Source organism: uncultured Polaribacter sp. (assembly GCF_947497125.1).
In the GTDB taxonomy this organism is placed as follows: Bacteria; Bacteroidota; Bacteroidia; order Flavobacteriales; family Flavobacteriaceae; genus Polaribacter.
Window position 1 is genome coordinate 173,014 of record NZ_CANMFI010000005.1, and the last position, 82,925, is coordinate 255,938.

At 30.8% G+C, this 82,925-nt stretch carries 70 protein-coding genes and 2 tRNA genes (1 of these 72 running past the window's edge); 39 read left to right on the forward strand and 33 right to left on the reverse strand.

Features of this window, described 5'->3' with window-relative positions:
* A protein-coding gene (locus Q0678_RS09295; protein WP_299057015.1) for a GatB/YqeY domain-containing protein crosses the window boundary here: on the forward strand, positions 1 to 337 show its 3' portion. It extends 116 nt beyond the left edge of the window; 337 of the gene's 453 nt are visible here — the last part of the coding sequence; its start codon lies beyond the left edge, outside the window; the stop codon is at positions 335 to 337.
* A gap of 24 nt (positions 338 to 361) precedes the next feature.
* Positions 362 to 435 (forward strand) — tRNA-Arg (locus Q0678_RS09300).
* 206 nt (positions 436 to 641) lie between these two features.
* Here Q0678_RS09300 and Q0678_RS09305 read toward each other — a convergent pair.
* The 4 genes from Q0678_RS09305 to Q0678_RS09320 form a co-directional block, all read right to left on the reverse strand.
* Positions 642 to 1,523, reverse strand: coding sequence for a DUF1566 domain-containing protein (locus Q0678_RS09305; RefSeq protein ID WP_299057017.1), 882 nt, complete (start codon positions 1,521 to 1,523; stop codon positions 642 to 644).
* Complete coding sequence (locus tag Q0678_RS09310; protein ID WP_299057019.1) at positions 1,523 to 1,993, reverse strand: T9SS type A sorting domain-containing protein; 471 nt, start codon at positions 1,991 to 1,993, stop codon at positions 1,523 to 1,525. The genes Q0678_RS09305 and Q0678_RS09310 overlap by 1 nt, the downstream gene beginning before the upstream one ends.
* 161 nt (positions 1,994 to 2,154) lie before the next feature.
* On the reverse strand, positions 2,155 to 2,982 hold the full coding sequence (locus Q0678_RS09315; protein ID WP_299057021.1) for a T9SS type A sorting domain-containing protein: 828 nt from the start codon (positions 2,980 to 2,982) through the stop codon (positions 2,155 to 2,157).
* Positions 2,983 to 3,008: 26 nt separating this feature from the next.
* Complete coding sequence (locus tag Q0678_RS09320; RefSeq protein ID WP_299057023.1) at positions 3,009 to 3,770, reverse strand: T9SS type A sorting domain-containing protein; 762 nt, start codon at positions 3,768 to 3,770, stop codon at positions 3,009 to 3,011.
* A 91-nt stretch (positions 3,771 to 3,861) separates the two neighbouring features.
* On the opposite strand from Q0678_RS09320, the gene Q0678_RS09325 reads away from it, so the two are divergent.
* A complete protein-coding gene (locus tag Q0678_RS09325; RefSeq protein WP_299057025.1) occupies positions 3,862 to 4,785 on the forward strand; it encodes a WYL domain-containing protein in 924 nt (307 codons plus the stop codon).
* A gap of 180 nt (positions 4,786 to 4,965) precedes the next feature.
* Here the strand turns inward: Q0678_RS09325 and Q0678_RS09330 are convergent, their stop codons facing one another.
* From Q0678_RS09330 to truA, 3 genes are all read right to left on the reverse strand, one after another.
* Positions 4,966 to 5,433, reverse strand: a complete 468-nt coding sequence (locus tag Q0678_RS09330) for a hypothetical protein (protein ID WP_299057027.1) — start codon at positions 5,431 to 5,433, stop codon at positions 4,966 to 4,968.
* A 73-nt stretch (positions 5,434 to 5,506) separates the two neighbouring features.
* The gene (locus Q0678_RS09335; protein WP_299057029.1) at positions 5,507 to 7,267 is read right to left on the reverse strand and encodes an ABC transporter ATP-binding protein; all 1,761 of its coding nucleotides are present in this window, start codon (positions 7,265 to 7,267) and stop codon (positions 5,507 to 5,509) included.
* Between the two features lie 3 nt (positions 7,268 to 7,270).
* Positions 7,271 to 7,996, reverse strand: coding sequence for a tRNA pseudouridine(38-40) synthase TruA (truA, locus tag Q0678_RS09340; RefSeq protein WP_299057031.1), 726 nt, complete (start codon positions 7,994 to 7,996; stop codon positions 7,271 to 7,273).
* Positions 7,997 to 8,096: 100 nt separating this feature from the next.
* Here truA and Q0678_RS09345 point away from each other — a divergent pair, with 100 nt between their 5' ends.
* Complete coding sequence (locus Q0678_RS09345) at positions 8,097 to 8,594, forward strand: metallophosphoesterase family protein (protein ID WP_299057033.1); 498 nt, start codon at positions 8,097 to 8,099, stop codon at positions 8,592 to 8,594.
* Between the two features lie 163 nt (positions 8,595 to 8,757).
* Here the strand turns inward: Q0678_RS09345 and Q0678_RS09350 are convergent, their stop codons facing one another.
* On the reverse strand, positions 8,758 to 9,189 hold the full coding sequence (locus tag Q0678_RS09350; protein WP_299057035.1) for a DUF4293 domain-containing protein: 432 nt from the start codon (positions 9,187 to 9,189) through the stop codon (positions 8,758 to 8,760).
* Between the two features lie 203 nt (positions 9,190 to 9,392).
* On the opposite strand from Q0678_RS09350, the gene rho reads away from it, so the two are divergent.
* The gene (rho, locus tag Q0678_RS09355; protein ID WP_299057037.1) at positions 9,393 to 11,039 is read left to right on the forward strand and encodes a transcription termination factor Rho; all 1,647 of its coding nucleotides are present in this window, start codon (positions 9,393 to 9,395) and stop codon (positions 11,037 to 11,039) included.
* Between the two features lie 229 nt (positions 11,040 to 11,268).
* Here rho and Q0678_RS09360 read toward each other — a convergent pair whose 3' ends face one another.
* The 7 genes from Q0678_RS09360 to Q0678_RS09390 form a co-directional block, all read right to left on the reverse strand.
* On the reverse strand, positions 11,269 to 13,359 hold the full coding sequence (locus Q0678_RS09360) for a peptidylprolyl isomerase (RefSeq protein ID WP_299057039.1): 2,091 nt from the start codon (positions 13,357 to 13,359) through the stop codon (positions 11,269 to 11,271).
* Positions 13,360 to 13,481: 122 nt separating this feature from the next.
* The gene (locus tag Q0678_RS09365) at positions 13,482 to 14,747 is read right to left on the reverse strand and encodes a hemolysin family protein (protein WP_299057041.1); all 1,266 of its coding nucleotides are present in this window, start codon (positions 14,745 to 14,747) and stop codon (positions 13,482 to 13,484) included.
* Between the two features lie 8 nt (positions 14,748 to 14,755).
* Positions 14,756 to 14,962 carry a hypothetical protein gene (locus Q0678_RS09370; RefSeq protein WP_299057043.1) on the reverse strand — a complete coding sequence of 69 codons (207 nt, stop codon included), beginning with the start codon at positions 14,960 to 14,962 and terminating at the stop codon, positions 14,756 to 14,758.
* A 1-nt stretch (position 14,963) separates the two neighbouring features.
* Positions 14,964 to 15,524, reverse strand: coding sequence for an LPS export ABC transporter periplasmic protein LptC (lptC, locus tag Q0678_RS09375; protein WP_299057045.1), 561 nt, complete (start codon positions 15,522 to 15,524; stop codon positions 14,964 to 14,966).
* Positions 15,525 to 15,528: 4 nt separating this feature from the next.
* Positions 15,529 to 16,866: a hypothetical protein gene (locus Q0678_RS09380; protein ID WP_299057047.1), complete on the reverse strand. Its 1,338-nt coding sequence runs from the start codon at positions 16,864 to 16,866 to the stop codon at positions 15,529 to 15,531.
* Positions 16,867 to 16,881: 15 nt separating this feature from the next.
* Positions 16,882 to 18,165 (reverse strand): hypothetical protein, encoded by a 1,284-nt coding sequence (locus Q0678_RS09385; protein WP_299057050.1) that lies wholly within the window; start codon positions 18,163 to 18,165, stop codon positions 16,882 to 16,884.
* Positions 18,162 to 18,890 carry a type III pantothenate kinase gene (locus Q0678_RS09390; protein WP_299057052.1) on the reverse strand — a complete coding sequence of 243 codons (729 nt, stop codon included), beginning with the start codon at positions 18,888 to 18,890 and terminating at the stop codon, positions 18,162 to 18,164. The genes Q0678_RS09385 and Q0678_RS09390 overlap by 4 nt, the downstream gene beginning before the upstream one ends.
* 98 nt (positions 18,891 to 18,988) lie before the next feature.
* On the opposite strand from Q0678_RS09390, the gene Q0678_RS09395 reads away from it, so the two are divergent.
* The 4 genes from Q0678_RS09395 to Q0678_RS09410 all read left to right on the forward strand — a co-directional run bounded on the left by Q0678_RS09395 (position 18,989) and on the right by Q0678_RS09410 (position 24,624).
* A tRNA-Phe gene (locus Q0678_RS09395) sits at positions 18,989 to 19,061 on the forward strand.
* Between the two features lie 147 nt (positions 19,062 to 19,208).
* On the forward strand, positions 19,209 to 19,376 hold the full coding sequence (locus Q0678_RS09400; protein WP_299057055.1) for a hypothetical protein: 168 nt from the start codon (positions 19,209 to 19,211) through the stop codon (positions 19,374 to 19,376).
* A 327-nt stretch (positions 19,377 to 19,703) separates the two neighbouring features.
* Complete coding sequence (locus Q0678_RS09405; protein ID WP_299057058.1) at positions 19,704 to 24,416, forward strand: T9SS type A sorting domain-containing protein; 4,713 nt, start codon at positions 19,704 to 19,706, stop codon at positions 24,414 to 24,416.
* A 28-nt stretch (positions 24,417 to 24,444) separates the two neighbouring features.
* A complete protein-coding gene (locus tag Q0678_RS09410; protein ID WP_299057061.1) occupies positions 24,445 to 24,624 on the forward strand; it encodes a hypothetical protein in 180 nt (59 codons plus the stop codon).
* Positions 24,625 to 25,046: 422 nt separating this feature from the next.
* On the opposite strand, the gene Q0678_RS09415 is transcribed toward Q0678_RS09410, so the two are convergent.
* The 6 genes from Q0678_RS09415 to Q0678_RS09440 all read right to left on the reverse strand — a co-directional run bounded on the left by Q0678_RS09415 (position 25,047) and on the right by Q0678_RS09440 (position 32,721).
* Entirely contained in the window at positions 25,047 to 25,751 is a 705-nt protein-coding gene (locus Q0678_RS09415; protein WP_299057064.1) for a hypothetical protein, read from the reverse strand.
* Positions 25,752 to 25,849: 98 nt separating this feature from the next.
* On the reverse strand, positions 25,850 to 27,283 hold the full coding sequence (locus Q0678_RS09420) for a hypothetical protein (RefSeq protein ID WP_299057066.1): 1,434 nt from the start codon (positions 27,281 to 27,283) through the stop codon (positions 25,850 to 25,852).
* Positions 27,284 to 27,716: 433 nt separating this feature from the next.
* Positions 27,717 to 29,345 carry a DNA modification methylase gene (locus Q0678_RS09425; RefSeq protein ID WP_299057069.1) on the reverse strand — a complete coding sequence of 543 codons (1,629 nt, stop codon included), beginning with the start codon at positions 29,343 to 29,345 and terminating at the stop codon, positions 27,717 to 27,719.
* A gap of 92 nt (positions 29,346 to 29,437) precedes the next feature.
* Complete coding sequence (locus tag Q0678_RS09430; protein WP_299057072.1) at positions 29,438 to 30,589, reverse strand: hypothetical protein; 1,152 nt, start codon at positions 30,587 to 30,589, stop codon at positions 29,438 to 29,440.
* A gap of 846 nt (positions 30,590 to 31,435) precedes the next feature.
* Positions 31,436 to 32,041 (reverse strand): recombinase family protein, encoded by a 606-nt coding sequence (locus Q0678_RS09435; RefSeq protein ID WP_299057074.1) that lies wholly within the window; start codon positions 32,039 to 32,041, stop codon positions 31,436 to 31,438.
* A gap of 290 nt (positions 32,042 to 32,331) precedes the next feature.
* A complete protein-coding gene (locus Q0678_RS09440; protein ID WP_298949638.1) occupies positions 32,332 to 32,721 on the reverse strand; it encodes a hypothetical protein in 390 nt (129 codons plus the stop codon).
* Positions 32,722 to 32,831: 110 nt separating this feature from the next.
* Here Q0678_RS09440 and Q0678_RS09445 point away from each other — a divergent pair, with 110 nt between their 5' ends.
* From Q0678_RS09445 to Q0678_RS09520, 16 genes are all read left to right on the forward strand, one after another.
* Positions 32,832 to 33,059 carry a hypothetical protein gene (locus Q0678_RS09445; RefSeq protein WP_298949636.1) on the forward strand — a complete coding sequence of 76 codons (228 nt, stop codon included), beginning with the start codon at positions 32,832 to 32,834 and terminating at the stop codon, positions 33,057 to 33,059.
* Positions 33,060 to 33,123: 64 nt separating this feature from the next.
* Complete coding sequence (locus Q0678_RS09450) at positions 33,124 to 33,519, forward strand: hypothetical protein (RefSeq protein ID WP_299057076.1); 396 nt, start codon at positions 33,124 to 33,126, stop codon at positions 33,517 to 33,519.
* A gap of 119 nt (positions 33,520 to 33,638) precedes the next feature.
* Positions 33,639 to 37,973 (forward strand): CusA/CzcA family heavy metal efflux RND transporter, encoded by a 4,335-nt coding sequence (locus Q0678_RS09455; RefSeq protein ID WP_299057079.1) that lies wholly within the window; start codon positions 33,639 to 33,641, stop codon positions 37,971 to 37,973.
* A 4-nt stretch (positions 37,974 to 37,977) separates the two neighbouring features.
* Positions 37,978 to 39,171: an efflux RND transporter periplasmic adaptor subunit gene (locus tag Q0678_RS09460; RefSeq protein ID WP_299057082.1), complete on the forward strand. Its 1,194-nt coding sequence runs from the start codon at positions 37,978 to 37,980 to the stop codon at positions 39,169 to 39,171.
* Positions 39,172 to 39,173: 2 nt separating this feature from the next.
* Positions 39,174 to 39,587: a Fur family transcriptional regulator gene (locus Q0678_RS09465; RefSeq protein ID WP_299057085.1), complete on the forward strand. Its 414-nt coding sequence runs from the start codon at positions 39,174 to 39,176 to the stop codon at positions 39,585 to 39,587.
* A 61-nt stretch (positions 39,588 to 39,648) separates the two neighbouring features.
* Positions 39,649 to 40,242 (forward strand): mercuric transport protein MerTP, encoded by a 594-nt coding sequence (merTP, locus tag Q0678_RS09470; protein ID WP_299057087.1) that lies wholly within the window; start codon positions 39,649 to 39,651, stop codon positions 40,240 to 40,242.
* Entirely contained in the window at positions 40,242 to 40,448 is a 207-nt protein-coding gene (locus tag Q0678_RS09475) for a GDCCVxC domain-containing (seleno)protein (RefSeq protein WP_081653185.1), read from the forward strand. Before merTP ends, Q0678_RS09475 begins: the two co-directional genes overlap by 1 nt.
* Before the next feature lie 11 nt (positions 40,449 to 40,459).
* Positions 40,460 to 42,412 (forward strand): heavy metal translocating P-type ATPase, encoded by a 1,953-nt coding sequence (locus tag Q0678_RS09480; RefSeq protein WP_299057092.1) that lies wholly within the window; start codon positions 40,460 to 40,462, stop codon positions 42,410 to 42,412.
* Positions 42,413 to 42,486: 74 nt separating this feature from the next.
* Entirely contained in the window at positions 42,487 to 42,900 is a 414-nt protein-coding gene (locus tag Q0678_RS09485) for a hypothetical protein (protein WP_226742850.1), read from the forward strand.
* Positions 42,901 to 43,172: 272 nt separating this feature from the next.
* Positions 43,173 to 46,880: an efflux RND transporter permease subunit gene (locus Q0678_RS09490; RefSeq protein ID WP_299057098.1), complete on the forward strand. Its 3,708-nt coding sequence runs from the start codon at positions 43,173 to 43,175 to the stop codon at positions 46,878 to 46,880.
* The gene (locus Q0678_RS09495) at positions 46,870 to 48,108 is read left to right on the forward strand and encodes a TolC family protein (RefSeq protein WP_298949614.1); all 1,239 of its coding nucleotides are present in this window, start codon (positions 46,870 to 46,872) and stop codon (positions 48,106 to 48,108) included. Before Q0678_RS09490 ends, Q0678_RS09495 begins: the two co-directional genes overlap by 11 nt.
* Entirely contained in the window at positions 48,108 to 48,839 is a 732-nt protein-coding gene (locus Q0678_RS09500) for a MauE/DoxX family redox-associated membrane protein (RefSeq protein ID WP_298949612.1), read from the forward strand. Before Q0678_RS09495 ends, Q0678_RS09500 begins: the two co-directional genes overlap by 1 nt.
* A 6-nt stretch (positions 48,840 to 48,845) precedes the next feature.
* A complete protein-coding gene (locus tag Q0678_RS09505; protein WP_298949610.1) occupies positions 48,846 to 49,562 on the forward strand; it encodes a PepSY domain-containing protein in 717 nt (238 codons plus the stop codon).
* A complete protein-coding gene (locus Q0678_RS09510; protein ID WP_298949608.1) occupies positions 49,559 to 51,331 on the forward strand; it encodes an efflux RND transporter periplasmic adaptor subunit in 1,773 nt (590 codons plus the stop codon). The genes Q0678_RS09505 and Q0678_RS09510 overlap by 4 nt, the downstream gene beginning before the upstream one ends.
* A 32-nt stretch (positions 51,332 to 51,363) precedes the next feature.
* The gene (locus tag Q0678_RS09515) at positions 51,364 to 51,978 is read left to right on the forward strand and encodes a DUF3347 domain-containing protein (RefSeq protein WP_069674108.1); all 615 of its coding nucleotides are present in this window, start codon (positions 51,364 to 51,366) and stop codon (positions 51,976 to 51,978) included.
* On the forward strand, positions 51,979 to 52,434 hold the full coding sequence (locus Q0678_RS09520) for a heme-binding domain-containing protein (RefSeq protein ID WP_069674109.1): 456 nt from the start codon (positions 51,979 to 51,981) through the stop codon (positions 52,432 to 52,434).
* Between the two features lie 344 nt (positions 52,435 to 52,778).
* Here Q0678_RS09520 and Q0678_RS09525 read toward each other — a convergent pair whose 3' ends face one another.
* Entirely contained in the window at positions 52,779 to 52,967 is a 189-nt protein-coding gene (locus tag Q0678_RS09525; protein WP_299057100.1) for a hypothetical protein, read from the reverse strand.
* A gap of 378 nt (positions 52,968 to 53,345) precedes the next feature.
* On the opposite strand from Q0678_RS09525, the gene Q0678_RS09530 reads away from it, so the two are divergent.
* Both Q0678_RS09530 and Q0678_RS09535 read left to right on the forward strand, forming a co-directional pair.
* Positions 53,346 to 53,570, forward strand: a complete 225-nt coding sequence (locus Q0678_RS09530) for a DUF2892 domain-containing protein (protein ID WP_224476890.1) — start codon at positions 53,346 to 53,348, stop codon at positions 53,568 to 53,570.
* 968 nt (positions 53,571 to 54,538) lie between these two features.
* Complete coding sequence (locus Q0678_RS09535) at positions 54,539 to 55,975, forward strand: DUF5011 domain-containing protein (RefSeq protein ID WP_299057103.1); 1,437 nt, start codon at positions 54,539 to 54,541, stop codon at positions 55,973 to 55,975.
* Positions 55,976 to 56,211: 236 nt separating this feature from the next.
* On the opposite strand, the gene Q0678_RS09540 is transcribed toward Q0678_RS09535, so the two are convergent.
* Complete coding sequence (locus Q0678_RS09540; RefSeq protein ID WP_299057106.1) at positions 56,212 to 57,534, reverse strand: hypothetical protein; 1,323 nt, start codon at positions 57,532 to 57,534, stop codon at positions 56,212 to 56,214.
* A 99-nt stretch (positions 57,535 to 57,633) separates the two neighbouring features.
* Here Q0678_RS09540 and Q0678_RS09545 point away from each other — a divergent pair, with 99 nt between their 5' ends.
* The 3 genes from Q0678_RS09545 (at position 57,634) to Q0678_RS09555 (ending at position 61,888) form a co-directional block, all read left to right on the forward strand.
* Positions 57,634 to 59,442: an FG-GAP-like repeat-containing protein gene (locus Q0678_RS09545; protein WP_299057109.1), complete on the forward strand. Its 1,809-nt coding sequence runs from the start codon at positions 57,634 to 57,636 to the stop codon at positions 59,440 to 59,442.
* Positions 59,443 to 59,598: 156 nt separating this feature from the next.
* On the forward strand, positions 59,599 to 60,978 hold the full coding sequence (locus Q0678_RS09550) for an FG-GAP-like repeat-containing protein (RefSeq protein WP_299057112.1): 1,380 nt from the start codon (positions 59,599 to 59,601) through the stop codon (positions 60,976 to 60,978).
* 538 nt (positions 60,979 to 61,516) lie between these two features.
* On the forward strand, positions 61,517 to 61,888 hold the full coding sequence (locus Q0678_RS09555) for a hypothetical protein (protein WP_299057114.1): 372 nt from the start codon (positions 61,517 to 61,519) through the stop codon (positions 61,886 to 61,888).
* A 169-nt stretch (positions 61,889 to 62,057) separates the two neighbouring features.
* Here Q0678_RS09555 and Q0678_RS09560 read toward each other — a convergent pair whose 3' ends face one another.
* The 5 genes from Q0678_RS09560 to Q0678_RS09580 form a co-directional block, all read right to left on the reverse strand.
* A complete protein-coding gene (locus Q0678_RS09560; RefSeq protein ID WP_299057117.1) occupies positions 62,058 to 63,293 on the reverse strand; it encodes a phage integrase SAM-like domain-containing protein in 1,236 nt (411 codons plus the stop codon).
* A 523-nt stretch (positions 63,294 to 63,816) separates the two neighbouring features.
* On the reverse strand, positions 63,817 to 65,769 hold the full coding sequence (locus Q0678_RS09565) for an FISUMP domain-containing protein (RefSeq protein WP_299057119.1): 1,953 nt from the start codon (positions 65,767 to 65,769) through the stop codon (positions 63,817 to 63,819).
* Between the two features lie 87 nt (positions 65,770 to 65,856).
* On the reverse strand, positions 65,857 to 67,041 hold the full coding sequence (locus tag Q0678_RS09570) for a BspA family leucine-rich repeat surface protein (RefSeq protein ID WP_299057122.1): 1,185 nt from the start codon (positions 67,039 to 67,041) through the stop codon (positions 65,857 to 65,859).
* 13 nt (positions 67,042 to 67,054) lie between these two features.
* Positions 67,055 to 67,528 carry a T9SS type A sorting domain-containing protein gene (locus Q0678_RS09575; protein ID WP_299057124.1) on the reverse strand — a complete coding sequence of 158 codons (474 nt, stop codon included), beginning with the start codon at positions 67,526 to 67,528 and terminating at the stop codon, positions 67,055 to 67,057.
* Positions 67,529 to 67,652: 124 nt separating this feature from the next.
* Entirely contained in the window at positions 67,653 to 67,958 is a 306-nt protein-coding gene (locus Q0678_RS09580) for a helix-turn-helix domain-containing protein (protein ID WP_299057127.1), read from the reverse strand.
* A 524-nt stretch (positions 67,959 to 68,482) separates the two neighbouring features.
* Between Q0678_RS09580 and Q0678_RS09585 the strand changes: the two genes are divergently transcribed.
* On the forward strand, positions 68,483 to 69,886 hold the full coding sequence (locus tag Q0678_RS09585) for a BT4734/BF3469 family protein (RefSeq protein WP_299057129.1): 1,404 nt from the start codon (positions 68,483 to 68,485) through the stop codon (positions 69,884 to 69,886).
* A gap of 955 nt (positions 69,887 to 70,841) precedes the next feature.
* Positions 70,842 to 71,492, forward strand: a complete 651-nt coding sequence (locus Q0678_RS09590) for a tyrosine-type recombinase/integrase (RefSeq protein WP_299057131.1) — start codon at positions 70,842 to 70,844, stop codon at positions 71,490 to 71,492.
* 412 nt (positions 71,493 to 71,904) lie between these two features.
* On the opposite strand, the gene Q0678_RS09595 is transcribed toward Q0678_RS09590, so the two are convergent.
* Positions 71,905 to 72,819: a hypothetical protein gene (locus tag Q0678_RS09595; protein ID WP_299057133.1), complete on the reverse strand. Its 915-nt coding sequence runs from the start codon at positions 72,817 to 72,819 to the stop codon at positions 71,905 to 71,907.
* A 234-nt stretch (positions 72,820 to 73,053) separates the two neighbouring features.
* On the opposite strand from Q0678_RS09595, the gene Q0678_RS09600 reads away from it, so the two are divergent.
* Positions 73,054 to 73,644, forward strand: coding sequence for a fibrobacter succinogenes major paralogous domain-containing protein (locus tag Q0678_RS09600; RefSeq protein ID WP_299057136.1), 591 nt, complete (start codon positions 73,054 to 73,056; stop codon positions 73,642 to 73,644).
* A gap of 399 nt (positions 73,645 to 74,043) precedes the next feature.
* Here Q0678_RS09600 and Q0678_RS09605 read toward each other — a convergent pair whose 3' ends face one another.
* Positions 74,044 to 75,366, reverse strand: a complete 1,323-nt coding sequence (locus tag Q0678_RS09605; RefSeq protein ID WP_299057138.1) for a hypothetical protein — start codon at positions 75,364 to 75,366, stop codon at positions 74,044 to 74,046.
* Positions 75,367 to 75,487: 121 nt separating this feature from the next.
* On the opposite strand from Q0678_RS09605, the gene Q0678_RS09610 reads away from it, so the two are divergent.
* From Q0678_RS09610 to Q0678_RS09630, 5 genes are all read left to right on the forward strand, one after another.
* Positions 75,488 to 77,017 carry a hypothetical protein gene (locus Q0678_RS09610; protein ID WP_299057140.1) on the forward strand — a complete coding sequence of 510 codons (1,530 nt, stop codon included), beginning with the start codon at positions 75,488 to 75,490 and terminating at the stop codon, positions 77,015 to 77,017.
* A gap of 75 nt (positions 77,018 to 77,092) precedes the next feature.
* Positions 77,093 to 78,034 carry a hypothetical protein gene (locus Q0678_RS09615; RefSeq protein ID WP_299057143.1) on the forward strand — a complete coding sequence of 314 codons (942 nt, stop codon included), beginning with the start codon at positions 77,093 to 77,095 and terminating at the stop codon, positions 78,032 to 78,034.
* 214 nt (positions 78,035 to 78,248) lie between these two features.
* Positions 78,249 to 78,959 carry a hypothetical protein gene (locus tag Q0678_RS09620; protein ID WP_299057147.1) on the forward strand — a complete coding sequence of 237 codons (711 nt, stop codon included), beginning with the start codon at positions 78,249 to 78,251 and terminating at the stop codon, positions 78,957 to 78,959.
* A 204-nt stretch (positions 78,960 to 79,163) separates the two neighbouring features.
* Complete coding sequence (locus Q0678_RS09625) at positions 79,164 to 79,622, forward strand: hypothetical protein (protein WP_299057149.1); 459 nt, start codon at positions 79,164 to 79,166, stop codon at positions 79,620 to 79,622.
* A gap of 94 nt (positions 79,623 to 79,716) precedes the next feature.
* Positions 79,717 to 80,088, forward strand: a complete 372-nt coding sequence (locus tag Q0678_RS09630; RefSeq protein ID WP_299057150.1) for a hypothetical protein — start codon at positions 79,717 to 79,719, stop codon at positions 80,086 to 80,088.
* A 170-nt stretch (positions 80,089 to 80,258) separates the two neighbouring features.
* On the opposite strand, the gene Q0678_RS09635 is transcribed toward Q0678_RS09630, so the two are convergent.
* Complete coding sequence (locus tag Q0678_RS09635) at positions 80,259 to 81,494, reverse strand: site-specific integrase (protein ID WP_299057152.1); 1,236 nt, start codon at positions 81,492 to 81,494, stop codon at positions 80,259 to 80,261.
* A gap of 424 nt (positions 81,495 to 81,918) precedes the next feature.
* Between Q0678_RS09635 and Q0678_RS09640 the strand changes: the two genes are divergently transcribed.
* Entirely contained in the window at positions 81,919 to 82,086 is a 168-nt protein-coding gene (locus tag Q0678_RS09640; protein ID WP_299057154.1) for a hypothetical protein, read from the forward strand.
* 154 nt (positions 82,087 to 82,240) lie between these two features.
* On the opposite strand, the gene Q0678_RS09645 is transcribed toward Q0678_RS09640, so the two are convergent.
* Both Q0678_RS09645 and Q0678_RS09650 read right to left on the reverse strand, forming a co-directional pair.
* Entirely contained in the window at positions 82,241 to 82,378 is a 138-nt protein-coding gene (locus Q0678_RS09645; protein ID WP_299057157.1) for a four helix bundle protein, read from the reverse strand.
* Between the two features lie 55 nt (positions 82,379 to 82,433).
* Positions 82,434 to 82,925, reverse strand: a 492-nt coding sequence (locus tag Q0678_RS09650; RefSeq protein ID WP_299057160.1) for a DUF1566 domain-containing protein, incomplete at its 5' end; no start/stop codon positions are given.

An 82,925-nucleotide genomic window follows, 5' to 3' on the forward strand; every position in this document is an offset into this window, starting at 1 on the left:
TAATGGTTCTCAAGAAGAAATTACCGAAGAGCAAGCTGTTAAAATTATTCAGAAGCAAGTAAAACAACGTAAAGATAGTGCTGCTATTTTTATCAAACAAAACAGAGAAGATTTGGCTGCACCAGAATTGGCAGAAATTACTATTTTAGAACAATTTTTACCTGCAGAATTATCTGAAGAAGAAATTAAGAAAGTAGTATTGGCTACTATAAATGAATTGGGAGCCTCTGGCATGAAAGATATGGGTAAGGTTATGGGTGTTGTATCTAACAAGTTAGCTGGTAGCGCAGACGGAAAAACAATTTCTATGCTGGTAAAAAGTAGTTTATCAAATTAAATTACAACCTATAAAAAGAATATTGGCTCCATAGTTCAACTGGATAGAATATCAGATTTCGGCTCTGACGGTTGAAGGTTCGAATCCTTCTGGAGTCACAAAAACCTTTACAGAAATGTGGAGGTTTTTTTGTTTTTTATTGGTTCTGTAGAGATTTAGGTTTTAATTTACGTAATGTTATTAACCTAATGATGTTTAAAATGATTGGTAATATGTTCATATAAAAAATAATAGTTAATAAAAAAGTGTTTAAAATTCGTTTTAGCAACATAGTTTTCTATCTGTGCCGATATATATACATTATTTAAAACGCTCTTATAGCTCTAACTAAAAATGAACTTGATTTATCATTTGAATCTGAACCTTCTCCAATATATACAGCAATAGCATTATTATTATCATCTTCAGTACTGCTCCAGTAACGATTGTAGTTTTTATTTAGTGGTGTAAATACTCCTAAATCCAATGTTTTATTTACGTGGATTATATTATTCCCTAGAGTTAATAATTCATCTAAACTTGGTAAATACCAATCATTAAACCCACCATCAGACAAACCTTTTACATAATTTGCCGCATCACTATTGGTCATTCGATTGGTGTTATAGGCACCATCCCAACTTCGATTAGCATTTGTAGTTGATGGACTTGTTTGCCATGTTTGGTTACTTTCATTTTTACTAAGGATAAGTCCGTGTTGAACTCCATCAACTCCTTGGTATAAATAAAAAATAATTCCGCCACCAAACTCTTCTCCTAAGTAATGACCTCCAATAACACTTTCTGCAGTTTTAGCATGCAATGCATATGGAACACTCAATAGCTGGCTAGTTCCAGTGATTGTATAAGAAGAACCACCTGATATGTCAGTTTCCGTTTTAATATAATATGTGTTATTTGACCAGTCGATTGTAGTAAAATCTCCATTTATTATTTTGCCAGAACCAATTTCTAAACTTACTAAACCATTACCATTCGTTGTTGGGGTTTGTGTTTCAGTATAAACAGATGCCCCTGAAATCCCTCCTTTTAAGATACTTAATTGCATTCCAATAATTTGAGAAGTTACTAATGAATTACTGGCATCTCTAATTACCGCTTGATAACTCATTTTTTCAGGTGTTTGTGTATATGCTGTAAAAGTTAAAATTACAGATACTATAAGTGTAAATGTTATTTTCATCATTATTTTTTGAGTATTTTAAATGTTCTTAAAGTTTTATTGTTTTTTAATACTTTTAAAAAGTAAATTGAAGGTAAAAGTTTTTCTGTTAATATTTTTGACGTATTATTTTTTAATATGTTATTTTCAATTATTTTACCTTGTAAATCATATAAAATATATCTAAAATTAAGATAATCTTTTTCTATATGAAGATTTAAAAAGTTAGATGTAGGGTTTGGAAAAACATCTAAGGCAAGATTAACTGGAATTTGTTCAACTCCTAACAATCTATATATTTCATAAGGCTGTTGTATACCTTGGGTTATTTTAGCATTAGAAGCTGTGTTAGTCGAGTAGATTATTTGTCCAATCGAATAGTTTATTTCCCCATCGATTCCTGATGTTTTGCCACCCGTTGTTAGAATTGTTTCTTGTGCTTGTATTAATAACCCAAAAAAGAATAAATAGGTGAAAATTATTTTATATTTCATATTTTGTGGATTTATTGTCTCTCCAAATATTAAATAACAATATTACACATCATTATTGCTAAGATGAAATTAGAAAACAGCAGGTAAAAACCTAATAGAAAATCCGCATCGGCTTTGGCATGTAGGATTTTACTAGCATTACTATACTAATTATTAGTAAGTTATTTTATTATTAACTTTAATGGCTTCGATTTATAATTACCAGCTATTATTGAATAAATATATGTTCCAGAACTTAAATTTTCATTATTGAGTTTCAAAGAATTGACGTGATTATCTACTTTATACTCTTTAACTTTTATTCCATTTAAGTTATAAACTAAAATTTTTCCGTTTTCAATATTTTCAGGAAGTTTATAATCTAAATTTATGGTACCATTACTCGGATTCGGATAGGCTTTAAGATTTATATTATTCAAATTAGTTTTTACAGAAGAAAGAATAGCGTTTCCAGGTAATGAGTATATATATTTTTTATCATCTGTATAGCTAACATCTCTTAAAATCATTTTAATTCCAGAATTTGTATTCTTTATCCAAGTTGGATTTTGCGTATCAGTATCACTTCTATAAAGACCTACTTTATTAGATATATTAAACATTATAGTTCCGTCCTCATTCACAACCAATGTTTTTGTATTCGTATCATCTCCATATAAAGTGAATAAAAACTCAAGTTCAGAATCAGTATCAAAAATATTTTTACTTAAACTTATTATTGGAAAATATTCAGAAAAATAATAGTCATTTATATCATATGTAAAACCCAAGTTATTAATATCAATAGTGATATTCTTGTATATTGAATGATTAGAATTATATATTTTCATAATCAATGTATTCAAATCAAATATGAAATATTTAATTTCATCATCAATTTTTACAAAATTGACTATTTCACTTTTTTCGATTGTTTTTTCTAATGTAATTTGTGAGTAAGATAAAAATGTAAATAGGATTGTAGTAATTGTTAAAATTGTCTTTTTCATTTCATTTTTTTTTAAGTACATAATTTTTATTCTTTCACAAATTTATTACTTAATTCTCCAATTTTATATATATAAATTCCTTTACTTAAATGTGAAACATTTACAGAAATTTCATTTTTGTTTTGTCCTATTTTTTTGCTAATAACTTTCTTTCCTTGAATAGAGAAAATTTCCAATATATTTTCTTTCCCATTATTTTTAAGATTCCTTAAATTAAAAGTTTCAAATGTTGGGTTAGGAAATTGAAATATAGATTTATTTAAAATATGCTCTTGATTTATAGATAGTATTCCTGATAACGAATAAACTTTGTAAATAACTTCATCGCTATTTAAAGTACTTTCAGAAGTTATTAATTTATATTCATTATTTGGGTTTTTAGATAGCTTATAATTTGACACATTGCTAAATGTAAATATATTATTTCCATCTTCATTAAACACTTTGAAATTAGTTTGATAAGGAGAAGCCGTTTGTCTTGATTCAATCATAAATTCAATTTTTGAATCAGCATTAAATAATTTATCTGTAGGTAAATGAAGTTGTTTCATTTCAAAACCATTTTCTAAAGTTATAGTTATTGATTTAAATAAATTATGTGAAGAATCATATAATTTTATTTGATTATTTATCCAATCTAGAGTGTAATAATTAATAGTACTATTTACAATAAATGAATAGTTTGGTTCTGGTTCAATATAACCACTTGTGGTATAAGTATTTTCTAAAGTTTGACCAAAACTGATAGAAACAAATATAATAAACAAGTAGAACAATTTCTTTTTCATAATTTCTTTTTAAACGAAATTAGAAGTTTTAAAAACTCATATTACAAGTTTAACCTAAAAAGACATATATTGTCATTCTTAAAAATATAAAATGAAATCTTTAGAGAGGATAAACTTACTTTATAAACATTTAAAAAAGCATACAGCCAATTTAGAAGAGCTTCTGATATATTTAAAAACACAGAAATATATAATTAGCAAAAGACAATTACAAAGAGATATCAGTAAATTAAATTACTTTTTAAAAACAGGTGAGCAATTGGTAAAAGATAGAGACGTAACGAACTCTTTACTTTTAAGAATTTATACTATAAAACAAGATACAGCTCTTGAAAAACCTATAGATTTAAGCACTTTTGATACTGGTTTTTCTAATGTAAAAGATCAAGAAGACAATAGTATTCGAGAAGATTTTACCACTTTAATTCTAAATGCTACTCCAATAAAAATTACTGATATACAAAATGATGTTACTTCAGAAAACTATAATTTTGAAACCAGGCCTCTTTATTTTTTGCCATTACAATTTATAAACCACCGTTTTAATATCTATATCGGTGGTTATAATATCAAACAAAAAACGTATCAAATTTTCGAGCTTTCACAATTAAAAAGGTATCACAAGATAAAAAACAAAAAGACATACGAAATTCATAGACTTCAGAGTGAGTTTAAAAATGAGTTAGCAAAACGTTTTGGTATAACAAAAAATATAAATGAAGAAGTGTATGAAATAAAATTGGCTTTTTCTTTAGTAACGGGTGCCTATATCCGAAAAAGGCATTGGCATCATAGTCAACTTTTTAGCAGAAAAGAAGATAGGTTAGAGATGTCATTAACTTGTGGTATTAACAGAGAGCTTTTAAGTTGGTTGCATAGTTGGATTTATAATGTTAAGGTTTTAGAGCCACCAGTTTTAGTAGATTATTTTAAAAAATCTATAAAAGAGGTTGAGACTTTGAACAACAAAAAAATACCATTGGTATATAAAAATATATTTGTGTCAAAAATTTAATATGTCTCGTTTAAATAATTAGCAATCTAGCTTCACTTTAAAACATCACCAATTTTAATTATTTTGTAAATAAATGAGGCTTTTTGTTAAAATTTTAATTGTAGTGTAAAAAAACCCAAAAAGAGTTCTCTTTTTGGGTTTTTAAATAAAAGTATAATCTTACTTTTAAATGATAGACGCTTACTTAGAAGGCGCCATTTTAGCTTGTATAGCAGATAAAACACTTTTGTATTTTGCTAAATCTTCAGTACTTAAATCAGCTGCTAATTCTTTTCCTTTTGCTAAAAGAGAAACCCCTTTAGAAGCCATTGCAGAAATTTTACCTAAGTTACCATTTGCTGCAATATAATCTTTTGCATAAGCAGCATAAGCTGTTAAGTTTTCTGTAACTGCTTCATTTGCAAAAGCAGGAATAGAAACACCGTCTAAAGCAGAACTTACCATTTCTGTTGCTTTATCTACAACTGCATTGGCTGCATCTTTAGCCCCATCAGCTACAGTATTTGCTGCATCTGTTGTTGAAGTTGCAACATTTTCTACTGTTTCTACTGTTGCATCTTTTAATTCATTCGCCCCTTTTTTTGCTTCTTTACAAGCTGTTGCTAATAAAGAACCTGCAACTAGTACAGATAATACGATTTTTTTCATTTTTTATTTTGTTTTTAGATTGAATTACAAATCTAAAATAATAAATAGATAAACAATACTTATTTGAAAAAAATTAATTTTCTTCACTAAATTGCTTGTCGTACAGGTTTTTATAATAGCCTTGGGGTTTTTCTAATAAATCTTTATGAGTCCCTTCTTCTACTATAAAACCATTGTCCATAACAATAATTTTATCGGCTTGTTTAATAGTGGCCAATCGATGAGCAATTACAATTGAGGTTCTTCCTTTTGTGATTGTTTCTGTGGCATGTTGTATCATTTTTTCTGCATGTGCATCTACAGATGATGTTGCTTCGTCTAAAATTAAAATACTAGGTTTGCTAACATAAGCACGTAAAAAGGCAATTAATTGTCGCTGACCAGATGAAAGCATTACACCTCTCTCTTTAACATTGTATTGATATCCGCCAGGCAAAGTCATAATAAAATTATGAATACCAATTTGTTTGGCCGCTTTTTCTACTTCTTGCTGCGATATTAAATTATTTTTTAATGTGATGTTATTAAGAATAGAGTCTGAAAATAAAAAAACATCTTGCAAAACAACCGCAACTTGGTTTCTTAAACTTTCTAAAGCGTATTCTTTTAGAAGAATATTATCTATACAGATTAATCCACTATCAATTTCATAAAAACGGTTAATAAGATTGATTATGGTAGATTTACCAGCGCCTGTTGCACCAACTATTGCAATTGTTTGGCCGCTTTTTACATCAAAAGAAATGCCTTTTAAAACTTCTTCATTTTTTAAGTAACTAAATCGAACGTCTTTAAAACGAATGTCTCCTTTTAAATCAGTTGCTTTTATAGTTCCGTTTTTAACAATACTACTTTGCGTATCTATCACTTTAAAAACTCGTTGGCCAGAAACAATTCCCATTTGCAACTGATTAAATTTATCTGCTATTTGACGAAGTGGCCTAAATAACATTTGAGCCATTTGTACAAAAGCCATAACGGTTCCTAACCCTGGCACACTACCACCAATAACCTGCTTACTACCATACCAAACAATTAAACCAATACCTATGGATGACAAAATTTCTGCAATAGGAAAAAAGATTGAAAAATACCAAATGGTTTTTACATGTGCTTCTTTGTGCTTGTTATTAATTTCTTTAAATTTTTTATATTCGATATTTTCTCTGTTAAAAAGCTGCACTATTTTCATCCCAGTAACACGTTCTTGTACAAAACCGTTTAAATTGGCTACCTGATTTCTTACTTCTTGAAACGTAGCTTTAATCGCTTTCTGAAAAATTGAGGTAGCATAAATTAAAATTGGCAATACTGCTAAAGCAATCAATGCCAATCGCCAGTCAAAATAAAACATAAGTGCAGCAACGGTAAACATTTGTAAAACATCACTAACAATTGTAAAAACACCTGCACTAAAAAAGGCTGCTATGGTTTCTATGTCTGAAACTACTCTGGTCACTAATTTCCCTACAGAATTAGTATCAAAATAAGACATTTTAAACTGTAAAATATGTCTAAAAATCTTTGCTCTAATATCTTTAATAATATGTTGCCCAACCCAATTTGCATAGTAAATAAATGCAAAACGAAGCAGTACTTCTATCAACAAAACAGCAAACATAAATACAATGTTTATAAGCAAACCATTGCTGTCTTTTTGGGTAATATAAGTATCTACTGTTTCTTTTATTAAATACGGATTTAACAACGAAACCAACGATAATAAAATGGTGGAAGCTGTTGCTATAAAAAAGTTGAGTTTATAGCGTTTGGCAAAAGACATTAGTCTTAAAAAGATTTGTAAATCAAAAGCATTACCTGTTTTATCTGCCAAAATTTAATATTTTATGTGTGTTAAAAATAAGCCTTTTGCTGGTACTGAAAGACCTGCATTGCTTCGGTTTTTACTTTCTATAATGCCTCTAAAATCTTGGGGTGTTTTTTTACCTAAACCAACGTCTATTAAAGTACCCACAATTGCTCTTACCATATTTCTTAGAAATCTATTTGCGGTAATGTAAAAAATAAGTTCATTGCCATTTTTTTTCCATACGGCTTCTGTAACATCACAATTATAAGTGTACACATCTGTTTTTACTTTAGAAAAAGTTTGAAAATCGGTATACTCTAATAACAATTTTGCAGCTTCATTCATGGCTTCTACATTTAAGTCTTGAGAATGTATTTGCCAAGAAAAATCTAAAGAAAAAGGGTTTCTACCCAACCAAATTTTATACTCATAACTTCTACTAATTGCATGAAACCTTGCATGCACATCTGAGGCTACTGCAAACACTTTGTAAACTACAATATCTTCTGGTAATACAGAATTTAACTTAAAAGGAATGTCTCCTTTTAGTTCTTTATCGATATCAAAATGAGCAAACATTTGCGATGCATGCACACCCGTGTCTGTTCTGCCAGCTCCTACAACCTCTATTTTTTCTTGAAAAATAGTGCTTACAGCTTCGTTTAGTTTTTGCTGTACAGACATAACATCGGGTTGAATTTGCCAACCGTGATAGTTTTTACCGTTGTAAGAAAGCTCTATAAAATACCTCAAGAAAATCTCATTTTTGTAGACATCAAAATTACGGAAATTATTTTGTTATGATTACTTTTGATGCAAATTGCACTGTTAATTTTTTTTACCTGCACACTCTATGAAAAAAATACTCTTATTATCGGATACACATAGTTTTATAGATGATCAAATATTAAAATTTGTTAAGCAAGCTGATGAAGTTTGGCATGCAGGTGATATTGGCGATTTAACTGTAACAGATACCCTAAAAAAACTAAAACCGCTAAGAGCCGTTTATGGCAATATCGATGGCACAGATGCAAGGGCTGAGTTTCCTTTAGATGCCAAATTTAAATTAGAAGGTGTACCCGTTTGGATAACTCATATTGGCGGTTATCCGAATAAATACAATCAAAGAGTTAGGGAAGAACTAACGGCAAACCCACCAAAAATATTTATTGCAGGACATTCTCATATATTAAAAGTGCAATATGATAAAAAACTGAATTTATTACATCTTAACCCTGGTGCTGCCGGAAAGCATGGTTTTCACAAAATTAGAACCATGTTGCGTTTTCAGTTAGAAAATGGCGCTATTACAAACATGGAAATTATTGAATTGGGTAAAAGAGGTTGATGGTTAGATATAAGAAATAAGAGACTAGATGCTAGACTTTAGACTTTTAACTTTGGACTTTGTATTATACTTAAGAAAACAGCCATTAGTAAATAGAGAAAATAAAAAACCGAGAAGTAAATTCTCGGTTTTTTGTCGCACTAAACATACTAATATGATAGGTTTATCGCAATCTGTCAGCAGATTTTACAAGATCTTCATCCTTTTTAATAGCTTTATTTGCCAAAACAATAAGCAAAATAACTAAAATTGGTAAGAACATCCCAACACCCTTCTTAGAAATCGAAATTTCTCCAGGTAAGGTTAGTGACACATAAATCAATAATCCTAATAAAAAAAGGTTTATCAAAATTACTAAACGACCTACTACAAATTGTAATTTTCTGTTTTTGAAAAGAAAAATAATCAAAAAAGAAACTACTGCAGAAAGTACAAATAACAAAGGAATAGCTTTAAAAACTATTAATTCTTTAGAAAACAAATCCAATGTAAAAACTTGTTCTTTAAGATTGGTCCATAAATTAAATACAAAAATAAGCCCTCCAGAAATAGAAGCTGCTAATAGTAAATATATACTTTGTATTCTTTGAATCATCTTAAAAAAATAGAAATACAAAAGTAGAACTTTCTTTTTTAAAAAGAAAACCTAAAACTTAAAAAAAAAGTATATATTTGTCATATAATAACTACGCTACCATATTGTATAGCACTATATACAGTATTAAAAAATCAAAATAAAAACATCATAACCAATCTTATTTACTATTAAGATTTACATTTAAACTTAACCTATAAAGAATGTTCGAAATCACAGAACTAAAAGCAAAAACCCTTGCTGATTTACAAGTAATTGCAAAATCTATTGGTCTTAAAAAAACAAGTCAACTTAACAAATTAGATTTAGTATATCAAATTTTAGATATACAAGCTGCAAGCCCTGTAAAAACAGTTGCCACAACTGATGCTCCGGCAAAACCAAAGACAGAAAAACCAAAAAGAAAACGCGTTACTAAGGCTGTAGAAAAAGCACCCGCTCAAGCAATCGAAGAAGTAAATGCAAAAACAACAGACAAACCTGTTGAAGAAAAAAAGCCACAGCCAAAACGTGTGGTAAGAAAAGTAGTACATAAAGAAGTGGTTGCTAAAGAAAATACAGCAACAGATACGGCTACTAAAAACGAAGAACCAAAGGCTACAAATAAACCACAGGCAAACAAGCCACAGGCTAAAAATGTACCGAAACATAAAAATCAGAATAGAGAAAAAACCAACACTAACCGTAGTAATGGTAACAAATCTAACAACAGATATAAAGATCCAGATTTTGAGTTTGACGGAATTATAGAAAGTGAAGGTGTTTTAGAAATGATGCCAGATGGGTATGGTTTTTTAAGATCTTCTGACTATAATTATTTATCATCGCCTGATGATATTTATGTATCTCAATCTCAAATTAAACTATTTGGCTTAAAAACAGGAGATACTGTTAGAGGAAATGTAAGACCTCCGAAAGAAGGTGAAAAGTATTTTCCGCTAATTAGAGTTTCTAAAATAAACGGTTTAAACCCTAATTTAGTAAGAGATCGTGTTGCTTTCGAACATTTAACACCTCTTTTTCCTCAAGAGAAATTTAACTTAGCAGAGAGAGGCAACTCTTTATCTACAAGAATTATCGATTTATTTTCTCCGATTGGTAAAGGGCAACGTGGTATGATTGTGGCACAGCCTAAAACAGGTAAAACAATGTTATTAAAGGATGTGGCAAATGCAATAGCTGCCAATCATCCAGAAGTATATCAGATTGTTTTATTAATAGATGAACGACCAGAAGAAGTTACAGACATGAAACGTAATGTTCGTGGTGAAGTGGTTGCTTCTACTTTTGATGAGCCTGCAGACAAGCACGTTAGAGTTGCTAATATTGTACTAGAAAAAGCAAAAAGATTGGTAGAATGTGGCCATGATGTTGTTATCTTATTAGACTCTATTACTCGTTTGGCTAGAGCTTATAACACCGTTGCTCCTGCTTCTGGTAAAATACTTTCTGGTGGTATTGATGCCAATGCATTACACAAGCCAAAACGTTTCTTTGGTGCCGCTAGAAATATAGAAAATGGCGGATCTTTAACTATTATTGCAACTGCTCTTACAGAAACTGGTTCTAAAATGGATGAAGTAATTTTTGAGGAATTTAAAGGTACTGGTAACATGGAGCTGCAATTAGATAGAAATATCTCTAACAGACGTATTTATCCTGCAATCGACTTGATAAAATCTTCTACAAGAAGAGACGATTTGTTGTTAGATGCTAAAACGGTTCAAAGAATGTGGGTGCTAAGAAAGTATCTTGCAGATATGAACCCAATAGAAGCTATGGAGTTTATTAACGACAGAATAAAATTCTCTAAAAATAATGATGAATTTTTAATTTCTATGAACGGATAAATCAATTTACATCCTATATTAAACAGCCCTTTTATTCTTTAAAAGGGCTGTTTTTTGTTTTAAAAATAGCGGTAAGCATAACAAACTCATCTTATAAATAATTATGCTGCTACAGGTGTATTAGTAACCTTTCTGTCAATTGATTTAAATTGAAAACAGCTCGTTATTTACCAAAAAAAATCCGCTCTAAAAAGAACGGATTTTACTATTATAAAACGAGCTTACTAAATTAGTTAGCTATGTATAGGTTTGCTCTGTTATCTTGTATGTCAGATGCATTTTTAATAGCCTCATACATAACTACTGTCTTTCTTTTTCTACTCTCTGAAATAGATTTTCTTGCAGTTTCATAATTAGGCAATGCCGTTGGTAATTCTTTATTTAAAACACTAAAAGCAAAAACACCTCTAGCACCTTCAATATTAGCAAATACTTTATTTAAAGGCGCATTATACATTGCACCAACTACTTTTGGTTCAGAACCAGCACCAGATAATGTTGGGTTTTTAAGCGTAACATTATTTGCCGATCTAACAGTAGTATTATTTTCTTTAGCAATTGCCTCTAAAGTAGCTGCGTTAAATTTTTCTGCAAGTAAACTAGCTTTTTTTCTATTGATTAAAATAGGCTTAACCCTGTTTGTTGCTTTTGCAGCAGACATTAACCCTTTTGGTGTTTTTAATGTTAAAAAAGCAACTACATGACTATTGTCTAAATCGAAACGTTTAAAATCTCCTGGTTTAGTGTCTCCATTAAACGCCCAAGTAACAATATTTCTTTGATTACCAAGACCTGGTATATTTTCGTCTAAAACTTTTAAACCAATTGCTGGTTTAGCAACGTAGTTATTTTTTGTTGCAACTTCAAAAAACTTTTTATCTTTTGAAGTTTCTAAAGCAAACTGTTCTGCTTTTTGAAAAACAGCATTTTCTGTTGCTTCTGATGCTACAATTTTTCTAGAAAATGTTGCTAATTTTACAACTGTTTGATTGTTTTTAGTATCATCAATTCTAATAACATGATATCCAAACGGAGTTTCTACAACACCGATAGTTCCTTTTTTGTTTGTAAAACAAAAGTCTCTAAAAGCAGGTGTCATTCTATTGTAAGTAAACCAATCTAAATCTCCTCCTTTAGCACCAGATCCTTTATCCGAAGATAACTCTTTTGCTAAACCAGCAAACTTACTACCTCTTCTTTGTACTACTTTTAAAATACTATCAGCTAATTTTTCTGCTTGCTCTTTTGTTCTTGTTACCTCTGGTGTAGCTCTTTGCGAACCTAAAAAAGGAATTAAGATATGACTTGCTTTCGCTGAGTCTGGCATCTTAGAAATTTCTGTAATTTTAGATAATTTAAATGCTCCTTGATCTTTATATGGACCAAAAACTTCTCCTTTGGCACCTTTAAAAATAGTAGCAGCTACTGTTTTGTTAACTTGGTTTTCAAATACAAATGCATCTTCTAAATTAGTATCAGAATCATTTTCACTTAAAAACTCTTTGTTATTTGTAGCTTCTTTAAAATCTGAAATCATTGCTTCTAAAGATGTTTTTATTGCATTTTCATCTTCTGTAGTAGCAGCAATTTTGAATTCTACGTATGAAATATCTCTAGATTCGTCTACTTTAAAATCGTTTTCATTTTGCTGAATGTAGCTTGTAATTTCTGATTTAGATACCGAAACTAAACTATCTGCAATTGAAGTATATGGAACAAACACAAACTTTGTCATTAACTTAGTGTTGTCTTCTAGGTATTTAAATTCACCCTCTTTAAGAGAAGCACCAAGACCAGCAGCAACTAAGTTGTTGTAAGTATTTCTTTCTGCATTGTCTTTAATTTGGTTCATGTAATTAAGCCATGCACCCCAAAGTTGTGGGTTATTTTCTTTAGTGTCTGCTAAAAATTGTTTGAATTTAATTTCATCAAACAAACCTGCTTCATTTAAAAATTGAGGATTACTTTTTACAGATGGTGAATTTGTTAACTCGTTCCAAACATCAGATTCGCCAACAGCAATACCCGCTTCAGACAATTGATTTTGATATATTTTTTTTCTTAAAATATTATTCCAAACCGTTGTACTTGCTTGCATCTCTGTAACACTACTACCCGCTTGTTGTTTGTAAGCTTCTAACTCTGCCGCATACTCTTGTCTAGAAATAGTTTCTCCATTAATCTCTCCTATCTCATTTACTTTACTTGAGTTAAAAAAATCACCTAAAGTAGATGGATCTAATACAAAAGCAAAAAGAGCTAAACCAATTATAATGATTAAGAACATTGAACGTTCTCTAATTTTTGATAAAATTGCCATACTTAATTTATTTATTTTCTGGTGGCGAATATACGATTTGGGTTTTAATATTGCAACCGAATTTATACTTATTAATAAGCTAGATAAGTGTAAAATAAAGGCATGCGCAAAGAAGGGTATTTTTAAGCTTCTAAATCGATGTTTTTAATGCTTACCTCTTCTATTTTTGTAGAACTCATTTTTAAGATTTTAATTTCAAAACCTTCTATATCTATAACTTCTTTTTCTTTAGGAATACTCTCTGTATGCTCAATAATAAAACCGCCCAAGGTTTCATAAGCTTCAGATTTTGGAATATTTAAATGATACTCCTCATTCACATAATCTACCTCTAATCTGGCAGAAAAATGAAACTCTGCATTAGATATTTTCTTTTCTAAAAACTCTTGTGTATCGTGTTCATCTTCAATTTCACCAAATAGTTCTTCAACAATATCCTCTAGTGTAATCATCCCAGAAGTACCGCCATATTCATCGACAACTACCGCAACACTTTTTCGTTTTTTCATCAAACTATTAAGCACATCATTAATCATCATAGACTCTGGAACAATTTCTACAGGCAATAAAATAGACTTGATTGTCTTTGGTTTTTTAAACAGCTCAAAAGCATTAACATAACCAATAACATCATCTAAAGAAGACTTATATACTAGTACTTTAGACAAACCAGTATCTATAAATAAATTTTTTAAATTGCTTACTTTTTCTCTTAATTCTACCGCAACAATCTCGGTTCTAGGCACCATTACTTCTCTTGCCTTTACGTTATGAAAATCTAACGCATTCTGAAAAATTTGAATTTCAGAATCTACCTCATCATCATCATTACCAGTTTCTAACTGTTCAGAAATATAGTTTCCTAATTCTTCTTTACTAAATTCTGTTTGATGCTTGTCTGCATTTGTTTTAAAAAAAACACGTAAAAAAAAGTCTGAAATAAAGGTTATAAATTCTGAAAAGAAATGGAATAACACGTAAAAAATATACGCCGGAATTACAAATAGTTTAAGCACCTCATTTGCATAAATTCTAAAAATTGCCTTTGGCAAAAACTCTGCCGTTATTAAGATAACAATGGTAGATATTATTGTTTGAAATATTAGAATTGTAAACTCGTTAAAACCATCTAAAGGCAATGCTTTTAACAAAAAAACACCCATATAGTAACTATACAGTACTAAGGCAATATTATTACCAACCAACATGGTTGTAATAAATTTTGATGGTTTTTGAGTAATTTTATTTAGAATCTTAGGAACAAAACCTTCTCGTTTTTTTTCTAACTCTATGTGAAGTTTATTTGCAGAAACAAATGCAATTTCCATTCCCGAAAAAAATGCGGAAAGCACAATTGAGATTAATATAATAATTGCATCAACTTGCATTGTAATTCTTAAGATTTATTATTTTTAGCATTTCTAGTTTCTATTTTTTTTCTAAAATTTCTTTTGAAGAAAAAAACTAAGGTAATAAAAATAGCCGCTCCAAGAAATAAATACGCTTTTTCTCGATCTGAATTCCATTTAAAAATACCTTCAAAAAAACAAATAAATGCAATAATTAAATATCCGTACTGTAAAAATTTCCAAAGTGTATTCATTCTATTCTTCTTTTGTTAATAGTTTGCCTGTTGTTTTCTTTGCCAGGTGCTTGCTTAAATCTTCTTTACACTCAAACCCTACTCCGTAAATAGTATCTTTTAAGGTACTTAAAGTAAATGCTTTTTCTGAAAAAAAATAGGCTGTATTTTGGTCCCAAAGTAATTGAGAGGTTTCTAATTTAGAATTCTCTTTATGATTTAATACAACCACATTACCAACTATTTCTGAAACTGAAGTTTTACTATAAGTTAAGGCATAATCTCCTGTAATTGTAACAGAATCTTTTCCATCAAAATTTATAATTTTAATTCCTTTTGGAAATTCGTTGTATGGATGCGCCTTTCTATTACTAAAATCATGCAATAAAGGTGTACTTAATTTAGAAGTGATTCTACCTGAATCTTTATAAACATGAAAAGCATCTTTAGCAATACCGATTGGTAAATTTTTTGATGCCAAAAAATCTCTTACCTCTTGCGTGTTATTAGCGCAAGAAAAAAGCATTGCAACGCTAATTAGCGAAACAATGCTTCTTTGTAATATTTTAACAGTAGTTTTCAAAAAATTATTTTGAAGGAACTTTAACTGTTTCTCCTATCCAACATTTAATAGTATAGCTACTACCTGGGTTAACCCCTGCGGTAAATATAACTTTCTGACTTGGTACGTTACCTCTATAACTTCTAATATATGAAGCTGCAATAGCAGAAATACTAGGGTCTACAGCGGCAGCTCTTTGTGCTTTGTTTAACGCAGCAACATATACCATTCTCTTTTCAAATTCACTAGTACCACAATTGTTAACACTAGACTGGTATAATCTTGCAATAAACAAGTATGCTTTTCCAAAATTAGGATTAAATCTAATTGCCTCTCTAGCTAAGTTTCTTGCTTTGCTTAACTGACCTCTATTTTTAGCAGCCTGTGCAAATTTTAATTTATACTTTGCTTTCTTTAAAGGATCTGTTTCTAGATTAAAGGCCTTTTCTTTCATTTCATTTGCACCTTTATCATCTCCGTTATTTTCTAATACCGTAGACACAAAAGAATATGCTTCTGGTGATGGTGATGCTTCTGCATAAGCAACTGCTAATTTTTCGAATAAAGGATCTGTTTGACAGTCTTTATTAAACATTCTAGAAACAGCTCTTTTTAACCAAATTGCATTTGTTTTGTTTTCTTCAAAATCTCTTTCATACAAAGGAACCAAACGCTCGCAAGTTGCAATTTCAGAAATAATAGCATCTAAACCACCTTCTACAGTACCTAATGCTTTAGAATTGATTGAATACGCTCGTACTCTTTTTTTCTCTGAAGCACTTAATACTTTAATTGTATCTGGCTGTATTTGTTTAATTTTTGCAGCATAACCTTCTAACTTTTCACTAACAGACTCTAAAACATCATCATAAGTATCAAAAACTTTCTGTGGATTAGTGTCTTTATTTCTATCTGTTACCCCTTGAAAATAAAGATATAAGTTTTTAACACCCATTTTAGTAGGATCAATAGAGTATCCTTTCTCTAAAATACTAAAAATTTCATCTTCTGAAGCTAATTCATTGTTTGACAAATAAGTAGCATAGTCACTATGTACCTTTGCAGGGTTTTGTGTTGGGTAATATTGCAACCTTTGTTCGTAAACTCTTTTTGCCAATGCAGGGTCTTTTCTAACATCTTCTGCAAGTGTAGCTCCTAACTTATAAACGTTAACAGATAAATCTTTACAATTATCCATTAAAAATATCCAATTGGTATATGCTTCGTCGTATTTTTTTGATTGAAAATCTCCTTTAAAAAGATTGTATTTTATAGTACAATCTCTCTTTAAATCTTCTTGTGCATTTGTTTTTGCTGATGCCATTGCAAACATTACAGCTAGTAAAAACGTAATTTTCTTCATTTTATTCATTTTTAATTAATCAATCTTTCTTTTTTGAAACCAATTTGTATCTGTCAAAGATAAACTTAATCTAAAGTTAAAATAATTTTCTTCAATTAAGTTATTGGTGGTTTCACCTCTTTTACCGAATTCAAATCCCATGTTAACAGATGACAACTGCTTCAATGGTAAACCTAAACCAAAAGATATGCCAAAGTCGTCTACAGCTGTAAAATTTGCTCCATTTCCAGAACTATCAATCTGTAAACCTGTTTTTTCGAATCGCACACCTGCTCTGTAGGTTACTCTTTCCCAGTAGCTAGAAATCGAGTTTATTTTTGGCAAATAAAATCCTCCTAAAGAGACTCTGCTAGAAGCTGTGTATTGAAATGTATTGCTTGTTGTATTTAAAAAACCTGTTGCTGTAATAGCTTCTTGGTTTTCATATTCTAAACCTAAATGCCATTTATCAAAACTACCAATGCCAACACCTAACGTAGATTTTACTGGCAAACTATACCCTCCTTTAATGGCAGATTGAGAAATGGTATCTCTACCAATTTCGCCCCCTGTAGATGTAAAAGAAAGTGAATACAGGTTATCGTTACCAGTTACATTAAAATCGTTCCCTAATTTAACCGTTGCACCTGCGCTTACTACCAACTTATTTTTAAGTTGTTTTTTATACTGTGTTCCTAAAGTTACAGAACCACCTCTTACCTGAGTTTCTTCTTTATATTTTGTTGCTAAAGATACGTTTGCTATTTGATTGGTAACACTATTTTCTATGTTCCCAAAACTATAATCGGCTTCAATACCTAGAGAAAGTTCTTTAAAAATTTTTATACCCAAACTACCATACACTCTACTTACACCACCGTTACCTGTATAAAGTGTAATTTGTGTAGGATCTATAATTGGTTCTGAACTAGACAAAGAATATCCAACAGAAGAAACTGGCTGAATACCAAAAGACATCCCTGCCTTTGTACCAACCGGAAATGCTAATGTAAAATAACTTAAACTTGTTGAGTTTGAGGTTTGTTTAACACCTGCGTTTTCTAATGTTAATCTATTATTTAACAATCCAAAAGAATACGTAGTGTATCTTAAATCTGCATAGGCAGCCGGATTGCTAAAGTTTAAATATTTATAATGGCTATAAGCCACACCTATACCTCCCATAGCACTTTGCTCTACAGTAACTGGTGAAAAATTATCTCCCAATCCGAAGAAAGAATACGGAGATGAGTTGGTTCTTTGACCACTAACCGCAAAAGAAGTTATTAGTACAAAAACTAATAAAATATTTTTAATCATTTGTTTGTATTAAATTTCAATACTTGATTTAATCCTTGAAGGAGAAAATTTTGATTGGCAAATATGCTACTTTTTAATTGTTTTGACAAGAATTTTGTGTCTCCACCTGTTAAAACAACTGTTAAATCTGAATATTTATTTTTGTATTCCGCTATAAATCCTTCAATTTCTTTAACAACACCATTAACAACCCCAACATTTATACATTCTTTTGTACTAGCACCTATAAAATTAAAAACCTCTTCTTTTGATAATAATGGTAAATTTGCAGTATTTTGATGCAAAGCAAGAAAACGCATTTGTAAACCTACAGAGATAGCACCGCCTAAATACTCTTTTTTAGCAGAAACAAAATCATAAGTAATACAACTACCTGCATCTATAACCAGTACATTTTTATTAGGATACTGATTAACAGCTGCAGCAACCAACCCCAATCTATCTACCCCTAAAGTTTTTGGTGTTTGATACAAATTTTTAAAAGGCATTTTAGTTGATGAAGAAACAGGAAGTATTTTAACTAGATTTTCAATTTTTTTAAGCTTAAAATCTGATAAAGAAGCAACATTAGACATGATTGCATTGGAAATAACCTGTTTTTTTAAAATTTTTTTTAATTCTGATATTATTTTTTGAACCTGAAAGACCTGCAAAGAAATGAATGTATCTCCTTCAAAAACAGCTGCTTTAACCCTAGTATTGCCAATATCTATAATTAGATTCATTTTTAAAATTTAAAATATTTTCAAAAATACAACACATTTTTTTAAATTTCTTTAGCAGATGTAAAAAAACATTTTATATTTGCATCCGCTAAGGCAATGGTACCTTAGCTCAGTTGGTAGAGCAAAGGACTGAAAATCCTTGTGTCCCTGGTTCGATTCCTGGAGGTACCACAAAATTATCCCGTAACTCATTTATAAACAATGATTTACGGGTTTTTTGGTTTTTGGGGTTGCTCGAGAGGTTGCTCGGGAGGTATAAAAAGATAATTATAAAGTGGTTATATTTTTAAGTAAAGTTACTGGTGAGTTAAGTAAAATATGAAACAACGAATTAAAAAATGCATCATTTGTAAAGTAGATTTTTCTACCATGTACAGAGTACAATATAAAAACCCAAAAGAATGGGTGTTTGTTTGTAAAGAGTGCCTTTTAGAAGTTAAAAAAGACAATCCGAACTATACGTATGGCGGAACTTGGAAAAGGTGATGGAACTTCTTTTAAATTAAAAGGAAGTTAAGCAAGAGGTGTATTAAAACTTTCTTTGAATGGTAGAATACGCAATTATTCTAATGAAGGTATTTATAACGAATAGTTTATTAGCTTGTAAATACATTAACTAAAGAAATTAAATTATTAAACCTTGTTCTACTTCGCTCTAAACACTATGTAAATTAATTGCTATACAATTTAATGAAAATTTTATTCTTAAGTTTTTATAAAATTAATGCGACAAAAACATAAAATTAGAAAAATAAAATATTGCAATTAAAAAATTATATTTAAATTTACAAAATTTTTTTAATCCCCCAAACCATGAAACAAAATTCATTTACAGTATTGCTTTTTTCTTTTTTAATGGCAATTTTATTATTACAACCAATTGCTGCAAGAACAAATGAAACCTCAAATTTTTCAACAACTTTTTTTAATACCTCTCCTCCAACTGGTAATGCGCTATTTATATATAATAGCACAGACAAAACCCTAGCAGATATTACTGCAACTTTAACCGGTACAGGTATTAAATGGTACAATGCACCTACTGATGGCGTAGAGCTAGACGCAACCACAAGCCTAGTTTCTGGAGATACATACTATGCCACTCAAACAATTGATGGTATAGAAAGCGTTGATTTTTTGGCAGTTAAAGCACATGATGTTATTGGCAGCACGCTTAGGTTTAACGTTACAAACTATAATCCAGTAGTTTTTATGTTACCAAGTGACCCAGAATACGCGTTTCCTAACAGAGTTGTTAAAAGTGTAGATTATTCTTATGTTAATGTTTATGAAACATCAGATGGCACTACTCCATTAGACGGACCTACTGAGTTAGCAGAAGGAACTTATTATGTGGAGGAAGTGGTTTATGATAAGACCTTTGCTGAATTTGCAGGAAGTTACATTGAAGGATATGAAGACGGACCAGCTAAATCTGCAAAATTCAGTTTTAATATAGAAGGTATTATTACTGACAGCCAAAACAACATCTATATTAATGACGTAAATAATTACGCGATCAGAAAAATTTCACCAACAGGCGAAGTTTCTACTTTAGCAGGTAATGGTACACAAGGGAATATTAACGGAATAGGTAGTGACGCTAGATTCTACAGTCCTTATAGATTAACCATTAATAAAAGCACAAATGACTTATATGTTACGGATTACGATAATATTAACTCTAAAAGAATAATTAAAAAAATCACCCCTGAAGGTGAGGTAAGCGAGTTTAATCTTAATTTAGGAGGCATTTCGTACTTAGATAATTCTAATGGAATGGTTTTTGATAGTAATGGTAATTTATTTTACAGTGTCTATCAGAAAATCTATAAAATAACACCTTCTGGAGATGTTACAGTTTTTGCAGGAGATTCCCCTTCTAATGATTTTGTTAATGGTAACGGTACAGACATAAGATTTAAAAATATACAAAGTATTGTTATAGATTCTCAAGACAATTTATTTGTTGCTGATGGTTACGGAGACTCATTTTATATTCGAAAAATTACTCCTGCGGGTGATGCAACTTTTTTTGTTGGAGATGGTAGTTCTGGCTATACAAACGGAACAGGTACTGAGACTTCTTTTTCAACAGGTGGATTCTCTTCAATGGTCGTAGACTCTGAAGACAATATCTTTTTCTGGGATAGTCAAAATAGACGAATTCGAAAAATAACCCCATCAGCCGAAGTTACTAATTTTATAGGGAACGGAGAATATAATAGTGACGCACAATACGGAGAGGATATTTCCATTGGTTGTATTCAAACTATGGGGATTTCTACTAATGGCTCCTTATTAACCTCTTGCGGCTCCAATATTAGAAAATTACACAGAGCATCTAATTCAAACCGAATCTCTATAATAATAGAAAAATATGTAACAAAACCAACTGGAGATGAAGCTCCTTTATATTTAGGTACGCAAACAATAGCAGATTTATCATTTAATAGAACAAATATTAAATGGTATGATGCAGAGACAGGGGGCTCAGAAATACCAACTACAACTTTAATAGAGGAAAATACCTCTTATTTTGCTTCACAAACTGTAAGAGAAGTAGAAAGTGAAGATAGAACTGAGATTATACCTCACAAATTAAGTGAAGCTACACAAACTTTTAACACATCAACAAACCCAACAGTGGCAGATTTAGTAGCTACGCCAAAAAGTAATGCTACGGTTAGTTGGTATAATAGTAGTACAGCTACAACAGCGCTTGAACTAACAACTGCTTTACAAGATGAAACTTATTACTTAGAGCAGCTTGGAGAAGGAGTAACTGTTACAACCATTGCAGGTAATGGAGAAAGAGGTGATACAGATGCTACTATTGGTACTGAAGCCAGCTTTGCAAGTCCAAAAGATTTGGTATTCGACTCTAATGGAAATCTATTTGTTACCGATTCAGAAAACCACCGTATTCGTAAAATTTCTCCTTCAGGCGCTGTAACCACTTTTGCAGGGAGTACAAGGGGGTTTTTAGATGCTACAGGAACAGCTGCACAGTTTTATAGCCCATCAGGTATTACTATCGATGCATCAGATAATTTATACGTTACAGATAAATTTAACCACAGTATCCGTAAAATTACACCTACAGGTGTTGTTACTACTGTAGCTGGTGACGGAACGGATGGTAGAGACGATGGAAATGGAACATCAGCAAAATTTAGCATACCAAATGATCTTGTCATAGACAGTAACGGTGATTTAATAGTTGCAGATACAGGTAATAGGTTGATACGAAAAGTTACAATGACAGGTGAAGTTACCACCATTGCAGGAGACCCTACCTATTATGGGCAGGGATATGTAGACGCACAAGGTACTGCTGCTAAATTTACTAATCCTGTATCAATAGCTTTTAGACAAGACGGAAATTTAATTATTTTAGACTCGGAAATAAATCGTGTTAGAATGATGACTCCAGATTACACAGTAAGTACTATTGCTGGTAAAGACCAAGATATGAATAACAGTGGACCACCACCTCCTTCAATAGATGGTTTACCTGCTGATGCTACTTTTGCACTTTGGAGTTCTAGAATGACTTTGGCAGATGACGGGACTATATACTTTACTGAAGCAGACTATAACAGTAAAATAAGAAAAATTTTACCAGGCACCAACGAAGTAGTTACTCTTTTTAGTAAACAAAGTTCTGGCCCACCAACATTAACAGACGGTACTACTCAAATTGCTAACTTAAGTGGACCTGAAGGAATTGCCTTAAATGCAGAAGGAGAAATAATTATCGTTGAAGGATGGACAGAAGCAATTCGTAAAGTAGAGCTATCAGAAAAATCTGCGCGTTTTGCGGTAGATGTTACGCTAACAACCGCAACAGAACCTCCAACAATGACATCTAATAAAAATGGGGATTGGAATGATCCAACTGTTTGGACAGTTTCTGGAACAGCTGCAACTACTCCAAGCACAACGCCTACCTCAGAATATGATGTTGTTTTAGGTCATGTTGTAACAATACCTGAGGGTATGGGAGCAGCAACAGCGAAATCAATCGGATCAACTACTGGAGCTCAATTGATATTAAAAGAAAACAATAACTTAACAGTGACTGAAGATATCTCTCTTGACAAATCTGATGATGGGATGATTTTGTATGCTCAGAATGGAACTACATCTACGATGACTTTTGGAGGCACTTATCTTTCAGGTAAGAAAACTACTATAATTAAAAGATTGACATCTGATAAGTGGCATTTAATATCAAGTCCTTTTAACATCACTAAAGTAAATCTTACAACAGAAAATTCTAGTACACATTTGAGGGATAATGGTTCTGTTCTTTCACTTGCTTCTTATGATGATAGTAAGGTATCAGGTTCTAAGTATTCATATTTTACAAATGGTACTATAGCTGATAGTGAAAGATTTGGTAATGGTCAAGGGTATTCTATTTCTGTTTCAGATGCTACTACACCAGATTATTATATGACAGGAGATCAACATAGTGGTTCTATTTCATATACTTTATCTACAGGAGGTAATGGGTTTAATTTAATTGGTAATCCATACATTTCATACATACATGCAAATGATGCAGCAGATGCTACCAACAATATTTTACAAGTTAATGGTAGTTTAGGTTCAGATAGATTGGTAGAAGATACCATTTGGTTATGGGATGCAGATAATGAAACTTGGATAACAAAAACAAGAACAGATACAGATGGTTATCGTATAAACCCATTACAAGGATTTTTTGTGCAAGCAAAATCAGCTGAAGCTTTTTCTTTTACAAAAGCAATGGAAACAAATGACGCAAGTAATTCTGCTGCAGATAATACATTTTTAAAGTCATCTAATAGTAAATTTGAAGTAGTATTGTCTTTAAAAAGTGGTCAATTAACCAGAAAAGCTTCAATAAGATACATTGCTAATACAACTACTTCTTTCGATAATGGTTATGATGGATCACTATTTGGTGGTTATGCATCAGCATTAGAAGTTTATACAGGTTTAGTGGCAGGTAATTCTGGTAAAAAATTAGCAATACAATCGTTGCCTAATGAAAATTATGAAGATATGGTTGTACCTGTTGGAGTAACTGCAGAAGCAAATTCTGAAATTGAGTTTTCTGCAGAAGCTTTAAACATTCCTTCAGGATACAAAGTGTTTTTAGAAGATAGAGCAAATAATACATTTACAAGATTAGATGAAGTAAATGCAAAATATACTACTACGGTAGCAGATGCGTCAACAGAAGGTCGTTTCTTCTTGCATACTTCTATGCAATCTGCATTAAGTATAGAAGATACATTGTTAAATAGTTTAAGTATTTATAAGTCTAATACAACAACATTAAGAGTTGTTGGTTTATCTCAAGGAGAAGCTAGTGTAAAATTATTTAATGTAATGGGTAAACAAGTAATGAGTTCCAGTTTTAATGCCCAAGGCGTTAAAGAAATCGCATTGCCAAGTCTATCTACTGGTGTATATATTGTTCAATTAGAAACTGAAGCAGGAACATTGAACAAAAAAATCATTTTAGAATAATTACAAGCATTTAAAAAGACAAGACATCATGAAAAAAAATATAGAAAACAAAAAAGGTACAACTCAAGATATTTCTCGTAAAGACGCGATAAAAAAGATAGGTAGTTATGGTAAATATGCAGCACTTACTGCATTAGGTACCTATATGATTTTAAACCCACAGAAAGCTCAGGCACAAAGTCCTGAATCACCTGGGACAGGTTTTTAATCAGAAATAAAAATTTATTTTTAAAATCCCAATTTTATGAAATTGGGATTTTTTTATGTATATGAAGCATATATACAGATAATAAATTTAAAACTCGGCTAATAATAACCTTACTTTTAGGATTGGTTTTAATAGTAATATTAAGAAAATACATATTAAATAGTTTTTTATTTTAACGATATAAATATTACAATAAGCTGTAGATATAACATTTAAAATATTAACACCTTATATATTGCTCGAAAAATTAATGATCTTACCCAAGATAAAAAAGAAAACGGATTGCTCGAGAGATTGCTCAGGAAGTATAAAAAGATAAGTGGAAACTAGTTATATTTTTAAGTTAATGGTTACTTTATTAATTACTTAATATTATAAATTATTTAAAAAAAACTAATTTAAATTAAGTATAATTAGTAATATTAAAATTCTAATCTTTTTTTATAACTGTCTTCTTTGTAAGTAATGGAGAAAGAATATGTTTTTAGATTTGCCATTAAATTTGCAATTGAATTATTGTTTGACCATGTAATATTTAACTTATCGCTAGAAATGTTTTGTATTCTTACTTCTCCTAAAAACGCTTTTAAACTATTTCTTAATCGCATTATTTCAAGCTGTCTAGTAACTATTTCTTTTTTTAAACCATCCAAAATGTCATCTTTAGAAAGTGAGGTTCTATTTATTTCCTTATGACCACCACTACCTCCTTTGTTTGCAGCATCATAATTATTTTTACCAGCAAAAATATCTAAATACCAAACTTGTGGAATACCAGGCATAAACATCTGTATGGCTCTAGCTAATAATAATTTATGTTCATTCTCACCTAAAGCACTAAAAAAAGTAGCATTTACTTGATAATATGAAATTTTTTTTCCTGATGGATCGAATAAGTTTTTTACTCTTCCTCCACGTTCCATAATCTTATTCATTATGTTTTCTATCTCTTTATCTTCTAATAAACCCTTATTATATTTACCATTAACTTCTTTTCCTTTTAAATCTAAAACAGGAATACCATCGTGACAACCCAACATATTTACTGTCTTATAACCTTTATTTATGATTTCGTCAATCCAAGTTAAAAGCGCTTTGTTATCTCCAGTCTCAAGTGTATGAATCATTAAACTTGGTAAAAAAAAATCATAAATTTGATAGTTTTCTTTTGCAACTTCGTGGTGTAAGTTTAAGCCATATTCTGCATGAATTTCTGGAAGAAGAATTAAATCATTTTTTTAAATCTACTCTTGGTTGATTTCTTATAGATATCACCTTTCATTTCTTCTATAAAATCATCATCAATTCTATCTGAGGGATCTAACTTTTCAACCGATAACCCGGGTTTAATACCTGTTTTTTTATACAATATTTCAAACATCACTTTAGTTAATTCTAACTTATGTCTTTCTGTGGTGATAACACAATCATGGATCGTGAAAATTGGTGCTTTAGGACATCGTCTATGGAATTCAGGAACCACACAATCCAATATTAAATAACTCTCCACACGCTGTAGAAGTAGAGAGAAATTCCTTTTACCAATTCTATCCATAATCTTTAGAATAAATTGATTTACATAAGGATAGAACTTGTTTAATAACCGAACTCCTTCTACCAATTCTCGATGTTTTCGGTTGTTTTGAAACAACACATACATGATATCCTTTTTGATTGATTTACGTTCAAAATCCGTGGGAGGAACTCCATGTTCCATTTCAAATAAATGTGAATAAAAATCTTCTTGAAATGGAGCATCTCTAAATTTTTGGAATTCATGATGATCTCTAATTAGTATCTCATCTTTACCCAAATATTCTCTTTTCTCAAAGTGCGCAAACATTATGGGAGAAAATAGATATGATATAACATCTTTTATAATTTTATCAGATAATAGGGTATTCATTATTTGATAAAATGATAACTCATCATTAGATGTAAAGAAATTATAGTTTAAAATACTTGATAGAAGATATACCTGACTACATTTAAGATCTACTTGAACTAATGATTGTTTATCATAGGTCATGTTCTTTTTAAATATCTTAGGTATATTTGTTAATGAAGAATTATATCTCCAATTGGTTGTAGATTTATTATACCAATACTGATTGGTTTCAATATCAGTTATTGTCAATAACCAGATTCCAATTTTATTTTTAAGAACCAGTAACTGATTGTCGTTTATTAATTCTTGAAACAGGGTATTATATATGTATTTTATATGATTTTTGTACTCTTTTTTTATTTCTAAGTTGTGGTTGAAGTAACTATCTAATAACTGGGTTTTGGAGGGTGCTGTTTTATGTTCTCTTCTTATCGTTTTAATCACCTTATCTGTTTTTTGATATTGATCATTTAACTTGATTTTATTACACCTCACACCTTTTAAATAATTGATATCTAACTCAATCACATTTTTACCTTTTAATAGGTTTAAAATCAATTTATAGTCTCTATTTAGTATCTTATTAAGTTCTTTTGAACACAATCCGGTATATCCGTTTTTATCAAACTTTTTAATATTTTTATGTGTTGCCACAACCCTGGATATCAAATGATATATTTTCTCCTTAACATATTTCTGTCTTCGATTAGAGAGATTCAGTTCTTCAATCAATTCAGGGACGTTTAAATTAGTTGGTACTAAAACTTTCATAATATATGGCGTTCAGAATTGTCTCCCTGTCCCCGGTTTTAATTTTAGATTATGCAACAGATATTATGGTTTTAGAGTATTTTCTATTTAATTTAAAGTTTAATAAATTTGAGTAATTGTCATAGGTTTGATATAAGATTGGATCTTCCAAATCCATCAAAACTCCCAAAATGTATTGATAATCTCTCCCTAGGATTCTTATAAGGGTTATGTGGCTAAATGACATCTCCTTACCACTCTGGATTATGTGAATGAATTTTAATGATCGATACAGTGTATCTGACTTAACATCCTCATTCATTGGGTGACCGTTTAATAGTTTTACTATTTGGTTTTCTATCGTATTCATACTATATGGCGTTCAGAATTATCTCCCTGTCCCCGGTTATGAACCTCCTATATTTTTGAAGGAGGTTGGTGATGATTAATAAAATTATGCTGCTATTTGTAATTCTTTGGGTTCAGTGAACTCGCTATGAATGAACTCTAAATCTTGATGGTTAATCTCTTTGACAGAGTTCTCAAGAACCTTACAACCCACTCTATGGTAGTGTGTAGATAGTTCAGTTCCTAAGTATTGTCTGTTGAGTAGTAATGAAATTCTACCAGTGGTGTTGGCACCCCCAAAAGGATCGTATACCCAGTCTGTCTCGTCTGTAGTCATTAAGATTGGGATTACTGGAAGTAGTTCCGCCATCAATGCCGGATGACCTGTTGGGAAGGCATCGTATGCAGGTTTGTTTTTACCGGTGGTACACTTAATCATATGATCAACATCTTGTGCTGCAATATGATTGTAGATCTTTTTATATGGCTTTGTTAAGGATTTTACTTTCTTCCAAACTGTTCCGTTTTCATCAACATCTTTAGCCCCAGAGGTAACTCTGATTTCTTTTTCTCCATCCATATATTTTAATAAGTTATACTTCGCCTTTTCAGGGTTCACAACAAACCATAAAATATACTCAATCTGGTTTACAGGTCTTTTTACAGTCTCGTTCTGAGGTTTAGGATTGGGTTTGGACCAAATTAAACACTCTTTGTATTTTAGTTTTGTGTGTTTTAATATCGCTGCTTTCACCAAACCCGGTATATCCATGGCACAACCTTTATCATAGGTGTCACCAATATTTACAAATACGTTTGACGTTTCATTAAGTACTCCTTCAACTTCCCCAAAAATCTTTCCAACATTATCAGCAAACTCTTCCGGAGTCTTTTCATGACCCAATTCAAAGCTTAAATTTTTCTTATCGTAACCACGCAACATATAATATGGGATGGAAGTAAATAGTGTAGCAATCTTTTCTAAGAATGAAGAGATATCTTTAATATCAACACAATTCATCTTAAAAGTGGTTGCCTTTTCAGGAATTACAAAGGTGTCCTTATAATTGTTTTGAAGATCTTCTTTCTCTTCAATAAATTTATTGACTTGTTTAATGGTAAGTTCTCCTTTTGTTAACTGTTCTGTGAATCCATGATTTTTGGTTAAATCAATATTTTTTAATTCACTTAAATACTTTTCACAATCTGATAAGTTCCACCCTTTGGTTACAACTCCATTTAATAATAGATTTTCCTTAAAGTCATTTTCGATAATTTTATCTAACTGACGGATTGCCATGGGAGATTTCCATCGGTAATCAAGTTTTTCTTTAATAATCGTGTAACGATTGTAAGACTTTCCATTGTTCCCTTGACCTTGACGTTTCTCAACCGATTTAAAAACTTGTAAAACCTCTTTGGTAAGATCTTTAGCGGTCTTTACTCGGTACATATTTAATGACAATCGAAAATCTATTGAAGGATCCGAATCTACAAATTGAACTTTTACTTTTGTTCTACTTAAAGCACATAGTAACTTAAGTCGACGATAACCATCGATTAATTGAAAATCTCTTGAAATGATTAAAGGTAATAACTGTCCTTCCTGTTCTAAAGAAGATTTTAACTGATTTTCTGAATCTTTTGATTGTAACTCATAGAAGTTTTTGAATTCTTCAACTTTTACGATTTGATCGATTTTTACAACTTCGAATTGTTCTTTTAAATTTTTCATGATATAAAGTTTTTAATTATTTATACCACAAAGAACTCTTTTATTAAAGACTGTTTTGTTTGTTTACGATATCATGTTTTTAAAATATGATATCATATTTTAAATTGAACGTCTCGTTTTTCATAATCTAATTGTACCTTATAATAATGAATACCACCATCTATTGTTCTTGAAACCTCATAATATTTTGAGAAATTTTCTCCTACATTTTCAATAATTGATTTCTTAATTATGTTTCTGACTTTTTCAAAATCTTTAATAACATTTTCTCTTATTAGGTTTTCTTTATTATTAAAGTTAATATCATCAAACTCCTGATTGTTTTCATCAAATTTCTTCCAACCTACTTTTGATGCAATTACATGAAGTTTACCTTTAAAGTTTTTTAACTTATTATATATTGAATAGACATCTAACACAAACCCTTTTTTCGAAATATCCGTCGTTTTTACTTTATCTTGTGTTATCAAAAAATGAATGTAAAAGGATTTTGGTTGTTGGGTTAAATTTATATCAACATCACCAATCTGTATCCTACCGTCTAGAGTAACTTGAATAGGTAATATTACCTTTTCAGGAGAATCACCCCGTAAAACATATCTATTCCTTAAGTCACTTAATAAACTCTCTATATGGGATAGAACCAAAGGGTTTTTAATCTTTTCTTGAGCTCTCTGGTAACAATCATCACATATGTAACCAGATATAAACTTATCAGATATTTTCTTTTTATCAGCACACATTGAATTCACGCACGTGTGCTTATCAAAATGAATGTTTTTATCAAGGTGTTCAAAATCAAGTCCAACCCATTTTCCATCTCTAAATTCTTCAATTTTAATATTACAAAGGGTTTGAAATAAATTCTCTACCACTTGAAATGAAATAGGATAACGATAATCTTTTTTGGTATAATGATCCCAATCACTACCTATAATGAAAATGTTTTTCTCTCTAAATGCACTAAACCAATTTGAGGAATGAGTTCTATCAGAAATAATAACAAAGTAATCTTCTTTATCAAATTCATTATTTCTTCTAAATATTTCACAAATTTCAAAAAATTCGTTGTTAGATAATACTTGGTTGTCATTAAATTTATCATAATAATCCTGAAATACTTCCTTACTCTTCACTGGTGATTTTATAAACTCAATAACACCCGAAGTTTGGTTTAATGTCTCTACAACATTATCTAATATTTCTTCTGAAAACTCTGGAGTACAGGTAATGAATACTTTCATAGTGGGGAAATTAATTTGTCTAAAATAATAAATCCTTTTAAAATATAAAATCAATCTTTTCCAATGTATTACATATTTATATTAAAACAACAATATGAAAACAAACAAAGATATTATGGTTTCCTTGAGAATATCACCAGATCAATACCTATCACTATTGGAAAACTTGATAAGAGAGAAGAAAACAAAATCAGAATTTATTAGAGAAAGTATCTCTGAGAAAATCATTAAAATAAACCCAAAAAATTGTCGTAAATCTTTGACTCATGGATATCGTCCATTTAATTAAAAATAAATTTAATGGGTTGGTGCAATGCTATTACCGGTGTTTCAGTTAATTTTAATCGGCAAAATATTTGTTGGGATATTGACCTTCCTGTGAAATAAAACGAAGTTTTAATTATTTATTCAGGTACAGTTTTGTTAGTGTTTCTCCCATAGTATTGCAAAGTATTTCCTGCGGGTGATTCTCATATCCATAGACTTCTAACTGTCTTTTATACAAGTTGTTTTTAGTTTGAGAGGTGATCAAATAATAGTGAAAATACTCGTGTATACATGTTTTTACAACATCCCGAAGTAATACATTGTTTGATCGGTATATAATGATCGTGTTGGTATCAAAACTGTATTCTCCCCCTAAATCAGATGTACCTTCAACTAAAGTTATTAATGGTTTTTGTTTTCGAATTGGATACAACTCTAGACACCACTCTAATACCTCATGTGCCGATTGAAATTGCCAGTCTTCACCATCAGATTTTATAAATCTAATTATTTTATAAATCAGATTCAATAAGAATAACCCTCCAACAATAATGAAGTAATACATGAAAAAAGTGTCCATTAAAGGTGTCGTTTGATCTTAGTAATAGTATTAGGATGTAGCCCAACAATTTTAGCTACTTCAATATTCTTATATCCGTTCTTTAGGAGATCAAGAGCTTGCCGATTTCGTTTCTTACTTAAGAATTTAATAGGATCTTCAACCGATCCGGGTTTTCTTCCTAAGTATTTATTTGGGTCGAGTTTGGCCAGTTCGATCCCCTGTCTCTGATTTTCTAGAATTTGTATTCTGGTCATCTCTGCGACTACCCCAAGAATTGATATGACCATTTTTGCTATCGAATTCTCGTTCCCATTCTCGTCCAATGTGATTAGTCCTTGGGAAATGAATTTTACAGGTATCTTTTTCTCTGTAGTATAGTGAATAAAATTAATAATATCACGAAGGTCCCTTCCGCAACGATCAATCTGCCATACAGATATAGAACTAATTAAGCTTCGATCTATCATCAATTTTAACTTTAAACCTTCAGGTCTTTCAAAAATTGGGATTTTCCCTGAACATTTGTCTTCAATTACTTTATCAAATTCATGTTCTTTGACTCGTTGACGGTCAGTTTTTTGATCTAAACTGGAAACGCGACAATACAGAACGGATTTACTCATAATTTTAGGTTTATATATATTACACCCTAAAACTATAGCAGCATACCCTCTCATGCAGCATAAAACCTATACTTTTTCGCTATTCTAAACCTCATAAAAAAAAGTGTACGCTATTATTGTGATTAATGGATTTTGCCGACTAAAATTGGTGAAGGATCATACCGTGGGGGACCTCCCTGCAGCACTCCCTGCCGTATCCCCCCTTAAATACCTCTTTTTTTGGTATCTGTAGAGGGGGGCAATGACCTGAGCGAATATTTTTCTGGATTTTTTGTAAAAACTCAAGTTTTTTAAAAAATAAATTTTCCAGAATTTTCTCTAAAAATCAGTTTTACACCTGAAGTAGTTTCTCTACCATTGTTTTTTATATTATCCACAAAATCCAAAACATCTTCGATAAACTGTTCATCAAAGTCGTTTTTAATATTTTTATCTGCTACTTTATAACATAACTCTACAAACTCAATAAACCATTCAGTTATATCAATATATGTAGTGTGTTCTAGTTGTCCAAAATATAAATTTTGAACATCTTTTTCATTTAAATTCTTACCAATTAATAAAGCATCATCATAGCTATTTGAAAATTCTGGATTTAACCGTCCTAATGTTTTTATCCATTTATCACCATCTGAAACATATTTTCTCAACTGATCTTTTGTTAAAGGTTCACCCCCCATTAATTTCTTCTTTTAATAATATAAATGATAATTATTATGAGGTTGATGGTAGGATTGATGATAGATTGAATATATCACATATCAAAGTACACGATACTGATTCTTACATTATGTTAGGAGATATTGATAAAATCCTTATGAATAATGAGTTTAGCCAGTATATAAATCTTGTGGTGAGTGGTACTCTTTATGAGTTTTTAGAGCACCGTTTTGGTGTGGAATTAGGTGAAACCTTTGTTAACCGTAAAGAGGTTAAAACAGCAGTATTTCAAGTGCTATTTACAGATAATAGGTTTTTGGGGCAAGAGGATGCAAAAAACAAATTATGGTTTTTGTAAAAAATAACTCATTATCTTTTGCACAACCATTGCATTCAATAATTTGTATATTTGTCTAAATTATATGAAAATATTCGTTTCCATATCAATGTCTATTTTATTCTTTTTTCAAGGGATAAGCATAGATATGGACTTTTGTGGCGCAATTAAAGAAATTTCAAACGTTATTACCCATTATCAAGACCATAAAGTTAATGGAGACTCTTTCTTTGAATATGTAGCTGAAGACTACATTGGCAGCGATGCTAAAAATGAAGAGCATCATCATAACCCAGATAAGGAGAATACACCAGTCCATTCACATAATCAGTGTTGTCACCCTTTGGTATTAATTATTGCGAACAATAATTTGGCTTTAACCAATCGACTAAAATTTGAAGAGAAAAAACAGTATAATTTACATCAAGTAAACTTCACTTCTAGATATTTGGAATCACTTTTCCAACCCCCAAAAGTATAATTCAGTTTTTTTTAAGGATAGCTATATCCTAACGTGATGCTTCTCAAAGTAAGCATTGCTCTATAAAAGCGTTGCACCTATTCGCACCGCAAGTTTTCAACTGAATTAATACATTTTCTATGATTAATAAAATCATTGATTTTTCAATCAATAACAAATTCATTATTGGTTTGCTAACGCTTACCATTGTTGGAGCAGGTATTTGGAGTATGACCCAAGTACCAATAGATGCTGTTCCAGATATTACCAATAACCAAGTTCAAGTCATTACGCAAGCCCCCAATTTAGGTACAGAGGATATTGAACAATTTGTAACCTACCCTGTGGAAGTTGCAATGAGCAACCTGCCTGATGTAAAGGAAATCCGTTCCATTTCTCGTTTTGGTTTATCTGTGGTTACTATAGTTTTTGACGATGATATGGGAACGTATCTACCACGTCAATTAGTAGCAGAAAAACTAAACGAAGTCAAAGATCAAATTCCGAGTGGTTTTGGCGAGCCAACTATGGGTCCTATTTCTTCAGGTTTAGGAGAAATTTATCAATACACACTTAAAGTAAAACCAGAGTATAAAGACAAATATTCGGTTATTGATTTGCGCACAATGCAAGATTGGATTGTACAGCGTCAAATGGCTATGGTAGAAGGTGTAGTTGAGGTAAACGCCATAGGTGGAAAAATTAAGCAATACGAAGTAGCTGTAGACCCAAACGAATTAAAAGCTATTGGTTTAACAATTACCGATGTTTTTGAAGCTCTTGAAGCTAACAATCAAAATACAGGTGGAGCATATATTGAAAAGAACCATCAAGCCAATTTTATTCGTGGAGAAGGTTTGGTGCGTAGTTTAGAGGATATTAAAAAGATTACGGTTAAAAACACTAACAATATTCCAATTACCGTTGGCGACATTGCTACGGTACAATTTGGTGCCGCTATTCGTTATGGAGCTTTAACCCAAGATGGAGAAGGCGAAGTAGTTGGTGGTTTGGTTATGATGCTTAAAGGCGCTAATTCAAACGATGTCATTGAGAATGTAAAAGTGCGAATGGCTCAAATTGAAGAGTCATTACCAGAAGGTGTCATTATCGAACCTTTATTAGACCGAAGTAAATTAATAGCAGAAACGACCTCAACGGTTGCTACCAATCTAATTGAAGGGGCATTAATAGTGATATTTGTTCTTATTTTCTTATTAGGTAACTGGCGTGGTGGTTTAATAGTAGCTTCAACAATTCCATTATCTCTATTATTCGCATTTATACTAATGAATGTTTTTGATGTTTGGGCTAACCTAATGAGTTTAGGAGCAATAGATTTCGGAATTATTGTCGATGGTGCTGTGATTATTGTAGAAAGTACCGTTTTTCTAATTGCTTCGCAAGTCCTAAAGAAAAGGAAATTGACATCTAAAGAACGTGATGGTGTTGCGGCAGATGCCTCAAAAAAAATGATGAATGCTGCCTTCTTCGGTCAGCTGATTATTTTAATTGTATTTCTGCCAATACTGGCATTAGAAGGTATTGAAGGAAAAATGTTCAAACCAATGGCATTGACCTTTATTTTCGCAATGATTGGTGCAATGGTACTTTGTTTAACCTACGTTCCAATGATGTCTGCACTTATTTTAAGAGCGCCAAAGTCAGACAAAAAATCTTATGGCGATAAATTCGTGCATTGGGTAGAACGTAAATACCAACCACTATTAGAAAAAGCTTTAAAGAAAGGAAAATTAATAATTGGCGTTTCTGTTGTCTTATTTGGTATTGCAGTTTTTATGTTTACAAGAATGGGTGGCGAATTTATTCCACAACTCGATGAAGGTGACATTGCATTTCACGCCATTTTAAAACCCGGAAGCTCACTTACAGAAACGATTGAAACAACCACAAAAATTGAACAAATTGTAAAAGCAAAGTTTCCAGAAGTTGAAAAAATTGTAAGTCGAATTGGTGTTGCCGAAATTCCAACCGATCCAATGCCAATGGATTTAGCAGATGTATTTGTAATACTGAAACCAAAAGGTGAATGGACAACCGTTGAGACAAAAGATGAACTCATCGAAAAAATGAAAGAAGCAGTGGAAATAATTCCTGGTGTGAATTATGAGTTTACGCAACCAATTGAAATGCGTTTTAACGAATTGCTTGAAGGTGTTAGAGAAGATATAGCTATTAAACTTTATGGAGAAGATATAAATGTATTGTCTCAAAAAGCAGAAGAAATATCTAAAATTATTGCAGGTACAGAAGGTATTGGCGATATGAAAGCGGAAGCTACAACTGGTTTACCGCAAATGACAATTACTTATAACAGAAGTAAATTGGCACAATACGGACTTCAAATAAACACGTTAAATCAAATTGTGCAATCAGCTTTTGCAGGAGGAATAGCAGGAACTATTTTTGAAGGAGAAAAACGATTTGATTTGGTGGTTAGGTTAAGTTCTCATAATCGTAAAGACATAACAGATGTGCAAAATTTGTTTATCAACTTACCTTCTGGTGCACAGATTCCACTTCGCGAAGTAGCTGATGTAAGTTACAAAGCAGGTCCAATGCAAATAAGTAGAGATAACACCAATAGAAGAACTTATGTAGGTATTAATGTAAGAGGTCGTGATGTAAAATCGTTGGTAGGCGAAATTAAAACTAAATTAGATGCACAATTAGAACTACCTTCTGGTTATTTTATTCGTTATGGTGGTGCTTTTGAAAATTTAGAACGTGCCAGTAACCGTTTGCAAACGGTTGTACCTATTGCCTTGTTGCTCATTTTTATACTGATATATTTTGCACTAAAATCGTTACCACAAACCTTAATGATTTACATCGCTATCCCAATGGCAACCATTGGTGGTGTTGTAGCATTATGGTTACGAGATATGCCTTTTAGTATTTCGGCAGGTGTTGGTTTTATTGTACTGTTTGGTGTTGCTGTTTTAAACGGATTAGTAATGATTAGTGGACTTAACGAATTAAAAGAAGAAGGAGTAACCAATCTAAAAGATAGAATAATAGAAGGTACAAAGCGAAGAATTAGACCTATTATGTTAACAGCTTTTACAGATGTTTTAGGCTTTTTACCTATGGCAATTTCAGCATCAGCTGGTGCAGAAGTTCAGCGACCTTTAGCAACTGTTGTAATTGGTGGTTTATTAACCTCTACATTATTAACATTATTCGTTTTACCTATATTATATCATTGGGTAGAAAACAAATCATTCAATCTTAGAACTGACAAAAAAGTAATAACAGTTACTGCTATGGTAGCTTTTATGTTTTTGTTGCCAATAACAGGTAACGCACAACAAATAAAAGATTCGTTACCATTTATTTCAATGCAAGAAGCAGTGAAATTGGCTAAAGAAAACTATCCAAGTCTAAAACAACGACAGCTTGAAATTGATAAGCAACAACAATTAAAAGGAACTGCTTTCGATTTTGGTACTACTCAAATTTTTACTGGTGGCGAAGAAATTAACAATGGCACAGGTATTTATACAACTATAGGTGTTGGTCAATCAAATATAGACGTGTTTGGTATTTCCCCAAAGAGAAAATTACAGGAGCAACGTATTCAGTTAGCCCAAAAAGCCTTTCAGCTTTCAGAATTAGATTTAGAATTGGAAGTTAAAAAGGCGTGGGCAAATGCCTTACAAAGTAAAAGGAAGTATAATTTATACAAAGAGTTAGATTCTATTTATGCCAATTTTGAAAAAGCAGTTGCATTAAATTATGAAGTAGAAGCTATTTCGCGGTTAGAATATTCGGCTGCCAAAAATCAAGCCTTACAAATTCAGAATAAATTTATGCAATCAAAAAGTGAATATGCTATTGCATTACAACAATTAAATCTATGGTTAGTTTCTGATGAATATTATACAGTTTCAGATGAAATTGATATAGAGAGCGAAATAAATGTAGAATCCTTTAGTTTAGAAGCACATCCGTTGTATACTATTTCTCAACTTCAAGTCACAGAAGCAGAAGCAAACTATAGAGCTGCTAAAGCTGAAAATTTACCAAAATTCAACCTTCAAGGTGGTTTACAAAAAGTAAATGGCAATTCAGGATTTTACACCTATCAAGCAGGAATTTCAATTCCGTTTTTATCAGGTTCTAGCAAAGCACAAGTTAGAAGTGCCAGAATTGATAAAGAAATAGCGGAAACCAATGTAGCGTTCAAAAAACAGGAAGTACAATCAAGGTTTGTTCAGGCTAAAGAAAATTATATGAAATGGAAAACATCTTGGGAGTTTTACAAAGACCAAGTTTTACCATTAACAAAAGAGCAAAAAACAGGTGCATTACTGGCATACAGAGAAGGCGAAATAGATTATACTGCATTTACGCAGTTGATAAAAGAAGCCATTCAATCGGAACTGGAAGCACAATCAGCATTAGTAAACTATTTAGAAAGCACATTTCAACTACAATATTTTAATCAATAAGATAATGAAAAATAAAGTATATAAAATTCTTACCGTAATGGTGTTAACCATTTTTGTTTCAGCTTGCGGAAATAAAGAAAATGATAATCATTCTCAAAGTGAAGAACAAAAAACAGAAGTTAACGAAGAGCATAATGAAAGCGAAGAAGTAATCCTTTCACAACAGCAATTCGATGATTTAAAAATGAAAATAGACACCTTGGCATTACGTAATATGAGCGGTTACGTGGAAGCAAACGGAACGTTAGAAGTACCACCGCAAAATGAAGCTGGCATCACTACAGTTATTGGTGCTAATGTTGTTTCAATTGAAGTGATTGAGGGTGATAAAGTCAATAAAGGTCAAGTAGTGGCTTATCTATCGCACCCAAATATTATAAAATTACAAACGGATTATTTAAACGCTTATAGCAATAGTAATTTTCTAAAAAAGAATTATGAACGTCAACAAAAGCTGTATGAAGCAGGCGTTGGCTCTGGTGCCAATTTTCAAAAGGCAGAAGCAGAATATGATGCTTCAAAAGCAATAGTAAATGGTCTGCAAGCACAATTAAGAATATTGAACGTCAATACAACTTCTGTTCGTAATGGCACAATTTCACAACGCATAGCATTGCGAAGTCCAATAGAGGGTTTTGTACAAAAAGTTGAAGTAAAAATAGGTCAGTATGTAGAGCCACAAACCGAATTATTTGAAATTGTAAATACGCATCACGTTCACGCAGATTTTATGGTCTTTGAAAAAGATGTCCATAAAGTACAGAAGGGTCAGAGAGTAAACTTTACGGTACAATCTATACCAGATACAGAACTTACCGCAGAAATCTATTCTGTTAGTAAAACCTTTGAGGACAACCCAAAGGCAGTCCACGTTCACGCAGAAATAGAAAACAAAAAAGGTAATTTAATTCCTGGGATGTATATTCAAGGTAAAATTCAAGTAGACAAAAATAAAACTATTGCTTTACCGGAAAGTGCCATTTTTAAAGAAGGAGATAAACATTATATATTTTCAGGAGAAAAAGAAAATGATGATTGGAGCTTTAAACCTGTTGAAGTGATTGTTAGAGAAAAAGATGGCAAATGGGTAGCAATTAAATTTACTGAAGAAATAGAAGAAAACACAAAATTCGCTTATAACAATGCCTATTATCTTATGGCAGAAATGAAAAAAGGAGAAGCGGAAGACCACGATTAATTATGGAAACAATTGAACAACTTTTAACATCAAAAAATATTCGTGTCACAGCAATGCGTTTATTGATTTATAAGTTCCTTGCAGAAAAACAAGTAGCAGCAACATTAAGTGATATAGAAAACGCTTTTGAAAAAGCGGATAGAACAACACTTTATAGAACAGTTAAAACATTTGTTGAGAAGGATATTGTACACCAAATAGATGATGGCACGGGTACAGTAAAATATGCATTATGTGAGCAAGATTGCAGCTGTGAAATTGAAACCGATTTACACTTGCATTTTCATTGCAATAATTGTAATGAAACAGTTTGTTTAACTGACCATAAAATTCCACAAATAAAAGTGCCAGATGGTTTTGTGTCAGAGAATGTAAACTTGGTTGTAAAAGGTATATGTGATAAGTGCAGTGGATAATAAATACTCTTCCATTGCACGCTTTTTAATTGCATTTTTGTAATCAAAGAATTAAGTATATATGAAAAGTAAATTAGCGATAACAAGTTTGCTTACAGCAATCACAGCTTCATTGTGTTGTATTACACCTGTTTTGGCATTAATTGCAGGAACAAGTGGTGTAGCTTCAACTTTTTCTTGGATAGAACCATTTAGACCTTACTTAATAGGGCTAACAATATTAGTTCTTCTGTTTGCTTGGTATCAAAAATTAAAACCAGAAAAAGAAATAGACTGCGAATGTGAAACGGATGAAAAACCAAAATTTATGCAGTCAAAAACTTTTTTAGGTATTGTAACAGCATTTGCAATTGTGATGTTGGCTTTCCCATACTACTCAAGTATGTTATATCCAAAAACCGAAAAACAAATCATAATAGTTAATAACTCAAATATCAAAACAACAGAGTATAAAATAAGTGGTATGACCTGTGCCAGTTGTGAAGCTCACGTAAACCACGAAGTAAATAAACTTAACGGAATTGTAAACTCAAAAACATCATACGAAAATGGTAACGCAATCATTGAGTTTGACGAAACTAAAACCAATGAATTGGAGATTGAGAAAGCAATTAATGCTACAGGTTATAAAGTAACTGATAAAAAAGAAAATTGATGCAAACCATATTAAAATCGGAAATCACTTGCCCTAACTGCGGTCATAAAAAAGTGGAAGATATGCCAACTAACGCTTGTCAATTCTTTTACGAGTGTGAGCATTGTAAAACGGTTCTAAAACCAAACGAAGGTGATTGTTGTGTGTATTGTTCTTATGGTACAGTTCCTTGTCCACCAATTCAACAAAACAAAAGTTGTTGCTAAAACAAAACTAAATGAAAAAAAAGAAAGTCAATTTAAGAGATTTAAAACCAAATTCAGAAGAACAACATTCTCACGATGATGGTCACGACCACGGAAATGGAAGTGCATTCAAAACATACATTCCTGCTATTATAAGTTTTGTTATGTTAATGGTAGGTATCGCTATAGATTATTTTGATGCGATTCCTCAATTTCAAGGATGGATTCGTATTACTTGGTACAGTTTGGCATATCTACCTGTAGGATTTCCAGTCGTAAAAGAGGGTTGGAATAGTATTAAAAAAGGTGATGTTTTTACAGAGTTCTTTTTAATGTCTATAGCAACCATTGGTGCATTTGTTATTGGTGAATATCCTGAAGGTGTGGCAGTAATGCTATTTTATGCAGTAGGAGAATTATTTCAAAACGCAGCAGTTAATAGAGCAAAAGGAAATATTAAAGCCTTATTAGATGTTCGACCAAAAGAAGCCAATGTATTTCGTGATGGTGATTATGTTAGTGTGTCGCCAGAAGCTGTAAATATTGGTGAAAAAATTCAAATTCGTGTAGGTGAAAAAATTCCATTGGATGGCATTTTATTATCCGAAAAAGCATCTCTAAACACCGCAGCGTTAACAGGCGAGAGCAAACCAGATTCCATTCAGAAAGAAGCAAAGGTTTACGCAGGTAGTATCAATTTAGAAAGCGTTATTGAAGTTGAGGTAACCAATAAGTTTGAAGACAGTTCTATTGCGAGAATATTAGACTTGGTTCAAAATGCAACAGCACGTAAATCTAAAACAGAATTATTCATCAGACAGTTTGCTCGTATCTACACACCAATTGTAGTGTTTTTAGCTATTGGTGTTACTTTTATACCTTACTTTTTTGTAGATGATTATGTGTTTAGAGATTGGTTATACAGAGCATTAATTTTCTTGGTAATATCTTGTCCTTGTGCGTTAGTGATTTCAATTCCATTAGGATATTTCGGTGGATTGGGAGCAGCTTCAAAAAATGGAATCTTATTTAAAGGTGCTTCATTTTTAGATGCAATGACCAAGATAAATACTTTGGTAATGGACAAAACAGGAACCGTTACCAAAGGTGTTTTTAAAATCAAAGAAGTAAAAGCAATCGGTTGGAATGAAACCGAATTTATGCAATACTTAATGGCGATGGAAGAACAATCCACGCATCCAATTGCTAAAGCCATTTTAGAGTACAAAGCTGAAGGAGAAGATTTTAAAGCACAAGACGTTTCTGAAATTGCAGGTAAAGGTTTAAAAGGCGTTGTTAATGGTAAAACAGTTTTAGTAGGAAATAAAGCCTTAATGACTGCGAATAATATAAATGTTCCATCTGAAACGGAATCTATTGTAGAATCGATAGTATTAGTTGCAATCGATAATCAATTTGCAGGTTATGTAGTCATAGCAGATGAATTAAAGGAAGATGCAAAAGAAACTATTACAGCATTACACAAAGTAGGCATTAAAAATATTATGATGCTTTCCGGTGATAAAGATTCCATCACGCAACAAGTCGCTAAAGAGTTGAATATCGAAAATGCTAAAGGTGGTTTACTTCCAGAAGATAAATTAAACGAAGTTGAAATTTTAAAGAAAAATCCTGAAAACAAAATAGCCTTTATAGGTGATGGTATTAACGATGCACCTGTTTTAGCAGCAAGTAACGTTGGTATTGCAATGGGTGGTTTAGGTAGTGATGTAGCTATTGAAACAGCAGACGTTATCATTCAAACCGACCAGCCTTCAAAAGTAGTTAGAGCCATTAAAATAAGTCGTTCTACAAGAAAAATTGTTTGGCAAAATATCATTTTAGCGTTTGGAGTTAAAGTTATTGTCTTGATATTAGGAGCAGGTGGTTTAGCCACAATGTGGGAAGCTGTTTTTGCAGATGTAGGAGTAGCATTATTAGCAATTTTAAATGCAGTTCGATTGCAGAAAATGAAATGGGATTAAGCAGATTAATCAATTAAACTTCTGTTAAACAAAATCAATAGTTGTTAAAATTTTTTATACCTTTGCAAATAGATATGAAGCAATTTTTCCATAAAATAATGTCTTTAGCAATGGCTTTTGTAGTGTTATTCTCTACAATGTCATTTACTGTGAATATGCATTATTGCGGAGATACGTTAGTAGAAACTGCTATTTTTCATAAAGCCAAAGGGTGCGGAATGGAAATGGAAAAGCCTTCAACCGAAGGATGTTCTATTACCAAGAAAAATTGTTGTGATGATAAACAATTAGCAATTGAAGGTCAAGACGAATTACAATTGCAAGTTGACAAAATCACATTTGAACAACAAGTATTTTTAGCTTCATTTGTTTACACTTACATTAACCTTTTTGAAGGTTTAGAAAATAACGTTTCTACTTACGAAGAATATAAACCGCCACTCGTCATAAGGCAACTCTACAAGATTGACGAAACATACTTAATTTGATTTTTAAACAATAGACTTTTTTATCCTATGACTGCAATGTCGTAAGGATAATTCGCTGTATTCGGTGTTTTCTTAATACCGAATGAATTTTAAAATGATTGATAGTGAATTTGAATTATATTTTCTTTAGATGAAATAGAAAATATAAGCATAGCCAAAGTTACGGTTCTATTTTATATTGAAATATAAAGGAAATAGAAACTAATTCAATCGATTATTTTGAAGTTTATTAGGTATCAAACCAATGTCTAACTGTTTAATAATCAAAGCCAATGCTCAATAAAAGCATCAAATTTTTAATAGAAAACAAACTCGTAGCAGTTCTGCTACTCGTCCTTTTTGTAGGATGGGGAACGGTTAATGCACCTTTCAATAGGGATACTGGTTTCTTACCAAGTAATCCAGTTGCTGTAGATGCCATACCAGATATAGGCGAAAACCAACAAATCGTTTTTACCAAATGGGATGGACGTTCGCCACAAGATATAGAAGACCAAATTACCTATCCATTAACCACATCATTATTGGGTATTCCTGGAGTAAAAACCATTCGTAGTTCCTCTATGTTTGGCTTTTCAAGTATCTATATCATTTTTGAAGAGGATATAGAATTTTACTGGAGTAGAAGTCGTATTCTCGAAAAACTTAATTCCTTACCAAGTGGTTTATTGCCCGAAGGTGTTAATCCTGCTTTGGGTCCAGATGCAACAGGATTAGGACAAATATTTTGGTACACTTTAGAAGGTCGTGACGAAAACGGAAATGTAACTGGTGGTTGGGATTTGCAAGAGTTACGCAGTATTCAGGATTACTATGTAAAATATGCTCTATCTTCTGCAAGTGGTGTTTCAGAGGTTGCTTCTATTGGTGGCTATGTTCAGGAGTATCAAGTGGACGTAAATCCAGAACTAATGCGTCAGTATAATATTGGATTGCATCACGTTGTAAAAGCGGTTAAGGAAAGTAATAAGGATATTGGTGCACAGACTTTGGAAATTAACCAAGCCGAATATTTAGTGCGTGGTTTGGGTTATGTGAAATCCATTTCAGACATCGAAAATGCAGTAGTCACTTCAGAAGATTATACTTCAATTAGGATAAAGGATATTGGTAAAGTTTCATTAGGTCCTGCAACAAGACGTGGTTTATTAGATAAAGAAGGTGCAGAGGTTGTTGGTGCTGTTGTGGTGGCTCGTTATGGCGCAAACCCAATGGAAGTCATCAATAATGTGAAAGAGAAGATTAATGAATTAAGTGCAGGATTACCTTCAAAAGTATTGGCGGATGGTAGAACTTCCCAAGTAACAATAGTCCCATTTTATGACAGAACAGAACTGATACAAGAAACTTTAGGTACACTCAATGAAGCATTGACTTTAGAAATCTTAATTACCATCCTGGTAATTATCATTATGGTATTTAATCTTCGAGCTTCCATACTAATTTCTGGACTATTACCTGTTGCAGTTTTAATGGTATTTATTGCAATGAAACTCTTTGGTGTAGATGCCAACATTGTCGCTTTATCAGGTATTGCTATTGCTATCGGTACAATGGTCGATGTTGGTGTCATACTATCAGAAAATATTATTCGGCATTTAGATGAAGATGATGGAACTCAATCCATTAATACGGTAGTTTATAACGCTACAGCTGAAGTGTCTGGCGCAATCGTAACCGCAGTTATGACAACTATTATCAGTTTCATTCCTGTATTTACAATGATTGGAGCGGAAGGAAAACTATTCAGACCATTAGCCTTCACAAAGACTTTTGCACTAACAGCTTCTATAATCGTGGCGTTATTTTTAATTCCACCGTTTGCTGCATTTTTATTCAGAAAGAAAAACATTAAAAACACTTTTAAATATGTTTTAAATGGCGTTTTAATAGCATTGGGAATCGTAGCCATAATTTATGGGTATTGGTTAGGATTGATTTTGATAGCGTTTGGAATTACAGCACTTCTCAATCTTCAAAGTAAGATAACAGACAAGCAAGCTAATCTTATCAATATCATTATTTCGGTATCAGCTATTGTATTCTTGTTAGCTGAATATTGGAGACCATTAGGCGTTGATAAAAGCATTTTTTGGAATCTTATTTTCGTAAGTGTTATTTGCTTTGGTTTATTAGGTGTTTTCTCATTATTCATCAAATATTACACACGCATTTTAAAGTGGTGTTTAGATAATAAGTTGCTCTTTTTGTCTGTTCCAACAGCAATTGTGATTGCAGGTTTTTTCATTATGAAAAACACAGGTAAAGAGTTTATGCCATCATTAAATGAAGGCTCATTTTTACTAATGCCAACCTCGATGCCACATTCTGGCGTAGAAGAAAACAAGCGTGTTTTACAGCAATTAGATATGGCTGTCGCCAGTATTCCAGAGATTGAAACCGTAGTTGGTAAAGCAGGTAGAACAGAATCAGCTTTAGACCCAGCACCTTTATCAATGTATGAAAATATCATTCAGTACAAACCAGAATATATGCTGAATGATAAAGGAGAACGTCAACGCTATAAAGTGAATGATGATGGTGAATATGTGTTGAAAAACGGTATGTCATTGCGAGCGGAACAGAGTGAAGCGTGGCAATCTCTTAATGCAAAAGAACAACTCATTCCCGACGATGATGGCGAGTTCTATCGTAATTGGCGACCAAAAATTGAATCACCAGACGATATTTGGAATGAAATTGTAAGAGTTACAAAGTTACCAGGTGTTACATCTGCACCAAAACTACAACCTATTGAAACCCGATTAGTGATGCTTCAAACAGGAATGCGAGCACCAATGGGAATTAAAGTTAAAGGTCAAGACTTAAAGCAAATAGAAGCGTTTGGTGTGCAATTAGAAAACATCATCAAGGAAGCTGAAGGTGTTAAAAAAGAAGCTGTTTTTGCAGACCGTATTGTTGGTAAACCTTATTTGTTAATTGATATTGATAGAGAGAAAATTGCACGTTATGGCATTTCTATACAAGATGTTCAAGATGTATTAAAAGTGGCAGTTGGTGGTATGGTATTAACTCAAACGGTTGAAGGTCGAGAGCGATATGGTGTTCGAGTGCGATACCCAAGAGAATTACGAGCAAACCCAACCGACTTACAACAGATTTATGTGCCAGTAGAAAAAGGAAGTCCTGTTCCATTAAGCGAATTGGCAACCATTCGCTATGAACAAGGTCCACAAGTTATTAAAAGTGAAGATACCTTTTTAGTTGGCTATGTCTTATTTGATAAAATGGATGGTTTTGCAGAAGTAAGCGTTGTTAAAAATGCACAAGCATTAATTCAAGAAAAGATAGATTCTGGTGAATTGATAGTTCCAAAAGGAATCAACTATGCATTCACAGGAACGTATGAAAATCAGTTACGAGCAGAAAAAACCTTATCGGTTGTTGTACCGTTAGCATTGGCAATCATTTTCTTAATTCTGTATTTTCAGTTCCGTTCGGTTGGTACGTCCTTAATGGTATTCACAGGTATCGCAGTAGCCTTTGCAGGTGGTTTTATAATGATTTGGCTCTATGGTCAAGATTGGTTTTTAAACTTCAATGTCGCTGGCGAAAATATGCGAGACTTATTCCAGATGCATCCCATTAATTTAAGTGTAGCAGTTTGGGTTGGGTTTATTGCACTCTTCGGTATAGCAACAGACGATGGTGTAGTAATGGCAACCTATTTAACGCAAACTTTTGATAGAAATATACCAGAGAATAAAAAGGAAATTAGAGCATCTATTGTAGAAGCTGGTGAAAAAAGAATCAGACCGTGTTTAATGACTACAGCTACAACCATTTTAGCATTATTACCAGTATTAACCTCTGTAGGTCGAGGAAGCGACATAATGATTCCGATGGCAATTCCAAGTTTTGGCGGAATGCTCATTGCCTTAATCACTTTGTTTGTTGTACCAGTATTGTATAGCTGGAAGGCAGAAGTTCAACTTAAAAGAACATCAAATGAAAAATAAAATAATAAATATTAAACTCGTCTTGATTCTTGTTTCTTGCTTCTTGAGTTTCTTTACAAACGCTCAACAATTAGAAATATTTATTGATGAAGCTTTAACAAAAAATCCAGAAATTCAAAAGTTTGAGTTACAATACAAAAGAGCTTCTGAAAAAGTAAACGAGGTTAACACCATTCCTAATACCGAATTTGGTGTTGGTTACTTTGTAAGTGAACCGGAAACCAGAACAGGTGCACAACGCTTTAAAGTATCTGCTAAACAAATGTTACCGTGGTTCGGAACCATTACATCGAGAGAAAACTATGTAAGTTCATTGGCAGATGCTAAATACGAGGACATTGTTATCGCAAAGCGAAAACTAATGGCTTCGGTATCACAATCCTATTTTAATCTATACGCCAACAAAGCAAAGCAAGAGGTGTTAACTGAAAACATCAAACTATTAGAAACTTACGAAACATTAGCACTAACATCTGTTGAGGTTGGTAAAGCATCCGCAGTAGATGTGTTGCGATTGCAAATGCGTCAGAACGAAATGCAACAATTAAAAGACGTATTGCAACAACAATTTTTAGCAGAACAAACTAACTTCAATAATCTATTGAATAGAGATAATGATGTTACCGTGAATGTGGTAGATAGTTTACTGATACCTTCTGAAGACTTTGATATTACTTCTGAAAATTTAGCATTACATCCCGAATTACTAAAATATGATAAACTTTATAAATCCATAGAGCAATCAGAATTATTAAATCAAAAAGAAAGCAGTCCAATGATTGGTTTTGGATTAGATTATATCAATGTTGCTGAAAGACCAAATATGGATTTCAGCGATAACGGAAAGGATATTGTAATGCCAATGGTTTCGGTATCTATCCCAATTTTCAATAAGAAATATAAATCCCAAACCAAACAAAATGATTTGCAGCAGCAGGAAATTACTGCTCAAAAACAGGAACGTTTAAATGCATTGGAAACGCTTTTAGACAAAGCAAATAACGAAAGCATTTCTGCAAGAATAAGTTATGCTACTCAAACAAAAAACTTAAAGCAAGCTAAAGATGCAGAAGACATTTTAATCAAAAGCTACGAAACAGGAACGATAGATTTTAATGATGTTTTGGATATTCAAGAACTACAACTAAAGTTTCAAATGAACCAAATAGAATCAATTAGAACTTATTATGTTCAATCAACGATTATTAATTATTTAACACAGCAATAATGAAACACACATATAAGATTGCGGGAATGACTTGCAATAACTGTAAGGCTTCCGTCGAGAAATATTTAAGTAAAATAGACCACGTATCAGAGGTGTCTGTTAATCTTGAAAAAGGTGAGGCAGAAGTGAAAATGAATAAACATATTTCAACTGATATACTACAAAAAGCATTACCAGAAAAGTATACTTTATCTGAAAAGAAAGAGAAGAATGTGTTTGCATCTTCAAGTATGTCGGCAATGCCTATGGAAGAAGAAAAAAGTAAATTACAACAGCTAAAACCTTTATTGCTTATCATTTTTTATATAGCAACTGCAAGTGTATTATTACATTATAAAAATTGGACTTGGAGCGCTTTTATGCTCGACTTTATGGGGTTATTTTACATCGTGTTTAGTTTTTTCAAGATGTTAGATTTAAAAGGCTTTCCTGAATCCTTTCGTATGTACGACCCTTTAGCTAAACGTGTTCCTTTTTATGGGAAAGTTTATCCATTTATTGAAACAGCTTTAGGACTGATGTTTTTATTGCGGTTTGAAATTAATATAGCTTTAATAATTACACTTATAGTATTAGGGATAACAACAATTGGAGTAACAAAAACATTATTGGACAAAAAATCAATACGATGTGCGTGTTTAGGTACTGCTTTAAAATTACCTATGACAGAAGCCACTTTTATTGAAAATGCTATTATGATTGTAATGGCGACATTAATGCTTATAAATTAAATTGTTATGGTAAATAGGCATACTGCGTTAAAAATTAGAAAAACCCACAGGTATTTGGGTCTCTTTTTAGGGATTCAATTCCTGTTTTGGACTATTAGTGGTTTATACTTTAGTTGGACGAACATCGATGAAATACACGGAGACCAATTTAAAAACTTGAAGTATCAACCCAAAGCATTTAATAGTTTAATAAGTCCTTCAGAAATGGATGTTCCAAATGGTATAAAGACTATTGAATTAAGAGATATTGATAATGCACCGTACTATTGGATAAATAAAGAGCAATTGTATAATGCTTTAGATGGAATGCCAAAAAATAGTATTACGCAGAAAGAGGCACTCTATATTGCCAAAAACCATATGAAAAGTGGTTTAGAGGTAGAATCTGTTGAGCAAATTACGGAAACTGGAAAACACCACGAGTATCGAGAAAAACTACTACCTGCTTATGTTATCTCATATAAAACAGATGAAGCACTAAAAGCATACGTTTCTGTAAGCGACGGAAAATTTCAAACCGTAAGACATCGTTCTTGGCGTTGGTTTGATTTTTTATGGATGACACATACCATGGACTATGAAGGCAGAGACAATTTTAATACCATTGTTTTGAGAGCCTTTTCACTTTTAGGATTGATAACCGTTTTAAGTGGGTTTTTGTTGTGGTACACCTCGTCACCTTCAATTAGGAAATTATTAAAACGAAAAAAAATAAAGAAATGAAAAAGTATATAGTTTATCTCGGAATATTAGCTGTTGGTCTACTTTTAGGGTGGATACTGTTTGGTGGCTCACCAAAAGAAGAAACAGACCATAATCACGATGCAGTTACAGAAACCAATCAAATGTGGACCTGTTCAATGCATCCACAGATTATGCAACCAGAAGCAGGAGATTGCCCTATTTGTGGTATGGATTTAATTCCTGCTGATGGTGTAAGTGATGGTTTATTAGCAGACCAATTCAAATTGACTGAAAACGCAATTGCTTTAGCTAATATTCAAACATCTATTGTTGGTAAAGGCAATGTTGAAGGCAATACTATCAAATTATCTGGTAAAATTGCTGAAAACGAAGAAGCAAATGCAGTACAGGTAAGTTATTTCGCTGGAAGAATTGAACGTTTGAATGTGAGTTTTACAGGCGAAGAAGTTCGTAAAGGTCAATTATTGGCAACCATTTATTCGCCAGAACTCTATGCAGCACAACAAGAATTAATTACAGCAGCATCTTTAAAAGAATCACAACCTGCTTTATACAAAGCAGTCCGTAATAAATTGAAATTATGGAAGCTCTCTGAAAATCAAATTAATAAGATTGAAGAAACAGGAAAAGTGAAAGAAAACTTTCCTGTGTATGCAACCTTTTCGGGTACTGTTACAGAAAAATTAGTAGAGCAAGGCGATTACATTAAACAAGGTCAACCCATATTAAAAATTGCCAATCTCAACACAGTTTGGGGAAATTTTGATGTGTATGAAAATCAGATTAACCGCTTTAAAAAAGGACAGGAAGTGATGATAACAACCAATGCCTATCCTAATAAAGAATTTAAAGGTAAAGTTGATTTCATTGACCCAGTTTTAAACACCAAAACAAGAACTGTTACCTTGCGTGTTGTTTTAAACAATAAGGACGATGTATTTAAACCAGGAATGTTTGTAATCGCAAATATTGAAGACAGTACAGCTAAAAATGACGAAGTATTAACAATTCCTTCATCTTCTGTGTTATGGACAGGTGAACGTTCTGTGGTGTACCTTAAAACAAATCCAGACCAAACTATTTTTGAAATGCGTGAAATTAAATTAGGCAATCAAATTGGTAATGAATATGAAGTTTTAGAAGGATTATTTGTTGGAAATGAAATAGTGACTAACGGTACATTTACGGTTGATGCAGCAGCACAATTACAAGGCAAAAAGTCTTTGATGAATAAAGATGGTGGTAAAGTAATGACAGGTCACGAGGGTCATTTAGGTATGGATAACAATTCACCCAACACAGAAAGTGACCACACTATTATGAATGAGCGTCTGAAAGTATCAGCGAAATTTCAAGAGCAGTTAAAAGCTGTTTTCAATGCGTATATCAATTTAAAAGATGCTTTAGTGAAAGAAGACTCAAAAGGCGCTTCTGAAAGTGTAATAAGTTTACTAAACAATTTAACCAGAGTAGATATGAAATTGTTATCAAACAATAAGGCGCATAATCATTGGATGTCATTAGAAAAGGAAATAAAACCTTCAGCGACCTCAATTTCTGAAACATCCGATATAAAAGCACAAAGAGACCATTTTAAATATTTATCATCACATCTAATCAATGCTGTTCAATTGTTTGGTGTTAATGAAAAGGTTTATGTGGAATTTTGCCCTATGGCAGATAACAACAATGGTGCATATTGGTTGAGCAAAGAAGAAAAAGTAATCAATCCATATTTTGGCAGCGCAATGCTAACCTGTGGAGAAGTAAAACAAGTAATAGAATAATAAATCAAGTAATAACAATTAAATTTTAAACAATGAAAAAAGTAAGATTAACAACAATTATGGTAATGGCATTTATAAGCTTATCAGCAATGTCTTGTAAAGATGCGAAAACAGAAAACAGTACCAATTCTGAAATGATTACTGAGGAAGACCATTCAAAAATGAACCACGATAATTCCGATGGTCACCACGATGTGGATAAAAAGGAAATGGCAATGAACGGAGATGGAAATTCCCAAACAATATTAAATGACTATTTCAACTTAAAGGATGCCTTAGTGGCAGATGATAATGCCAAAGCTAAAGAATTGGGTGCAACCCTCGCAACATCATTAGGAAAGCTTGACATTTCAAAATATACGGATGCTCAGCAATCAGAATTAAAGGACATTATGGAAGATGCTATCGAGCACGCAGAACATATCAGTGAAAGTGATATTAAACACCAACGCGAACATTTTAAAGTTTTGAGCAAAGATGTTACTGATATGGTAGCTATTACGGGAACACAAGTGAAACTATACGAGCAATTTTGTCCAATGTATGATGGCGGTACAGCTTGGTTGAGTACAAAGGAAGAAATACGCAATCCATATTATGGAAGCCAGATGTTGAAATGTGGTAAAGTACAGCGAGAAATTAACTAAATGAAAATTGTAAAAATCATAGCACTGATTTTATTGGTTGGATTTGTGGGCATACAGTTTGTGCCCACAGACCTCAATCAAAGTGATACTGTGCCAAAAACTGACTTCTTGTTGGTAAACAACACCCAAGAAAACATAAGCGCATTATTACAAGAGTCCTGCTATGATTGTCATAGTAATAACACAGAATACCCTTGGTACAATAAGGTACAACCTGTTGCTTGGTTTTTAGAAGACCACATTAATGAAGGAAAGGAAGAATTGAATTTCAATGAATGGGATGCGTATTCCAACCGAAGAAAAAACAGCAAACTAAAGTCAATAATTAGTCAGGTTAAAGATGATGAGATGCCACTAGCATCTTACACCTTGATTCACAAGGATGCTAAGTTGTCCAATTCTGAAAAGACCTTGATTATTGATTATATGAAGAACCTAAAAGAAACATTAAAATAATGCCCTGATATGGGAAGGAAATACTGGTTGGTTGGTTAATAGCCCTTCCCATTTCAGGCACTATAAAAAGTATTATGAAACAAACCCTTAACATAAAGAATATGGTATGTGACAGATGCAAATCAACTGTATTAAGGGAGTTGGAAGAATTGGGTTGTGACATAAAAACGGTTGAGCTTGGACAAATTGTTCTAAACAAAAAGACAGGCATCCAAACATTAGAATTAGAAAAAGTGCTGAGCAAACACGGTTTTGAAATCATAAAGGATGAAACAGAAATTTTGATAGAGGAAATAAAAATTGCGCTCATAAAAAAAATCGAAAATCAGGACAATGCAAACCTTTCATCTTTTTTGACCAAAAGGTTTAATAATTACTCCTACACTAAAAATAAAACCGTCCGTAGGCGCATAAATTTCTGGAAATTCTGGATTGTCGTGTGGTGGCAAAACCAAAGGTGAAAACCTACTTTGTCTTCTGTCTGTAAAGTTTTCAAAATTTACAAAGGTTGTTCCCCATTTGAAATTGCGCATTAAAAGCAATCCCATAGTTATAAAATCCGGATACCAACTCCTTGATCATTTCATTCTATCTGAAGAAAGTTGGCTCAGCAATTACTATAGTCCTTTAGAAAAGGAGCTCGCAACTCTTAAGAAAGATCTTTCCAAAGACGAAGAGACAAAAGAAGTTGTTCAATCTTACAAAGATGAAATAGAGCTATACAAAAGGTTTAAGGATTACTTTGGGTATGGTTTCTATGTAGCGAGGAAGGTGAATTAAGAAATTCTTGGCTGCATCTTTGAATAATAGGGGGAGCAACTTATAATGATAAAACCGTTATACTATTGTAGTATAGCGGTTTTTTTACTTTAAAATTATTATCTTGCTCTAAACCAATAAAATAAATCAATATGGAAAAAAATGTTTCTAAAGTAAGAGCACATGATGCAATTGTAGGAGTCTTGTATTTAATAAGTGCAGGCTTAACGCTATACACATCCAACTTGAACTTTGTGTGGATCGCGGTAGCAGTTGGCGGACTTCAACTTATAAGTCCAATGACAAAATTCTGCCCGGTTTATTTCATCCTTAATAAACTAATGCCAAATACTGACCCTATTCAGAATGGTAAGTAAAACTTAAGTCACAAATAGATTTACTTTTGCTGCAACTTTGATTAATAGGGGGAGGGGAAATCAAAATTCAAACATCTCAATCTCCTTATTTTAATTTCTTAATTTTGACTCATGTCAAGCACTAATTCAAAAGAAAAACCATCAAAAAGAATAGAATAAAGATGTGAAAATGTTCGAGTTTCAAGAACCGGGGGTATCTCTGCAACAAAAACATTTAAAGGAGATGGAGTTGGTGCAACCATAAACACCAAACACGGACTTAGTATTCATAAACGATTGTTTAAAGGAACTCGAATGGGCTTTCAAAACGGTAATTTTCAATTCATTGGAAGATATAAAAGTGGTCCTTTCAATTTCAATGTTTCAAAAAACGGATTTAGTACCTCCCTTAAAAATAAACGAGGTTCGTATAACATATTTAAACCCAATTATTCTAGTTTCAAATTAGGAGGAATTCAAGTTAGAGGTAAAAACGCTGCTACCTTTCAGATGATCTAAATGATCATTATTCTTGGTCTAAACTTCATTAAATTCTTTTGGTATACTTCTATCTCCATTTTATGGTTTTGTTTTTTATTTATGAAATGGGTTGTAGATTTCACAAGTGGGTTTTTTAAAGGTTTTAGAAAAGTTGACTAACGTTCCTAATAACTTTAGTCTACACATTAAAATACCCTTGATCGACAATGTGTTTGGTTCTATCCTCTCCTCTATCTCTAATATACTTTAGAAACTCTCGTTCAGATTTATGACCAGAAAAGTGCATGATATACTGGGTTTTGAGTTAAATATATTATAATTGTATGAAAAATAATGTTTTTTTTAAACCTTCAATCAGCTAACTATCTTATTCTTCTAAATAAAGAAATATTTTATTTCTTTATTAGTCTTAATATATTACAATTATTAATTTTGAAATATTCTCTTTTAATTTAATATTTTTATTTTAAAATTCACAATTTATTTTTATGAAAAAATATTATTTAATTTTATTAGTTGGACTTATTACTTCATGTTCAAATGAAACTGTTGAAGATGTTAAAAATATTGATACTACAATCCCTGTAATTACATTATTAGGCGATAATCCAACAACTATAGAAGTTAGAAATACTTATACAGACGCAGGTGCTAAAGCCATTGATAATTTAGATGGTGACATAAGCACTGATATTGTTACTGTTAATAATATTGACTCAAACAATATAGGAGAATATACAATAACATATAATGTAACAGATTCTAATGGAAATGATGCTGTTGAAGTACTAAGAACTGTTAATGTTATACCATTACAAACCCCACAATTATTGTCTATTAATAGAGAAAAGTTTGGTATAAATTGGAATGATGTTGTGAAGTCTAAGCAAGAACCATATGATATAAACAATGATAATACTCCTGATATTATTTCTTGGCAAAGAATAAACAATCAAACAGTTGACCCTCCTATATTTTACATCAAAGATTACAATGGTAATGATGTGTGGGACTTTAATATAAAGGATTACAATCCATCTATCAGAGATTCGTTAAACAATCTTTATTTTGATTATCATGACATCAACAATGATGGAAATATGGATTTTGTTTTACAGTATATGGGAGAATGGCACAATCAAACTCCTAATCCAGATTTTTACGGAATAAACACCTATCTTTTGTTGTCTAAAGGTAATTTACAATATGATGTAATTGAAATGTTTGATGACCCTAATTTTGATTCATTTGGTATTCAACTATTTGATTTTGATAAAGATGGTAATGTTGATATTTTACATAAATCTATGCAAGAAGGTGAATATTTTAAAAACATAAATAATCAATCATTTGAATTAAGTAGTATTAATCCTTTATTTATATCAGAATTAGGAATGAAGTTTGATTGGAATTTGGATGGAGAAATTGATTATGTTAATCTAGGTTTACAAAATAAAACTCTCACAATAGTAACATCTTCAGAGAATATTGTAATTCCATTCGATAATACTGGTTGGATCTTTGAGTTTAATTTTGTTGGAAACCCAACTTCTTGGTCACCAGAACGATTTGCAATAATTGATAGTGATAATGACGGTGATTGGGATTTTGTGATTGGTGGTTATCTTAGAAAGAATAATAGAAATTATTATACACAAAGATATTTTGAAAATAAAAATGGTAGTTTTTCGTATATCGAAAATTTTATTGAAACAGATCATACTCTAATTGGAGAGTTACAGGTTTATGCAGACGATATTGATGATGATGGTGATGTTGATTTATATTATCCATTTTATTCAGCATCACAATTAAATACTCCGAGAGAGGATCATGGGAACGGTCCTGAGCTTGGTCCAATGTTTTGGTGGGAAAACACCAGTACGGGATTTAAAATAAATAAAAACTTTGAATTAATTTATTAGAATCTATAAATAGTTGTAAAATATCTGAAATTAAGTATTTCTAATTTTTCCAATACCTTATTTTTTTTGGTATACCGCTATCTCCATTTTATGATTTGGTTTTTTATCTATGAAATGGATTGTAGATTTTATAACCGGTTTTATAAAAGGGGGTTAGAGAAGTTGACTAACGTTAATTATAACTTTAGTATATACATTAAAACACTCTTGATCAACAATCTACTTTCAAGAGGTTTTTATTTTATTCTAATTTGTTTTTCTCTTCGATCTTCTATATTTCTTCTAAACTCAAAGACCGGTAATTTTAATTTAATTTTTTGAATTAAATACTCCTCTAAATATAAAATGGATTGTCGGGTTTTTTTCTTCTTCGATTCATAACTATAATGTTCAGAGAAAACATCTAATAACTCTGAATAATTTATATAATTAGGAGATGCGTCTACAAGTCTCTTTAAAATTTTAAAATCTTCTAGTTTTATTTCTTCTCGTATTTTAAATAAATTTTTAGAGATAACTTGTGACGGAGTCTTTTGTGAAGTAAAGTAAAAATATATCAAAACAAATACTACAAATAGACTTAAAATAATGAACCACATATATGATTTTGTCCTGTACAAATTAGAATATACTTTTTTGGTACCTAAAAAACCTTCTTTACTTAAACTAACTAATTCTGCTACTCCACTTGTCTTATTGATTATAAAATAAAACTTATCTTCAAACTTATTATAAGTTACTTTATACTCATCGAAGGATCTATTTAATGTTCTTGTTACGTTTAACTTTGCATTAGGATACGCAATCAATGTATTATTTTTTATGTCACATTCAAAGACTCCTTCTTCTGCAATAACCAACGTATTTTGATTAAAATTTTCAATAGAACCATAAAAAGGGAAAGTTATATAAAGTGATCCTTCTCCGAGTTTTTCCCAACGAGATTCTTTAAAAGAAAATTTCCAATAATCATTTATAAAACTCAGGTTTTTTAGAGGAGATTCTTGTTCATTGAGCACTCCGTAACCAGGACCAATATAAAGATGATTTCCAATAAATTGCCCAATAATTTTATGTCTTGGATTCGGAGAATCATTATAAGATGAAGCTTGAGGATAAAGTTCTGTTTCTTTCTTCTCAGTATCAAAGTAAATGATATTATTTTTATAAGTATGGAGCCCATAACCTCCAAAATCCATTAGATTATTTTTATACAAAAATGAAAAACTAAAATTTTGGGACTGGTATGGAAATGATCTATCCAATCTTTTAAACTTACTTCCATCAAAAGAATACACAATTCCACTAGATCTGTTTTTTAAATATCCGATAGAATCATTAGTAACAAATTTGTAATCGACTAAATTAAGTTCATGTTGTTTGGGGAATCCTTCTTTTTCTTTCGTTATACAAAACAAAGAATCACCAGATATTAAATAAGAATCTTGTTTGAATGTAAATAAAAAGTGTTTTCCATCTTTTTGTAATGCCCTATTCTGTGAATGTAAACTAGGAATTACTAATGCTAAAAATAATATGAGAGATACTAAATACTTCATGAAACTAAAGTACTAAAATTATCTTTTTTGAGATAGGGGTATAATACGGTATTACTCGATTTTTTTTATAAAAACAATTAACAAGCTTAAATTTAAATTATGAAATATAAATTACACTTTTTAACAATCTCATTTATCATAGGTTTATTTATACAATGTAGTAAACCAGATGAAGAAGTTCCTTTTTTTACTGTTTCGTTTTCAGCAACAAAAGGTGGGGCTGTTAGTTCAAATGGCGGTAAATATCAATTAGGAGAAAAAATATCTGTAACAGCGATCCCTGAAGGAGAATATGTATTTACCAAATGGTCTGATGAGAATACGAATACTCTAAGAAATTTCACAATAACTTCAGATATTAACCTAAACGCTTTATTTGAGAAAAGAAAGTATCCTTTAATAATTAATATTGAAGGTAATGGCCAGGTTAAAGAAGAAATTATAAGTCTGTCTAAAACAACAGACTATTCTTCTGGAACAAAAGTTAGATTAACTGCAATTCCTAGCGGTGAATGGGATAGATTTGATTCCTGGAGTGGCGATTTAATTTCTACAGAAATTAGTGTTGAATTAGTAATTAATAAGCCTACAACAATAAATCTAAAGTTTACAGAAACTAATATGATGATAACAGAAAATGTTATCCCTATTGAAGAAGGACTATCTGTAGACGATATTTCAAGAACATTTTCAATACCTAGTGGAGTTTTTCATTACTCAACTGATTCTGATAATTATATCTTTTTCCCAGGACAGGCTAATTGGATTTCTGGAGGTGCTATGGTAAACAAAGAAGATGTCCCAAGAGTACCTTCTGTAATTTTCAAATTAGGAAATTCTGGTTGGGAACTTTTCAAAGTAGACTATGAAGCCAAATTTTGGGGGGCTCGTAATTATGAAGTTATAGATAATGTTGTTGGGATTGGTGATGGAAATGAAATAGGAGACTCGAGTATGTGGTCTGGAGATTTATTTTATGGAAATATTTTAGCTGACGGAAATATTAATTGGTCAATTGTAAATGACGAAAATCAACAATCTTTTTTTCATGGCACATGCTTGGGCGACATAAACGGCGATGGTATTACCGATATTGGTGGTTCTCCAGGTTTTGGAGGTGAATATGGAGATTTAAATCTATATTTTAAAGACAATAGTGGTTTTTCATTTCAAAATGACTTAGTTTCTATAAGTGGATATCAACCATTTGCCATAGATTTTGCAGATTTAGATAATGATGGAATTGATGAAATAGTTACAGCTACCTATATTATGGATGGAAGTCACTATCGTGAAAATGAACTAAATAGTATTTCTGTTTACAAATTCGACAAACAGTCAAACAAATTTCATTTATTTTTTAAGTCTGAAGAACCATACGTTTTTTACAATAAATCATTTGGCGCAACTTCAATCAAATGTTTTGATTTTGATAATGATGGGGATATAGATATCTCTGTTGCGCGAGAAAGACATGAAGGAGATGGTGCTTTTGAAATATGGTTAAATGAAGGTAATACTTTTAAACCTCACTATGTTTCGAAAGTTTATACGCAAACAGAATTAATGTTTAGGGAGTTTTCTGTAATGGATGTTAATGGCGATTCATTTCCTGATATTGTTTTAAGACCTCACGCAGACGGAAATTTATATAGGATAAATGGAGGAGTTAATATCATGGATTCTGGAGGAGTTCAACTAAATGAAATTATTCAGATTAATAATGGAGATGGAACATTCTCTCCTTATTATGAGAATGAACTCAAGTTAGATGGATATATCGTTAGAAATGTTTTACCATACATGAATGATGGCATTCTAAACTTTATAGGAACTTTTCCTGGAAACCATCAAAATGGAGATCCAGATAAGAAAGTTTATACAGTAAATGTAAAAATAAAAATATAATTATTTTCTACTTAGACTTTAATTAAAAATGGGAAAGTTGCTTACTAAAAACTCCTGAAAACACTTGTTGGATGGAGTTTTATTTTAAAGTTAAGAAACAAACTATTAATGAAAATATTAAATATGAAAAAAGTAGTTTTATATCTATTAATCATCGTGATTTATTCTTGTTCAAAAGAATCAGAAATAATCCCTGAACCAGAATTGTCAATTTATCCATTTTCAGTAAATGTTGAAGGAGAGGGAAACATAACCTATCAATCACAAAACGGATTATCAACTTCAAACTATGAATCAGGCACCATAATTACTTTAGAAGCTAATCCATCAAAAAAATGGGAGTTTATTGGTTGGTCTGGAAGTATTATTTCTTCAGAAAATCCTCTTGAAATTATAATTTCAGATTCTACTGAAGTTACTGCAAAATTTATGCGATACTTTGATTACAAACAACCCTCATATAAGTTTAAAAATTCAGATTTTTGGGTGGATATTGAGTCTATACCGACTTCGAATGGGTTAGACCTTTTTCAAACAAGCTATTCAGCAGCATATTCTTATGCTGATTTTAATAGAGATGGTTATGAGGACATTTTATTAGCAAAAAATAAGTATAACATAGAGAGACATCCGTTAGAATTATTTTTGAATAATAAGAATGAGAGTTTTGTTTTAGATCAAACACTAATCGAAAATAATATTGGTTGTGAAACTGCAAGGAAATCTATTGTAGGTGATTATAACGATGATGGTAAGCCTGATCTTTTTTTTGCTGATCACGGTGCTGAAGGTAACGTGTATGAATTCGCATATCCAAGTATATTACTTAGCAACTCTAATGGATATAAATTCGAAATATTAAATAATTTACCAAAAGCGTTTTATCATGGTGCTGCTTCAGGAGATATTGATAATGACGGTGATTTAGATATTATTACATCTACAGGTTTAGTTTTAATAAATGATGGAGCAGCTAATTTTATAGAAATGAATGACTTATGGGATACAAATGAAGGTGGAATTTATACTGTTGAATTAATTGATATCAATAACGATAGTTTTTTAGATTTAATTGTTGGAGGACACACCATGACAACCTATGATTTAAAATCCGAAAAGATTTATTTTGGTAACGGTGTAAATTTCTCTGATTCAAACTCTATTCTACTCCCAAAAGTTTTTGGATATGGTGTTTCAACTGATTTTTCATTTTATGATATAAATAATGATGGGTTTGAAGATATTTTTGTGAATCGTGCAGGAGGATCTGTCACAGCAAATAACACTTACGATTCTGACTTTTATGTCGGATGGAGTGTGCAATTGATAATTAATAACCAAGGCAAGGAATTTATAGATGTTACTAAAGATTACTTCAACATTTATCAGGGTAATGAACCTTGTATGGTTTGGATTAGAACTCAAGATATTGACAATAATGGATTCTTAGATTTATTTGAAAATGACAAGTATCATTTCGATACAAATCAAATTTTTAGATGGGAATGGAATGGATCTCTTTTTATTAAAAAATAATTTTTTATGTAATTATTAGAGGTTTTAGAAATTGATTAAAGTTCCTAATAACTTTAGTCTACACATTAAAATACCCTTGATCGACAATGTGTTTGGTTCTATCCTCTCCTCTATCTCTAATATACTTTAGAAACTCTCGTTCAGATTTATGACCAGAAAAATGAATGATATACTGGGTTTTGAGTGAAATATATTAAAATTTAAACTCGTTAACTTTTCATTTACGAAACTCTTATATCTAAATTTTAACGGTAAGCTACATTTATATAATTAATTAATAATTGTATGAAAAATAATGTTTTTTTAAAACCTTCATTCAGCTAACTATCATGTTCTTCCATATAAAGAAATATTTTATTTATTTATTTATTTATTTATTTATTAGTCTCAATATATTACAATCATTAATTTTGAAATAATTATTTTAATTTAATAATTTGTAATAAAATTTACAATTTATTTTTAGTTAAACCAAAAAAAGCTGATGTTTTTGTAAATTAAATCACAATTTATTAACCAATATAAAAACCATTAAATTATGGAAGGAATGATTATTACAATGGCTTTATTTATAGGTGTTCCAGTATTAGTATCTGGAGCATTTATCTTAAAATTTTTAGCGAGAAAAGTAGGGAAAATAGAAAATGCTAATTTTAAAAACTCCCTATTAGTTGAAATTGCGGCGGGTGTATTAGTAGCAATAATTATAAGTCCAATAGGATTTGAAGAATTAATGGAATTAGGAGTTATTGGAAGTATATTAGTATATATATTTTTATTAACAATAGCCTACACCTTAATGGGGAAGCTGATATGGAAATCTAGTTTCATTCAATCTTTTAAAGCTAATATTATTTGGATATTAGTTTTATCTATAATTATTAGCATTGTTATTTCAACATTCTATTAATATCATTTATTATTATTTCAAACGCTTTTAGAGTTAAAATTAATTTTAATATTTTAAAAAAAATATCTAAAAAAGTCATCAGAAATGGTGACTTTTTTTGCTTTAAACTTAAGTATATAAATTATTTACAATTAAAGAAACGTTGATTAAAGTTCCTAATAACTTTAGTCTACACATTAAAATACCCTTGATCAACAATATGTTTGGTTCTATCCTCTCCTCTATCTCTAATATATTTTAGGAACTCACGTTCAGATTTATGACCAGAAAAGTGCATGATATATAACGATGACATTCCCTTTTTATAATTATTGGTACAGAAACTTCTACGACCGGTGTGTGTTTCAATCATCTCCCATTTGAGTTTGTTTCTCTTCAACAACTTCCCTCCTTTGGTGATTTCTGTTTTTATAACCGCGTTAAATCCTAATATCCTCCCTACAATCTTAATGTTTTCATTAATATCCGTGTCATGAAGATATGGTGGGGGTTGATTGTTGTACCTTGTCATAATCTCTCGGATTTCCAATGTGATTGGACAATCCACAATGTTCTTGGTTTTACGTTGTTTGATTCTAAAACACTCCAACCCATTTATATCAATAATATTTTCTGAGGTAATTCCATTATAATCACTAACTCGTTGACCGGTATAACATCCCATTAAGAATTTATCTCTTGCCAATTCCATCCTTTTATTAAAGGACAAGTCCAATTTCAATATTTGATTTATTTCATCTTCATTCAAATAAATTGCTGTGGTTTCTTCTGTTGATACTTTAAAATATTTTAGTGGAGGATTCGATATCAATCCTTGATTCTTGGCTTCAATCACAAACATTTTAAGGTTTTTAAAGTGTTTTGATATCGTGTTTAGAGCCAAGTTCTCATGAACCTCTAAAAACTGTCTAAAATCATCTAAAAAGGGTTTATCAAATGAACTAAAGTCAACTCTAACTTTTCTTAATCGTTTATATTTCTTTAATTTCGTTAAGGATCCTTTGTACAAGGTATAGGATAATTGTGCAATTTGATCTTTTTTTTGATTCAAATAATTTTCAGAAAACTTAAAAAAATCAACAGGAACTATTTCTTCTCTCTCTACAGGTTCTATTTTACCTGTTATGATATCTAACGTTTCTCTTATAAGTTCTTTTGTTATTAGTCTTTCTTCATCTATATATCGACTATAAGTATTCATCAATTCAGTTTCTAACTTATTTAAATAGTTATTGACCGTATGTGAATTGATAACTCTTGATTTATTGGTTTTAACGCGTTGTTTTTGATAATCCCAATCCGCATAAGAAACTGTATATCCTGTGGAGTAACTTACTCGTTTGTCTGCACCTCCAAAAGAGAACCACAATAAAATTAAACTTTCTTGATATCTATTTTCTGACAAATACTTCTTTGATTTTTTTAAACTAAATCGAACCGCCGATTTTGTTGACCTTAACACCTTATACATCTTTCTCTAAATTAGTGATCTTGGCTAAGATAAGGCAAGAATACGGGTTGCTCGAGAGGTTGCTCGGCAGGTTTAAATCATTGTTATTTCTTTTGATTTCTTTTTACTTTTTTATAACATTATAACCATTATACTACTGATTAACAATTACTTATATTAAATTGTAGTAAAATGATGTAAACCTAAAATTCACCTGGAGGTACCACAAAATTGTCCCGTAACTCATTTATAAACAATGATTTACGGGTTTTTTGGTTTTTGGGGTTGCTCGAAAGGTTGCTCGGGAGGCATAAAAAGATAACTGTGAACTGATTATATTACACTCCAAAAGTTAAGTTATTAATGACTTAAGTAACCTATGAAACAACGAATTAAACATTGCACCATTTGTAAAGTAGATAGACTCAAACTAACCTGTGTTTCTGTTAATAGAGTTAACTTTGATTATTAATTTATACTATTCTTTTATGCATCTTATACAAACCCCTTTATCGCCATACGAGAGATCTTGTAAAGAATAGTTATAATTATTTTTAGAAAAAGCTACTTTATAATTTGAAAGCCATAATGAAGTACTTTGTCTATAGTTATACCAAACACCATCAGCACTAATAGCTCCATACAACTTTAAATTAAACCCATTTGGTGTTCCCTGAAATAATTGCCATTCGTTTGAATTAGACATTAAATTTACTACTGGAGTATTCGGAAAATCAAGGCTACTAATTAATATATCCCAATCGTTTTTTGTTGGAATTCTCCAACCTTGTGGACAAATATTGTAATTGTTAGCAACTACCACAGTGCTATTATAGTAAACCCTTCCTTCTATGCTAGAATACAAACTAGTGTTTACGTTATCATTACTATACCAAAATTGAGATGATGTTGATTGTGTTAAATTTATACCATTATTAAATCGAGTTACTTTTAAGTTTTCTGCCATCCAAACTTGATTTCCTATTGCTATTGTATTATAACTATTTTGATCAATATCTGAAACACTACCATAATTAAAAGGAGTTACAAATTGATAATTATCACTGAAAACACCATACTGAATAATCCCAGCCTCATTTTTTGCATATGCTCTATAGAAATAACGTTTACCTTGTTCTAATTCAGATACATTTACATTAAATGTTCCAACGCCACTTCCACTTTTATTAATATAATTATCATAATCACTAATCAAATAAAGGCCATTCATGTATTCACTTATTATAACACCTCTTTCAATAACAGCAAGACTTCCATCATTATTAACATTATTACCATTTATTTCTACACCATTAAATGTTAGATTCGTAAACTGACCAGTTGTTACGGTAAGATCATCGGTTAATGTTGTAAAGGAAACAATTTCACCATAAGCTATCCCATTATTATTTTCTGCAAAAGCTCTAACATAATAAATACTTCCAGGAATTAAATTCTCTATTGATAACAAACCATCTCCTTCAACAATAAAATTACTGTTTGCATTTACTGAAAGTAACTGTGGGTTTTCGTTGTAAATAATACCTGACTGTGTAATAGCTGATCCTAAGTTTGTAATTTCTACACCTGATTTTGCTGACAAATAAGAAATTTCTACAATTGGTTTTGTAACTACTGTTGGTAATGCATCACTTGTTGTAAAGTTATATGTGTTTCCGTAAAACGACCCAAGGCTATTTGTTGCATATGCCCTATAAAAGTAATTAGTTAGAGGGGTTAATCCTGAAATAGTACTTGAAAAATTTGAAGCACCTGGTCCCTCATCAGTTTTTGTATTTAAGTCTACACTAGGATTTGGTACTGTACTCCAAACTAAACCTTTTGAAGTAATACTTGCTCCACCATCTGAGCCAATAGTCCCTCCAGAAACAGCTCCAATACTATTAATTTGAGAAATATCCCTTGTTGTAATTTCTATTGAATTAGAGAGATTATTACCACTAGAAATACCCCAATTAACCCCATCCCAAACTAAAATATCACCTACATTTACTCCATCAGGAATACCTGTTCCATTGCCACTATTTGCAGCATACAAAGCATAAGGCACGCTTAAAAGCTGTGTGGTACCCATCGCTAAATAACCACTGCCAGTATTCAATTCAATTCCTAAATAATAATTACCCAAAGACCAATCTAAATCAGAAAAAGCACCTGTTGTGGCTGTTCCTTGGCCGATAACTAAGTTTACTTGACCCAAATCATCAGTTGGTACATAGTGCGTTTCTGTAAAAATTGGCACTGCGGTTTGTGAACCCTGTATCACATTAAACTTAAAATACACATTGGTATTTATTATTAATTCTCCTGCACTATTTCTTACTGTTGCTTGGTAATTAAAACCCTGTGGCGCTTGGGCGAAAGTTGCAATTGTAAAAACTAACGCAAAAAATGTAACTATCTTTTTCATATAAAAAATTATTTCTATAGTACTAGAACTCATTTTCACAAAAATCATGACTAAACAATATTTATTGTGAAAACAAAAGTTTTAAACTTAATTAAAGTTAGGTTTTGGCAATGTCCAATTAGGAGTATTATCAGAAAATGAAGCATAATCATTTACACTACTTACATTCCAACCAGATAAATCTTTATTAAAACTTACGGCACTAGAAAACATACTTCCCATGTCAGCCACACTACTCACATCCCAAGAACCAATGTCTTGATTGAAAGAGGATGCTCCACCAAACATATAAAACATATTAGTAACACTACTCACATCCCAATTACCAATATCTTGATTGAAAGATTTTGCTCTCTCAAACATCCATCCCATATCAGTAACCTTACTCACATCCCAATTACTTATATCTTGATTGAAAGCTTCTGCAGAGGACTGTTGCGAGCTAAACATTTGTCTCATATTAGTTACATTACTCACATCCCAGTTTCCGATATCTTGATTAAATGGGGTAGTAAAAGAATTATTATTAAAAAGCGAACTCATATCAGTAATTTTTGTCGTACATATTTTTGTGAGGTCTCCTTGTCCATCTTCTCCAAGAATATCAAGAAGCATATCTCTATTAACAACAGTATACTCCACACCATCTATTATTCCTTTATCTCCAACATTAGCACTATCATAAGCTTTTACAGTAACACCGTCCATATAAACCACAGCTAATTGCTGTTGAAGAGTCGCTATTAGTCCATCTACATAACTTTTAGTTACTACATCTTGTGCATCTGTTGGGTCTGCTACATTTTTAATCTGTTGGTTATTCGCAGAATTTCCCTCTACCAACACAGACTCTAAAGTAGGAGTTGTTGCTGTTCCATTACCACTATTAGCTGCATACAAAGCATAAGGCACGCTTAAAAGCTGTGTGGTACCCATCGCTAAATAACCACTGCCAGTATTCAATTCAATTCCTAAATAATAATTACCCAAAGACCAATCTAAATCAGAAAAAGCACCTGTTATTGCTGTGCCCTGGCCGATAACTAGGTTTACTTGACCTAAATCATCAGTTGGTACATAGTGCGTTTCTGTAAAAATTGGAACTGCTGTTTGTGAACCCTGTATTACATTAAACTTAAAATACACATTGGTATTTAGTATTAATTCTCCTGCACTATTTCTTACTGTTGCTTGGTAATTAAAACCCTGTGGCGCTTGGGCAAAAGTTGTAATTGTAAAAACTAACGCTAAAAATGTAACTATCTTTTTCATTGGGGGATCTCTTTTATTTCTTAATAATTTTATAAGTATTTGTTTGTTTTGAATCTTTTGTAGTAATTCTAACAAAATAAATACCCTTTGTAAGGTTTTTTAAACTGATTGGGTTTTGTTTTTGATGCATTGTCTTTAGAATTTGTTTTCCGTTAGCATCAGAGAGTATTACCTCAAATTGCTGCTCTACAGGATGACTTATAAAAACAAATTCGGTAGTAGGATTCGGAAAAAACTTAAATTGTAATGTAAGTGCTGGCGCTTGTATAGACAGCGTATTCAAATTTAACGAAGGATAATACCCATTGCCTAATTGATACGTGCCATCTGCATCTGTCATTGCACCAACAATTAATTCGCCACCTGTGTAACTAAGTTTATTCGTTTCGTTTTCAAAACTACCACCTGTAGGACCAATTACTTGTTTTGAAATAGTTTGTGCACAAACCGAACTTGATATTAATAGGAAGAAAATTATTCTTTTCATAGTTAACAATATTTTAAAAGTAAAGTTACGAATTTAATTCAAAAGGTTTATTAAAAAATTATACGACATCATAATTTCGCATATATTTTAATATTCAATTTTATCACAAAACTCAACAGTTAACTCACGCCACCAGACGTTCATTATTATAAACATCCTCTTTTCGATACAATACCCTACTCCCAATTTTTAAGGGAATTAGAATCCCTTCTCGTCTCCAATTATTTAGTGTTTGAACCGTTACACTCAAAACTTTTGAAACTTCGTCTCGGGTCATGTAATGGGTATCCTCACCACTAATAGATAACCGGTTTAATGGGTTTCCCATAGATCGTTGTCGGTTCAATTCTAATTTGACACCTTCTTTAACGATTTGGATTAGTTCTTCTTTTGTTAGACCCAATATTTGTATCATTTCTTCTTTCATCATTTTGATTTTTTAGTTGTTTTTTAGAAATTCATTTGTTGTCTCAATGTGTTTGTCCAGTATTGACCAACTCATCTTTTTAAATCTACTCTTGGTTGATTTCTTATAGATATCACCTTTCATTTCTTCTATAAAATCATCATCAATTCTATCTGAGGAATCTAACTTTTCAACCGATAACCCGGGTTTTAGAGGATGCTGTTTTGTGTTCTTTTTATAGTTTTAATCCTTTCATCTGTTTTTTGATATTGATCATTTTAATTGAAAACAAAGGTGTCAACTCACACCTTTATATTTAGACTTGACAATCCCTAAATATTTCGTTATATTCTATTAAGACTTAATTCGATTTATATCTTTTAAGATAGTGTGATTATCGTTGGTGGATGATAATTATATTACACATAAAGCATGTTTATCCTCCTTAAAGTAGATGCCACCACATCGAAATTTGGGGGATTATTATTTTAATGTTCAGCTACTTTGAAAAAGGAATTACCAATCTAATCCCAACTAAAACAATTGATTTGTCACAATTGGTTAAATTCATTAAAAACAACCCTAAAAAATCTCTGATAAATGAGATTAGAGAACTAAGATTAAAGGGAGACCAGACCTACAAGAAAAAGAAAACATTTCTAAACTACATTACCCCCAACTGCAGTGTTAAAAAACGGAATATAAAACGAGAGGAGGATTATACAAAAAATTTCATTGCACCATCTTCTTATATCTATTTTGATTTCGATGATGTGGTTAACGCAAAAGAATATAAAGAATACTTTATTGAAAAATATGGTCATCTTGTCTCTTTAGTTTGCCTGTCAAGTAGTGGTGGTGGAATCTCAGTATTTTTTAAATTAACGAATACAGTTGACAATAAGAACTATCTCGAAATATGGGAGACTATAAAAGCCACACACCTTAAAGAAGAACAGGTAGATCTCAGATGTAAGAATCTTGGCAGGGCAATGTATCTAACATACGACACTGAACCATTCGTTAATTATGAGAATGAAATTACAGTTGAGATTCCTTTTAATAGTGAGAAAAGACACCTGAAAAAACAGCTCAATCAATCTATATTGAATAAAAAATATATTAATACATTGATTGAGCCACTTTCCAATATTGATTTTGAAGAATTTATGGATAAAATTGTGACAAAAACACCTGTAGTGGTTAAGAACCCAATTGTTGAATTATTTGCATCAGAAAAAATGGATATTACATTTCCTAGAGAGATAAGAGATACCAAAAAACATAGTATTTACACAATTATAATACATAAACTTGTTTTCTTAAATCCAATGTTACCAGCAAGTTATTTGTTTTCTTACCTTAATTTCATTAATAATTATTTTGGAAAACCACCAATGGAATATAAGAAATTAAAAGATTTATTTTTGTTTGTGTATACCAGTATTAAAAATGATGAAAACTATGAATTTATAAACAAAAAATACAAGTTCGTACATTTCAATAGTAACTCCAAATTAACCGGTGGGGAAAAAAGAAATTTAGCAAGTAAAATAAATGGAAAAAGAAGAAGTAATTCATCAATTGAAAAAATAATTACTGCAAAAAAAGAGATGAAATCTCAAGGGTTAAAAATCACTCAGAAAGCACTTGCCAAAAAAACTGGGTTATCTATTAGCACAATTAAAAGATATATAAATTCTGAACCTGTGGATTTAGAAAAATTGGTGATAGATGTTAATGAACTGTATACAGATGAAGATCTTATAGTAGATATTGATGCTGTTTTTCTATCAAATGAACATAATATGTCAACTGACAATATTTTCCACCCTGAGTGTCACAAATGGATTGATAACTATTATGAACAAATAACAATTTCAGAGGTTCTAAGAGGATCTATGAGTGAGAAATTAAATAAAATTAAAGAAGATGATCAAAGGGAAAAATAATTTAAACTACGGGGATAATAATTGTTATTTAATGAATTGTGAATCGAATATTGTTAGTGAAATTGATTTGATAAATCATTTTTTAAAATAGAAATTAAATAATCTACCCGAACACTAAATAGATTATAAACAGATAGTTTTCATGAATGAATTGGTAGTTTTTTTGTCGTAAAAATTTTAACGATTCAAACGAAGAAAACACGAACTAGTATGGAAACAAATTCTCGATTACAGTTGTTTCATCGGTAAATTTGATCACTGTATTACATTAAATTGTAATCGGCATAATGGTTAGGGTTATTGACCCTCTTTTGAAATAAAAGGAAGTTTTAATTATTTATTGAGGTACCGTTTTGTTAGAGTTTTAGATAGGGAATTACAAAGTATTTCCTGCGGGTGTTGCGCCAATGAGAATTGTTGCAGTTGATCATGGTAGAGTTTAGATTTAGATTCTGATGTGATTAGGTAGTAATGGAAATACTCATGGATGACGGTATTGATTAGTTCTCTTCGTATTACATTGTTATCCCTATAAATTGTAATTGAATTGTTATAGAAACAATACTCCCCCGCAAGATTAGATTCACCCTCAACTAAAGTCAGTAGTGGTTTTTGTTTACGAATTGGATACATATCTAAACACCAATTCAAAACATCACTTGCCAATTCCAATTGCCAGTCTTTATCTTCACCCTTCATAAATACAATTAGTCTATAAATCAGATTTACAATGAGGATTAAACCTAAAACAGAAAAGTAAATAGTGAAAAAAGTGTCCATAACTGGAATCTACAGCGAGAATTCTATTCTGCCTAAAATATGTTTAAAAACTTATCTGCTTAGACTTCTGTATTTAGTGTAAGTTCTTTAAAATAGTCCTATCTCAACCCGGGTTGGACTTCCCAGTGAATCCAGTACTTCCCAAAGATCAACCCACTTATACTTTTAGTAAAAAATGCTGCAAAATCGAAGTTTTGCGCTTATGTTAGCCGGGTTAATTTCTAAAAATATAAAAATGTCACTACAGGGTCAACGAACAACAACCGGTGCAATTCCATGGGAAGATTTTAAATCATTAATTGCTAAATTGGAAAGAGATGAAAATTTTAAGTACTGCCTCTTAATTTCAATTGGCGTATTTACGGGTTTACGAATAGGAGACATACTCAAACTAAGGTATACAGACTTTTCGGGGGGAGATATATTAGTAATAGTAGAACAAAAGACAAAAAAGACTCGAAGAATTAAATTAAATAAGGATTTACTTGATATTATATCTCGTATCAAACGAAAACAACTGATAGATGACGAGAGTCAATTCATTTTCATAAATAGATACGGAACCAAACCCATTGACAAATCGTGGGTGAACGTATGTTTAAAAAAAATATTTAAAAAGTATAGGGTACATGTTGACGGAAATGTATCTACCCACATGTTTAGAAAAACACTTGGAAATAGAGTTCTTAAATTAAATAACTACTCTAACCAGTCTATTATTTTACTAATGGAACTCTTTGGTCATTCATCAATGGGAATTACAAAAAGATATCTTGGTATAAGAGAAAAAGAGGTGATGGGTGTGTATGAGAGTTTAAGTCTATAATCCTTTTATGTTTTTTTAGATTAGAAGACGAAGAGATCTTAACTATTTTAATTGGCAACTGGTCATCCATTTTATAGAATTTATTTTTGCCGATTAAAATCTCAGATGGATCACCACGATTTATCTTCAGGTAACATTGATAATGGAGGTGCCGACTAGAATTAGTGAAGGAACCTGATGGTAAATCTCCAAGATTATTGGAATTTCAGTTTGCCGATTAATATTATCGGTAGATCAGGTCCCCCGGTCAGGAGACACTGCCATACCCCCTGTATCCCCCGTTAAAAAAGTGGTGTTTCGACTTCTCCAGCGAGATGACGATACTCTGAGCGAAATTTTTCTGGAATTTTTAGGTAAATCGAATAAAATTTAGTTTGGATATAATTCATTATTAAAATCTATTAAATTAATTTTATTTGAAATTAGATTTTAGTGTTTCGTACGAATTATTTAACTGATCATTAAAAATTTTCACACCAAACCAGCTTTGATTTGAAAGTAAAGTTACGTACATCATGACAATCATTCGTTCAATATTTATTTTATCTAAATTAGAAACTTTAGAGACTTTAGAAACTGCATTTACAACTAAAGGAAATTCAGGTTGCTTAATTTTCCAAGAATACCTGGTACTTATATTAAAATCCCCTTTGGCACCATGTTTATTTGTGTAATCTGTACCACAAACAAAAATAGGATCTGAAATTTTACGATTAAATGAAGGATTTTCATAAAGATCTTTTTGTAATGAGTCATAAAATTCATAAGCACCACAGTAAATAAAATCTATTATAGATGGGCCGTTTGACTCATTATCTTTATAACCAATATCAAAAAGAGGGTTTCCCCATTGATCAAATACTCTTTTTGTGTTTTCATTATATATTAAATATTTTACTAAGCCATATTCATAATCAAATTCATAACGAGGTTGGATATACCCATCTTCTTTTGAATTGTATAAAGCTATATAAGGTAAATGATCAATTAGTTTAATTTTTGTATAATTATCTAAATTATGAAGTTCGTTAACGAGTGCATTCTTTCCATTACCATTGCATCCACCACATTTGTAGTCATATGGTTTACCTTTATAGGTTTTGACTCCCTTGTAATTACAATCAGAACATCCATTACCTTTGCAAAATTCATGTTTTTCTGTTGAGATATTACCTGAACTGTGTTTTGTTCCTTTTCCATTGCATCTATGACAGACGCTGTTTTTACTAAAATCTTTTGTTAACATTTTGTAAAATACACCCTCTTTTTCCTGAGATAACAACTGTGTAAAAATTAGTAAAGTAAATAATAATGTTATTTGTTTCATTTTTTATTTTAAAAATACATATTTTGTATCAAGGAATAAAAAATAATATTAAATACCGTAATACTCCCATACTTTATTAATGCTATTTTAATAATAAAAATATTAATAAACTATAGAATATTTTATTACTCTATTTTAGTTTTAATGGATCGAGGTGCAATACGGTATTCTATATTAAAAAATTCTAAATATTAATTAAAAGAATATCTTTAAAAAAACTAAATACTTTAAATTATGAAATTAAAAACCAAAGTAAATCTCTTGTTATTTTTATTATTAAGTCAATACGTTACATCCCAAATCAATGAAATTAATTTAGGTGAAAATACATGGATGTTAAAAAATTTAAATACATCAAAGTTTAGAAATGGAGATATAATTCCAGAAGCTAAAACAATCAAAGAATTTGAAAAATATGGGGAAGAAAAAAAACCAGCATGGTGCAATAAAAACTTTGATAAAAAAAATGGTAGTGTCTATGGTAAATTATACAATTATTATGCTGTAATTGATTCCAGAGGGATAAGTCCTTCTGGCTGGCATGTTTCTACAAAATCTGAATGGGAATCTTTAATTAGTTATATTGGTAAAAGTTCAACTCAAAAAAAAGAATTCGTTAATTTCAATGCAAAGCCTGGTGGAGGATTAATTTTTTCAGAATCAGCAATTAACAAAGATATTGGTGATGGAGTATATTATTGGACATCTACAAAAGAAAGTGATTATTATTCATTTAGTTCTAGTATCATTTATTCGAGCTATTATATTGATGTTTATGAATACCATAATAGTTCTGGGATGTATATTAGATGTGTGAAAGATTAATAATTTAAATTAAACTATATTTAATTTAAAAGGGAAACAAGCTTTTTTTCTTGAATTAAGTGAAGATGGACTACCTAACGAATTTGGTGATATTTTTTATTCTCAAAGGCAACTGTATTGGATGGGGAACATTACAAGAAAAATTTATTTTTTAATGTTTGTATTTTCTTAGAGTCAAATAAATCTATTGTAATCATAAAAAGTATAACAATTATAATGGAGATAATTCTTTATACTTTAATGCAAATATATACTCTAATTATTCTAAATAATATTGATCTAGGAAATATTGATTGTCCAAAATATTTGACAAATAAATTAAAAAGGAAATAAGAGAAAAGAGGTGCTTTAATAAAATAAAAAAATCACAATAGAACCTCTTGAGATTTCAAGAGGTTTTTATTTTATTCTAATTTGTTTTTCTCTTCGGTCTTCTATATTTCTTCGAAACTCAAAGACCGGTAATTTTAATTTTATTTTTTGAATTAAATACTCTTCTAAATATAAAATGGATTGTCGGGTTTTTTTCTTCTTCGATTCATAGCTATAATGTTCAGGAAAAACATCTAATAACTCCGAATAATTTATATAATTAGGGGATACATCTACAAGTCTCTTTAAAATTTTAAAATCTTCTAGTTTTATTTCTTCTCGTATTTTAAATAAATTTTTAGAGATAACTTGTGACGGAGTCTTTTTTGAAGTAAAGTAAAAATATATCAAAATAAATACTACAAATAGACTTAAAATAATGAACCACAAATATGATTTTGTCCTGTACAAATTAGAATATACTTTTTTGGTACCTAAAAAACCTTCTTTACTTAAACTAACTAATTCTGCTACTCCACTTGTCTTATTGATTATAAAATAAAACTTATCTTCAAACTTATTATAAGTTACTTTATACTCATCGAAGGATCTATTTAATGTTCTTGTTACATTTAACTTTGCGTTAGGATACGTAATCAATGTATTATTTTTTATGTCACATTCAAAGACTCCTTCTTCTGCAATAACCAACGTATTTTGATTAAAATTTTCAATAGAACCATAAAAAGGGAAAGTTATATTAAGAGATCCTTCTCCAAGTTTTTCCCAACGAGAATCTTTAAAAGAAAATTTCCAATAATCATTTATAAAACTCAGGTTCTTTAGAGGAGATTCTTGTTCATTGAGCACTCCGTAACCAGGACCAATATAAAGATGATTTCCAATAAATTGTCCTATAATTTTATGTCTTGGATTCGGAGAATCATTATAAGATGAAGCTTGAGGATAAAGTTCTGTTTCTTTCTTCTCAGTATCAAAGTAAATGATATTATTTTTATAAGTATGGAGCCCATAACCTCCAAAATCCATTAGATTATTTTTATACAAAAATGAAAAACTAAAATTTTGGGACTGGTATGGAAATGATCTATCCAATCTTTTAAACTTACTTCCATCAAAAGAATACACAATTCCACTAGATCTGTTTTTTAAATATCCGATAGAATCATTAGTAACAAATTTGTAATCGACTAAATTAAGTTCATGTTGTTTGGGGAATCCTTCTTTTTCTTTCGTTATACAAAACAAAGAATCTCCAGATATTAAATAAGAATCTTCTTTGAATGAAAATAAAAAATGTTTTCCATCCTTTTTTAATGTCCTATTCTGTGAATGTAAACTAGGAACTGCTAAAACTAAAAATAATATGGGGGGTACTAGATACTTCATGAAACTAAAGTACTAAAATTATCTTTTTTGAGATAGGGGTATAATACGGTAGTTTATAAATTTTCTCTTTAATTAGTTTCTAATTTTTAATTTTAATTAACTATGAATTAAAACCAAAAATATGTTTTTAAGAATAATCACTTTATCTTTAGTTTACTTGTTTACGCATCCCTCTATAGCGCAAAGCACATCAAATCCTTTAATTGGAATAAATTGGAATGATGATTTATCATTATTAAATGACAATGATGTTAGTAATTCAACGGGAGGATGGATATTTGGAACAGTACCTAGTAAAAAAATAAAAAGAGGCAAAACAAAATACAATTACAAAAAAGGGAATAAAATAAGAATATATACAAGTAAAAATGTAAGTTTAAGAAGTGTTTTCGCATCAGGAGATGAAGTGTATATTAAAGAGGGTAATAAGGTTTTATATTCTTTAAATGGAAGTTATGATGAAGATGGTTATAATGGAGAAGTCTCAATAACTTTTTTTGAATACCTTGATAATGACAAGCAATACAAACCATCTATACCTTCAATTATTGGTGTAATGAAAGGGGTCTACATAAATAACAAAAGACATGGTAAATTTGAGTATATATCAAAATATAGTGATTTGAAAATTTCGTTATACTACAAAAATGGAATATTAGATAACTTAAATTCTGAACTCGAGTTAGGAAGTATAAGTTATAAGGGTGAAATTAACAAAAATATAAAAGCTTCAGGGTATGGCGAATTAACTCTTAACAATAATAAAGCTTATTACAAGGGGGATTTTAAAAATAACCAACCCTCTGGAAAAGGAGTATACAAACAAACAAGTGGTTTAATTTATGATGGAAACTGGAACAATGGAAATTTTACATCTGGTAGGGTTGATTACCCTGATGGGTCTTATTATGAAGGTAAAATACTCAATAATGAATTTTTCATTGAAGGGATATATAAATCTAAAGAATTCACCTATAAAGGTAATTTTAGAAATCAGCAATTTCACGGAAAGGGCTATGTAAATCATACAAATGGGGATTCTTATGATGGTAATTTTGTAAATGGAAAATATGAAGGTATTGGAATTTACAAATCCAAAGAATACACATATACGGGTAGTTTTAAAAATAGCAAATTTCATGGTTCTGGTTATTTGGAGTACACCAATGGAGATTCTTACGATGGGGAATGGCGAAATGGTGAAATGAGTGAATCTATAAATTATAAAAATTTAAATGATAATAGCGATATTAGATATAATCGTAATAAAAAGCAAAAAACTACTAAAAGTAATTCATCGAATAAAAGCTATACTTATTCACAAAATTCAAATTTTCAGAATAGAGTTGTAAATAAAAAGCAAACGAAATCAATTAAGAAACTTGAAAATGAAACAAGTAAAGGAACTGATTTAATAATTAACGCTGTAGGTTCTCTTATTGGTTCTGCATTTAATGAATATTTATTAGGTAGTGATGAATGGATTGAAAAAAAAATGATTTTAAAATGTCGTGTTTGTGATAAAATGATTAATCATCTTATTTTATTTAAAGAACGAGGAAAGCTAATAAAAGAATTAGAAGATAATCCACTTCCTAAAACAAACTTTTTTGAAAGGCATAATCATGATTGGATTAAAGCTAACAAGTAAATCTTCAGAAGAAATAACAATTGGATTATTAATAAATTTGAATTATAAAATTTTAAAAACTAAATATTTTAATAAATGAAAAAAATAACTGTAATTTTTTTATTATTTATTTCTACATTTTATTCTAGAGCAGATTCCCCTCTGACTTCAATTAAATATTGGAATACGATTAATGATTCGTTTGTTTTGTTTATTGGTAATATTTCCGGCAAACAGAAATTAACAAAAAAAATGATTACATATCTACAAGACCCAGAAATAAATACATTTAATAAACTAACACTTATTAACGCAATAGGATGGGAGTTTCAAAGTAAGGTTAAAAACTCTTCCACATATTTAAACTTTCTAATAAAAAAACATAAAAAACTACATAATTATATTTTAAGAAATTATCAAGGTTTTGAAGAAGACTCAAATATAAAAAAACAATTTATTAAAGAGTTTTTGAATCAATTAAAAAACGATGAATACGTATTAATATATGCTTACTTAAGAGCAATGGATAATTATACAGATATTACATTTTCATTAGACTTACTAAAAACTAATAATTCTAATTATACAGCATTTATCCTCAAACTTCTTCAAATGCAGGATGCATCATTAAAAATGAAATTTCAGGAGGTTGCGATTTTTTTTGATGACTATATTACAGAATGTACTACCGATAAAAATATTTTGAATGTGCTACCTGTTTTTAATAAATACATTCAAAATTACAGGTCATCTTTTACTTCCGGTGAAGCAATATCAATTTTTTTAGACAAAATCTGTAATTTGGATACTTATTATATTAATAATAATCGAGAAATATGGGTAACAAATTATCCTGTTTTTGTATACGGAACTCTTACTCTTTTAGATGAAAGTAATGATATTATTGAACAAAAAATTATAGATGGGGATGACTATGTGTTACTGAACCCTGTTAACTATGTAAAAGGTGTTTACAAGTTAATTTTAAAGGACAGTCAAACCTTAGAAGAACATATCATTAAATTAATAATAGAATAGTAATGTGAAAGATCCAAGATTTAAATCCTACTGATGAGGAATTAGCTTTACTGGAGGGGGCGGTCAATAGTATCTAAAAAATCAAGAAATTAATTTATTAGAAATTTTTTGTTCACACAAATTTAAAAGTATATATACTTGTGAACTAACTAAAGATTAAATAATAATATTCAATGTAAAACTATGAATATTAACGCAATATATGATTTATTTTATGATAAGAAATTCTTTAAAAGATTACCTTGATTTTTTGAATGTAATATTTAATGTTGAGTATACTACTTATTTTATATTGAATATAATTTTATTGATAACTTTAGTTGATGTTATATTTTTTAGAAAAAAAATTTTTTTAAATGGTTTTCTAAAACATTTATTTTATAACTCAATTTTATTTTTTTTTATTTTTTTTATTCTCTATTATAATGATCCTGTTGAGAATTTAACTTCATCAACTTTAAATAGAAAAATAAGACAATTCTCTAATAGGTTTAGAGTGTCAAATTTTTTATTTTTTATTAATACCCTATTACTTATAATTTTATTTTTCAAAAAGAAACCTTCTGGTTTTGATATTGAAAAGCATTCATTTAAAGTTATAGGTTGGTGTGTGGATAATTACCCAAAGTCAGGACTAAAAAAACACCCAACATTATTTTTCAACAATCAACCAAGTAAATTCAAAGGCGAATATGAACATCAATCTAAGAAAATAACAATATTTACAAAAAATATTTTGTCTATAAAAGACTTAACTAATACATTAATTCATGAGTACTTCCATTTTTATTTAGACCATGGGAAATCGAAACAAGTATATTATGAAAAATTAGCAACTGTTGGTTATGAAGATCATCCTGAAGAGTTAATTTGTAATATTTCAGCAAAAAAACTAACTGAAATCTACTTTAAGCAATACACATAGTTTAACTTTATTTGTTTTTAAAATTTATTAATATTAAATCTTAGAGATACTTAATTTAAGTATAAAAATAGAGTAAATTAGTTTATAATTATATCTTTTAAAATAGGGGTTTGATACGGTAATACATTATAAATTATAATATTATAATTTTAATAAAATACTTTTAATGAATAAAATTATTTAATGTAATTAAAAACATATAAAATGAAATCTTATATTATCTTATTTCTAATTATTTTTCCAATCACTTTATTTTCTCAAATAAAAAAAACTAGTAATGTTTATAAATTTAAAAATGGAAAATATTATAAAGTTGGTAAAGTTGTTAAACAAAACGACTGGAAATCAACAACATTAGTATACAAGAACATAAATGGATCAGATATTTTAATAGGTAAAGCATATGATCAAAAAGTTTATGCTAAGGATAATAGTGGAAACTTCAAAGAAGTTATGTCGATCGAAAGAGATAATAATAGTTCTAAATTTTATTTTTTTAAAAATGGTAATCTTATTGGAAAAGGATCATGGTGGAAAAATGAAATATATAAAGCAACTGGGTATAATTTTTGGGATGGTAATACATTTGAGTTAGCCGGGAAAATAGATGGTGGTGGTGAGAATAAATCCCTTGGAGCTGGTTTATTACTAATATATAATTAATAGCCTTAAATAATATTTTTAATTAAACCCAAAAAAGCTGATGTTTTTGTAAAATTAAATTACAATTTATTAACCATTTAAAAACCATTAAATTATGGAAGGAATGATTATTACAATGGCCTTATTTATAGGTGTTCCGGTATTAGTAGCTGGAGCATTTATCTTAAAATTTTTAGCGAGAAAAGTAGGGGAAATAGAAAATGCTAATTTTAAAAACTCCCTATTAGTTGAAATTGCGGCGGGTGTATTAGTAGCAATAATTATAAGTCCAATAGGATTTGAAGAATTAATGGAATTAGGAGTTATTGGAAGTATATTAGCATATATATTTTTATTAACCATAGCCTACACATTAATGGGGAAACTGATATGGAAATGTAGTTTCATTCAATCTTTTAAAGCTAATATTATTTGGATATTAGTTTTATCTATAATTATTAGCATTGTTATTTCAACATTCTATTAATATCATTTATTATTATTTCAAACGCTTTTAGAATTAAAATTAATTTTAATATTTAAAAAAAAATATCTAAAAAAAGTCATCAGAAATGGTGACTTTTTTTGCTTTAAACATAAGTATATAAATTATTTGCAATTATAAAGAAGTTAACTAACGTTACTGTTAACGAAAGTCTACACATTAAAATACCCTTGATCGACAATGTGTTTGGTTCTATCCTCTCCTCTATCTCTGATATATTTTAAAAACTCTCTTTCAGATTTATGACCAGAAAAGTGCATGATATATAACGATGACATTCCCTTTTTGTAATTATTGGTACAGAAACTTCGACGACCAGTGTGTGTTTCAATCATCTCCCATTTGAGTTTATTTCTCTTCAACAACTTCCCTCCTTTGGTGATTTCTGTTTTTATAACCTCGTTAAATCCTAATATCCTCCCTACAATCTTAATGTTTTCATTAATATCCGTGTCATGAAGATATGGTGGGGGTTGATTGTTGTACCTTGTCATAATCTCTCGGATTTCCAATGTGATTGGACAATCCACAATGTTCTTGGTTTTACGTTGTTTGATTCTAAAACATTCCAACCCATTTATATCAATAATATTTTCTGAGGTAATTCCATTATAATCACTAACTCGTTGACCGGTATAACATCCCATTAAAAATTTATCTCTTGCCAATTCCATCCTTTTATTAAAGGACAAGTCTAATTTCAATATTTGATTTATTTCATCTTCATTCAAATAAATTGCTGTGGTTTCTTCTGTTGATACTTTAAAATATTTTAGTGGAGGATTCGATATCAATCCTTGATTCTTGGCTTCAATCACAAACATTTTAAGGTTTTTAAAGTGTTTTGATATTGTGTTTAGAGCCAAGTTCTCATGAACCTCTAAAAACTGTCTAAAATCATCTAAAAACGGTTTGTCAAATGAACTAAAGTCAACTCTAACTTTTCTTGATCGTTTATATTTCTTTAATTTCGTTAAGGATCCTTTGTATAAAGTATAGGATAACTGTGCAATTTGATCTTTTTTTTGATTCAAATAATTTTCAGAAAACTTAAAAAAGTCAACAGGAACTATTTCTTCTTTTTCAACCGGTTCTATTTTACCTGTTATGATATCTAATGTTTCTCTTATAAGTTCTTTTGTTATTACTCTTTCTTCGTCAATATATCTACTGTATGTATTCATCAATTCAGTTTCTAACTTATTTAAATAGTTATTGACTGTATGGGAATTGATAACTCTTGATTTATTGGTTTTAACGCGTTGTCTTTGATAATCCCAATCCGCATAAGAAACTGTATATCCTGTGGAATAACTTACTCGTTTGTCTGCACCTCCAAAAGAGAACCACAATAAAATTAAACTTTCTTGGTATCTATTTTCTGACAAATACTTCTTTGATTTTTTTAAACTAAATCGAACCGCCGATTTTGTTGATCTTAACACCTTATACATCTTTCTCTAAATTAGTGATCTTGGCTAAGATAAGGCAAGAATACGGGTTGCTCGAGAGGTTGCTCGGCAGGTTTAAATCATTGTTATTTCTTTTGATTTCTTTTTACTTTTTTATAACATTATAACCATTATACTACTGATTTACAATTACTTATATTAAATTGTAGTAAAATGAAGTAAACCTAAAATTCACCTGGAGGTACCACAAAATTATCCCGTAACTCATTTATAAACAATGATTTACGGGTTTTTTGGTTTTTGAGGTTGCTCGAGAGGTTGCTCGGGAGGCATAAAAAGATAACTGGGAACTGGTTATATTACACTCCAAAAGTTAAGTTATTAATGACTTAAGTAACCTATGAAACAACGAATTAAACATTGCACCATTTGTAAAGTAGATTTCCCTACCATGTACCGAGTACAATACAAAAACCCAAAAGAATGGGCGTTTGTTTGTAAAGAGTGTCTTAAAGACGTTAAAAAAGACAATCCGTTATATGCTTATGGTGGAACTTGGAAACTATAACAATATAATTATTTAAAATTTATATTTTATAGAACACGCTGTGTATTTATGGAGAAACTTAGAAACGGTGATGTAACTTCCTTTAATTTAAAAGGAAGTTAATTAAGAAAATAGACTGTTTTACAACAGCTTATTAGATTTTAATGCAATCATATTAAACCAATACATCACGCTCCATATCTCTACCCAAACTATACTTGTATTCTTTGGGGAAATTTTTAGTGCTCACAAAAATTTCTAACACCAATTTATAAGTGTCTCTGTAAACCGGTAACTCGGTGTGTAATGCCATTTTTTCAAACCGACCGCTTACGCGGTACTAATTAAATTGATAAATAATTAAATAACTAAAAAGCTCGAACTGCACGCACAAGGTCTGCGTTGTACTTAAAGTGGCTGAACTGATAACCATTGGCGAAATTCTGTTTCCACGCGGTATTGTAACCGTGCTCCGTAGAACTCCAGTAGTTACCTGAGGTTAAATCCACTGCATTTCCATCACTATAAACATCATACATAAGATCTAATTCTCTTTTGGTAGGTAACCGCCAATCTAAAAATTTCTTACCGTGTATATCGTGTTTAGAGGGATCGCTCAATAAGTCATTAGCTAAATACCAAGTTGAGGAGCCTTGGTCTTGCTTTGCAACCACTAAACCGTGTTTGCCATTAGTACTAATTTGTATAACATAACCTCCTAATTCTTCATAAAAAGTATTTACCTCGTAGATAGGTTGTGTATATCCAACCTTTGCGGTGTTATCTACAATGGCAGAAGCTTGTTCAGTGGTAATACCAACCTTTGCGGTATTGTCTACAATGGCAGAAGCTTGTTCAGT

What these genes read in the sequence shown, in the direction of transcription:
- Q0678_RS09505 (WP_298949610.1), top strand. Translation starts at nt 48,846, where the DNA reads ATGGTAAATAGGCATACTGCGTTAAAAATTAGAAAAACCCACAGGTAT.
- Q0678_RS09410 (WP_299057061.1), top strand. Translation starts at nt 24,445, where the DNA reads ATGAAAAAAAATATAGAAAACAAAAAAGGTACAACTCAAGATATTTCT.
- Q0678_RS09610 (WP_299057140.1), top strand. Translation starts at nt 75,488, where the DNA reads ATGTTTTTAAGAATAATCACTTTATCTTTAGTTTACTTGTTTACGCAT.
- Q0678_RS09495 (WP_298949614.1), top strand. Translation starts at nt 46,870, where the DNA reads ATGAAAAATAAAATAATAAATATTAAACTCGTCTTGATTCTTGTTTCT.
- Q0678_RS09595 (WP_299057133.1), bottom strand. Translation starts at nt 72,819, where the DNA reads ATGAAACAAATAACATTATTATTTACTTTACTAATTTTTACACAGTTG.
- Q0678_RS09405 (WP_299057058.1), top strand. Translation starts at nt 19,704, where the DNA reads ATGAAACAAAATTCATTTACAGTATTGCTTTTTTCTTTTTTAATGGCA.
- Q0678_RS09520 (WP_069674109.1), top strand. Translation starts at nt 51,979, where the DNA reads ATGAAAATTGTAAAAATCATAGCACTGATTTTATTGGTTGGATTTGTG.
- Q0678_RS09455 (WP_299057079.1), top strand. Translation starts at nt 33,639, where the DNA reads ATGATTAATAAAATCATTGATTTTTCAATCAATAACAAATTCATTATT.
- Q0678_RS09555 (WP_299057114.1), top strand. Translation starts at nt 61,517, where the DNA reads ATGGAAGGAATGATTATTACAATGGCTTTATTTATAGGTGTTCCAGTA.
- Q0678_RS09460 (WP_299057082.1), top strand. Translation starts at nt 37,978, where the DNA reads ATGAAAAATAAAGTATATAAAATTCTTACCGTAATGGTGTTAACCATT.
- Q0678_RS09310 (WP_299057019.1), bottom strand. Translation starts at nt 1,993, where the DNA reads ATGAAATATAAAATAATTTTCACCTATTTATTCTTTTTTGGGTTATTA.
- Q0678_RS09615 (WP_299057143.1), top strand. Translation starts at nt 77,093, where the DNA reads ATGAAAAAAATAACTGTAATTTTTTTATTATTTATTTCTACATTTTAT.
- Q0678_RS09360 (WP_299057039.1), bottom strand. Translation starts at nt 13,359, where the DNA reads ATGGCAATTTTATCAAAAATTAGAGAACGTTCAATGTTCTTAATCATT.
- Q0678_RS09390 (WP_299057052.1), bottom strand. Translation starts at nt 18,890, where the DNA reads ATGAATCTAATTATAGATATTGGCAATACTAGGGTTAAAGCAGCTGTT.
- Q0678_RS09525 (WP_299057100.1), bottom strand. Translation starts at nt 52,967, where the DNA reads ATGCGCAATTTCAAATGGGGAACAACCTTTGTAAATTTTGAAAACTTT.
- merTP (WP_299057087.1), top strand. Translation starts at nt 39,649, where the DNA reads ATGAAAAGTAAATTAGCGATAACAAGTTTGCTTACAGCAATCACAGCT.
- Q0678_RS09475 (WP_081653185.1), top strand. Translation starts at nt 40,242, where the DNA reads ATGCAAACCATATTAAAATCGGAAATCACTTGCCCTAACTGCGGTCAT.
- Q0678_RS09510 (WP_298949608.1), top strand. Translation starts at nt 49,559, where the DNA reads ATGAAAAAGTATATAGTTTATCTCGGAATATTAGCTGTTGGTCTACTT.
- Q0678_RS09325 (WP_299057025.1), top strand. Translation starts at nt 3,862, where the DNA reads ATGAAATCTTTAGAGAGGATAAACTTACTTTATAAACATTTAAAAAAG.
- Q0678_RS09380 (WP_299057047.1), bottom strand. Translation starts at nt 16,866, where the DNA reads ATGAAGAAAATTACGTTTTTACTAGCTGTAATGTTTGCAATGGCATCA.
- Q0678_RS09370 (WP_299057043.1), bottom strand. Translation starts at nt 14,962, where the DNA reads ATGAATACACTTTGGAAATTTTTACAGTACGGATATTTAATTATTGCA.
- Q0678_RS09450 (WP_299057076.1), top strand. Translation starts at nt 33,124, where the DNA reads ATGAAAATATTCGTTTCCATATCAATGTCTATTTTATTCTTTTTTCAA.
- Q0678_RS09420 (WP_299057066.1), bottom strand. Translation starts at nt 27,283, where the DNA reads ATGAAAGTTTTAGTACCAACTAATTTAAACGTCCCTGAATTGATTGAA.
- Q0678_RS09440 (WP_298949638.1), bottom strand. Translation starts at nt 32,721, where the DNA reads ATGGGGGGTGAACCTTTAACAAAAGATCAGTTGAGAAAATATGTTTCA.
- Q0678_RS09330 (WP_299057027.1), bottom strand. Translation starts at nt 5,433, where the DNA reads ATGAAAAAAATCGTATTATCTGTACTAGTTGCAGGTTCTTTATTAGCA.
- Q0678_RS09645 (WP_299057157.1), bottom strand. Translation starts at nt 82,378, where the DNA reads ATGGCATTACACACCGAGTTACCGGTTTACAGAGACACTTATAAATTG.
- Q0678_RS09350 (WP_299057035.1), bottom strand. Translation starts at nt 9,189, where the DNA reads ATGATTCAAAGAATACAAAGTATATATTTACTATTAGCAGCTTCTATT.
- Q0678_RS09575 (WP_299057124.1), bottom strand. Translation starts at nt 67,528, where the DNA reads ATGAAAAGAATAATTTTCTTCCTATTAATATCAAGTTCGGTTTGTGCA.
- rho (WP_299057037.1), top strand. Translation starts at nt 9,393, where the DNA reads ATGTTCGAAATCACAGAACTAAAAGCAAAAACCCTTGCTGATTTACAA.
- Q0678_RS09540 (WP_299057106.1), bottom strand. Translation starts at nt 57,534, where the DNA reads ATGAAGTATTTAGTATCTCTCATATTATTTTTAGCATTAGTAATTCCT.
- Q0678_RS09465 (WP_299057085.1), top strand. Translation starts at nt 39,174, where the DNA reads ATGGAAACAATTGAACAACTTTTAACATCAAAAAATATTCGTGTCACA.
- Q0678_RS09480 (WP_299057092.1), top strand. Translation starts at nt 40,460, where the DNA reads ATGAAAAAAAAGAAAGTCAATTTAAGAGATTTAAAACCAAATTCAGAA.
- Q0678_RS09445 (WP_298949636.1), top strand. Translation starts at nt 32,832, where the DNA reads ATGTTAGGAGATATTGATAAAATCCTTATGAATAATGAGTTTAGCCAG.
- Q0678_RS09435 (WP_299057074.1), bottom strand. Translation starts at nt 32,041, where the DNA reads ATGAGTAAATCCGTTCTGTATTGTCGCGTTTCCAGTTTAGATCAAAAA.
- Q0678_RS09425 (WP_299057069.1), bottom strand. Translation starts at nt 29,345, where the DNA reads ATGAAAAATTTAAAAGAACAATTCGAAGTTGTAAAAATCGATCAAATC.
- Q0678_RS09500 (WP_298949612.1), top strand. Translation starts at nt 48,108, where the DNA reads ATGAAACACACATATAAGATTGCGGGAATGACTTGCAATAACTGTAAG.
- Q0678_RS09320 (WP_299057023.1), bottom strand. Translation starts at nt 3,770, where the DNA reads ATGAAAAAGAAATTGTTCTACTTGTTTATTATATTTGTTTCTATCAGT.
- Q0678_RS09415 (WP_299057064.1), bottom strand. Translation starts at nt 25,751, where the DNA reads ATGATTCATACACTTGAGACTGGAGATAACAAAGCGCTTTTAACTTGG.
- Q0678_RS09305 (WP_299057017.1), bottom strand. Translation starts at nt 1,523, where the DNA reads ATGATGAAAATAACATTTACACTTATAGTATCTGTAATTTTAACTTTT.
- Q0678_RS09530 (WP_224476890.1), top strand. Translation starts at nt 53,346, where the DNA reads ATGGAAAAAAATGTTTCTAAAGTAAGAGCACATGATGCAATTGTAGGA.
- Q0678_RS09315 (WP_299057021.1), bottom strand. Translation starts at nt 2,982, where the DNA reads ATGAAAAAGACAATTTTAACAATTACTACAATCCTATTTACATTTTTA.
- Q0678_RS09385 (WP_299057050.1), bottom strand. Translation starts at nt 18,165, where the DNA reads ATGATTAAAAATATTTTATTAGTTTTTGTACTAATAACTTCTTTTGCG.
- Q0678_RS09620 (WP_299057147.1), top strand. Translation starts at nt 78,249, where the DNA reads ATGATAAGAAATTCTTTAAAAGATTACCTTGATTTTTTGAATGTAATA.
- Q0678_RS09365 (WP_299057041.1), bottom strand. Translation starts at nt 14,747, where the DNA reads ATGCAAGTTGATGCAATTATTATATTAATCTCAATTGTGCTTTCCGCA.
- Q0678_RS09345 (WP_299057033.1), top strand. Translation starts at nt 8,097, where the DNA reads ATGAAAAAAATACTCTTATTATCGGATACACATAGTTTTATAGATGAT.
- Q0678_RS09400 (WP_299057055.1), top strand. Translation starts at nt 19,209, where the DNA reads ATGAAACAACGAATTAAAAAATGCATCATTTGTAAAGTAGATTTTTCT.
- Q0678_RS09545 (WP_299057109.1), top strand. Translation starts at nt 57,634, where the DNA reads ATGAAATATAAATTACACTTTTTAACAATCTCATTTATCATAGGTTTA.
- Q0678_RS09570 (WP_299057122.1), bottom strand. Translation starts at nt 67,041, where the DNA reads ATGAAAAAGATAGTTACATTTTTAGCGTTAGTTTTTACAATTACAACT.
- Q0678_RS09630 (WP_299057150.1), top strand. Translation starts at nt 79,717, where the DNA reads ATGGAAGGAATGATTATTACAATGGCCTTATTTATAGGTGTTCCGGTA.
- Q0678_RS09430 (WP_299057072.1), bottom strand. Translation starts at nt 30,589, where the DNA reads ATGAAAGTATTCATTACCTGTACTCCAGAGTTTTCAGAAGAAATATTA.
- Q0678_RS09605 (WP_299057138.1), bottom strand. Translation starts at nt 75,366, where the DNA reads ATGAAGTATCTAGTACCCCCCATATTATTTTTAGTTTTAGCAGTTCCT.
- Q0678_RS09600 (WP_299057136.1), top strand. Translation starts at nt 73,054, where the DNA reads ATGAAATTAAAAACCAAAGTAAATCTCTTGTTATTTTTATTATTAAGT.
- Q0678_RS09535 (WP_299057103.1), top strand. Translation starts at nt 54,539, where the DNA reads ATGAAAAAATATTATTTAATTTTATTAGTTGGACTTATTACTTCATGT.
- Q0678_RS09640 (WP_299057154.1), top strand. Translation starts at nt 81,919, where the DNA reads ATGAAACAACGAATTAAACATTGCACCATTTGTAAAGTAGATTTCCCT.
- Q0678_RS09485 (WP_226742850.1), top strand. Translation starts at nt 42,487, where the DNA reads ATGAAGCAATTTTTCCATAAAATAATGTCTTTAGCAATGGCTTTTGTA.
- Q0678_RS09590 (WP_299057131.1), top strand. Translation starts at nt 70,842, where the DNA reads ATGCTGCAAAATCGAAGTTTTGCGCTTATGTTAGCCGGGTTAATTTCT.
- Q0678_RS09625 (WP_299057149.1), top strand. Translation starts at nt 79,164, where the DNA reads ATGAAATCTTATATTATCTTATTTCTAATTATTTTTCCAATCACTTTA.
- Q0678_RS09580 (WP_299057127.1), bottom strand. Translation starts at nt 67,958, where the DNA reads ATGATGAAAGAAGAAATGATACAAATATTGGGTCTAACAAAAGAAGAA.
- Q0678_RS09490 (WP_299057098.1), top strand. Translation starts at nt 43,173, where the DNA reads ATGCTCAATAAAAGCATCAAATTTTTAATAGAAAACAAACTCGTAGCA.
- Q0678_RS09515 (WP_069674108.1), top strand. Translation starts at nt 51,364, where the DNA reads ATGAAAAAAGTAAGATTAACAACAATTATGGTAATGGCATTTATAAGC.
- Q0678_RS09565 (WP_299057119.1), bottom strand. Translation starts at nt 65,769, where the DNA reads ATGAAAAAGATAGTTACATTTTTTGCGTTAGTTTTTACAATTGCAACT.